Raw genomic sequence first — 115343 nt, forward strand, 5'->3', positions numbered from 1 at the left:
GAACTCCTCGGGATAGGCCTTGGGCATATCGATGATCCTTCCACTGCAAGGAAATCCTCACAGGTCAGGAGTCAACCGAACCGGGGGCAGTCCCCCTCGTGCGGCAGTCCCAGTTGGTTGTCGTGCTCTCTGCACCTGGCCGGCCAATGGTCCAATCGTGCAGCGACTTCGAACTCGGACAAGACGGTCGGTTCGGCACCGCCGTGGCGCACGAGATTCGGGGAAACTGGACTCGCAGTCATGTCCAACCCGTATAGATAGTCAAGGCCGAGCGCCGCCATGGCATCCGTTGGCTCGCCGACATCAGCGCCTTCTACCCATGGCTTCGCCCAGTCGTGGGCTGCATCGCGTGTCAGTTCACCCGCGAGCACTCGCCGCCAAACGCTTTCGACTACAGACCGCTTCGGCCATCCGTCTTCATCAATCGGCATCAGGCTGAGTATGGTTGCGCACGCGCTGAGTGACAAGTACCCGGAGTGCACGCCCACCGCCACGAGCGCGTGCCGAGTTGTCATGCACCAGAAGGTTGCGTATGCGGTGAGAACGTAACTCGGACGCCGAGTTTAGCCTGGTGCGGGGTGGTCGTAGCGCACGTGGCCGTGCGTGCCGGGCGGCGTGGCGAGCGCCGATCTGGACATCCACGGGAGATGACCCCACTACGTGCTCAACGGTTAGTTTGCGGCGAGGTGTTCGCCATGACGGCCGGGCCGACGGAGCGGCGGCGAGTTACCCTGGGTCACAGCTCAAGCGGCCGTTTCTTGCTCGCAATCCGTTTGAACAGCACGACAAGAAAAGCCGCGCCGCCGAGAATCGTCCCGGCGGCGCCGATACCCAACGTACCGAGGATCATTACCGTGACCGAACCGAGTATTCCGCGTCCGATAGCGATCCCCGCCCCGGAATCACCCTGCGTGGTCACCACGTAGGTGCCGGAGCGCGGCACCTGGAACGTGTACTCGCTCGCACCGTTGTGCCTGCGAACGTCGTAAGTTGTCCCGGCGGTGCGATGCAGCGGCACGGTACCGTCCTGGCCGGTGATTGTCACCGATACCTTCGGCGTATGTACGGAGGTCGCCGCACCCGGATACTCCAGGTAGACGGTGTACTCGTGGGATTCTGCTAGAGACATGGTGCCGGAGCCAGGAATGTCGAACCGTTGAAGGTTGTCGACGTCGCCACCCACCTGCAGGTAGTTCGTCAACAGGAAGGCGGCGGCACCGATGAGGCCGATGCCGAAGAGTGTGAAACCCACCGCATACCACCATTTGGATGGCGTAACACGCTGGGATGGCGGCGGGCCCGCGGAGAGCGGCGGGGTCGCGGCGGGTGGTTGCACCATTGAATCCTCAGTTCCTTATTGACATGAATGTCGATGACAACGCCGCGGTCCGGCAATAGCGTCAAGCGGGTGGACAAGGTCTCGATCTTCACACAGCGCTGGAATTTCGGCTTGTCAGCATCGGCTTTGCCCGCCCGTTCCTATGCGACCCCCAGGTGGGCCTTGGCACGGCGGAGTCCGATATCGGCACGGCTGGAATCGGTCAATTGTCAGATCCCGACCGGAGGCCATCGGACAACGGTTTGGGAGCGATATCTGGTGACACCCACTCACCCACTCCGACTTGCTCATAATCGCAGGCAGCCTCGAACTTAGGCGCGCCTCAAACATTCCGGACAGTGTGGTTCGCGGCGCAGTGCGCATGCATCTACGGTACTTTCGCTGCGACGTTGGCGGTTGTTCTCAGTCACGGAGATACGAAGGGGCGCGGTGCAAGGCGGACGTCACATCGATGATTACGGATGCATCTCACTCCTGACGGTCGGCGCTGTACTCCGCTGATGGGTCGCCTCATTGAAGCCGTTATCGGGGGGCACGGCGACCACGAACTCACCCCATTCAGCGTCTGCCTGCGAAAGTCGCGAGATGTCGTATTCCATCCCAAACGCTCCCTTCGGCCGTAGATGGACTCCCAGCGTAGAGCGTGTTCAAGGCCGTGAACGGCCTACACCAGAAGGCAGCCGCCTACTGACACCCCGTGTGCGGCGTACACGTGCGGAGTTGGAGAAAGACGCGCTGCGGGAAATCGCTCGGGGAAAATTCTGAGCCCAGCGGCCAAGCGACGGGCCGTCGACATGCTCCAGCAGGTGAAGTGCATGTCGGAACGGTTCGCCTGCAAGGTAGTTGGGCTCAATAGATCCACTTATCGGCGGCTGCCGGCTGCGCAGACCCCACACGATCCGGATGCTGGTTTGCGGGCCTGGCTGCGTTCCTATGCCACCAAGCACCCGTGTCACGGATTCCGGCGGGCGTGGTCGGCGTTGCGGTTCGACGAGGGCAGCGACGTGAACAAGAAAACGGGTCCATCGGCTCTGGCGCGAAGAAGGGTTACAGGTCCGCGCCCACTCGCCACGGAAGCGGGCCGGGCAATCGTCGGTGCCGCTGATCGGCGCGGACGCACCAAAAGTGGTGTGGGCATTGGATTTCCAGTTCGAGTCCACTGTCGAGGGACGCGCGGTGAAGATCGCATCGATGGTCGACGAACACACCCGCGAATCCTTGCTGCACCTGACCGAACGCTCGATCACCGCGCAGCGCCTGGTCGCCGAACTGGAGCGGGTGTTCGCCACCACCGGCGGGCCACCGAAGGTGCTGCGGACGGACAACGGACCGGAGATGATTTCCCGTGCGCTGCAACAGTTCTGCGCTGACCGGGTCGGGATCCTCGACATCCCTCCCGAAACACCGTGGAACAACGGCTATATCGAGTCGTTCAACCGGGGGCTGCGTCATGAGTGCTCGAACCGCAACCACTGGAACAGCCTGCTCGAAGCCCGCGTCGTGATCGGTGATTTCAAAACCGACCACAACCGGAGGCACCGGCATCGGCGTTGGGTTATCTGACCCCGGCCGAGTACGCTGCCCGCTGCGGCCACATCCGCCACCGGCTGGCCTGCGACATCAACTGAAACGGATCGAACACCCCGGACTCTATTCCCGGGTTGGACCTGCTCAAAGGGCTCCAGTCACAAACCCCACCGCGCTGCGCGGATCGGCACAACCCGAACACCGACTGCCACGGCCCATACCGCTCGGGCACATCCTGCCACGGCGCGCCAACCCTTGTCCACCAACGAATCAGGCGGTCACAACAACAAGCTGCGTCAGGACGCGCGCGGGGTCGCAGAGATACGCGTAGTCGTCACGGTTCGTGAACATCGCCATCAGTTCGGCCAAGCTGTCACGCTCAGCGGGGGTGACGGGGATCCGCCGCTTCACGAGGCTGGCACACAGACCGTCGACCAATTCACCCCACTCGCCAACATCGCTGAAGGTCCGGTACTGGGCAACCGCCTCCGGCGGCAGCCGGTCCGAAAGCTGTTCTAGCAGCCCACGGGAATCCGCGCTCAGTTTGTTCAGGCGGTCGATCTGTTCCTGTGTCCGACCGCGCCTTTGGCGTGTCCTGCGCGGTTGATCGGTGGATTCCATATTTCCTTGCCGTCCTAATTGATCGGGTTGCCGTTCTCGTCGTTCCTATACACGCCTGGCCCGCTGACCGGGTAGCCGGTGCGGACAGTGCCGTCGGAGTTCACAATTACCTCGATGAGTACACCGTCGCGAACCCCGGTCTCGCGCATCCGCCTCTGCCGATTACACGATGTTTGGGGTTCCGGTAGTAGTCGCCGAACAAACACCGGGTATGGCCTAGTGCCTGGTCAGGGGTAGCGTTGAGGCGGGAATCCCGGCACCTACGGCGCACGGCCGCAGCGTGGGCACTGAATCGGTGATCGAGTACCTGCCGCCTGGGCGCTGGTAATGATTAACGGTGGCGCATAAGGACGTGTCGGGCGCTGATCAATGACCGGAGCCCTCTCACCGCACCCGCCGCGCAACTGACAGTGACCGCGGAAAAGAGGTGCGTGGTCACGCTCGTGCACGGCTAGTGCCGCGTCCGAGAAGGTTGATGCGGTTACCGCTGTCCGGGGTGGCGGGTTGATCATCGGGGCGTGACCGGTAATGCTGCCGGTGGCGGTGGTGCCGGTGGCGCGGTAGATACCCACGATGACCAGCAGTTTCCCGGTTGCCCATGTTTATGCCCTGCCGGGGGCACCAGACTTCAACACGTTTGCGCAGTTCAGCGGGCATACCGGACACGCACCTTCTTCCGGTGATGTCAACGATCGGTGACGATCTATACAGATGCACATGGGCCCTAGCACTCGACACCACCATCGGTTGCACGTGTCTTACGAGTCTCGACAAGCCCTGGGCCGACCAGCGGCCGTAGTTGATACACGAGCTCTTCCCACGCTCGCGCCTGGCTGCCCTCGTGTGCACGAATTTCGCGCAGACGAACTGCCGTCATCGTGTCCGTGTGCTGTCCCGAGAACCGACGGCTACCACAGCGCCGGGGAGCGCAGAGCCTTCTGTTACGAGCCTATTGGCTCCGCTGGCAAATTCCGGCATCGGTCATCGGCAAGCTACGACGTAAAGCGGCGAGCCTGAGATCAGTTGGTAGAAGGGAAATCTGAAGCTGCTGCCGATCGCGTTCGTCTGCATGGGCGTGTCTGGCGAACGCACTGTAGTGCCGCATGTCGCGCTGCCGAACCAACCAGGATGGGGCTGTGGAAGATCAACGGGCAGGGCTCATCTCGTATGAGGACCTCGCCAGCCAGCAATTGTCCTGGACTGCATCGCTGGCGAATTATATGGTCGGCGAGGTGAACCTCGCCCCGATGCAGGTGCGTGGTTCGCTCGGGGACTACCAGGACTCGCAGACAGACCACGTGCGAGATTGAGGCACCAGGCAGATCAGGCACTGACCACACCACATCGCCGCACTCGAACTACCGGAGCGGCGTTCAGGCCGGCCCGCCAGCAAAACACCCCGATACCAAATTCTTGGCGTTTTCTTGGTGGGGAGTACCGTGGGCGATACACGACAAGGGTCCCTGACCAGAAATACCTGGTCAGGGACCCTTTTACGCTCCCCCATCTGGACTCGAACCAGAAACCTGCCGATTAACAGTCGGCTGCTCTGCCAATTGAGCTATAGGGGACTATCCTCGGCCCGCCGTGTCCGGCGCGCCGAGGAGAAACTTTAGCGCATTGCCGCGCGGCTTCCCAAATCGTGTCACTACCTGCGGACATGCGTCCAGTTCAGCATGCCCGGGAGGGTCGTGGGTTGGGGGCTATCCGGATCGACAGGCGGATGGGGCGTCGGGCAGGATAGGTGGGCGCGGACAGGCTATTGGGAGGAGCTCCAGGAGATGCTGCGGTTGATCATCGGCGTCGCGGCCGGCTATGTGCTCGGCACCAAGGCCGGGCGGGTTCGCTACGAGCAGATCAGTGCGGCGACCCGCGCTGTGACCGAAAGCCCGGTGACTCGCAAGCTCGTGCTCGTCGGCAGGCAGAAGCTGTCGGACAAGTTGAGCACTCGGCCGCAATTGGAGCCGATGGAGCCGCTCGATGAGCGGACCACCATTCTGGTTCCGCAAGATCAGCTGCGGCGCTGAGCAAGTCGGGCAACGTGTAAACGGGCGGGCCGACCGGGGCAAGGACGCGGTCGGCTACCGCTCAGCTCGGCACGAAGTCGTCGTGGTTGCCCATGGCCTGCTCCAGCAGGCTCTTGCGGTACTGCTCCAGCGCGACCAAGTCACCGAACAGCGCCATGTACGCCTCTGGTTCCTCGGTCGAGGACACCCGCTGCAGTTTCGATTTCAGCTCGGCGGTCTGGCGACCGACCCACGCCTCCTGGGTGCGCGCCAGCACACCCGCGATGAATCGGGGAATGCCGTTGGCGGTCTTCACCGGCAGCGGTTCACCCGACAGCTCGGACACCAGGGCTCGCATGGTCAGGTCGTCGGTGCCGTCACAGACCGCGTTCACCCATTCCGCCCCGCCCAGCCCGGCCGCCGTGCCGCCTGCCTTGGCGATCAGCGCGCGCACCGCCACGTAGGCGGGGTGGGTGAAGGCTTCCGGTTCCAGCGAGTCGAAGACGGCACCGGCCATCGCCGGATACTGCAGGGCCGCGCCGAGCGTCTGACGCTGCGGCAGCAAAGTCGGATCGTTCGGGTTCGGGCGCGCGGCAGGAGGCTCGGAGCCTGTCGCGCTCGATGGTTTGGCGGCAGCGCGACTCGGTATCCCGGTGGGGCCCCCGCCATTTCGGTTCCGCTTGGCTTCCTCGCCCACCCGGCGCACGACGGTCTGGATATCGTCCCAGCCGACCCAACCCGCCAGCTTCGTCGCATACGCCTTGCGCAGTGCGTTGTCCTTGATCTGCGCGACCACCGGCACCGCGCGCCGCAATGCTTCCACCTGCCCCTCGGCGGTGTCGAGATTGTGCTCGGCGAGCAGGCCGCGCACCACGAACTCGTACAGCGGGGTTCGCCGGGCCACCAGGTCGCGGACGGCGCCGTCGCCGGAGTGCTGCCGCAGCTCGCACGGATCCTGTCCGTCGGGTGCGATGGCGATGTAGGTCTGTCCGGCCAGTTTCTGGTCGCCCGCAAAGGCTTTCAGCGCCGCCGCCTGGCCCGCCGCGTCGCCGTCGAAGGTGTAGATGATCTCGCCGCGCCAGAAGTTGTCGTCCATCAGCAGGCGGCGCAGCAGCGCGAGGTGCTCGTCACCGAAGGCGGTGCCGCAGGAGGCGACGGCGGTCTTCACACCGGCCAGGTGCATGGCCATCACGTCGGTGTAGCCCTCGACCACGACGGCCTGGTGACCCTTGGCGATCTCACGCTTGGCCAGGTCGAGACCGAAGAGCACCTGAGACTTCTTGTACAGCAACGTTTCCGGCGTGTTGATGTATTTGCCGGGCATGGTGTCGTCGTCGAAGAGTTTGCGTGCGCCGAACCCGATGACGTCGCCGCCGAGATTGCGGATCGGCCACAGCAACCGCCGATGGAAGCGGTCGATCGGGCCGCGCTGACCCTGGCGCGACAGGCCGGCGGCTTCGAGCTCCTTGAAGTCGAAGCCCTTGCGGAGCAGATGCTTGGTGAGCACGTCCCAGCCTGCGGGCGCGTAGCCGCAGCCGAACTGCTGCGCGGCATTGGCGTCGAAGTTGCGGTCGGTGAGGTATTTGCGAGCCGTCTCGGCCTCGGGCTCGCGTAGCTTGGCCATGTAGAACTCGTGCGCGGCCGCGTTGGCGGCGACCAAACGGGAGCGGGTGCCGCGATCACGCTGCACCGAGGTGCCGCCACCCTCGTAGTTGATCTGGTAGCCGATCCGGTCAGCCATCTGCTCGACGGCTTCGACGAACCCGATGTGCTCGATCTTCTGCAGGAATGCGAAGACGTCGCCGCCCTCACCGCAGCCGAAGCAGTGGAAGAGCCCATGATTGGGCCGCACATGGAACGACGGTGACTTCTCGTCGTGGAACGGGCACAACCCCTTCGCGGAATCCGCGCCCGCTCGCTTCAGGGCGACGTACTCCCCCACGACATCCTCGATCCGAACGCGTTCACGTATCGCCGCGATATCGCGATCTGGAAGTCGTCCGGCCACGGAGAGAGTCTAGGCCAGACCGCCCGCGACGCGCCCAACGGCTGGTCATGCCACTTTCGGTCGGCGAAGCCGAGACCCCTCGGCGCGGCGCAGACCCACGCTGCCCTGCGGCACGTGGTGTCAAATCGGGGTCAGTGTGATCTGCCGGAGGCCGACAACATCACCGCGACCCGCTCCAGCCTGCTCTCGGTATAGGAGGCGATCTGGTCGACGATGACGCGGACTCGGGCGGTGTCATCGGAAGCGGCTTCCCACCAGGGCAGCAGGAGCGGGTCGAGGTGGGTGGGGGCGGCGGCCAAGAGACGGGTGGCGACGTCGAGGATGAGGTCGCGTTGGGCCGCTTGGCGTTGTTTGTGGTCGGGATCGGACATGACGTAGCGCAGGGCGATGGTTTTGAGCATCGCCACTTCGGCGGCGACGATGCGCGGGATTTCCAGGTCGGCGGCGTAGCGGGACAGCGGGCCCTGGCCTGCGACCTCGCGGGTCGCGATAATGGCCGCGGTGGCGAAGCGACCGACCAGCTCGCTGGTCAAACGCTTCAGGGCCACCGAACTGGTGAGGGTGCCGTCGTAGTCGGTGACGGCGGCGACGACCGGCAGCTCCGAAAGCCGTTGGGCGGCGGCGACGAGTTCCTCCACCGACGACGCGGGGTGCTGGGCGTGGCCGAGGCGGGCAAGCGCTGCCTGCTCGGTCGGGTCGGCGAGGGCGCGCAGTTCGATCCGGCCTGCGATGACGCCGTCTTCGACGTCGTGCACCGAGTAGGCGACGTCGTCGGACCAGTCCATGATCTGGCATTCGAGACTCTTGGTGCGATCGGGCGCACCTTTGCGGACCCATTCGAGGCGGTCGGCGTCGATGTCGTAGGCACCGAACTTGGTACCGGGGCCCGGTCTCTCCCATGGATATTTGAGGGCCGCGTCGAGGGCGGCACGGGTCAGGTTGAGGCCCGCGCTGACGCCGTCGGCATCGAGCACCTTGGGTTCCAGGCGGGTGAGGATGCGTAGGTTCTGGGCGTTGCCCTCGAATCCGCCGTAGGCGTCGGCGAAGGTGTCGAGCGCCTTCTCGCCGTTGTGACCGTAGGGCGGGTGACCGATGTCGTGCGCGAGGCCGGCCAGGTCGACGAGATCGGGGTCACAGCCGAGGCCGTCGGCGATACTGCGGCCGATCTGGGCGACCTCGATGGAGTGGGTCAGCCGGGTGCGTGGGGTGTCGCTGTCGCGTGGCCCCATGACCTGGGTTTTGTCGGCGAGTCTTCGCAGTGCTGCCGAATGCAGCACCCTGGCGCGATCACGCGCGAATTCGGTGCGGTGCCCGGTTTCGAATTCGCCGCGCGGCGGACCGAGTCCGGCCGTCTTGGTTCCCTCGACGACCAGGCGCTCCCTGTCGTGCTCGGTGTAGCCGTCGGTCATCGAATTTCACTGCCCTGCTGTGTATTTGAAGTCCGCCGAGAAATGGGTGAGCTGGTACCAGAGCAAGGCGCCGGTCTCGCGCAGGATGCCGTGGGCTTGCGATTCCCTGGTGTACACCGCAGGGCCGGTGCGGGTCGGGGCGGTCCATGCCTCCAGCCCGGCGTCGCGCGCCATGGTTCGGGTGCGCAGCGAATGCCACGGATCGCTGACCAGCACCGCGGCGGACAGGTCACGGGCTCGCATTTCGGTCGCGACCGCTTCGATACTGCGCAAGGTATCCGATCCGGTCTCCACCGCGAGGATCTTGTCGGCCGGTATCCCCCTGGCCTCCAGATAGTTCTTGCCCGAGGCGGCCTCGGTGTACAGGTCACCGTCCTGTTTGCCGCCGACGGTGACCACTCGGGGCGCGACACCAGCTTTGAACAGTTTGTAGGCCTGGTCCAGCCGCGCTTCGAACACCGACGACGGTGTTCCGGAGTACTGCGCGGCCCCGAGCACCACGATCGCGTCGGCCTTCGTGTAATCGTCGATGCGCGCGACCTGCCAGACCCGGAAGGCAGTCCCGCCCACCAGTACCGAACCCATGAGCAGTGCGCCGACAACGAGCCGTCGCGCCCACCGCAGTACCCCGGCGCCGCAGCCACGCTGCATGCCGGGTTCCGTCGCGGTGCGCTGGGGAGCCATGGTCACCCCACCAAGTTTGCCAGGTCACCTGGGGTGTCGATGCGCCTCGGGTGACCACTGGATATCTACGGCGCGATCACACCACTGCGGCCAATACTTACCCATGGGTAAGTACCAGACAAAATAGTAGGTACTTGCCGGTGCCACCGTATGTGCCGAGAATTGTTTCCGGCGCGCCACACCGAAGTTCTTCCGCTCAACCGAACCGACTCCACGGACGACAGAGCGATTCGACAACACTGAGGAGTGGACAGAATGGCGGAATCTCCGCGCACAACGGTGACGGTGCTCGGACTCGGCGCGATGGGCCAGGCGCTGGCCATGGCCCTCGTCCGCGGCGGGCACCAGACGACGGTATGGAATCGCAGCCTGGGCAAAGACACCGAACTCGTTGCCGCAGGGGCGAAGAGCGCGACGACCGTCGCCGAGGCGGTCGCGGCCGGCGAGCTCGTCGTCACCTGCCTGTTCGACCATCAATCCGTGCACGACGTGCTGGACCCGCTGGCCGATCAGCTGGTCGGGCGGTCGCTGGTGAACCTGACGAGCACCGAACCGCAGGGTGCGCGCGAGCTCGCCGAATGGGCGCAGCGGCACCACATCGACTACCTGGACGGTGGCATCATCGCCACGCCCCCGATGATCGGACAGCCGGGGTCCTCGATCCTCTACAGCGGATCGCAGCGAATCTTCGACGAACATCGCGAGGTGTGGGAGCTGTTCGGCTCCGCCGAATACTTCGGCGCCGACGCGGGCAGCGCGTCGGTGGTCGATTTCGCGCTGTTGGCCGGGATGTACGCCATGTTCGCGGGCTTCTATCACGGCGCGGCGATGGTGCGGACGGTAGGAATCTCCGCGGCGGACTTCGGGCAGCGGTCCGCGGGGTGGTTGAGTGCGATGACCGCGTCGCTGCCCCGAGCCGGGGCCCAGATCGACACCGGTGACTACACCACGGTGTTCCAATCCCTCGACTTCACCAAGGCCGCGATGGACGCGATCGTGGCGGCCAGCCGTGACGCGGGCGTCGACCTCGACATCGTCGGCCCGCTCAAGAATCTCGTCGACCGCCAGGTCGCCGACGGCTACGGCGCCGAAAGCACCGAGCGGATGTTCGAAAGCCTCAACCCACCGCGGGTAGGTCAGCCGCGCCCGTAGAAAGGGCGGCTACCAACCCGCGCTGTTGATGTCGAGGATGCGTTCGATCTGGCGTCGCGCGGCTGTTCGACATCAACCGCCGCACGCTCGCCCGCTACCGAACATAGAACGGCCAGATAGCGTCGAAGATTTCCGGCCATCCACCGCCGAAGGTCACAGCGGGGTTCCGCTCTTATCGAATCTGGATCCCGGCAATGTGAGTGTCTCCGAAGCGAACGCGCTGCCTCCCATCGACGAGATCATCATTCAGCCCGACCAACCGGGGCAACACCTAGGACATGCTCGGGCATTGTCCATGATCGGTGAGGGTCTGTCCGGCGAGCAGTCGATCGGCGATACCGCGAGCCTACCTATACTCGGCTGCCGGAAACCTCTCCGGCGGTAGCGTGAATCGAACTGGGAGTTGCTGTCGGACGGTCCCCACGACGGGTGTGATGGCAACGGCCCGAAAGGCGAGTAGACGGTGAGCATCAGCGAATCGCAGTGGCCCGACCATGGTCTGTGCCTCGGTGAGTTCGAAGCAAAGCTACGAACCCGGTTGTCGCTCCAGGAAGTGCAGGTCTCTGGCACTCCCGACCAGTTCGTTGTGCTCGCGGTCGGCGAGGTGTTCGCCGACATGAACCGGGTGCAACGCCAGCTCGCGGTGCAGACAGCGCTGGCGGAGTACATCTCCGATGGAGATGTTTGCGCTGTGGCGGTCCAGGCCTACTCGCCGACCGAGTGGGCGGAGGTCAGCTCGCCGCCATCGTGAGTTATCGATTCTCCCGCGCAGTTCCATCAGTGCCCACGAACCGCGCTGGGCATCCCCTCTGGTCGGGGACTTTCATCGCCATTCCATCAGCACCGCCACGCCGGGGAGCAGGACCGCGAACACGCCCAGCAGTCAATGGGCCGGTGGCCGTGGCATCCGATCAGCTGACCACTGCACTAATCGCCCTCGGTCGTCTAAGTCGATCACCATCCCCGGCTCCGCCACTCCCCGAGCTGCGGCCGTTCGGTACCGAGGGTGGTGTCGTCGCCGTGACCCGGATAGACGATCGCGTCGTCCGGGTACCGGTCGAAGATCTTCTGGGTGACATCCGCGTACAGCGACGCGAATTCTTTCGGGCCTGCCGTCTTTCCCACTCCACCCGGAAAGAGGGAATCGCCGGTGAACAGGTGTGTGCCCCCGTTGTCGTCGATGAGCGCGAGCGCAACCGAACCTGGGGTGTGGCCGCGCAGGTGGATCGCTTCGACGGTCAGGTCGCCGATATCGATGAGGTCGCCGTCGTCGAGCAAGCGATCGGGGTGGATCGGCAGGGCATCGGCGTCGAGACGGTGGGCGGCGGTGGGCGCGCCGGTGGCGGCCGCGATGTCCTTCAACGCCCACCAGTGGTCGCGGTGCAGGTGGGTGGTGACGATCAGACCTATCCGACCGGGCGCTTCCTGCGTGATCAGCGCCTCGAGGCGTTCGGGTTCGTTGGCGGCGTCGATCAGCAGTGCGGCCCCGGTGGCGGTGCACTGCACGAGGTAGCAGTTGTTGTCCATGCCGCCCACGGACATTTTGACGATTCGGCCACCGGGAATATCGCGTTGCTGCGGATTCGATCCCGGGGACACATGGCCGGTGTACGGGAGATCGATCGTCATCACCCCTCGATCGTATCGAGGGTGTCCGCCATAGGTGGGTGCTCGCGATACATTCGTGCCATGCTGCTGCCGCATCGTCCAGCCCGCTGGTCTGTCCTGGCGACGATCACCATGCTGCTCGCGGGTATCGCGCTGATCGGCGCTGCGACCACGGCGGCCGAGCCGCCGACCCGGTTGGGCACCTATGTGGTCGACTCGGCGCAGGTGCTCGACCGCGCACGGTTCGACGATGTGCGCTCGGCCGTCGACCAGTTGTATGCGAACAAGCAGGTTCGACTGTGGATCGTCTACGTGCAGGATTTCGATGGTCTCGGTCCCGAGACATGGGCCGCGCGCACGGCGACGCAGTCCGGTTTCGGCAAGCGTGACCTGTTGCTGGCTGTGGCCACCCAGACCCGGGACTACTGGTTTTTCGGCGACTTGCCGAGCGGTGTCAGCGATTCCGAGCTCGACAGCCTGCTCACCACAGGCGTCGAGCCCGCGCTGCGGGAGAGCAGGTGGGCAGAGGCCGGGATCGCGACCGCCAACGGCCTGGATTCGGCCATGCGCGGCGACGGCGGTGTCAGCGTCCGCGCGTTGCTGATCGTCGCGCTGGTGATCGCGCTTGTCGTCGGCGGACTGGTGCTGTATTCGCGCAAACGGCGTAGGGACCGGCGCGCCGCCGAACTACGGGCCGCGCGGCAGTTGGATCCGGACAACAGCGTGGCGCTCGGGGCGCTGTCGCTGGCGGTGCTGCAGGTGCGGTCGCGGGAGGTGCTTGTCGAGATCGACAATGCGATCCGGACCAGCGGTGAAGAGCTGGAGCTTGCGACCGGCGAGTTCGGGGCCACCGCGGTCACCCCGTTCAGCACGGCGCTTGCCCATGCGAAAACGGCTGCCTCCAAGGCATTTTCGATCCGCCAGCAGCTCGATGACGACATCCCCGAAACCCCCGACCAACAGCGAACCATGCTCGTCGATCTGATCGGCACGGTCGGCCACGCCGACCGGGAGCTCGACGCCCAGGTCACCGAGTTCGACGCGATGCGCGACCTGCTCATCAACGCCGCCGACCGGCTGGACGCGCTGACCAGGGATTTGGTCGACCTCACCGGACGCACACCGGCTTCGGAAACCGAGCTCACCCGGCTCACCACCGCCTACCCGGCCGGCGTGCTCGTATCGATCCGCGACAACGTGACCATGGCGCGTGCGCGAATCACTTTCGCGGAATACAACATCGACAACGGGCGCGCCGCACTGGCCGAGCCCGTCGGCAAGCAGGGCGGTGCGGTCGCCTCGATCCGCGCCGCGGAGGCTGCGGTCGGCCAGGCCCGCACCCTGCTCGATGCCGTCGACAATGCCGCCACGAACATCCAGCAGGCGACCGACGGGCTGGCTGCCGCGCTGGCGGAGTTGCGCTCCGACATCGCCACCGCGAAAACGCTTGCGTCCTACGGTGGTCCGGAAATCGCCGCCGCCATCACCACGGCGGAGGCGGCATTGGCGAAGGCAACGGCCAACGCGACGAACGATCCGCTCGACGCCTTCCACGACGCGGTAGCGGCCGACGCTGTACTGGACCGCGCCAACGCGGCAGCGACGGATCGCAAACTGGCCGCCGAGGACCTGCGACGCAGGCTGGAGCGAGCGCTGGCCGACGCGCGCTCCCGGGTCGATGCCGCGACCGACTACATCACCACCCGCCGCGGCGGCATCGACGCCGACGCGCGCACCCGGCTCTCGGAGGCCCAACGCAATCTCGATGCGGCCCGGCAGCTCGATGCCACCGATCCGGTGCAGGCGCTCGCGTTCGCGCAGGCCGCCGCCGACATGGCCGGGCGCGCGCTGCAAGAGGCCCAGGCCAGTGTGCGGGCATGGGAGAGCAGGCAGGGACCGTCCGGCACCGCGCAGGCGGGAGCGGTGCTGGGCGGCATCCTCATCGATGGCCTATTGCGTGGTGCGGCGAGCGGTGGCGGGTCCGGATCGGGCGGCTATCGGCCGGGCTCCTACGGCGGCTCCTCCGGGTCGCGCCGGACCAGCCGCGGAGGCCGTTTCTGACGAACACGGGGTGGTTCCGACAGCGCCCTTGACTCTGACACCGTGTCAGGCGATAGACCAGGAGTCGTCATGTTCAGTATCGGAGACTTCGCCAGACACGGACGGGTATCGGTCCGCATGCTGCGGCACTACGACGCGACCGGGCTGCTGCGCCCGGATCGGGTCGATGCGGTGAGCGGCTATCGCTACTACGAGGCCGGACAGTTGGCTCGGCTCAATCGGATTGTCGCACTGAAGGATCTCGGCTTCACGCTCGAACAGGTAGGCCGGATCCTCGACGACCGGGTCGACAGCGCCGCGCTGCGCGGCATGCTGACGCTGCGCCGGGCGGAACTGGAGCAGCGGATCAGCGACGATCGCGCCCGGCTCGTCCAGGTCGAAACGAGGCTCCGTATCATCGAGAAAGAGGGCGCCATGCCTGCCAATGATGTGGTGATCAAGTCTATTCCCGCAGTACGAGTTGCCGAATTAACCGGCGTAGCAGGCGATTTCGAACCACAGTCGATCGGACCCGTGGTAGGACCGCTGTTCGAGGAAGTGTGCGAACGCCTGGCGCGGGCCGGGGTGGCGATCGTGGGTCCCGCGATCGCGTACTACGAGGAGAACACGACGGGCGACGGCTCGGTGCTCGTGCACGCCGCGGTGCCGGTCGATATCGAGCCCGATGCCGCGCACGACTTCGCTGTCGTCGACCTGCCCGCCCTGACACAAGCGGCGACCGTTGTGCACCGGGGCAGCATGGACGATGTCCTGGAGCCATGGCAGGCGCTGGGCCGCTGGATCGACGCGAACGGCTACAAGTCGGCGGGCTATGACCGTGAGGTGACTCTCGAATACACCGAGGATCCGAGCGGTTGGGTCACCGAGCTCCAGGAGCCGATCACCACCACGTGACCGTAATCGGTTCGGCCAGAACAATGTTGATCAGGAGCACAGTCCGAACCCGCATCGTCGCTTGGTGGGGTCGAGGTGTCGTGCAGGGTGGCACCGCAGGTAAGGCGCACCGAGTATTCGACCACGCCCATGGGATCTCGTTGGTCCAGGTTCGTGCCGCCGTGTCAGACCCGAACGGTGACGGTGTGGAAGCCGCTCGGTCCGGCAGGGAACGCCGCGCGGTCCTCACCGTCCTGGACCTCGCCGGAGTGGCTGGTCGCACGCGCTTGGACAGTGTGTGCGCCCGCAGGCAGTTCGAGGGTGGTGCGCCAGCGACGCCAGGCGGCGGGTGCGAGCTCGGTGCCGAGATCGACCGCACGCCACTGCCCCTCGTCGACTCGGATCTCGACGCCCGCGACACCATGCGGCGGTGCCCAGGCAACACCCGCGACGGTAGTGGTATCCGCCGATGCGCGACCGGGCGCGGCAACGTCGATGCGCGCCTGCGGCGTGACCCATATCGGCTCCGAGGGCCAGCCGCGCCGCACCCAGTAGTCGACGTGGGTGTCGTCGGTGAGTTGCAGCTCGGCGAGCCATTTCGCGCCGGTGTACTGACCGTATAGACCGGGGACGAAGACACGAGCCGGGAAGCCGTGCTCCGGTGCGAGCGGTTCGCCGTTCACGCCGACCACCAGATAGCCGGGCCATGCCCCGGTACGCAACGGCTCGATCGGTAGCGAAATGGTGTAGCCGTCGACGGCTCTGGTCACCAGCCTGGTCGCGCCTGATTCCGGGACCGCATACTCGAGCAGCTTCGCCAGCGGGACACCGAACCAGCGACCGTTGCCTGCCCGCCCCTCACCGGGACGGTTGTGTACACAGACCATCACGGCATCGAATTCCACTGCGTCGGTGGCTAATTCGGCCAGCGAGAGCCGCAGCGGATGCGCGACCATGCCGGTGACCGACAGCCGCCAGCGAGTCGGGTCGATCCGGGGCGGACTCGGATTGACGTCGGCCACATAGAAACTGCGGTTGCGGGTGATCAGCGACGACAGCCCCGGCTCGTCCTCGAGCCCGTCCTGCGGCACGACGGCGAGACTGCCCATCGGGCCGACCTGCTGGATCGCCTCGTCTCGGCGACGGTCGAGGTCACGATGCAGCGTGCGCGCGGCCACGAAGAGCCCGGCACCCGCACCGGCCGTCGCGAGCGAACCGATCAGTCCGCGCGGCTTGCGCAAGCCGACACCGAGCACACCTGCTGCCGCGCCCGCACCGGCGACCGTGGCCGCGGATCGGGTCGCCTGCCGCAGCCCCAGGGCGGCCGCGCCGGCGCCTAATGCGGCAATCGCGGCGATGCGCGCCCGATCGGGCAATGCGCCGAGGGCAACGGTGGCTGCGAGAGCGCCCGCACCGACTCCGGCTCGAATAACGGCCTTGTCATGCCTGCCGGACAGCGCGACGGTGGCCTCGACGACCGGAACCGGCGCCGTATCGGTCAGCGCCCGGCCGATGGCATCGATCAGCGAATCGCCCTGCGTCGCGGCGATCACTTCGCCGACACCGAGCGCCCCGATGCCGACGGCGGCGGCACCGAGCCCACCGTGTCTCCGGTCTCCCTTGCTCCGCACCGTCGCAACACCCGCTTCCGTCGATCACCACCTGTGCCCTATCCAGCATTCTCCATCAACCCGTCGATCCGGCATGGGATCAGGACCGTCAAGGTATAGCCCGACCATAGAGCTCACACGTCGAGCGATTCCTCCGACAAGGCTGTCAGTTCTTTGCGGACGGCAGTGAGGAGCCGGTCGGCGGTGGGACCGCCCCCGAGTAGGCCAACGGTGAGGCGACCGGTGAAGGTGTAAACGAGGAAGGTGACGGCGGCGGAGGCGCCTGCGGACGGGCGCGGATGGGCCGAGAGATAGACGATTTCGTAGTCGGAGAGTTCGAGGTTCGCGGGGACTCGGAAGGTGGGGACGACGCCGGTGTTGGTCACGGCGATATGGCCGGCCAGGGAGTGGACTCTCGCGGGGCCGAAGAAGTCCGGGAAATGGAGCACCGACTGCTGGGTGATACCGGTGGCCAGCTCGTGGTCCAGTCGGGACGAAATCCGTTGGGCGAGTTCGATGATTCCTGTCGAGACGTCGATGTCGGCGGCGAAGGAAGCTAGGCCCGCCATATTGGTGCCCGCGGCGGCGGGGACAGGTGGGATCAGGCGCGAGCGCATGTCCACGGGGTACAGACAGCCGAGCGGGACCGGATCGCCCGCGGCTCCGTCCTTTTCGGACGCGTATGCACGCAGCAGTGCGGCGGTGACCAGCCCGTTGACCGTGACACCCTGGTGTCGGCCGAGTTCGACGATGCGCGTGGTGGCCGCGCGGTCCAGCACGGCCCGCCGGGGTCGGACGAGCGCGCTCGGCGCCGGGGTGGCGGGGTCGGCGGGGACCGACCGCTCCTGCGGCGTGAGCGGTCGGGCGAGGTCATCGAACCCCGACGGCGTGCTCCGGCTGACGCCACGCGCCGCCGCGTACCACTCCAGCGCCTGCGGATACTCGTGCGGGACAACGGTTGTTTTTGCGAACTCGACGTAATCGGTGTAGTGGTCCCATAGCCGCGTCAACAGCTCGACGCAATGGCCCGCGTCCGCGATGCTGTGATGAGCGAACAACGTGATGCGCGACCGCGCCTCGTTCGTCAGCACAACATCCAGGTAGACGAGCTGGACTTCAGGATCGATCGCCTCGGCGGGCAACCGCACGGTATCGGGATCACCGAGGTTCGCCCAGACACCGACCGGCGTCCCCGGCCCGGGACGCAGCAGATAGCCCTTGCCTGCCGCATCCTCCACGATGCGACAGGTCGCCACCGGATAGGCCTGCTGCAGCGCGGTGAACGCGGCGCGCAGTGCGTCGATATCCAACTCGCCGACCACCGACACGGAGCGACCGGTGTAGGTCCCGTGACGTACGAATCGCTCCTCCGAAGGTGCCAGCACGCGCACCACATCGTCCTCATCCCGCAACACACCGCAAGCGTGCGGCAACTGCGAGCAGGGTGCAAACCGGACGCTGCGCTGGCTGCGAGAGACTGCATACATGAGTCTCGCGGCACATCTGGAGGAACTCGGCCGTCCACTGGTCGATCACCAACTCGCGCACCCAACGGTCGCGGGGATCGCGGCCGGTGACCTGGCCGAGCCAGTCTTCCGATCCTGGCTCGAGCAGGACTACCTGTTCCTGCTCGACTATGTCCGGGTGTTCTCTCGGCTGGCCTGGCAGGCGCCCGCGGCACACCTCGGCGACCTGGTGGATCTGGCCCACGCCACCTATCACGAGGAGTTGTCACTGCACCGCTCGCTCGCCGCCGAGTTCGACGCGGACCTCGGCGGTGCGACGAAAGGCGCTCCGTGCGTTGCCTATACGGCCTTCCTGCTGGAGTCGGCCACCGACTACGGCGAGGGACTTGCCGCGTTGTACCCGTGCATGTGGGGCTACTCGACACTCGGCGGCATCCTCGCCCGCAACCCACCGGCCGAACCTCGCTACCGCCGGTGGGTCGACACCTACGCCGACCCCGGATTCGCCGCGCTGACCCGCCGCTGCGCCCAGATGCTCGATGAGGCCGACATCGAGCAGGCCCGCGCCGAAGAGCTCTTCCTGGCAGGCATGAACCATGAGCTCGCCTTCTGGGACGTGCCGCGCTGAGCTGCCCAACGCCCAGTTCCCAAGTCGCGCATCATGATGGCAGACTCACCCGGTGATCGGCTTCCTCGCCGACATCGAATGCCGTCCGCATCGATGACCGGGCACTACGGGTGGCGTCATGCGTCGGTTGAATCGCCCGTTCGGCTCCCCCGCACTTCCCGGCCGGATTTCGAACGGCTCGAATGGCGGGGAGACACCGTCCGGTCGCCGACGGCGTATTCGGCCAGTCCATGTTCCAGCACTTCGAAAGCGCGCCTGCCCTGCGCAAGTACGTCACGGATGAGGTTGGGGCCGCGGCGACCAGCGAGCACCTCATGGTGGATGTATTTCTGCATCGCGCGTAGTACACCGATCAGAGCATTGGCCACGACCCATACGTCGACGTCGGTGTCGGTGACACCGGCCTCTTCGGCCATCAGGGCGGCGAGACTGTCGACACTGGCGTCGAAGAGGTGCCGTTGGCGGGTTTGCAGGGTGGTGCTGGCGTCGATCATTCGGGCGATGGCGGCCAGGCGTTCGATGGCGTCGGGGTCCTCAGCGGCCAGCAGGCCACGAGGTTGGACCACGAATTCGCCGAATGCGGCGAATGCCGACGTACCGGGCGGCCGTTCCCGAATCACCCGCAGGAGGGTGGCGCTGAAATCGTCCATTCCACTGAAGATCAGGTCTTCCTTGGTGCCGAAGTAGTTGAACACGGTCTTCTCGGACACGCTTGCGGCGCGGGCAATTTCGACTACCGTGACGTTGTCGAAGCCGCGTTCCGCGAACAGCGAGGTGGCCGTGTCGACGATCTGCTGCCTGGTCTGAAGTTTCTTGCGCGCCCGCAATCCGAGTTCGGTCACCAGCTCACGGTAACACTTGACATATAGTCACAATATTTTTACGGTGACAGTAAATTGACTGAGGAGAGAGAGCCAAGACCATGACGGCGACGATGACATCCCGGGACCCGGGCACTCGCCCGAATGAATCCGCATCCGATCGTCCCGATCCCGCGCGAACCACCCGCGGGCTGTCCAGCGGGGCGATGCGCATCGATATCGGCATGACCGAAGGCGGCTTCGCCCGTCCGGTCGCATTACCCAGGTGCACCGTTGCATAGTCCAGTGGCGGCGACAGTCAAGCAATCCGCCGAGCGGCTCGAGCACGACATGTGGCAAGCAGCCGACGTGCTTGCCCACCGGTCGCGAGTGGGCTCGAGAATCGAGAGCGCGATCGGAGCGGTGACCGAGTGTGAGCACCGCAACTGGGAGGAGCTGGCCCGAATACGCAGCACACGGTTGGCAGATGAGACCGACCCGCGATGGATCGATGATTTCGCCAGGGTCGCCAACGTGCGCGACTTCGGTGGGCTCGAGACCACCGATGGCAGGAGAACCCGATCCGGTGCCCTCTACCGGTCCAGCACTCCGGAATGCGCCGACGCGGACGATGTCGGCAAATTGGTCGACACCCTCGGGGTCCGATCGGTGATCGACGTACGCACAGCCGATGAATTCGCACGACACGGCCATGGATTGTTGGACGATCGCGACGATATCGACATCGTCAATTGTCCGATCAGCTCCCCTGTTCCACCGGCCCGCGGCCAGGCAGACTTCGTCAAGCTCTACCAGGAGTGCCTGGAATTCAGCCCGCAGGCGTTCGTGGCGTCCGCGCGACACATCATCAACGCCGATGGCGCCACCCTCATCCACTGCGCCCATGGAAAAGACCGCACCGGCATGCTGATCGCCGTGCTACAGCACGCCGTGGGCGTCCCACGCAAGGCCATCCAGCGCGACTACGAGCTCACGAATCTACGCCTCGAAGAGATCCGGGCGATCGAGAGCATCAGACCACCGCGCGCCGCGGTGCCGCAGGCCATGAAAAGATTCCTCGACACCCTCGAAGGGATGGGCGGCGGAGCCGGATATCTGCGCACCCATGGCCTGACCGACGGAGAGCTCACCCGCCTGCGCGAAGTGCTCACATCCGCTCCATGAGCGCCAACGATTTTCACGCCCTTGGCGAATCAAATGTCTCAAAAATCGTCTCATAATCAATCCTCCGGCGCGTGCAACTCCCCGCGCACCGACAGGTGCCGATAGAGGGTCGCGCGCGAGACGCCCAGCTCGGCGGCGATGTCATCGACGGTGTACGCGCCGGACGCGCGCATCGTCCGTGCGGATTCGACCATCGCTTCGCTCATCGCGCCCGGTCTACCTCGGAGATTGCGCCGATCCGAACTCGACTGCGGTGTCGTAGCGACGACCGGTGAGTCCGTCGAGATTCCTTGCGGCACAGCCACACCGAGGAGACGGCGCGCCCCTTCCAGGATCGCGGCGCGCAGCTCGGCGGTCGACTGATCGGCAAAGATGACCACCGGGTCGCTGAGTGCGGCATAGACCTGTGCGGCGTTCACCCGCGCCCCCAGGTCGGCACCCTCGCCTGCGATCAGCTCTTGTGCGCGCAGGGCCGCATCACGCAACCTACCGAAGGTCGCGACGTGTGCCGACAGCGCCTGGTCTCTCATGTGCATCTGGAGCAGCTGGCCATGTGACAGCCACAGATCCAGCAGTCCGACCACGACTGCCCACCGCGCGCTCCCGGAATCGGGCTGACCACCTGCCGTCGCGAGCACGGCGTCCATCTCGGCGAGCAACGGCTCGGCGAGTGCGGGGATGATGTCGCTTTTGCTCGGAAAGTGGTAGAGCACAGCAGTTTTCGTCAAACCGAGATGTTCGGCGATCTCCCGCACGGTGACGGCGTGATAGCCGCGTGCGGCGAACATGTCCAGCGCTGCTCGCAGGATACGAGCGCGAGTGTCATCGGTCATCCGCGAAATTCTAGCCCTTGACTGACCCAGGGTCAGGAGCCTACGGTCCTACTGACCATGGGTCAGTATTTATGAGACACGGGAGCGGACATGAAGAACGAGCGGATTCTCATCTCTGGTGCGAGCATCGCCGGGCAGACGCTGGCGTACTGGCTTGCGCGACATGGATTCCAACCCACGGTGATCGAGCGAGCGCCGCGGCCGCGTTCCGGCGGACAGGGCGTCGATGTCCGCGATCAAGCTATCCAGGTTGCCGAACGGATGGGCGTCATGCCGCAGATCCGGGCAGCCGCCGCCGATGTAGCCGAGATGCGGTTCGTCGACGCGAGGGACCGTGGTATCGCCCGCATCGATATGGCCCGTATCGGTGACAAGCACGGCAGCGGCGAGGTGGAGATCATGCGCGGTGACCTGGTCGGGATCCTGCACGACGCCAACACCGGCACCGTCGAGCACTTCTTCGGCGAGTCGATCCGATCCCTGGAGCAGGACACCGACGGTGTCACGGTCACCTTCGAAAACCGCGAACCTCGGCGCTTCGACCTGGTCATCGGCGCGGACGGCATGCATTCGAACGTGCGCAGTCTCGCCTTCGGCCCGGAATCGCGGTTCGTCCGCCACATGGGACACTACTTCGCATTCGGCAATACCGGTTCGGAATATGGCCAGGACCGGACGATGACGGTGTTCAACACGGCGGGAACGATGGCGGGCGTCTACCGCTCGGGCAATCACGCACAGGCCAAGGCGTACTTCATGTTCCGCAGCCCACAACGCGACTACGACCATCGCGATCCCGCTGCCGAGCGCCGCCTGCTCACCGACGCGTTCGCGGACCGAACCGATTGGCGGATACCAGAACTCCTCGCGGGTGCGCTCGCGGACCCCGACCTCTACATCGATGCCCTCAGCCAGGTACGCATGGATTCCTGGGCGACCGGTCGCATCGCGCTGGTCGGGGACGCCGCCTACTGCGCGTCGCCGGCCTCGGGCGCGGGCGCCGAGCTGTCGCTGATCGGCGCCTACCGGCTGGCGGGTGAGTTGACGGCCGCGGGTGGCGATCATCGAATCGCCTTCCGACGCTATGAGCAAACCCACCGCGAGTTGGTAGAGCGCAAGCAGAAGATCGGCCCGAACCTGCGTCTCATGGCGCCCAAGACGCGGATCGGCATCGCGGTGCGCAACACCATCGCGCGATCGCCGCTGCTGGAGTCCCTTGCCGGCGTGGAACGCATCATGGCGCCGTCGACGACTGCCACGCTGCCGGAGTTTCGCCCAGCGCCCTCGACAACGGCGAGCTGACACCCGCGCGATGACTTCTGCGCGGCTGCCCGGTCTACATACGCAGACGTGTGTTCATCGAAACCCGAGGAGAATTGTCATGGATCGTCCGACCGTGGTTTCCCGCGACGAATGGCTGACGGCGCGCAAGCAACTGCTCGCCGAAGAACGGGCGCAGACCCATCGCCAGGATGCGCTGGCCGCCCGGCGTCGCGAACTGCCGATGGTGGTTGTCGACAAGAAATACGAGTTCGAAGGACCGAAGGGGAGGGTCGGCCTGGCCGAGCTCTTCGACGGGCAACGACAGCTGATCGTTTATCACATGATGTGGCGATGGGACCTGGACGCGGGCTGTCCCAGCTGCGCGCTGCTGCTCGACAACGTCGGGCATACCGAGCATCTCGAATACAACGACACCAGGTTCGTCGCCGTTTCGCGCGGGCCGTGGGAGACGCTGAACCGCTACCGGGATCGGATGGGCTGGACATTCCCGATGTACTCGTCCTACAACAGCGACTTCAACTACGACTTCCACGCGACACAGGACGAGTCCATCGCACCCGTCGAATACAACTATGCGAGCAAGTCGGAAATGCAGGCCAAGGGCCTGAACTGGCAGACCGAGGGCGAACAGCCCGGCACCAGCGTCTTCTGGCGTGACGACGACAACGCGGTCTTCCACACCTATTCGTCCTATGCCCGCGGCGGCGACATTCTCATAGGCACGAACAACTACCTGGACCTGACCCCGCTGGGCAGGCAGAAGCACGTGGCCGAATTCCCCCACCACGACCGCTACGGCAGCACCGCAACCCCCTGCCACTGACCGCGAGCCCACCAGTCGGCATCGCCTGGAGCACAACCGAATCCATCGCCGGGCCGCCGGCCGACATCCGGACGCCTTGGGGTTTCGCGCTGCTGATCCCGACCGCCATCGGGCTGACCGCCGGATCACCGACGGCATCGACGCGGCACTGAAAAGCGAGGCCGCCGGCACCTGCTGACGGCCTCGACCGGCGTTCTCAGGAACCGATCAGATGCTGGGCGAGGTAGCCCTCGACCTTGTCCAGCGCGATCCGCTCCTGCGCCATCGAGTCGCGCTCGCGGATAGTGACGGCCTGGTCGTCGAGCGTGTCGAAGTCGACGGTGATACAGAACGGAGTGCCGATCTCGTCCTGGCGACGGTAACGACGGCCGATCGCGCCTGCATCGTCGAACTCGACATTCCAGTTCTTCCGCAGCTGCGCGGCCAGGTCCTTCGCCTTCGGCGTCAGATCCGCGTTGCGCGACAACGGCAGCACGGCCGCCTTCACCGGCGCGAGCCTGCGGTCCAGCCGCAGCACCGTGCGAACATCCACGCCGCCCTTGGCATTCGGCGCCTCGTCCTCCGCGTAGGCATCCACGAGGAACGCCATCAGCGAACGGGTCAGACCGGCCGCTGGTTCGATGACGTACGGGGTGTAGCGCTCGTTGGTGTTCTGATCGAAGAAGCTCAAGTCGGTGCCGGAGTGCTCCGAATGCGTCTTCAGGTCGAAGTCGGTGCGGTTGGCCACGCCCTCCAACTCGCCCCACTCGCTGCCCTGGAAGCGGAAGCGGTACTCGATGTCGACCGTGCGGGTCGAGTAGTGCGAGAGCTTGTCCTTGGGGTGCTCGTAGAGCCGCAAGTTCTCCGGGTCGATGCCGAGGTCGGTGTACCAGGCCAACCGAGTGTCGATCCAGTACTGGTGCCACTGCTCGTCGTCGCCGGGCTTGACGAAGAATTCCATCTCCATCTGCTCGAACTCACGGGTGCGGAAAATGAAGTTGCCCGGCGTGATCTCGTTGCGGAAGCTCTTGCCGATCTGCGCGATGCCGAACGGAGGCTTCTTGCGCGCGGTGGTCTCCACGTTCTTGTAGTTGACGAAGATGCCCTGCGCGGTCTCCGGGCGGAGGTAGTGCAGGCCTTCCTCGGACTCGATCGGGCCCAGGTAGGTCTTCAGCATCATGTTGAAGTCGCGCGGCTCGGTCCACTTGCCGACCGTGCCGCAATTGGGGCACGCGATGACGTCCATCGAGACGCTGTCGGGGTCGTCGAAGTTGTTCTTCTCGGCGTAGGCCTCCTGCAGATGGTCCTGCCGGTGCCGGTGATGGCAATTGAGGCATTCGACGAGTGGATCGTTGAACACACCGACGTGGCCGGAGGCTACCCAGACCTGGCGCGGCAGGATCACCGAGGAGTCGAGGCCGACGACGTCCTCGCGGCTGGTGACCATCGAGCGCCACCACTGCCGCTTGATGTTCTCCTTGAGCTCGACGCCGAGCGGACCGTAATCCCACGCCGATTTGGTGCCTCCGTAGATCTCACCGCACGGGTACACCAGCCCCCGGCGCTTGGCGAGGTTGGCAACGGTGTCCACCTTCGACTTGGGTGCCACGCGAGAATTCTCCATCCACTGCGAGTCGGATTGGTAGTGACGACGCCATCGCGTAGTCACTACGCTGCAAGTGTCACCAGACTATCGGCATCGGCCAAGGGGATTTCCACCGCACACCGGCGGCGAGCCCGTTTGACATGCGCAACTGTGCATATCAAAATGGAATCGCTTTCCAATAAGGAGTTGGTTCGATGACCGCCGAGACCGCCACCGCGCATCCCCACAACCCGTACCGGTCGCCCGCGCCCGCCGCGGTGCCCGCACGAACCGTTCTGGAGGACGCGGGCGAACTGCTACGCGCCCTCGCAGCCCCGGTCCGCATCGCGATCGTGTTGCAACTACGCGAGTCGCCGCGCTGTGTGCACGAGCTGGTCGACGCGCTCGGGGTCACCCAACCGCTGGTCAGCCAGCATCTGCGCATTCTCAAGTCCGCGGGCGTCGTGCACGGGGAGCGGTCGGGCCGCGAGGTGCTGTACGAACTCGTCGACGATCACCTTGCGCACATCGTTGTCGACGCCGTGGCGCATGCCGAGGAAGGGTAATTCGTGACGGACAAAACGGTCTTCCCACAGAAGCCGGTGGGCATCCGCAGCACTCGCCAGCGCAGTGCGATCGCCGCGCTGCTCAGCGACATCGAAGAGTTCCGCTCTGCGCAGGAGCTGCACGACGAGCTGCGCCGCCGCGGCGAGGGCATCGGGCTGACCACGGTCTACCGCACCCTGCAGTCGTTGGCGGACGCCGGCCTCGTTGATGTGTTGCGCACCGACACCGGAGAGTCGGTCTATCGACAGTGCTCCACCGGACACCATCACCATCTGGTCTGCCGCCATTGCGGGCGCACCGTCGAGGTGGAAGGTCCCACGGTAGAGGCATGGGCCGAATCCATTGCGGGTGAACATGGTTTCACCGAGGTCAGCCACACCATGGAGGTCTTCGGCACCTGCAAGTCCTGCGCGAAAGCGGGTCACACAGCCTGACAAGGATCGGGTCCACATGTCGTTCGTGGTCCGTGGGTCGCCTTCACCCCTGTTCCCGAACCGCGGGGTCGGCGAGAGTACAACGGCGCCCACCGATCTCGACACCCGTGTACACCGCGGGTGCCACCTCTCGGTCACCTTTCGGACCGTCCTGAGCCGAATATTGTTGAAGGCCACCAGCACTCGGCGGACCGAGCGGTGGTGGCCTTCGGGCTCAGCCGAGCGAGTCAGACGGCCGCGACCGGCTCGGACGTAACGGCCTGCGCCTGTGGGGTGCCCGCGCGGGTGCCGCGCAGTGCGCCGACACCGAGCAGAGCCAGCGCCACAGCAGCCCAGATCAGCAGGACCACAAGGGGTTTCGCGGCACCAGCACCGTCGAAGTATGCCACCGAGCGCAGGAGCGACGCGGCGGCACCCGGCGGCAGCAACTGACCGACAGCGCCCCACGGCTGCGGCAACAGCTCCGGGGCCGAGGTGGCGGCAGAGAACGGGTTGCCGATAAGCAGCATGGTCAGCGCGGCGAGACCGATGCCTGCTCGGCCGATAGCGGTGGCGAGGCCGACGACCGTACCCGAGACCGCGAAGGACACCAGTCCCGCGACCGCGGCCAGCCCGAGATAGGGACCCGGCACCACCGACATCCACCCCTGGATGATCGCCATGCTGAGCAGGCCACCGGCGATACCGAAGGTCACCAGACCGGCCACTCGGCCGCCGACCGCCGGAATCAGCAGGCTGAGCAGCACGCCCGCCGCGATACCCGACATGACCAGGGGCAACACCATAGCCCCGAAGGCGGTGCCACGCGGGTCGTCGGAGTCGGCCGCGACCACATCCTCGACCTGCGTGGCCGGTGCGCCGGAGAGCTGTTGCGCGATCGCGGTGAGCTGCTGGGCGACGGCGGGGCTTGCGCCGGAGGCAATGAGCACCCGCGGCGCGCCGCCACCGGTGATGATCGCGCCATAGACCTCACGGTCTTCGATGGCGGCGCGCGCGGCGGCTTCGTCGGCCGGGTTCGAGATGTCGAAGGCGTCCGGGCTGTACTGGCCGAGCTTGCCGGCAACCATGGCGGCCTGCGGCCCGGTGACGGCGAGCGGCACGTCCCGCGGCGCGATATTGGCTGCGGGCCACGCGAACGCGATCAACATCAGCGCTTGGAGCAGGGCGGCGCCGAGGCCGACAGCAATCGCCCGCTGACTGGTGTTCATGTCCATCTCCCAAAAAATCGAATGTTCGTTCTCTTTCGATAGGAACACCGTTGCACGAGGCACGAAAGTTGTCAAGAACGGACATTCGTTTTACTTTGGTGACATGCCCCGAGTCAGCGATGAACACCTGGAACGCCGTCGCCAGCAGATCCTCGACGCCGCGCAACTGTGCTTTGCCCGAAAGGGCTTCCACGAGACATCCATGCAGGACGTCTTCGCCGAATCCGGGCTGTCTGCCGGGGCGGTCTATCGGTATTTCAAGAGCAAGAACGAGCTGATCATGGCGCTGACCACGCAGACCATGGTGGACGTGCGCGCGGCGATGTCGGAAGTGATCCACGGCGACCCACTGCCGACCCCTGCCGAATTGGTCCGCACCCTCGCCGAGCGCATCGTCGCCCAGAGCGGACCGGCGGGCCCGATCCGACTTGCTCCGCAGGTCTGGGCGCTGGCGCTGGTCCATCCCGAGGCGTCCGAGTACGTCAAGGACGCTATCCGCGCGATGCGCGAGCTGTGGCATGAGTACGCCCAGCTCATGCACGACGCAGGCTGGCTGCCCGCGGACGCCGACACACACGCGGTGGCGACCGCGATGATCTGCTACGTGCCCGGATTCATGTTGCAGCACTTGATCATCGGCGATCCAGACCCCGAAACGCTGGCCCGCGGCATCGCGACGCTGCTCCCCTACCGGGAACCTGTCGCCCAGCCCGCGACGACCTGACCGGCCAACCGCCGGGTCGACGCCCATACAGGCACCGGTATTCGACTATGAGCCGGCCGAGGCGTTCGGCCGTACGGACCGTGCCGTGCGGGCGCTCGTTCCAGTCATGCCGATGGCGGAGGACGGATGATTGCTGACAGTGCGGGCTTGGACGCGACAGGACGAGGCGACGGTTCCATGTGGCGACGCAGATGTCCGCAGCACCGTCACGACTCCAACATGACAGCTCTCATGGACGCCGACAGCAGGATCAGGGCAGCAAACCCTGTCTGGCCCGGCCCGCGCCCGACAGCACCAGCAACAACATGGTCGCCAACGCCTGATCGTCCAGGCCCGCGGCCGGGAAGGTGTAGCGCAGAATCACATCGGCCAGCTGCCCGTGTGCGATCAGGGTGATCGAGCCGAACTGCAGGGCGCTATTGCGTTCGGCGACGCGCTTGTGCAGCTGCGTTTTCAGCGGGCGGTCCCAGGCCAGCACGCAGGTCAGCGTCAGCACGTCCAGTCCGGGCGCCAAGTTGACCGCGCGCAGCGAGCACAGTGCGCCTTCGTACTCGAAGCCGAGCGAACCCTCCGGGTCCACGCGTACGTCGACGTCGTAGAGCGACATACAGGCGCCGGCCCGCGCCTGTAGCTCCTGCTCCGGGGTGACCGCTGCGTCCATATCCGTGCCGCCGTTCAGTTGGTGCCGCCGTTCATTTGGTCCCACCGAAGCGGCGGTCACGCGAAGCGTACTGGAGGCAGGCCTCCCACAGGTTGCGCCGGTCGAAATCGGGAAACAGGGTGTCCTGATAGACGAATTCGGCGTACGCCGACTGCCAGATGAGGAAGTTCGAGCTGCGGAACTCACCCGACGGCCGCAGGAAAAGGTCGACGTCAGGCATATCCGGCTCGTCGAGATACTTGGCGACCGTCGCCTCGGTGACCCGCTCGGGGTCGATCTCGCCCGCCGCAACTCGACGCGCGATTTCCCTTGCCGCATCGGCAATTTCGGCACGCCCACCGTAGTTGACACACATGGTGAGGGTCATCACCGTGTTGTCTTTGGTGAGTTCCTGCGCGGTCTCCAGTTCGTTGATCACACTGCGCCACAACCGCGGCCGCCGACCGGCCCACCGAACGCGCACGCCCATCTCGTTCATCTCGTCGCGCCTGCGGCGGATGACGTCGCGGTTGAAGCCCATGAGGAAGCGCACTTCCTCCGGGCTGCGTCGCCAGTTCTCGGTGGAGAAGGCGTAGGCCGACAACCACTTCACGCCGATCTCGATGCAGCCCTCGACGGTGTCCATCAGCACCGCCTCACCGCGCTCGTGCCCCGCCGTGCGCGGCAGCCCGCGCTCCTGCGCCCATCGCCCGTTGCCGTCCATCACCAGCGCGACGTGGTTGGGCACCAACTCCGGCGGCAGCTCCGGTGGCCGCGCCCCCGAGGGGTGCTGCGACGGTGGACGGACGGTGCGCTCGACATCTGGCCGCGCGCTTTTCGACCTGGTCCCGGAAGAGTCTCGACGGAGGATCACGGCCTCCATCCTGCCTGATGCCACCCGCGCTCCGGAACGCCCTCCACCATCGATGGCAGGGAGCCATTCGGCGGCGCCGACAGTGGCGATCCGCACGCCTTGAGGTGCCGCTCGGACGGAGTATCCGGAGGGCTGGGGGTCGATCAGCCGGGGTGACCGGCGGCCGCGCTGAGCGCCTGCTCGGTCCGAGAGCGTTCGACGAGCGGCAAGGTGCGCAGTTGACGCTCGAGGTGCCACTGCAGGTGGGCCGCGACAAGACCGCTGGCTTGCCTGCGAACTCCGTCGGAGGTGGTCTCGATGTAGTCCCACTCGCCGCGGCGCAGTGCGATCAGTAGATCGAGCACTCCCGGCGCGGGGGTGGCCGCGCCGGGCGGACGGCAGTGCACGCAGACCGCGCCACCGGCGGCGACATGGAACGCTCGATGCGGGCCGGGGGTCGCGCATCGGGCGCATTCGTCCAGTGCGGGCGCCCAACCCGCGAAACCCATGGCGCGCAACAGAAATGCGTCCAGAATCAATTCGTGCGGCCGCTGTTTGGCCGCGATCGCCCGCAAGGCGGCCGCGGTCAGCGCATGCAACCGCGGTGCGGGTGCGCGCTCCTCACCTGCCAGCCGCTCGGCGGTCTCCAGCACCGCGCACGCCGTGGTGTAGCGCCCGTAGTCGTCCACAATGTCGGAGGCGAAGGCCTCCATCGTGTGCACCTGGGTGACGGTGTCGAGATTGCGTCCCGGATGCAGTTGTACGTCCACATAGGCGAAGGGCTCCAGTCGAGCACCGAACCGCGACTTGGTCCGTCGCACACCCTTGGCCACGGCGCGCACCAATCCGTGTTGGCGCGTCAGCAACGTGACAATGCGATCCGCCTCGCCCAGCTTGTGCTGGCGAACCACCACCGCCTCATCCCGATACAACCGCACCCGATCATCCTCCCACGCCGACCCGACACCCACCTTCCGACGCACCCACCGCTTCATGCCCACCGAGCGGGGCGTGGTGACGATCTCTCGACAGGTGCTCGGCAGCCTCCCGTTCGACGCTATCCGTTCTGGATGAGGCCGGCGACCAGCAGCATCAGGGATTGCTGAGCCTGGGCGCGGGCGGCGTCTTTGTCGGCGGCGTGGGCAACGATCAGTCCGGCCTCGCTGACGGCGCTGAGGATCAGCTGGGCGAGTACCGGGATCGATACGTCGGGGATCAGCCCTTCGGCGCGGGCACGTTCCAGTTCGGAGATGATCAGTCCGAGTCCGTGGCGGGCCTCGAATTCGCGCCAGGCCTGCCAGCCGAGCACGGCGGGGGCGTCGAACAATGCGATCCGGATCATCTCGGGGCGCTGGCAGATTTCCAGGAAGACGCCGAGGCCGATGGCCATGGAGGTCATGATGTCGTCGGGGCCTGCCGCGCCGATGGCGGTTTCGATCTCCGCGGTGTTCTCGATCTCCAGCTGCTCCAGCACCGCGAGGAACAGACCGCGTTTGTCGCCGTAGTGGTGGTGGAGCGCGCCGCGGGTGACCCCCGCCTCGGTGACCAGTTCCTCCGCCGAGGTAGCAGCGAAGCCGCGCTCGGCGAACAGGCGGCGGCCTGCCTGCTCGAGCGCGGCTTTCGTGGTGCGGGAGCGATCCTCCTGGCTACGGCGTGGCATGCAGCCGAGTGAACTCCAGAATCGTTTCGGCGAGCAACTCGGGCTGATCTTCCGGGAGGAAGGTGTAGGAGTCGTCGATGAGTGTCATGGTGGCGTTCGGCAGGTCATGAGTAAGGCGTTCGGCGAAGGAGACCGGGAAGAATTTGTCCTCGCGGGCCCACGCGACCAGTACCGGAATATGGACCGACGCGAAATGGGTGGCGGCCTCCAGTGTGTAGCGGCGGTGCACCGATGTGATGAAGCGCCGCAGGTCACTGCGGATGGCGGCAGAATTGCGGCTCGGCAGCAGATAGGAATCGACGATCTCGGGCGCCACCGGATACTTGGCCGCCCACCCGAAGGCGATCGGCGTTCGGTGCAGTGCGCGGATGCGCATCAGCTCGGTCAGCGACCGCAGCGAGCCGGGGATGCGCGCGATCAGCGCCAGTGTGCTGAATGGCGGCGGGAAGAAGCTTTCGTAGGAGTCGACCGACGCCAGCACCGCGCGGCCGATGCGGTCCGGTTTACGGGTCAGCAGTATTTGGGTGATTGCGCCGCCGGTGTCGTTGGCGACGATGGTGACGTCGGTGAGGTCGAGCTGTTCGAGGAAGGCGGCGATGAGATCGGCGACGCCGGTCGGCGTGAGGTCTGCGCCGGGGACCGGGATCGAATGCGCACCGAGCGGAAGATCCGGACTCAGGCATCGATAACCCGCCGCGGCGACGGCCGGGACGACATCGCGCCATAGATCGGCATTGACCAACAGGCCGTGCACGAAGACGACAGGCGGCCCCGCTCCCGTGTCGTGATATCGGATGCTGCCGCCTGGCAATTCCACCTCATGCGCGCGGCCGAGTGACGTACTGATTCCCATGGTTCCTCCAGGGTGCTCGTGGTACCGATCCACTGTTACATACATACCGTATGTATGTCTATACACCTGAGCCGAACCTCCGAGCCCGTGCGCACGTAGATCCGACAGATCGCGCCGACGTGGACGGTTGACCAGATTGGCGCTACCGTGCGTATGCAGAGAATGAGGAGACGGAGCTCACATGTTCGTAGCGGACCCCACCCAATTGCCGACCGACGACCTCGGACTTGCCGACCTCGCGGCCGCGATCGCCAAGGGCACCGTCAGCTCCGTCGCTGCAGTGGGTTCGGTCCTCGATCGCATCGAAGCAAGCCAGACGACGCTCAACGCCTTTCGTCACGTGCGCCGCGCAGAGGCACTCGCCGAAGCGGCCGAGGCGGATCGGCGACTGGCCGCAGGCGAGCGCCTGCCGCTGCTCGGTGTGCCGATCGCGGTGAAGGACGACACCGATATCGCCGGTATGCCGACAGCATTCGGCTGCGGTGGCGACTTCGCGCCGAAAACCGAAGACGCCGAATCGGTTCGGCGACTGCGCGCGGCCGGTGCCGTGATCGTCGGGAAGACCAACACCTGCGAACTCGGACAGTTACCTTTCACCAGCGGCGCGGCCTTCGGCCACACCCGCAATCCGTGGCACGCCGAACACACACCCGGTGGCTCCTCCGGTGGTTCGTCGGCCGCGGTCGCCGCCGGATTGGTGCCCGCCGCACTGGGTTCCGACGGCGCGGGCTCGATTCGGATCCCCGCCTCATGGACGAATCTCGTCGGCATCAAGCCGCAACGCGGCCGGATCTCCACCTGGCCGGAGGCCGAGGCATTCCACGGCCTCACCGTGAACGGACCGATGGCCCGGACCGTCGGCGATGCCGCACTGCTGCTCGACCTCGCCGCAGGCCCGCATGCCGGCGATAAGCACACCCCCGCCCCATTGCGGGTCTCGGACGCGATCGGCCACGATCCCGGACGGCTGCGGATCGCGTTGTCGCTACGAATTCCTTTCACCGCCACCCGGACTGCGCTGCACCCCGAGGTCGAGGCCGCGGTCCAGGGTATTGCCACCGCGCTGCGCAGGCTGGGCCACACCGTCACCGTCGCCGACCTGAACTACGGCGTCATGATCGGCGCGACCTTCCTGCCACGGTCGATGGCGGGCATCAAGGCGCGGCACGAGCAAATGCCCGGCGCTGTCATCGACCCGCGCACCAGCGCCAACATCCGCGTCGGCCAATTGCTCAGCGGCCCTGCCCTGTTCGCGGCTCGCCAGGCAGAACCGTTGCTGCACAAACAAATCGGCAGCTTCTTCCGCGACTTCGACGTCGTCCTGGCCCCGACCACCGCGACCCCGCCACCCCGCGCCGAAGACATCGACGGCATCGGGGTGAACGCCACCAACAACCTCATCACCGCGGCCTGTCCCTACACCTGGCCGTGGAACGTCCTCGGCTGGCCGAGCGTGAATGTCCCCGCAGGCTTCACCGACACCGGTCTGCCCGTCGGCGCCCAGCTGATGGGCACCGCCAACTCGGAGCCATTGCTCGTTTCCGTTGCCGCCCAACTGGAATCGGAGCTCCGCTGGGACCGGTACCGACCCGACCCCTGGTGGTAGATCAACCGCGGCGGGGTCTACCGCCGCGGTCGTGCCACGACCGATCGTGACCCCGCTCGTGCGCCCCTGCCACCGGGCGACCGTTTCGTCTACACCGGGTCACCGACGTGTCGGACGCGAGACTATGAAACACCCTGTGCTGCAGCACGTTCAGCCTCTCGAATCACCTCGGCCCACGCCGTCAGAAGCCGAGCTTGCCGAGTTGCTTCGGATCGCGCTGCCAGTCCTTGGCCACCTTCACATGCAGGTGCAGGTAGATGCGGACGCCCAGGATGTGTTCGATCTGGTGGCGGGCATTGGTGCCCACCTCCTTCAGACGCGCGCCACCCTTGCCGATGACGATGGCCTTCTGGCTGGGACGTTCGACGTAGAGCAGCGCGTGGACATCGAGCATGTCCTCGTTCTCTTCGCGCGGGAGAACCTCTTCGATGACGACGGCGAGCGAGTGCGGCAGTTCATCTCGGACACCCTCGAGCGCCGCCTCACGAATGAGCTCGGCCATCAGGGTTTCTTCCGGCTCGTCGGTGAGTTCACCGTCAGGGTAGAAAGCCGGGCCCTCGGGCATTTTCGAGGCGATAACATCGACCAGGACTTCGACCTGCTCACCCTTGACAGCCGAGACCGGCACCACGTCGGCGTCCGGGCCGAGCAGTTGTGAGAGCGCCATCAACTGCTCGGCGACCTGGTCGCGGCTCACCTTGTCGATCTTGGTGACCACGCCGAGGACGGTGGTTTTCGGCGCCATCTGCTTGATCTGCGCGACGATCCACTTGTCGCCGGGGCCGATCTTCTCATCCGCCGGGATGCACAGCGCGATGACATCGACCTCGGAATAGGTGTCGCGCACCAGATCGTTCAGTCGCTGGCCGAGTAGCGTGCGCGGGCGGTGCAGCCCGGGGGTGTCGACCAGGATCAGTTGGGCGTGCTCGCGGTGCACGATGCCGCGGATGGTGTGCCTGGTGGTTTGCGGACGCGAAGAGGTGATCGCGATCTTCGAACCGACCAACGCATTGGTCAGCGTCGACTTGCCGGTATTCGGTCGACCGACGAAACAGACGAAACCGGAACGGAATTCAGCCACCATGCACCTCGGTGGCCGCAGCGTCGTCGACGATGTCGAAAACCGCGCCGTCACGATCGGTGAAGACGATCCGCGCCTCGGCGGACACTTCCCGAACCGCCGAGACTCCGGCGTCGGAGAACCGACCGCCGACAACCACCGCCGCCTCGAACCCCTCGGCACCGCTGGAGATCGCGGCGGCCACCGCGGCCTGCAGCGCGGTCAAACGCAGCGCCTCCAGTGCAACCTCGCCCGCCGCGTAAGTCCGGCCGTCGGTATCACGGATCGCCGCGCCCGCGCCACCACCGGTGCGGCCCAACGCGCCTCGCGCGAGAACCACGAGTTTGGCGTCCTCGGCATCCAATTCAGTCATCGCTGTCTCCATCCTGGTCTCGATCGGGCACGGTCTCCCGCTCCGATCCATTGGCTCTGCGTTTGCCGTTCGATTTCTCGGACTCGGCTTTGTCGCTGCGTGTTTTCTCGAGTGCCCTGCGCACCACGATGGTGTTCACCCGCACCCTGCCGCGGGCATCCGGGCCGCCTTCACCGCACAGCATCAGGCCGTGTACGACGACCTTCGAACCGGGCAGCGGCACCCTGCCGAGCGCGTGCGCGAGCAGGCCGCCGACGGTGTCGACGTCCTCCTCCTCGATCTCCATGCCGTAAATCTCGGCGAGGTCGTCCACCGACAGGCGGGCCGACACCCGGTACCGGCCGTCGCCGAGATCTTCGATGGGCGGAGTCTCATCGGTGTCGTACTCGTCGGCGATCTCGCCGACGATCTCCTCCAGCACGTCCTCGATGGTCACCAACCCGGCGATACCGCCGTATTCGTCGATCAGCAGCGCCATATGGTTGCGCCTGCGCTGCATCTCGTCGAGCAGGCTGTCGAGCGGCTTGGAGTCGGGCATGAAGACCGCCGTGCGCATCACCTCGCGCACGTACACCTTCCTGCTCCGATCCGCGTACGGCACAAGGTCTTTCAGATAGACGACGCCCAGAATATCGTCGACGTTCTCGCCGACCACCGGAATCCGGGAGTGCCCACTGCGCACCGCGAGCGACATCGCTTGGGCCGCGGTCTTATCGGCCTCGATCCAGACCATCTCGGTGCGCGGCACCATGACCGCGCGAGCCGGGGTGTCGCCGAGTTCGAAGACCGACTGGATCATCCTGCGCTCGTCGTCGGCCACCACACCGCGCTCGGAGGCCATCTCGACCACCTCGCGCAGTTCGATCTCGGAAGCGAAGGGCCCGTTGCGAAATCCCTTACCCGGCGTGATCGCGTTACCGATCAGAATCAGCAGCCTGCTCACCGGGCCGAGCAGCGCGCCGATGAACTGCAAGGGCACCGCGGCCGCCAAGGCAATGGAGTAGGCGTGCTGGCGACCGAGGGTGCGTGGGCCGACCCCGATCACGACATAGTCGACGAGCACCATCACAGCGGCGGTGAACAGCAGCGCCCAATCGTCGTCCCAGAGCGGGATCAGCGCCGCCGCGAGCAGCACTGTCGCACTGATCTCAGACAGGATGCGCAGCAGCACAAGGAGATTCACGTACCGAGGCCGGTCGGACACGATCCGGCTCAGCCGGACGGCGCCGGCCCGTTCGATGCGGACCATATCGTCGAGACGAGCGGGTGAGATGGTATTCAATGCCGCATCCACGGCAGCGAACACGCCGCCCACCGGGACCAGCAGGACTGCCGACAAGATGAGGGTCAGCGAATTCACGCGGGGCCCAGCGCGTCACCCGGTGTAGTGAAACCCGCCTTCCCCAGCAACCTGGCGTCGCGGGCGGCGAGTTCGGCGCGGCGCTGTTCCTCACGCAGGCTCTCGTACCACTCTTCGAGCAGCCTGGCCTGCAGCGCGAACATCTCTTTCTCCTCCTCAGGCTCGGCATGGTCGTAGCCGAGGAGGTGGAGCACGCCGTGCACCGTGAGCAGCGCCAGTTCGTGGTCGAGCGAATGGCCCGCCTTGCGCGCCTGGCCCGCCGCGAACTCCGGGCACAACACGATGTCGCCGAGCATCGAGGGGCCGGGTTCGGGGCTGTCGGGCCGTCCGCCCGGCTCCAGCTCGTCCATCGGGAACGACATCACGTCGGTCGGACCGGGGAGGTCCATCCAGCGCATGTGCAGGTCCGCCATGGTGTCGAGATCGACGAGCACCATCGACAGCTCGGCCGCCGGATGCACGTCCATCTGAGCGATGGCAAAGCGCGCGACACTGACGAGGTCTTCTTCGGGCACGTCCATACCCGATTCGTTGGCGATCTCGATACTCACCCGATAAGACTACGGCCCGGCGGTTGTGCCGTCGGACCGGAGGCCGCGTGGCGCATCGAAATCGCCGTGAGACACGAAAGGCCGACGCCGCCTCATCGAGGTAGCGTCGGCCTTCCTGCGTCGACTATCGCCGATCGTTGCGGCCCGCGGCGCGGCGCTGCGCCCGGTTGCCCGCATAGTGCGGCGCGACCTGTGGCCTGTTCTCTTCCTCGAACCGGCCGTAGGCGTCCACGATGTCCGCGACCAGCCGGTGTCGCACCACGTCGCTGCTGGTGAGCGTGGCGAAGTGGATGTCGTCGATCTCGGTGAGGATTTCGCTGGCCATCCGCAGGCCGGACCGGGCGCCGCCCGGCAGGTCGACCTGGGTGACGTCACCGGTCACCACAATCTTCGAGCCGAAGCCGAGGCGGGTGAGGAACATCTTCATCTGCTCGGCGGTGGTGTTCTGCGCCTCATCCAGAATGATGAATGCATCATTAAGGGTACGACCACGCATGTAGGCCAGCGGGGCAACCTCGATGACACCGGCCGCCATCAGCTTCGGAATGGCCTCCGGATCCATCATGTCGTGCAGCGCGTCGTAGAGCGGGCGCAGGTACGGGTCGATCTTCTCGTTGAGCGTGCCGGGCAGGAAGCCGAGGCGCTCGCCCGCCTCCACCGCGGGACGGGTGAGGATGATCCGGGTGACCTGCTTGGTCTGCAATGCCTGCACGGCCTTGGCCATCGCCAGATACGTCTTACCGGTGCCCGCGGGACCGATGCCGAACACGATGGTGTTGGCGTCGATCGCATCGACGTAGCGCTTCTGGTTGAGCGTCTTGGGCCGAATGGTCTTGCCGCGCCGGGACAGGATGTCCAGGCTCAACACCTCCGCGGGCGACTCCGAGGCACCCTCGGTGAGCATCGAGAAGGTGTGCCGGACCGCCTCCGGTGTCACCACTCGATTACGCCCGGTCAGCGCGACGAGCTGTTCGATGACCCGCTCGGCGAGCGCGACATCGGCCGCCTTGCCGGTGAGAGTCACGGAGTTGCCGCGTACATGGATGTCCGCATCCAGCAGCCGCTCGAGTTCACGTAGGTTCTGATCAGCCGAACCGAGGAACGGGAACACGGATTCTGGAGCGAGTTCGATGCTGGAACGCACGGTCCGTGCTGCGGGACCCGTACCGTTGTCACCGGCACCGATGCCTGCCGTGGGTGTGGATGGGTCGCCGATCTCGCCTTGTGTTCTCAAAAGTGGCTACAGCCTGCTTTCCGGTCTCGACTGCCTTGATGATGAAAGTTTAACGCGCCCCACTGACAACACACAGTGAATAAGTCGCTACCGCAGGGCACCCGATTACCGCCGCGGTAACTGGATTCCCCGTCTGCGCATCGCCCAATCCTCGGCGAAATCACGGAACCGTCGCACTGCGTCCGAGGACGGACCCGCTGCCGACCAGATCAACCCGACATCCCTTGCCGAACCCGCGTCGGCCAGTGGCAGCGTGACCAACCCCGGCAGCGGGGCCGGATCTTCGAGCGGAACCACCGCGACACCGAGGCCGGCCGCCACCAAACCCGCGACGGTGACGAGATCGCTCGATTCGAATGCGATGCGGGGACGGACATCCGCCGCGGCGCACAATTCGTCGAAGATCCGGCGCATTCCGAAGCCGGGATGCATCGTGATGAATTCCGCGTCGGCGACGTCGGCGAGCCGAATCTGCCGCCGCCCGGCCAACCGGTGGTCTGCGGGCACGGCCAGCACCAGCGGTTGATGCAGCAGGCTGCGCCAGCCGATTCCGGCCGCGGTCGGCCGCGGAGAGACGATGCCGAGATCGGCTGCGCCGTCGAGCACCTGTGCGGTCACCACTTCGGCGGGCGCCTGGTGCAGGGCGACGGTGATACGACCGGAACCGCGGCGGAAGCCACCGACGAGCCGGGGCACCAACCAGCCGCCGAAAGAGTGCAGAAAGGAAAGTCGCACAACACCTTTGGCCGGATTGGCCAGATCGGCAATGGCATATGCAGCGGCATCCAGTTCGGCGCGTGCGCGGCGCGCGTGCTCATAGTAGATCCGACCGAAATCGTTGAGCGCGATGCGTTTTCCGTTCCGGTCGAATAGTTCCACACCCAGCCTGCGTTCCAGTCGGCCGAGCATCCGCGACAGCGTGGGTTGGGCGATGTGCAGTCGCTCGGCGGCAGCGCCTACCCGTTCCAATTCGGCGAGTGTCGTGAACCACTCCAGATCGTCACCCAGCACGGCCGGTCCTCCTTATATGCACCTGGTGCATTAACACACCAATTATTATTCATTTCCCTTCATATAGGTGGATGGCAATCCTGGAAGGCCAGGAGGAGCCATGACCACAAGCGCACTACCCGGTGTCGCCACGCACGAGCGCCGGATCGCCACCGCACTCTTCGCCGCGGGGCTGACCACCTTCGCGTCGATGTACAGCGCTCAGGCGTTATTGCCGAGCCTGTCCAGCGCGTTCGGCGCCACGCCCGGCCGTGCGGCGCTTGCGGTTTCGCTGACTACCGGGTTCCTTGCACTGGCCATCGTGCCGGTGAGCGCACTCTCGTCCCGGATCGGCCGGACCAGGGTGATGATCGGCTCCGCGGTCGCCTCGGCCGTCATCGGACTGCTGCTCGCGTTCAGTCCGTCGCTCGATGTGCTGCTGGCCGGGCGTGCGCTACAGGGTGTCGCGCTGGCCGGAGTGCCCGCGGTCGCGATGGCCTATCTGGCCGAGGAGGTCGGCGCCGAGGGACTCGGCGCCGCCATGGGCATCTACGTCGCGGGGACCTCGATCGGCGGATTGGCGGGTCGGCTGATTCCCGCAGTCACCCTCGACCTGGCCTCCTGGCGCTGGGCCGAAGCTGCCGTCGCGGTGGTGGCCGCGGCATGCGCTGTCTGGTTCGTGCGCGGCCTGCCGGAATCCCGCGGCTTCCAGGCCCGACCCGCCGGAGTCCGCACCGTCCTGAACGATCTCGGCACTCCCCTGCGCAACCCCGGCCTGCTTGCCCTCTTCGGCATCGCCTTCGTCCTGATGGGCGCGTTCGTCTCGGTCTACAACTTCCTCGGCTACCGCCTGACCGAGCCGCCGTTCGACTTGCCCGCCACCGTGTCAGGATCGGTGTTCCTGCTGTATCTGGCCGGTACCGCAGCCTCGGCGGCCGCTGGAAGACTGGCCGATCGCCTCGGTAGACGCCGGGTGCTCGCCACCTCGGTGGCCACCATGGGCCTCGGGCTGGCACTGACGGTCCCCAACCACCTGACCGCCGTCATCTTCGGCGTATTACTCTGCACCGCAGGATTTTTCGGCGCGCACACCGTGGCGAGCGCCTGGGTCGGCAGCATGGCGACCGAGAACCGCGGCGCGGCATCATCGCTCTACCTGTTCTCCTACTACCTCGGCAGCGCGATCATCGGCGGCGCGGCAGGCATCGCCTACGCCGGCGCCGGGTGGATCGGCCTGGCCGCTTGCGTCGCCGCCCTCATCACCCTCGCCGCGGTCCTGTTGTGCACCTTGGCGACCTGCTCACAGCAGGTACCCCGCCACCTCGCCACCGCACCGGAGCTACCAGCGCGAAGTTAGGGCGCCGAGGGCGCCGAGGGCTACGGCGGCGGCGGTCGAGGTGCGCAGGACGGTGGGGCCGAGCAGGGTCACCGCGGCTCCGGCGTCGGCGAATGCTGTGAGTTCGGAGTCGTCGAGGCCGCCTTCGGGGCCGACGATCAGCATGACCTCGGCGGCCTCGGTGAAGGGTAACTCGACGAAGCGGGCCGTGCCGGATTCGTGCAGTGCCACCACTATTCCGCCCGAGTCCACGACTTTGCGGATCGCCTCGAAGAGATCACGAGTGCGGTACAGGTCGGCGACCACGGGGATGTAGGCGCGACGGGATTGGCGGGCGGCGGCGCGAGCGGCGGCGCGCCACTTGTCGACGGCCTTACCCGCCTTGCCTTCCCAATTGGCGATACAGCGAGATGCCTGCCACGGAATGATCGCGTCGGCGCCTGCCTCGGTCATCAGCTCGACGGCCAGCTCCGAGCGGTCCGACTTCGGCAGCGCCTGCACGACGGTAACCCGCGGTGTCGCCGATGCGGCGAGCACGCGGTTGTGGACCATCAGCTCCAATCGATCTTTCTGCGCCGCGACGACTTCCGTTTCGGCCAGCAGACCGCGACCATCCGAGAGAGTGATCGGCTCGCCGACCCGGGTCCGGCGCACCGTCGCGGCGTGCCGTCCTTCCGGGCCGTCGAGGACCGCGATGGAGCCGGGCTCCGGAATGTCGTCGAGATAGAAGACCGTGGCGGCCAACGACTATCGCCCGCTGAAGGACGCCCGCAACCGGGCGAACAGGCCGCTGTTGTGCTCGGACTGGGCCGACATCACCTCGGCGCGGTCCCGTTCCCGGGTGCCCTTGTACTTGCGCAGCAGGTCGGTCTGTTTGGCGTCGAGCTTGGTCGGCACCACGATGTCCAGGTGCGCGAGCAGGTCACCGCGCGCGCCGGAACGCAGGCGGGGCATCCCGTGGCCGCGCAGCACCGAGATCTCGCCGGGCTGGGTGCCTGCCGGGATGGTGAGCTCGGTGGGGCCGTCCAGGATGGTGTCGATGACCACAGTGGTTCCGAGCGCGGCGTCGACCATCGGGAGCCGAATGGTGCAGTGCAGGTCGTCGCCGTCGCGGACGAAGACATCGTGCGGCTGCTCGACGATCTCCACATACAGATCACCCGCATGCCCACCGCCGGGCCCGACCTCACCCTGCGCGGCCAACCGCACCCGCATGCCGTTGGCGACACCGGCCGGAATCGGCGCGGCGATTTCGCGCCGCGCCCGTACTCGGCCATCGCCGCCACACTTGTGGCACGGGTCGGGGATCGTCTCGCCCGCACCGCGACAGGTCGGGCACGGACGCGAGGTCAGCACCTGACCGAGGAACGAGCGCTGGACCGACTGCACTTCACCCGCTCCACCACAGGTTTCGCAGCGCACCGGCTTGGAATTGCCGTTGGTGCCCGAACCGGTGCACACATCACACAGGATCGCAGTGTCGACCGTCAGGTGCTTGGTGACACCGACCGCGCATTCGGCCAGGCTCAACCTGGTGCGCAGCAGGGAGTCGGCGCCGGGCTGCACGCGGCCGCGAGGCTTGCGGGTGGCGCCGGTGCCGCTCATGCCACCGAAGAACGCCTCGAACACGTCGCCGAGACCACCGAAACCGGCGCCGGAGTAGCCTGCGCCGCCACCGGATTCGAGCGGGTCACCGCCCATGTCGACGATGCGCCGCTTCTCGGCGTCCGACAGCACCTCGTAGGCCGCAGACACTTCCTTGAACTTGGCCTGCGCTACCTCGTCGGGGTTGACGTCGGGATGCAGTTCGCGCGCCAGCTTGCGGTAGGCGCGTTTGATTTCCTGGTCGGTCGCGTTCTTCGCAACACCGAGCAGTCCGTAGTAGTCCCGTGCCACTTGAGTTCTCTAGTCCTTGGTCGCAACAGCATTAGTCGGATGCACTCAACTTTATCCGGCCGAAAGTTCGAGGGTAGCAGCGACGTCAGCGGACGCCGCTCCTCTTCAGCGCTCGGCGAGCACCTCACCGATATACCGGGCAACGGCCGCGACCGAGGCGATCGTTCCTGGGTAGTCCATACGTGTCGGACCGAGTACACCCATACCGCCGAGCACCGCGCCCGCCGCACCGTAGCCGGTCGACACTACCGAGGTCCCACGCATCTGCTCGACCTGGGTCTCCTCACCGATGCGCACCGTCACGGTACCGGGGTGCTGCGCGGCGGCCAGCAGCTTGAGCACGATCACCTGCTCTTCGAGTGCCTCCAGCACCGCGCGCAACGAGCCGGGGAAGCCGAAGTCGGCGGCATTGCGGGTCAGGTTGGCGGTGCCGCCGAGAACCAGGCGTTCCTCCGGATGCTCCACCAGCGTCTCGACCAGCACGGTCGACACGCGCACCAACACATCGCGCAATCGCTGCGGAGCCCGCTCGGGCAGTTCGGCAACCGCCGCCGAGGCCACGGCCAGCCGCTTGCCGTCCATCGCGCCGCCGAGCATGCCACGCAATGCGGCCAGGTCGTCGTCACCGATGAGCGCGCCGAGTTCCACCAGGCGCTGGTCGACGCGACCGGTGTCGGTGATCACGACAAGCAGCAGCCGGGCCGGATTCAACGCGACGACCTCGATGTGGCGCACCGTGGACGCGGACACCGTCGGATACTGCACCACCGCGACCTGCCTGGTCAGCTGCGCCAGCAGGCGCACACCACGGCGCAGCACGTCGTCGAGGTCGACCCCCGATTCGAGGAAGTCCATGATTGCCCTGCGCTCGGCTCCCGACAGCGGCTTCACCTCGGAGATCCGGTCGACGAACTGCCGGTAGCCCTTGTCGGTGGGAATGCGGCCCGAACTGGTGTGCGGCTGCGTAATGTAGCCCTCGGCCTCCAGTACCGCCATATCGTTGCGGACCGTGGCGCTGGACACACCCAGGTTGTGCCGTTCCACCAGGGTCTTCGACCCGATCGGCTCCTTGGTCGCGACATAATCCGCGACGATCGCGCGCAGGACCTCGAAGCGCCGATCCTCGGTGCTCGACATCGACCCCACCTCCTCGCTTCGTCCACGGGTACGCCCCGCACTGATTGGCACGGCCGGAATTCCGGTTCGCTCTTTACCCAGTCTAATTGCCAGGCCGCCGACCGCTCGTTGACGCATCTGGGATACCGGTCGAGCTCGGTCGACGCACCGTCCTTCAGCGGTCGCCGGCGACGAATCGTCTTTCGACGGAAGCCGTACGGCTGATAGCGTGCCCGACATCGTTCGGAGACACGATGATCAGCAGGGGGGTTCCTGGCTTGCGCCATGCACGTGGTCGAACGTCGACCGCAAACCGACCGCCGGCTTACCAAAGCTGTCCATATCCCACGCAGGCGACGCCGGCGCTGCGATGGCAACCGGCGGCGCAATAACCGGGACACTGCGCGGCTCATCGAAGCCGTCTCCGGGCCTGCGAGGCTGATCCGCGCCTCGACGGCGGCATCGCCGTCTCCAGGTCTCTGGAGACTCGACGAAGAACCACGCGCGGCCCACAGCCGACACCGCAGGCACGGCAGGCCCGATCGCCACTGACACAACCGAATTCGAGACAAAGGTCTGGCTATGAGCAATCCCCTTGGTGGACAACAGAACTGGCAACCCAACAGGCCAGGTCCGCAGCCGCATCAGCCGTACACGCAGCCGCACCAGCAGCACCCGGCACAGCAGCAATACCCGCACCACCAGCTCACAGTCCAGCAACATCAGCCCCCTGCCGACGACCCTCGGTATCGAGCAGGCGCGGCGCCGACGTATCAGAACACCCTCTTGCCCGTCGACTTCGTCATTCCACATGGCGCAACCCCACAGTCGCCGATCCCGCAGTATCAGCCGGAGCCCGGCCAGACCGGGATCGTGGTGGAGACCTCGTACTTCCCGTGGACCTTCCCGTACGCGTACCTACTCGCACTCACGGGGCCGACGATTCTGGTCAACGGGCAGGTAGTTCCCGAAACACGCTGGGGCACTACGTATATCCCTGTCCCACCCGGCTTGTATCACGTGCGGGTGTACTTGCGTAAATCAATCAGAGCCATGCTGTTGGGCGTCCGCCCGATGGGGAGCGACTTCGGTTTCGCAGACGCGATGATCCCGGTAGCAGAAGGTCACCGCACAAGCACCCACTACCGCGGGCCAATGGTGCCGATCCTGAACGGAGCACTCGCTCCACAGCAGCCGAGATCGCCGGGTAGGACGTGGTTCCTCATCGTGTGGGCCATCGTCCTGATGTGCATCCTGCTCGCCATCACCGCCATCCTCACGAATTGACGCGCAGTGGCACACCGCCGCGAGCACCGCGGTGGCGTGCCACTGGTGCGCCGGATCAGTGCGCGGCGGTTTCGACCAAGGCCGCCACTTCGGCGGGGCGGGAGACCAAGGACGCGTGAGATGCGTCGACTTCGCTGGTCTGCGCGCCCATGCGGTTGGCCATGAACCGTTGGGAAGCAGGTGGAATGACGCGATCGCCGCCGGAGACCAGATACCAGCTCGGCGTCGACGCCCAGGACGGCGCACCCGACGGTTCGAGGTTCGCGATGATGGCGATCGAACGCTGGTGGGCGATCATGTCGGCAGCGGTCGCGTCGCTGACGTCTTGGGCGAAGACCTCGTGGAAGCTGTCGGGCGCGACGTATCCGTCGATGTTCTTGCCCGCGACGCCTTTGGGGTCGTCGACGACCGCGACCTGCAGCGCCGGCGGCAGCAGTCGGCTGCCGGGGAAGCGGATCGGGTCCAGCGCGGCTTGGGCGATCTCCGATTGCACCGGAGCGAAGGCCGCGATGTAGACCAGCGATTCGACCTTGGGGTCGTGCACGTTGCTGATGACGAACCCGCCGTACGAATGCCCGACGAGCACAACAGGTCCCGAGATGGTATCCAGCGTCCGCTGCACGGCGGCGGCATCGTTGGCCGGGCCGCGCAGCGGGTTTTCCGGTGTCACCACCCGGTAGCCATCGGCGCGCAGCACAGCCGCGACACCGTCCCAGCTCGTCGCGTCGGCGAACGCGCCGTGCACCAGCACGATCGTCGGCTGAGGTGCGGCGGTCGCGGGCGCGGCCGCCATGATGGGCGTCAGAGCGAGAGTCAGCGCGAGCAGGCAGGCGCGCACGCTACGAGTCATAGTCATCAGTCCCTACCTATCCGTTCTTGATGAAGTCGAGCAGGACGGCATTGAAGAAGGGGTCTTCTCGAAGTCTCCACACAATCCGTGCGGCGCATCAGGATAGGTCTGCGGCCGACCGTTGAGCGGTAGCCGCGCCGATTTCGCGCCCCCGCCGCGATCGGCGGGATCTCGTCATCACCACAGTGCAACCAGCATCCTGGATGCCCAGCGGTCTTCCGCGCGTCGACTGGAAGCGGACTCCTGCCGCGACCTGCGCGGGGCGGGCCGCCGCCGGCCGGAAAGTCCACTAGTGGATCATCAACCAGCGGTTCGATCAGGCACGCGCTGAACTAGAGCGCGCGCTGACAACGGGCACCGGATCGATCGCGAAGGACGCGCGCCGATGGCATTTGCGCGACCCATCGCAATCCGCACGGTGCTCCCGCGCCGGCTACAGACCACTAATGGCGCCGGACAGCGCTGGAAGACAGCGTGCATGACCATTCCGCGTAGAACGGGACATCAGCCTCGACCGTGTCCCGTTCGCGGCGAGGGTAGAACTACAGCTCAGGGCTGGTGGCGACCCTGGCGAGCTTGCCGGCGAGGGCATCGAGACCGAGCATCGCCAGGAGGGATACGCAATCCTCGGCGTTCTCGGAATGGCTGGCGACCGTCCTGGCCGCGATCGCGCTCTGTCGCGCGGTTTCTGCTTTCTCCGCGGCCCGCGCCTCAGCGAAGTCGCTTTGTTCGTGAATCAGAGTGATGTGTCGTGCCGGGGGCATAAGACTCCTTGGGTTACTTCGGAGCCTACGCGGGTTGACCGAACCGTGATAGTGCAACCATCGCAACACGCCCGCGACCGGCAACATATGGGGCAGCGCCAGGCGCTCGGTCAGGTTGATGGCGGCACGGCCTCCAACGCGCGAGCAACTGATGGCCCCGCACCACCCCGACCATGCAGTGCGCACGCCACAACAGTCATGGGGCAGTGATCGGCCGCCACCATGCCGGATGCCGATCGCGGAACGGGTCGATCACCGCACGACTATCCGACGGGCCGGAAGTCGCCGACTCGCGCACAACACCGAATCAGTCCGCCGCGCAGACATATCCGGGGAGATGCTGTCACTAAGCAGGCGCTGGCTGCTGCTGCGCATTCTCACTGGGCGTCAGGAGTTTCACGATGGCGTCACCGATCACCTTGGCGAAGCCTGCCAAGTCCTTGAAGGCCGTACCCATCTGAGTGAGCAAGGTCGCGATCTTGAATCCGTCCCTGGCGAAACGGCCCATCACCTGAGCGATGACGGCCGGTGTCGCGCCGCCGAGGGTACAGGCGAGTTCGATGGTGTAGGCGATCAGCGCACCGACCAAGCTGGCGATGATGTCACCGACCAGAGTGCGGACCGCTTTGACGATGGCGGCCGTCTGATTCATGGTCTCGCCCATGCTCGCGGCCACCCCGCCTGCCGCACTGGTGTGGTCGATGAGTTCCGTGGCCTTGGCGCGGTAGGCGTCACCACTGGCTCCGGTCCACGTGGCGATGTCCTTGTCCAGCCCGGTCTTCCAGTCGCCGCTGACCTTCACCAGTTCGCCCGCGATGTTGTTCCACGTTTTCGAGTACGCCTCGACCATACCGGGACTGCCCGCCAACGCGTCGAGGGTCTTGCGGTACACATCGAGATGTTCGAGCATCCACCCGGCGATCTGCGAGCCGACGAAGCCGAACGGGTCGGTGACGGCCTCCTCGATATCGAGGCCGACCCCGATGGCGCCGAACACCGCGTCTGCGATCTTCGCCGACCGCAGATCCGAGTACGCCGTCCAGGCATCACCGGCGATGGTGCCCCCGAGGACCTCGAGGACTCCCTTGTCGTCCTTCTTCAGGCCGATGTTATGGAACGGGAAGAGCGTTTCCTGGAAGTACTCGTCGCGGTAGTCGGTGCCGCTTTCTATGAGCTTGTTGTTCTCCGGCGCCGCCTGGTCGTCGAATCCCGGCGTGTTCTCGTTGAGCCATTCGCCGATGCCGGTCATTTCCCACCCTTTTCGCCAATTGTCTCTCGCAACTCGTCGAGATCCTGCTTGAATGCCTTGTCGTAGTCCTCGACCGTGCTGGCGACGGTGGCGAGCTTGTCCGGCAACTCGGCGACCTCCCCCGCCAGCTTGCGGATGGCCTCGACCGCGTTCTGCTGGTTGTCGTCGATCACCATCTTGACGAACGGGCGCGGTATCTCGCCGAAGCCGTCATCGGCGGCCCCGATATAGCTCGCGGCTTCGAGCGCCGCGGTCATGCTTTCCAGCAGCGTCTTGACCTTCTCGGCGTGGCTGCGTACTTCGTCCGGATCGATCGATATCGCGGTCGCAGGAGATGTCATCGCCGCACCACCCCGGACGTGCGCCAGCTGGTCGATATCTGGCCGGAATCGGTACCGAACACTGCCTACCTCCCTAACTCTCGCGGCGGCCACCCGGGCGCCGCGGGATTTCTCAACCTTCAGTCATGGGATTCGACGTAACTCGACGCCGTTCGGTTCCATCGATGTGCCCCGCCCTCGACTGCGGCCACCCTAGGACGCGCCGCGACCGCTGTCCAATGCGCGCGAAGGCACCGCCCGATGCCCACGGCGGCAAGGGATTCCGACGCCGGGTAACGGCGCGGCGCCGCTGGCGAACAGCGACGGCCCGGCTCAGTCCAGCAGTGTCCGCACCACACCGTCGGCGAGCAGGCGACCGCGATCGGTCAGCACCAGATGATCGTCCGAACGGAGGGCGAGGCGGTCGGCGACAACGCGGTCGGCCGCCGCGGTTTCCGCCGCGTTCAGTTCGGCCAGCGGCAGTCCGCTGCGCAGCCGGACGGCCAGCATGACGCGTTCGGTGTGGCGCTCCGCGTCGGTCAGTTCCTCCCAGCCCGCGGCGGGCAGACCGCCGAGCGCGACCCGATCGGCATATCGCGCCGGATGCTTCACGTTCCACCATCGGACACCGCCGACGTGGCTGTGCGCGCCGGGGCCGGCGCCGAGCCAGTCACCGCCGTCCCAATAGCCGAGATTGTGTCTACAGCGCGCGGAATCGCCTGCGGCCCAATTGGATACCTCGTACCAGGTGAGTCCGGCGGCGCTCAGTCGCGCGTCGATACGTTCGTAGCGGGCGGCGAGCACATCGTCGTCGGGAGCGGGCAGTTCGCCGCGGCGGACGCGGCGGGCGAGGGCGGTGCCGTCCTCGACAATGAGCGAATACGCCGAGACGTGGTCGACGCCTGCGCTGAGCACCGCGTCCAGGCTGGCGTCGAGGTCGCCGTCGCGCTCGCCGGGGGTGCCGTAGATCAGGTCGAGGTTGACGTGGTCGAACCCGGCCGCGCGCGCTTCCCTGGCCGCGGCCACGGCCCGGCCGGGAGTGTGGGTGCGGTCCAACACCTTCAGCACGTGCTGCGCCGCCGACTGCATGCCGAGCGACACTCTGGTGAACCCGGCTGCGCGGATCCGCTCGAAGAATTCGAGCGAGGTCGACTCCGGGTTCGACTCGGTGGTCACCTCGGCATCGGACTCCAGGGTGAAGTTCGCCCGCACGGCGTCGAGGACCGCGGCGAGCCCGTCGCCGCCGAGCAGCGAGGGTGTCCCGCCGCCGACGAAGAGGGTGGCCACCTCCGGAATCGCTGTCGGCAGCGCGGCAAACTGCTCGGCCGCCGTGGCGAGTTCACCGCGTAGCGCCTCCAGCCAGGATTGCGGCGACGCCGATGTACCGAGCTCCCCCGCCGTGTAGGTGTTGAAGTCGCAGTACCCGCACCGTGTCGCGCAGAACGGCACGTGCACATAGATCCCGAACGCCCCGCCCCCGAAATCACGCAGCACGAGGCCAGCGGTCTCGGCATCGGTCGCGGTAGCAGCAGAACTCACCCCACCAGTGTGAACGCCGCCCACTCGGCCCTCACTCCCGGGCAGCCCGAGCGGCCGTGCCTGTCACCCTGACCCGCGCCCTTCATCGAATCCGCCACCGCTTACGGGCACCGGTAAGAGGACGAGATAGACACGTGCGGCCACACACCGGGTGTCGACGGGCGGGCGTCAGGAATCAGCGACCACGGCGTTCTGGTATGCGGTGAGCAGCGCTTCAGATCAACGAACGTGTGACAGTTCACACCAGGCCCATCGGGCATATCACCGCCCACATTCGTGTCGCGAACTATGACAGCCATCACAGTTGCCGCCATTGGTCCAGGGAATTTCCCTCGAATCTGCGGGAAATATGGCCGCACGGTCGGAACGTCTACCCTGACATGGCACAATAGGCGCATGCGCGGATCTGGAGTACGACTTGTGGCACGTCGCCACGTCGACTTCAAGCGCGTCTGTAGCGCCTGCTGTCTGCCCGGTTGTCCCCGGTAGTTCAGCGGCGCGCATTCCCGGGTCTCCCCGGCGATCTTCCGATTTCATGACATCGGCCCGCTGACACCACAGGCGTGAGCTCAGCCCCTCGCGCCCTCAGCACGGATGTTCACCCACCCCGCAGGAGCGACCCCATGACGTCGAGCACCGACGCCGGTCCGACCGATCAGCCTTCGCCGGAGTCCCGGCCCGGGCATCACACTCGCCCGGACCGACCGGCCTCCGAGCGACGCGTGCGGCCGGACCGGCCACGCGCCGAGGCCGGTGCGGCCCAGCGCGCCCGCACCGATAAGCCCGTTCGCCGGAAGGCGGAGGGCCAGTGGGCGCTGGGCTACCGCGAGCCGCTGAACCCGAACGAGCAGTCCAAGAAAGACGACAATCCGCTCAACGTCCGCGCCAGGATCGAGAACATCTACTCGAAACAAGGCTTCGACAGCATCGATAAAGGCGATCTGCGCGGCCGGTTCCGCTGGTGGGGTCTCTACACCCAGCGCGAGCAGGGCTACGACGGCAGCTGGACCGGCGACGAGAACATCGACATTCTCGAGGCCAAGTACTTCATGATGCGCATCCGCTGCGATGCGGGCGCGCTCACTGTCGAGCAGCTGCGCACCCTCGGCCAGATCTCCACCGAGTTCGGCCGCGACACCGCCGACCTGTCCGACCGCGAGAACGTCCAATACCACTGGATCGAGGTGGAGAACGTCCCCGAGATCTGGAAGCGGATCGAGGCGGTCGGGCTGCAGACCACCGAGGCGTGCGGCGACTGCCCGCGTGTGGTGCTCGGCTCCCCGCTGGCCGGTGAATCGCTGAACGAGATCATCGACCCGACACCCGCGATCGACGAGATCGTGCGCCGCTACATCGGCAAGCCGGAGTACTCCAACCTGCCGCGCAAGTTCAAGTCCGCGATCTCGGGCCAGCAGGACGTGGTGCACGAGATCAACGACATCGCCTTCATCGGCGTGAACCACCCCGAACACGGACCGGGTCTCGACCTCTGGGTCGGCGGCGGCCTCTCGACCAACCCGATGCTGGCCCAGCGCGTCGGCGCATGGGTGCCGCTCGACGAGGTGCCGGATGTGTGGGAGGCCGTTGTCTCGCTGTACCGCGACTACGGCTACCGCAGGCTGCGCACCAAGGCCAGACTGAAGTTCCTCATCAAGGACTGGGGCATCGAGAAGTTCCGCCAGGTGCTCGAGGACGAGTACCTGAAGCGCAAGCTGATCGACGGTCCGGCGCCGCAGCAGCCGACCAAGCCGATCGACCACGTCGGCGTGCAGAAGCTGCGCAATGGGCTCAACGCCATCGGCTTCTCCCCTATCGCGGGCCGGGTGTCGGGCACGATCCTGACCAAGGTCGCCGACGCCGCGGCCAAGGTCGGCTCGGATCGGATCCGGTTCACGCCGTACCAGAAGCTGATCGTGCTCGACGTCGCCGACGACAAGGTCGACGAACTCATCGACGAGCTGGCGCCCCTCGGCCTGCAGGCTCGCCCGTCACTGTGGCGGCGCAACCTGATGGCCTGCTCGGGCATCGAGTTCTGCAAGCTCTCCTTCGCCGAGACCCGCAAGCGGTCCCAAGTGCTCGTTCCCGAGCTCGAGGACCGGCTCGCGGATCTCAATGCGCAGCTGGATGTTCCGGTGACCATCAACATCAACGGCTGCCCGAACTCGTGTGCGCGCTCGCAGATCGCCGACATCGGGTTCAAGGGCCAACTCGTCGATGACGGCAGCGGGAATCATGTCGAGGGCTTCCAGGTTCACCTGGGTGGCAGCCTCGGATTCGACAGCGCTTTCGGGCGCAAGCTGCGCCAGCACAAGGTGACCAGCGATGAACTCGGTGACTACATCGAGCGAGTGGTGCGCAATTTCATCAAGCACCGCGAGGACGGCGAACGGTTCGCGCAGTGGGCGGTTCGCGCCGACGAGGCCGACCTGAAGTGATGAGCGTGGCGAACAGCGGCGATCGAGCAGAGCTGTGCGACGGCTCGGTACGGGAGATCTGACATGACAACACAGTTGGCGGGCAAGCTGTCCGAGGACGAGCTGCGGGTGATCGCCGAGCGCGGCGCCGCGGAGCTCGACGGCGCTTCGGCCGTGGAACTGCTGCGCTGGACCGAGGACAACTTCGGCACCGGGTCCAACGGAGCCCACGGCGATCGCGCCGGTTACATCGTCGCCTCGAACATGCAGGACGGTGTGCTGGTTCACCTTGCCGCGCAGGTCCGTTCGGGTGTCGATGTGTTGTTCCTCGACACCGGCTACCACTTCGCCGAAACCATCGGCACCCGGGACGCGGTCGAGGCCGTGTACGGCGTGAACGTGATCAATGCGCGGCCCGAGCATTCGGTGACCGAACAGGATCAGCTGCTCGGCAAGGATCTGTTCGCGCGCGATCCCGGTGAGTGCTGCCGGCTGCGCAAGGTGGTGCCGCTGAAAAAATCGCTCGGCGGCTACAACGCCTGGGTCACCGGCATCCGCCGGGTGGAAGCACCGACTCGGGCCAACGCGCCGCTCATCTCGTTCGACGAGGCGTTCGGCCTGGTGAAGATCAATCCGATCGCCGCCTGGTCCGACGACGAGATGCAGGCCTACATCGAGCAGCACGGCATCCTCGTCAATCCCCTGGTGGAAGAGGGATATCCGTCTATCGGCTGCGCTCCGTGCACACGGAAGCCGGAGCCGGGTTCCGATCCGCGAAGCGGCCGCTGGGCCGGCCTCGCCAAGACCGAATGCGGGTTGCATCAGTCATGACCGAAACCATCGTGGGTGAATTTGTGAACGAATCATCGAACACCACCGAACGTGCCCTTGGCATTACCGAATTCGACACTCTCGCGGCGCTCGAATCCGAGTCGATCCATATCTTCCGTGAGGTGGCAGGCGAATTCGAGCGGCCGGTGATCCTGTTCTCCGGCGGCAAGGACTCGACGGTGCTGCTGCACCTGGCGCTGAAGGCCTTCTGGCCTGCGCCGCTGCCGTTCGCGCTGCTGCACGTGGACACCGGGCACAATCTGCCGGAGGTGCTGGAATTCCGCGACAAGATCGTCGAGAAGTACGGTCTGCGGTTGCACGTCGCGAAGGTCGAGGACTATCTCGCCGACGGACGGCTGACCGAGCGACCCGATGGCATCCGCAACCCATTGCAGACCGTCCCGCTGCTGGACGGCATCGCCGAGCACCGCTTCGACGCGGTATTCGGCGGCGGCCGCCGCGACGAGGAACGCTCCCGTGCCAAGGAGCGAATCTTCTCGCTGCGCAATGCCTTCGGACAGTGGGATCCCAAACGGCAGCGTCCCGAGCTGTGGAACCTGTACAACGGGCGGCACGCACCCGGCGAGCACGTGCGGGTGTTCCCGCTGAGCAACTGGACCGAGCTCGACATCTGGCGCTACATCGCCCGCGAGAACATCGACCTGGCGAGCATCTACTACACCCACGAGCGCCCGGTGTACCAGCGCGACGGCATGTGGATGACGCCCGGCGTGTGGGGCGGCCCACGCGAGGGCGAAGTGCTGGAGACCCGTTCGGTGCGCTACCGCACTGTCGGTGACGGATCCAGCACCGGCGCGATTCTTTCCGAGGCGGCCGACAACGCGGCGATCCTCGCCGAGGTGGCCGCCTCCCGATTGACCGAACGCGGTGCGACCCGCGGTGACGACCGAGTGTCGGAAGCCGCGATGGAAGACCGCAAGCGAGAGGGTTATTTCTGATATGTCCGACCTATTGAGGCTGGCCACCGCCGGTTCTGTCGACGACGGCAAGTCCACTCTGGTCGGACGCCTGCTCTACGACACGAAGTCCGTGCTCGCCGATCAGATCGACGCCGTCACCCGCGCGTCGGTGGACAAAGGTCTGGCCACTCCCGATCTTTCGCTGCTCGTCGACGGGCTGCGGGCCGAGCGCGAGCAAGGCATCACGATCGATGTCGCCTACCGCTACTTCGCTACACCACAGCGGTCTTTCGTGCTCGCGGACACCCCGGGGCATGTGCAGTACACCCGCAATACCGTGTCGGGCGCGTCCACCGCGCAGCTGGTGATCCTGCTCGTGGATGCCCGCAAGGGTGTCATCGAGCAGACCCGTCGCCACGCCGCGGTGCTCGCACTGCTCGGCGTGCCCAAGCTGGTGCTCGCGGTGAACAAGATCGACCTGGTCGACGACGCCGCGACCGTGTTCGCCGAGATCTCTGCCGAGTTCAATCGACTCACCAGCACGCTCGGGTGGGCGAGCGAGGACGTGCAGGAGATCCCGGTGTCCGCGCTGAACGGCGACAATATCGCCACCCGCTCGGCGAACACCCCGTACTACGACGGACCTTCGCTGATCGAGCATCTGGAGTCGGTGCCGGTGGATGCCGACAGCTCGGGTGCGCACGCGCTCGGGCTGCGCTTCCCCGTGCAGTACGTGATCCGGCCGCGCACCGCCGAGTACCCCGACTACCGCGGTTACGCCGGCCAGATCGCGGCGGGTTCGGTCGCTCCCGGCGACGAAATCGTGGTGCTGCCTTCGGGTATCCGTTCCACGGTCGAGCGGGTCGACACCCCCGATGGCGAGCTCGCGGTGGCACAGACCGGGCGCAGCGTCACGCTGATCCTCGCCGACAACGTGGACATTTCCCGCGGCGACATCATCGCCTCGGTTGCCGACGCCCCCGAGCCGATCGACGTCTTCGATGCGACCGTGTGCTGGTTGGGCGACCGGCCGCTGCGCCCCGGCGCCCGGCTGCTGCTCAAGCACGGCACCCGCACCACCCAGGCCATCGTCGTCGCCCTGCTGGAGCGGTTCGACGAGCAGCGCCTGATCGCGGACCCGAACCCGGAGGCGCTGGAACTCAACGACATCGGCCGCATCTCCGTGCGCGTTGCCGAGCCCGTCGCGGCCGACGACTACCGCGTGAACCGGCACACCGGCAGCTTCCTGCTCATCGACCCCGCAGGCGGCAACACCCTGGCCGCAGGCCTGGTCGGCGACGTGCTGTCGGCGGTCGAGGTCGGCACCGGGGTCTGATATGCGGTCCGCGCCAGCTCTTTTCGACTCCGCGCAGGCGCGGACCGCTGCCACGCCTCACCCTGCGGTCGGCGTTCCCGCATCGACGCATACCGCCACAGCCCTCGGCACTTGCGAACCGATCGGGCGCACGCCACCCCGGGCCGCCGCAGCATCCTCGGCCGACACCGCACTCGCTGGGCCGACACCGACATGGTCCGCTGAGGCCCACCCGTCGGCGCCCCACGCCGATCTCTGCACGTCGGCTCGGCCCGGTGCGAAAGCAGTAGCCTTCCCGTTATCCGCGTGGACGGCGGCACCGCGACCGGCACTGATCGCCGTTGCCCACGGCAGCCGCGACCCGCGCTCGGCCGCAACCATGTCCGATGTCGTCGCGCTGATCGCCGCCACACGTCCGGACGTCGACGTGCGGCTGGCGTTTCTCGACCTGAGCACACCTTCGGTCGAGCAGGTCGTCGATGCCGTCGTGGCCGACGGCCACACCCATGCCGTGGTCGCACCCCTGTTGCTCGGCAACGCCTTCCACGCCCGAATCGACCTACCCGGCCTGCTGGACACCGCCCGCACTCGCCATCCACGCCTACAGCTCACCCAGGCCGACGTCCTGGGCCCCGACCCTCGCCTGGTCACCGCCCTCCACGACCGAGCGCTGGAAGCCCTCGCGTGCCGCCCCGCCAGCGCCCCGCACCTCGCGGAGGGTCACTCGGTGCGTGGCACATGGCTGCGGCATATCGCGAGAGACACCCGCCATGGTGTGCCACTCCGCACCCGCACACAGCCACTCGAGCGGATCGGAATTGCGGTGGCCGCAGTGGGGTCGTCGTCGGGGGCTGCCAATGGCCGGACGGCGCTGGTCGCGCAACGGCTGGCCGCTGTGACGGGGTGGCGCACCGAGATCTGCTTCGCCACAACCGAACCCGGTGTCACCGAAGCGGTTTCGCGTCTGTGGTCCCGCGGGGCGGACCATGTCCTGGTAGTCCCCTGGTTCCTGGCCCCAGGCCTGCTTACCGACCGACTGGCGGACAGCGCACCGGAACTCGTCCATGCCGAGGTCATCGGCGCGCACCCCGCCCTCGCCGACATCGTATGGGACCGCTACGACGCCACCTCCGCGTCCACGCTGACCCTCTCGGCCTGAAACCAGAGCTCGCCGACACCGACATCGACCGCCGGCACCATGTTCTCGCCCGCAAGTACGAACTCGGCGTACGAGTGATGTACACGGCCAGTGCGAGCGCCCCGGCAGCGCCGCGGGGCCGAAGTCACCGGACGCCGGACATGGGCCGTGACACCTCGACGGTCGCGTCACGCCGACGGCCGGCCGGGGCGCGACGGTTCGTGATTGTCGACCCTGATGCCCACAGGGCAACCGCGACAACGCGACCTGCTCGGGGATCCGGAACCACAGGGGAGTGGCCGGATCTCCGTTCAACGGAATATCCGAGATCGCTGCGTGGATGTTCGCCGGGAACATCAGAACGAACAGTGCAGCGAGACCGAGGCCGCAGTGCCGTCGGGCACCGGTCACGACCAGACCGACCGCGCCGAGCATTCCAGTACACCGGTCAGGTAGACCATGACGTCCGGAAAGGGAACGACGCCGGAACCATGGCAACCAGATCGTCATCGCTCGGCATCGCGTCGACGGTGTCGGGGATGAAATGGGCGATGCCGGTGACGATGAGCATCACGGCCAGTCCGTGCGCGAAAGACACTCGCCAGGTAGCGAACCGGCGGACGCCGACGACGCCGAGCATGCGGAAACTCAGGGTGGCGGCGATCAACAGCAGCGGTGTGGTGAACACTGTGCGCTTCCAATCCGGGAAAAGCGGGTTATATGAGGTGGATGTAGGCCGCAGTCGCGCGACCTACGTGGTCCGGCTCGATCGGGATGTGCGCCGCGAGCGGCTTCGCCGACGGGCGCGGATGAAGTCGACCGGACAGCTGACCGAGACACAGGCCCGTGTGGCCACCAATGCCCTGGTCTTCGGCTACTTCGCCGCCCTCGAACAGTGGTACCTCGAAGGCGGCAAACGCCCTATCGCCGACTACCGTCGAGGAGGGCATGCGCCCGCTCCGCGCCATCTGGCTGGTAGCCGGTGAGCAGTCGGAGTGACGACCACACTCGCTGGACATCTCACATGGTGATTCTCGTCAGGTGATGCCTAGGTGCCGGCGAGTCGAATGTGGCGGTGCACGAACGCCGATAGCCGCGCGCCGCGCCCTCCTTCCGTCGGCGAGCAGCGAGCGAGGATCGTGCGCAGGCGGAAAACCGCGCCGGCTCTACCCGCGACAACGCCGGGAACCGGTCCCGGATATGAAACCACCAGCGCTACATGATGAGCGGTCCCGCCTCAGCAGCCGCTAAGCGTGACCGCCCTCGCCACTTGCCCTCATGGACCTACCGTTGCGCCAACCACTGAGCGATGGCGCGACCCGCGTGGCCGACGATGCAGTACCCACGTGAGCCACCTCACAGCGGCCAGCCTTGCCAGATACCCCCATGGGGTATAATTTCGATTCTGCCGGAACGAAGAGCAGATCAGAGAGGCCGAGTAATGAGCACTCAGGCGAACACCGCACAGCCCACCACGCCCGTCGACCACGAGGACACTGGCGACCATTCGACACGCGCGACTTCCGGCGCTCACACGGGTCACGACACCCACGCAGGTCACGGCAACCACGCCGCTCATACGGCGCATGTCGCGGCGGCGACCGGCGACCAGACCACCCAGCACGGAACTCACGCGGACCACGCAGGTCACGCGGACCATGGGGATCACAGCGCCCACGCGGCGGCAGGCCCCGGCGGGCTGCAGATCACCCAGGATGGGTACACATTGGCATTGGCGCACACGATCGTGCAGGCGGGTGAGATCGACTTCCGGTTCCGGATTGTCGGGCCCGACGGGCTCGCAGTCACCGAGTACACATCAATCCACGACAGGGAACTGCATCTGATCGTCGCACAGCGGGAGCTGACCGGATTCTGGCATGTGCACCCCGAACGCGCCGCTGACGGCACCTGGTCGGTGCGGCTGAATCTGCCTGCGGCGGGGGCATATCGGGTGTTCACCGATATCGCACCGCGAGCACTCGGGCGGACGATCACGCTGGGCGCGGATCTCGCGGTCGCGGGTGACTACGCGCCGCAGCCCACACCGGAGGCAGCTCGCACCTACGCGGTGGACGGATACGAGGTTGCACTGGACGGAGAGCTGGTTCCCGGTGCGGGCCGGCTCCTCACCCTCACCGTACGCAAGAACGGCGAGCCGGTCACCGACCTGCAGCCCTATCTCGCGGCATTCGGGCACCTCGTGGTGCTGCGCGCGGGCGACCTCGCCTACGTCCACGTCCACCCGAACGGCGAACCCGGTGACGGAGTCACCGCGCCCGGCCCCGAAATCACCTTCCACACAGTGGTTCCCGGCCCCGGCACCTACCGCCTCTTCCTCGATTTCAAGCACGCCGACACCGTCCGCACCGCCGCCTTCACCCTGGCCACCACCGCCACCCACGAACACTGAACCACTGCGGGTGCGGGCCTCGACGCGAGATCCGAACAGCACACCACCACTGAAGTACCTGCGAGCGGGCGCCCATCATCGGGCGCCCGCTTCTGCTTTCACCGATCGAGGTCGACCGATCAGGGGACGGGCTCACCCATGAGGTCGCCGACGATCGCACGAGCGGTGGCAACACCCCAGTCCTCGCCCATCTGCTGGGCGGTGTTAGCGGCGCTGAGCACGGCCTCGATTTCGAAGGCGATGACATCCGCGTCGCGCTCGCCGAGATGACCTTGCGCCTGGGCCCGGCGAATCTCTTTGGCCAGGAACGCGAGCCAGTCCCTGCGATCCTCGGCGATAGCGTCACGGACCGGACCGGGCTTGCTGTCGAATTCGGCGATGGTAGCGACGCGGAAACATCCACCAGGGAAGGTCGGGTCGGTGATGTGCCCGAACCACAGCTCGATCAGGACCCGGAGGCGGTCGTAGCCTCCCGGCTGAGACATGCTCGGCGCGATGACCCGCTCGATGAAGGCCTCGCGGGCCGACTTCACCGCGGCTACCTGCAGCGCCTCTTTGGTGCCGAACAAGGTTGCGATGCCGCTCTTGCTCAGACCCAGATCGGCGGCGAGCCTGCCGATGCTGACTCCGGTCAACCCTTCGACGGAGGCCACTTCCGCGGCATGCCTGGCGATAGATGCCCTGGCCCGTGCGCCCTTGGCCAGGCGTTGATCGGAGCCGGGCTGCAGCTCCGGAGGGGTTGTCGACTCGGCCATGAGCGCCATTGTTCCACCTAGGGGTTGCAAATACGAACGTACGGTCGTACGTTAATTGCACGAACGATCGTACGCTTTGTTCGTCCTCCTCGCTAAAGGATCTCTCCATGACCGAAGTGACCGCGCGGATCGACAATCCGCCGACCACGAACACCGCTGCGCGCACCCTCTTGATCGCATCCGGCGCCGCGTTCATCGCCTTCCTCGACCTTTCCGTCGTCAACATCGCCTTCCCGTCGATCGCTCGTGACTTCCCCAGTACCCCGGCCACTACGTTGACCTGGATCGTGAGCGGCTATGCCGTCGCGTTCGCCGCGCTGCTCACCCCGGCGGGCCGGTTCGCGGACACCCTCGGCAGGCGCAAGCTTTTTTTGATCGCCATGGCCGGCTTCGCGCTGACCTCGCTACTGTGCGGACTCGCGCCGAGCGCGCCATGGTTGATCGCCGGTCGGCTACTGCAGGGCGCGACGGCGGCCCTCATGGTGCCGTCCGCGCTCGGGCTCGTACTCAGCGTCACGCCCCGCGAGAAAATCGGCGCAGCGATCGGAGCCTGGTCTGCCGCAGGCGGATTCGCCGCCGTAGTCGGTCCCGCGATCGGCGGTGCGTTGGTCGAGACGTTCGGCTGGCGCTCGGTTTTCATGATCAACATCCCGATCGCGGTCGCACTCATCGTGTCCGGTCTGCGTATTCCGGTGCCCGACACCCGACAGCCGGGCAGCGCCATGCCCGACCCGCTCGGCACGATCGCCATCGCGCTCGGACTCGGCGGCCTTGTCGTCGGCGTCACCGAGGGACAAGAGTGGGGTTGGCACGCACCGGTCACGCTGATCGCGCTGGTGGGCGGAGCCCTGCTGATCCTCGCCGCACTGCTGCGCTCGACCCGCCACCACAATCCCGCCATCACCGTCCAGCTGTGGCGCAGTAGGCCGTACGCGCTGGCTACGGCTTCGACCTTCGTGTTCGGCGGGAGCATGTTCGCCTGGCTCTTGGCGGGACCGCTTTTCCTCGATGCGATGTGGCAGTACTCGGTGCTGGAATCGGCCGGCGCGTTGACCGTCGGCGCGGTGTCCTCGATGGTGACCGCCACCATCGCCGGTCGGATCACCTCCCCCACCACGCGGCGCTGGGTCGGCGTGCTCGGCGCGCTGATGTACACCGCCACCACAACGTGGATGAGTACCGATGCATTCGATGTGACACCGGCGCTGTGGTCGGCGTGGATCCCTGCGGGACTGCTCGGCGGCGGCGGCGTCGGGATCGTCGTCACGGTGCTCGGCACGGCTGCGGCAAGTTCTCTTCCGCCACAGGAGTTTGCCGCGGGTATCGGAATGAACCTGACCGCACGTCAGGTCGGCGGTGCGCTGGGCATCGCGGTGCTGGCCGCAGTGTTCGCGGCGCATCCCGGCGATCCGCTCGGCGGATTCCACACCGTGTTCGCCATCTGCGCGGCCATCGGTGTTGCGGCCGCGCTACTCATCGCGATCCCGAGCCGCACGCCCGCCACCGCAGCCGCCACGCAGTAGGAGCAAGCATGCCGCACCACAGCTTTCGGCCCGACGACGTCGCCGAACACTCAGCCCGAGACTTGGGAGTCACCTTGACCGACGGTACTGTTCGCACCGAGGCCGATGACCCGATGCTACTGCCCGCCGACGAAGCGCGGCGCCTACTGGTCGGCGCACCGTGGCAGCGTTACGCGGTACTCGGTGACTCCATCGCCCAGGGCGTCGGCGATCCGAGCCCCGGCTATGAGAGCACCGCGTGGGCCGACCGTGTCGCAGGAACGCTTTCGTCGGTGAATCCCGGTCTGGCGTATCTGAATACCGGCCGGATCGGCGCCACCACCGCGCAGGTGCTCGCCGAGCAGCTGCAGCCGGTTCTGGAATTCGAGCCCGACCTGGTACACCTCAGTTGCGGCGGCAACGATTTGTTCCTGCCTGGAGGCAGTGTCGATGAGTTGCGCACGAATCTCGATGCGCTCTTCGGCACGCTGGCCCGCAGCGGCGCTCAGGTATGCACATTCACGCTGGCCGATGTGTGGGAGGTGGAGCGAATGCTGCCGATGCGTCCGATGCGGGACCGGATGGCAGCGCTCAATGATGTTGTGCGTGAATTGGCCGGGCGCTACGACGCGATCCTGGTGGAATTCTGGGATCACCCACTGCGGTTGCGCCCCGAGGTAATGAGCGCCGACCTCATCCACTTCACGATGAGCGGACATGCCGTGGTGGCGGCCGAGATGGTGCGCGCACTCCACAGCCGCTTGTCCACGCGCGCCGAAGAGCACGCACGCTAATTACCCGCGCGGCCATCCTTATTCGACGAAGGCACCCGCAACGACACTGGGCCGTGCCAGAACATTTCTGTCCTGACACGGCCCAGTGTTCGCTGATTCACCCCTGGAATCAGGGCAGCACCTGCGGCACCATCTCCGGAGCGAGCGCACCGACCAGCAGACCGATCACCGTGCCCCACAGCGCACCGGTCAGCGCACCGCTGATCGCACACGGGATCGCGCCGACGAGGAAGGCGGGCAGGCACATGACACCCGCGAGGACGCCCGAGCCCGCCGCACCCGCGAGAGCGCCGCCTGCCGCACCGTTGGCCAGCGGATCGTGGTTCTTCGCTTCCGGATTGGTCGCAATCTCTTCCAGCGGGATCCCGGCGGCCACCGGCGTAACGACCGGCTCGGCGACCAGCTGCACAACCGGTGCGGGCGCCGGAGCGAGCTGCCCCGGATCGGCCGATGCCACACCGGCGAAGGTGACGGCAACCGCCAGCGGCATCGCCGCGGCGACCAGCTTGTTCACGAAGGTCCGACGGACCATGTCTTTTCTCATTTCTCCCCGACCCCCGATATCAAATCGAACGTCTCGAATTACTGTTCGGCTCAGGATGATCCGAACAGCTCAACGTAACGGAGGACTGTTCAGATTTCAAACCGTTCTGCCCGCAACTCTTTTCATCATTGGGAACCCCAGCCCGAGACCACCGTGACACCCGCCGAATCCGAGCGGGAGCGACCGCGCCGATCGAAAAACCCCGGGCACATCGAATTCTTTGCCGATGATTCGAAGGCGAAACATGATGATTCGATGTGCGTGACTCATTCTGCGAATCGGCGATTCAGGTCCGATATCTATCGACGAGTTCGGTGCCGAGCACCGCAAGCTGGTCGCACACCGACTGCGGACCGAGCACTTCTATTTCGGTCCCCCAGCCCGCCAACTGCTGGGCGATCATGCGCGGCGTCGGTGCGGTGATGCTGACTCGGATGCGGCCGTCCTCGACCGGGCCGTCCACCACGCAGTGCCTGCCCTGCTGATTGCGTAGGACGGGCAGTAAGTGCTCCGCGATCAAGGCGGTGGCGGAAGTGGCCGCCCGGCGCTGCTCCATCGCACCGACCACTTCGCCCCATGCCTCGGACAGATCGAAATCGGAGGGGCGGTGGGCTGTTTCGTCGGTGACGAGCGCGTCGAGGATGCGGTCGACGCGGAAGGTGCGCTTACCGCGATCGGTGCCTGCGATGAGGTACCAGGTGCCATCTTTGTCGACCAGACCCCATGGATCGACCAGCCGCTGCGTCTTCTCACCCTTGCGGTCGTAGTCCAGACGCACCTTGTGGCGTTCGACGACGGCCCGCTGCAACCGGCTGACCATTTCTGGGCGCGTCGGATCATGGGCGCCCCAGCGCGCGGGATCGATGACCACGGCGTCGGCCGCGGCCTGCGCATCGTCGCGGAAGGTCTGCGGCAAGGCGCGCACCAGCTTCCGTAGCGCGGACTTCAGTTCGGGTACCGCCTTCGCCGACGGGCCCGCCAGGAGGAACAGTGCGCGCGCTTCCGATTCGTTCAGGCCGCTCAGATCGGTGCGTGCACCGCCGATCAAGGACCAGCCGCCGCCGCGCCCCATCTGCGAGTACACCGGAACCCCCGCCGCCGACAGCGCCTCGAGGTCGCGACGCGCGGTGGCGACCGAGACCTCGAGTTCCTCGGCGATCTCCGCCGCCGTCACCCGTCCGCGCGCCTGCATCAACAGCAGGGTCGCCACCAACCTGTCCGCTCGCATGTTTTTCATTCTGCCCGTAAAAGTGCTCATTCCGTGAGCACTTTGGGTTGGATGATGGTTTTTACAAGAAGACGACCACCGACGAAGGAGACCGAAATGCTGCGTGGAATGGCGACCGTGACGTACTGGGCCGAGGACTTCGAGGGCGCGAAGGACTGGTACACCGAGTTGCTCGGCGTCGAGCCCTACTTCCACGTGCCCGGCGCGTACTACGAGTTCCGCATCGGCGACTACCAGCACGAACTCGGCATCCTCAACCGGCAGTTCGCCCCGGAGGGCGCGCCCACCGAGCCGGGCGGCCAGGTCTTGTACTGGGCTGTCGACGACCTGCAGGCCGCACTGGACCGACTGATGGAGCTGGGCGCGAAGGAGTACCAGCCGGTGCGGACCCTCACCCAGGGATTCGCGGTCGCCTCCGTGGTCGACCCGTTCGGCAATGTGCTCGGCGTGATGAGCAACCCGCACTACATGGAGGTCTTGGCCGAGGCCGCACCCGCGTAGCCGACCCGGCGGGTGGACCCTGCCTGCCGATACCGCGGGTCACCGTGCGTCGGCATGGGGTGCCCACTCGGCCCAGGTCGGGCGGCACGGCATCAGCACCGTGATGAATTCTTCGCACGCGAGCGGGTCGCGTGATGCGGAGTTGCAAACCATCCGACAGACAGAGTCGGGTGTGAGTGACCGTAGCGAATCCGCAGACGGTTTCGGCTGGGACCGACAAGTCCCGTGCTTCGATGACCAGGCCGTGCGGTGGGTCAGGCGCGGAACCAGCGTTCGAGAACCTTGGCGACACCGTCGTCGACGACATCTTCCGCGATCTCGTCGGCGAGCGCGCGAATCTCGTCGGGCGCGTTGGCCATCGCCACGGAATGTGCTGCCCAGCGCAGCATTTCGCGGTCGTTATAGCCGTCGCCGATGGCGAGGGTGGCCTCGTGAGGGATGCCGAGAGCATTGCGCAGGCGTTCCAGGGCCCAGCCTTTCGAGACACCCCGGCGGGAAACCGTGAGCCACGGACCGAATTCGCCGTGCACCCAGCTCGCGCCGGCCACCCGGAGCGAACTCAGCAATCGCAGCATCTCGGCCAGCGTGCCCTCCGGCCACCAGCCGTTCAGTCGCGGCGTCGGTTCGCTGCTCAATTCACCATCGTCGACGAGCAGGTATTCACCGATCGAGAACTCACCAGGGCTCATGCCGGTCGCCCAGGTGCCGACACCGACCTTCTCCACCGCGAAGATCATGTCCGGGAACAGCGCGCGCAATGCGGTGACGGCGGGCGCGGGATCGAATGCCTGCACGGCGACCGGCTCGCCCCTCGCCACATCTATGTGGACGGCGCCGTTGGAACACAGCGCATGCCCTTCTCTCAGGCCGACCTGCTCCAACACCGGACGCGTTGTCAGCAACGTCCGCCCGGTCGTCACGACCACATGCGCGCCCGCCGTGACCGCTGCCCGCACGGCATCGGCCACCCGCTCGGTGACCGGCGATCCCGTCTGCAGCAGTGTCCCGTCCACATCGAGCGCAATGAGCTGGGGTCCCCCGCTTACAACCACCAACCCATTGTGCATCGGCGCGCCGCCGGGCGTCATCCGATCAATTGTCAGGAGTTCCAGGCGCACTCGGTCATCGAGACCTGCGATCCCACACGGTTGCGGTCATCCACTCACTCGCGGGCGGATAGGCCACCGACGTGATTCGACATGCCGGGGGAATCCCCACGCGAGACCGTTCCCATATCGTCCGTGCCGATGCCGCGGGAGCGATCCGCGCGAGGGCGGTGGTGACGAACATCGTTTCGAGCGCCTCCCCCGCACCCGTCCGATACACACCGACGAGCAGCGCCCACGACCGGATACGGCAAGCAGAGTTCGGATGGCGGGGTCGGCAGCATCCTCGTTATGGTCGCCGCCGCCCCGGTCTCAGCCGACATTCATGGTGACAACGGGCCGATGGCCTGGTGGGGGCTGAAGCAGCGCGCGGAGTCGCCGACGAACGCAAGACAACGGCACGCGACCAGCTCACGGACGATCACTAGGCAGTCACTACCTGCAGGTCGGCGACTCTCGAAGTCCCTCGACTCGACGTCAGCGGCCGTGCACACCGCCTCCGAAACCACCGGCGCCACCCGCGCCACCGAAACCACCTGCGCCACCGCCACCGAAACCACCGGCGCCACCGAAACCACCTGAGCCACCGAGACCACCTGCGCCACCGCCACCGAATCCACCTGCGCCACCGGAGTGGCCCGAGAATGCACCACCCGATGAAGCTCCACCCGAACTCGCGCCACCTGGCAAGGCTCCTCCGAAGGAGTTGCCACCTGAAGACGCGCCACCCGAAGACGCGCCTGACGGAAATGCCCCACCCGAGGACGCACCACCTGAAGTGCCTGCGCCCGAGGATGTTCCGCCGGCCGAGGCGCCACCGGACGAAGCTCCCCCAGACCTCGGACCACCCGAAGATGTCCCACCGGATGCACCCGACGACAAACCGTCCGGATCCCCCGGGAACGGACCTCCGGAAGAAGCACCACCCGAGGTGTCGCCGCCTGACGATGCGGCACCCGAGGCTGCGCCGGAGCCCACGCCGCCGGAATTCACACCATCGTGCGCCGTTTCGCCTGACGTGGAACCGGATGCGCCCCCGGAGGCTGGAGTGCCCGTCGCACCACCCGACGTCGGGTTACCAGTCCCACCACCGGACGTCGGGTTACCAGTCCCACCACCGGACGTCGGGTTACCAGCCCCACCACCGGACGTCGGGTTACCAGCCCCACCACCAGTGGTCGGAATACCAGCCCCACCACCAGTGGTCGGAATACCGGCCCCACCACCAGTGGTCGGACTACCGGTCCCACCACCCGACGAAGTCCCCGTCCCAGGAGTCGCTGGAGTGGTGGGGGACGGATTGGACGGGGCAGGAGCAGGAGTCGTGCCGGGAAAACCGGGCGGGAAACTGATCCTGGGAATAGCTGGGACGCGCGGCGTCAGGTTCACGTTGGGTGCGGGAAAGAAAGGCAGTGGGTTGTTGAATTGAGCCGGGTTGGCGTAGGTGTCAAGTCCGGATTGCGGTGTGTCGCAACAGGATCGTGGGTTCTGGTGGGAACGGGGCCCGGATTCGGCCAGCGTCGGTCCGAATCGGGCCGACTGGGCGACGGGTGCGATCGCGAGAGCGGAGGGGGCGTAGGCGATCGGCCGCGATCCCGTGCCCCCGGCTCGCCACAATTGGTCGAGCGCTGCGTCGCCACTCGGTTCATACAGCAGGACATCCGCGGGAACGCCGATGTCGGGTAAGCGGTCGAGCGCCGGGGATAGTCCGGTGTCGATGGGTCCGCCGAACACGGTCACGGCCGAGACGGCGATCGCGGATGCGACTGCGGCACCGGAGAACACCGTGGGGTGCGGCACGAAATGATTGCCCGTGACGGCGGGGACGAAGGTGCGCGCGGCGTAGTAAGCGGCGCCGGCGGCGACGGTCTGACCGGGATCGGCCGACATCACCACGGGGCGACCGAGTTCGGCGAGTGTCCGCGCGACCTCCGCCGGCCGGCCCGCGCCGCCGATGAGCAAGATGCGTCCGATATCGGAGAGGGTGAGGCCGGTCGACTCCACACACGCCCGCACGACATCGAAGGAATCGCGGATGTGCTCGGTGCGCAACCCGTCGACGTCGACGATCGAGGTCATCGACAACGGTGCGGTGCGACCGGGAGCGACGCCGTGAGCATATCGCGCGATCATCGAGCCGAGCGGTCGGCCGCCGAAGTCGTAGGAGCGCATCGGCTTTCCCACCATAGGATGGTCTTCCCAGTCGGGACCGACCCGCACGACGGTGACGTCCAGACTGGTGCCGCCGAGGTCGTACACCAGCATGAAGCCGGGTTCCAGCGGACCCCGCTCCTGCTCGAGCCACTCCGCTGCCGCCACGGGTTCGGGCACCAGCAGCACGTCTCGCGCTCCGGCGAGATCCATGGCCTGGCGCAGCAGCGCGACCTGTTTGTCGGAATACGCTGCCGGGTAGGTGGATACGGCACCTGCGATCGGCTCGACGGCCTCGATCAGGCTGTTCACCACGGCCGCAACCAGATTGGCGGGGGACCAGATCCGCCCGCCGACGATCACCGGCTCTGGATCGCGGGCCAGATCGGCGAAATCACTGACTGCCATGCTGAATTGGGGTATCCCACCGATTCGGATGCCGCCCGCGCTGTCGAACGTCACCGCCGAACGTCGAGTGCGCACCGATGGCCGGGAGCGCTCTACGCTCACCGAAGCCGATACGGAGTTCACTGAACCGATGCTGAAGCCCACGCCTGTAGTCATTCGCCATCCCGTCAACGCACCGTGACCACGTCCATCACACAGGAGATCCATGTGGCCGCGGTCGTCTTCCAAATAGCCCCCACAGGTTAACTGCCTACCGGCCAGTACGGATGCTGAATTGATATGGAAAATTCTACCGCCGTTGGCTATACATCATTTATCCAGGTAGATGGGTTATGCGAGGCCGATTCAGGCGTTTCGCCGACGGCAATTCGACTGCAGTAGCGCAGATTCCGCTACTACGCAGCGATCTGGATATCCATCTTGGACCTCCACTGTCGCCACTCGACAGCCTCCGATCAAACCCGGACAACGCACACCGACCGGTCGGTAACCGAATCGTTGCCAGCGCTATGCATTTCGTGGCACACGTGCCCCATTCGCATGAATATGACACGTCAAATGCAAAGGCTGTTTTCCGCCAGCACCGCACTACCGCCCCGGCTTGACTGGGTACAGCGATGCGGCGCACGACCGAGACAAGATCCGGTCTGCGGCTTCATCCGACACAAAAAGGCAAGGACGAGAAGGGAACTCAAGACGATGTCTACACGCTTCGCGGAGAAGGTCGTGCTGATCACCGGAGCGAGCTCAGGGGTCGGCAAGGCCGTGGCCCTGCGCGTCGCCGCCGAGGGCGCGGCCGTGGTACTCGGCGCTCGTGGCAAAGACGCAGGCGAGCGGGTCGCCTCCGACATCCGTGCGGCGGGCGGCCGCGCGCTGTTCGTGCCGACGGATGTGACCGTCGAAGCCGATGTGGCCCGGCTGACGCAGGCCGCGTTGACCGAATACGGTCGTCTGGACGGAGCTTTCAACAACGCGGGCGCGGTCAACGCCTTCGGTTCGGTCTCCGACATCGAGGAGTCCGGCTGGCGCGCCGATATCGAGCTCAATCTGACCAGCGTGTTCTACGGTCTGCGCCACCAGGTTCCGGCCTTGGTCGCCTCCGGCGGCGGCGCGATCCTGAACAACGCCTCGAATCTCGGCGTGGTCGGCATGGGCCAGGTCGCCCCGTATGTCGCAGCCAAACACGGCGTGATCGGACTGACGCGCGCGGTGGCCTTGGAGACGGCCGAACAGGGTGTGCGGGTGAACGCGATCGTCTCCGGCGCGATCGACACGCCCGCCTTCCGCAACTCGATGGGCGCGACACCGGAGGGCGAAGCGGCGATTGCCGCACTGCATCCCCTCGGCCGAATCAGCAAGCCCGAGGAGATCGCCTCGTTCTGCGCGTACCTGCTCAGCGCCGAAGCAAGCTTCGTCACCGGCGCGGCACTCGCGATCGACGGCGGGTTCACAGCTCGGTGAGTATCGCGTCCTTGTAGACAGGCGCGGCACCTCGGCTCGAACACGCCCTCATCACGTGGCCGCCGGCCGAGGTGCCGACAACCGCTCTTGTGACCCTACCGTCTGATCGCCGCCACCGGACCCAGTCCGTACAACAGTCCCGCATTCGGCCCGTGAGCGCGCAGGCCGAGCAGCAGGCGATCCGGCGGTGCCGTGATGGTCTGCGACTGTGCGTATCAGGTCGCTCCCGCAGCCGTCGCCGCCCGAGCTGCGGGTTGCGAGGGGCGGCTCGGCCGCAATCAAGCGCGGGCAAGCAGTCGCCGGATCGGGCCGGGACGCTGCGCCGCCCCTGCCGCGTGCACCGCGGGCTGACGGTTGCGCACCAGGCGAGCGAATTCTTTGGCACTGCCACGGGGTTCAGGCAGCAGACCGGCATTGAAATCATCGGCCAACTGCTGCACCGTCTCCTGCGCGCACGACTTGTTGGTGCCGATGAAGCCGGTGGGGCCGCGCTTGATCCAGCCGGTGACGTAGGTGCCTGGGAACACCGATCCGCCTGCCTGATGTAGGACACGTCCGTCCCGGTTCGGAATCACCGCCGCCTGGTCGTCGAATGGCAACCCGGGCAACGCAACACCGCGATAGCCCACCGACGTCAGCACAAGTCCGGCGTCGATCCGCTCGGTCTCCCCCGTCGCAACGGCACGAACCCGGCCGTCCGGGTCGGTGACCAGTTCGTTGCGACCGACCTCGACCCCGATGACCTCGTCGGTGCCGAGAATTTCGGTCGGCGCGGCCAGGTAGCGGAAGATGATCCGTTTGCGAGCGCCGAACGGGCGGTCGGCCACGCTGCGCAGCAGTCGCATCTTCTGCTCTACCTGGTAGGGCAGGCCCTCGGCCGGGTCGGGCAGCTCGCCCTCGATGGCGATATCGACATCGGCGCCGAGCAGGCCGACGAATTCCGGAACGGTAAAAGCAGATTCGGCAGGACCACGGCGGCCGAGGACGACGACCTCTTCGATCTCGCTGTGCCGCAACGCCCGCAACGCGTACGGCGCGATATCGGTGCCTGCCAATGACGCCGGATCGCTGGCGAGGATGCGCGCGACATCGAGCGCCACATTGCCGTTGCCGACGATGACGACCCGGCGCTGCGACAGATCGAAGGTGTCGCCCGCATGATCGGGATGCCCGTTGTACCAGGCGACGAAGTCGGTCGCGGAGACATTGCCCGCCAACCCCTCACCGGGGATACCGAGCTTACGATCCGAGGACGCTCCGACCGCGTAGATCACCGCATGGAAGTGTCCGAGCAGCTCCTCATGCGAAACATGCTTGCCCACGTCGACATTCAGGTAGGACCCGAACCCGGGCTGCGCCGAGATGACATCGAACAGCTCGCTGACCTGTCTGGTCTTGCCATGGTCCGGCGCGACACCGTGCCGGGCGAGTCCATAAGGCACCGGCAGGCGATCGAAGACCGTCACCGACACCTCGGGCTGGGTCAACAGCTCGTCGGCCGCATACATCGCCGACGGCCCCGATCCGACGATCGCCACCCGCAGCGGCTGCCGTTCGGCATGGATCTCGGCCGCGGGCACCGGACGCGCGAGCAGCGGACGCGGGCGCGCCTGACGGTAGAAGTCAGCGTTGATTTCGATGAACGGCTTCTGCTCATCGGTCAGCTTCTTCGACGAGGTGATGGCGTCGACCGGGCAGGCGCTGGCGCAGGCACCACAGTCCACGCACGCCTGCGGGTCCACGTACAGCATCTCCGCCGTCAGGAAGTCCGGTTCGTCGGGCGTGGGATGGATGCAGTTGACCGGGCAGGCGTAGACGCAGGACGCGTCGCTGCAACAGGATTGGGTGACAACGTAGGGCACGTCAGGCAGCCTTGACCGCGCGCAGCGGCTCCGAACGGTAGCGGGTAGTGTGGCCGTCGATCCGGAGCAGCTTCCAGACCGCCTTGGAGATCGGGTTCATCAGGCCGATGTCGTTGGCCAGGGTGCGCACGTCGGCGAAGTAGTCGCGGAAGACCTGCTTGGCTTCTTTGGAGCCGTAGAACAGTTCCTTGCGGACCGACGGCGGGATATCGAACTCCTCGAAGAACGCCTTCGGTGGCGTCGCGATCGAGCGCCCGAGGATCCACATGACGATCGGCATCGCGACCGACAGCACCAGCTTGCCGGCCGGGTTCGCCTCTGGCACATGCTTCTTGAGGAACTCGTGCGCGAAGGAGATGTGGCGTGCTTCCTCGGCGACGTGAATGGCCATCACCCCGAGCATGATCGGGTGGACCTCTTCGCCGGAGCGCAGGATGGCCTTCTGGATGTGGTCGATCGGCTCTTCGCCGGCCAGCACCGCCATGAAGAACAGGTTCGGGAACAGCCCGGCCACCGGAGCGCCGAGGTACTTGAACTTGCTCACCAGCGGGCCCATCCCGGGAACGTCGACACCGATCCGGTTCACCATCTCCTGGAACATCAGGGTGTGGTTGTGCTCCTCGATCATTTCGTGGGAGCAGTAGCGGAATTCGGGTGAGCCGTTGGGCAGGCCGAAGTTGTGCGTCGCCATACCGCTGATGAGGATCGATTCGAACTGCAGACCGACCTTGGCCACGTTGGCCTGACGGTACTTGCCGATCTTGATCTTCTCCTCGTCGGAGAGCGCGAGGTACCAGGGGTGGCGGCCGAGGGTGTCGCCGGACATCGGCAGGATCCACCGCTCTTCGCCTGCGTCGGCCGCGTAGTCGGGGTTGTCCCAGTCGATGTCCTCGAACGGGTCGAAGTGCTTGTTGATCGACCCTTCGGAGAGCAGCAGCAATTTCGCTGCGTACTCCTGCGCCTTCTCCAGATCGGGATCGACTGCGGGCGTCACGGCTGCAGACATCGTCGTCACTGCCTCTCCTCATGGGACAATTTATCTGTTTCCCATAGTTACACCAACGGCCACGGCAGTCAACCCGGCACCCGCTCGACCTTCGCGGTGGCGAGCCGGATACAGGCCACCGCAGGCGGTCTCTCCCGCGTTATCGCACCCCGAACTGCGACAATCCCGCGACCACCGAATCCGCGGGCACAGCGAGCGCAAGCACGACACCGGCCGCCGACATCCCCGCCGCGATGGCAACTTTCGTCAATCTGCGCCGCGTCCGCTGTGACAACAACAAGGCCGTCCTCGTCGCCCTGCCGTGCGGCCCACGATGTTTGCGTCCGTGCGAAACACCCGCTGCCTCCTCGACAGCGGCCACGGACCTGCGCGCGATGATCGCGGCGCCCTCGGCGATCGTGCGCTCCGGATCCGGGGCCGTGATCACCGGGCGCGCCAACTCACCCGCCAGTACCTGGGAGACCTCGATCGGCCGAGCCGCGCCACCGACCACCAGTACGCAGTCCACATCGGCCATCGTCACGTCGGCCATGCCGAGACAGCGATACACCAACTCCAAAGAACGGCGCACCTGCTCGGTACGCAGCGCGTCGGCGGTCGTGCCGGTGACCGCCCCCGACAGCGCGGCAGCGGCACCACCGGTCCCAGCCCGCTCGGCGACCAGCGCACCGAAGGCACGGCCACCGAATTTCGGCGAGCGCAGCGGGACACCGACGATCGGATTGTGCGGACGACCCGCGCCCACTCGGACCAGGGTGACGTCGAGGGTGGACCCACCTAGGTCATAGACCAACGCCAGCCCTGGCATGAGCGGGCCACGCGTGGCTTCCAGCCAGATCGCGGCGGCGACCGGCTCGGCGACCAGCACCACATGCCCGAGGGCGACGGCATCCAGTGCCGCGCGCAGTTCGTCCACGTGGGCGTCGGTGTAGCCCGCCGGATGGGTCAGCACGATCCCGGCCTCGACCGCCCGGCGATCGCGCCGCGCCTCGGTGATCAGGCATTCGGCGACCACCGCGACCAGATCGGCGGAGGACAGGGCACGATGCCCGACTCGGGCCCGCAAAGTGGTGCGCTGAGTAAGGTCGGCGAATTCGGTGATGGCGCGACCGTGCCGCGGAATCATGCCCACTCGCGCCATGCCGGTGCTGTCGAAGGTGAGTGTGGTGCGGCGGGTGATGGCGGGCGAACGCTCGGCGGCGGAGCGTCGCCCCGGCGGAGCCTTGGCCGAACGCTCCTCCGCCAGAGCGGAAACCGTGTTCACGGTGCCGATACTCAAACCGAGACCAACCGCCATCGCAATCCACCTGATCGCCGAGCCGATTTGCTTCGAACCCCATCACGCAACCACTCGGCGACCCGCCTGCCAACCACCGGACATACGATTGTCCGCATCCGCCTGCACCGATACAGGTCGTATAGCGAAAGCGCCGAGCACCGCTCACCTGCCACGCTGTGCGTAACTTTGCGCAGGCAGCTGGATTTCCTTACGGCGCGGCGAAATTCGAGGATGCCCTCTCCGAGTTAGCCAGCCGAGTAGCAGACCGCCCAGTCGCCATGGAGCACGCTTCCCTCCCCGCAACACGGGCACCGCGCTATCCCATCCGGCAACAAAACAGCACCAGGCCAGCTACCGACTGGCTGAATCCATCTACCGCACAGGCGCTTCCGGATCGCCATCGGTGTGCATTTCGTCCGGTGTGTCCCGAATTCCAGGATGGGTCGGTCGCCTGCTCCTGCTACTCGAGCAACAGTATCGGGGTTGCCGAACGCTGTAGGTGAGTCGCCAGAACGTGCGCGTAGTCCGGTACATGCACCTGAAGTGCCTTATCCGGCGGGCAACTCCGGGATGCGGGTAGCACGGGCGAAGACCGTCTCCCCCTCGTTGAGGTGCAGCGCCTCGGCATCGCCGCGGGTTACCTGAGCTGCGAACAGATCTCCGGTAGCGGCGTTGCGCAACTCGACACGCACCTCGAAGCCGAGATGCACGACACGTTCCACGGTCGCGCGGGTGACACCGGCCGATTCCGCGGTGCCCTCATGCGCGGCCAGCGCCATGCTCGCGTCGCGGCCGACCCGAATATCGTGCGGACGCACCAGGTGTCCGTTGAGGCGGGCCACCGCACCGAGGAACGACATCACGAATTCGTTGGCGGGACGGTCGTACACGTCCTCTGGGGTGCCGACCTGCTCGATGCGGCCCTTGTTCATCACCGCGATCCGGTCGGCGACGTCGAGCGCCTCCTCTTGATCGTGGGTGACGAGCACGGTGGTCACGTGGACCTCTTCGTGCAACCGACGCAACCAGGTGCGCAGGTCCGCGCGAACCTTGGCGTCCAGTGCGCCGAACGGCTCGTCGAGCAGCAGCACCTGCGGGTCGACGGCGAGCGCGCGTGCCAGCGCCATGCGCTGACGCTGACCACCCGACAGCTGTGCGGGGTAGCGATGCTGGAAACCGTCGAGGCCGACGATGCCGAGCAGTTCATCGACCCGCTTGGCGATTTCGCCCTTGGGGCGCTTGCGGATCTTCAGCCCGAACGCCACGTTGTCGCGCACTGTCATGTGTTTGAACGCGGCGTAATGCTGGAACACGAAACCGATGTCACGCTTTTGCGGCGCCACCCTCGTGACATCGCGCCCGGCGATGACAACGACGCCGGAGTCGAGCGACTCCAGCCCGGCGATGGACCGCAGCAGCGTCGACTTGCCCGAACCCGACGGTCCGAGCAGCGCGGTCAGCTCTCCGGAGGGAATGTCGATGGAGACATCGTCGAGAGCGGCGAACGAACCGTAGTTCTTCTTCGCGTTGTTCACGATAATCATGGGTGGCCTCCGGCAAGGGTGATCACTTGGTGCCCCGCTTACGTTCGAGGAGGGTCATCAGCAGTAGTACGACGAGCGCGATGCCCATCAGCAGGGTGGCGGCGGCATATGCGCCGAAGGTGTTGTGGTCGTTGATGTATCGGCCGTGCACGAGCAGGGTCAGCGTCTGTGACTTGCCGGGCAACGCGGAGGACACCATGATCACCGCACCGAATTCGCCGAGCGCGCGAGCGACGGTGAGCACGACGCCATAGGTCAGGCCCCAGCGGATGGCGGGCAGTGTGATGCGCCAGAAGGTCTGCCACCGGGATGCGCCGAGCGTGGCCGCGGCCTGCTCTTGCTCGTCGCCGATCTCGTGCAGCACCGGCTCCACCTCACGCACGACGAACGGCAGTGTGACAAAGATGGTGGCGATCACCATGCCCGGCAGATTGAAGATCACCTTGAAGCCGAGGTCCTCCAGACCACCGAGCCAACCGTTGGCGCCCCACAGCAGGATCAGAGCGACGCCGACCACGACCGGTGAGACGGCGAACGGCAGGTCGACGATGCCCTGAACCAGAGTGCGGCCGGGGAACTTGCCGCGCACCAGCGCAAGCGCGGTGACGATGCCGAAGATGACATTCACCGGCACCACGATCGCCACGATGATGATCGAGAGCTGGAAAGCGGAGATCGCCGCGGGCGTGGTGATCGCGTCGACGAATGCGCCGACGCCCTTCTCGAAGGTGCGCCACAGGATGATGACCAGCGGCAACACCAGCAGGATGAACAGGTAGCCCAGTGCGATGGTCCGCAATGAAATGCGAGTCAGCGGAGAAAGTTTCATCGAGCGGCCTGTTCCTTACGCGCACTGCGCTCGGCAAGCAGCCGCAGCACGAACAGTGCCACGAACGAGATGGCGAGCAACGTGACCGAGACCGCCGCCGCGTTCACCGGCCGGTCGATCTCGATCTGCTTCTGGATGTACTGCGAGGCCATCTCCGTCTTGCGCGGAATGGCCCCACCGATCAGCACCACCGAGCCGTATTCGCCGATAGCCCGGGCGAAGGCGAGGCCGCCGCCACTGATGACGGCGGGTGCCAGGGTCGGCAACACGATCCGTCGGAAAGTAGTCCAGTTGTCCGCGCCGAGCGACAGTGCGGCCTGCTCGACCTCGCGGTCGGCCTCGATCAGCACCGGTTGCACCGAGCGCACCACGAACGGCAGCGTGACGAACGCCAATGCCACGACCAGTCCGGGCTGGGTGGCATTGAGGTGGATGTCGATCGGACTCTGCGGCCCGTACAGCGACAACAGCACGATGCTGGCCACGATGGTCGGCAGCGCGAAGGGCAGGTCGATGAGCGCGTTGACGACGCCTTTGCCGGGAAATTCGTCGCGGACGAGCACCCAGGCGATCAACGTGCCCATCACGACATTGATCACCGCGACCACCACCGACACCAGGACGGTGATCCGCAGCGAGTCGAGTGCGGCGGGTGCGGTGACGGCGTCCCAGAACCCGGACCAGCCGTTGTCGAAGGATGCGACGGTGAGTGCGGCCAGTGGCAACAGCACGATGATGCTGAGCCACAACACGGCGGTGGCGATGCCGAGCGGGCCGACCGAGCCGGTGACCCGCAGCCACGACCAGTCGAAGCGCCCGAGCGCGGCGGCGGGCACTGTCGCGCCCGCCTCTACGGAAACGCCGGAACCGGGCGCGGGCCCGGTTCCGGTGTTGCTGCTGTCTGTCACAGTCTCGAGTATCCCGTGTGGCTCAGGTCACCGAGCTACTTGGTGGCCTTGTCGTAGATGACCGCGACGGAGCCGGTGTTCGCGGTGAACAGCTCCTTGTCCACGGTCTTCCAGCCACCGAGATCGGCGATGGTCCACAGCTTCTGCGGGGTCGGGAAGTCCTTGGTGAAGTCGGCGGCCACCTTCGGGTCGACCGGACGGAAACCGGCCGAAGCCCACGCCTTCTGGCCCTCGGGGGTGTACAGGAAGTCGCGGAAAGCGGTGGCCTTCTCCAGGTTCTTGGTGTTCTTCAGTACCGCGACCGGATTCTCGATCTTGAAGGTGGTCGGCGGGACGACGTGCTCGATCGGGTCGCCGTTGCGCTCGGAGAACAACGCCTCGTTCTCGTAGCTGAGCAGCACGTCACCGGTGCCTTGCAGGAAGGTCTCGGTGGCCTCACGACCGGACTTCGGCTGGACCTTCACATGCTCCTTGGAGATGAGCTGGCTCAGGTAATCGAGTCCGGCCTGCGGGTTCTTGCCACCGTCGCTCTTGGCGGCGTACGGAGCGAGCAGGTTCCACTTGGCCGAGCCCGAGCTGAACGGGTTCGGGGTGACCACCTCGACACCCGGCTTCAGCAGGTCGTCCCAGTCCTTGATGCCCTTCGGGTTGCCCTTGCGAACCACGATCGCGACGACCGAACCGAACGGAATTCCCTTGGTGGCGTCGGCATTCCAGCTCGCGTCGACCAGACCCGCGTCGACCAATCGGGTGATGTCGGGCTCCACCGAGAAGTTCACGATGTCGGCCTCGGCGCCGTCCTTGACCTTGCGGGACTGGTCACCAGAGGCACCATAGGACCCGTTGACCTGGACGTTCTTGCCCTTTTCGGTCTTGTTGAATTCAGGGACCACCTTGTCGAAGCCCGGCTTCGGCACGGCGTAGGCAAAGAGGTTCAGTGTGCCGCCGCTGCCGTCGGAACCACTACCTCCGACGGTGTCACTGGCTCCACCGCCGCACGCGGTGAGTGCAACCGCCGCGATCGCGGTGAGAGCGGCAGCGCCGTAGCGTCGACGCGGCGAGAGCCAAGATTTGCGAGACATGGGGGTGGACCTTTCCAACGGAACCGTCACTGCCGGCACGGCGATCGATGACGGAGGAGCTGATGCTGATCGGTAGACCTGCTGCTACGGCAGTGGCGCGACTCTCGGCCGGACGGCCGCCGGGGTTCGGACACATCTGCGAAAAAGGTGCGTGCCAGTCTACGAGGAAACGACGCGCAGAAGTGCCGGGTTACCGATCAACGACAGTGAATATCGGCGACATCGAGGTTGCCGACAGCGATCAACGCCAATTCATGGCGGACCAGCGGGACGGCACTCGAAGACACGGGCAGACTGTAGCAGAGCGGACGCCACTGTCTCGAATTATGACGGCGACTGCGTGCAGGCCGCTGACCACAGGCAGAGTTCCAAAAAGAGGGGTCTTCATCCCATGACTACCAGCCCGGATCGTGTCCGCACCCGACTGCCGGGCATCAGCACGCGCGCCTGGGAACATCCGGCCGACCGCACCGCCCTGGTGACGCTGCGTTCGCTGTCCGGTTTCGACGTGGTGCTGCGCGCACTGTCGGGGTTGTTGCAGGAACGCCAGCACCGGCTGCTGTATCTGGCGACCGCCGTCCGGGTCGACGAGCGCCAGTTCCGTTCGCTGCATCAGTTGCGCGAGGACTGCGTCGAGATCCTCGACGCGCGCACGACGCCCGAGATGTTCGTCTTGCAGAGCCCGCACGTCAACGCCTTGACCATCGGCATGGACACCCCGTTCATCGTGCTGACCACCGGACTCATCGACCTGATGGACACCGAAGAGCTGCGCTTCATCGTCGGCCACGAACTCGGCCACGCCCTGTCCGGCCACGCCGTCTACCGCACCATGCTCATGCACCTGCTGCGGCTGTCGGCAAGCATCGGCTGGATGCCGGTGGGCGGTTGGGCATTACGCGCCATCGTGGCCGCGCTGATGGAGTGGAGTCGCAAATCCGAGCTGTCCGGCGACCGGGCCGGACTCCTCTGTGGGCAAGACGTGGATGCCTCGGTGCGGGTGCACATGAAGACCGCGGGCGGCACCTGGATCAAGGAAATGAACCACGGCGCATTCCTGGCCCAGGCCGACGACTACGAACGCTCCGGCGACCTGCGCGACGGCGTCCTGAAACTGCTCAACCTGGAACTGCAAAGCCACCCGTTCTCGGTGCTGCGGGCCGCCGAACTGCGCCGCTGGATCCAATCCGGCGAATACAACCGCATGCTGGCAGGCGAATACCCGCGCCGCGAACACGACAAGAACACCAGCATCAGCGACGAGATGAAGGAAGCCGCCCGCACCTACCGGCAGAACTTCGACCAATCCGAAGACCCACTCATCCGCACCGTCCGCACCCTCGGCAAGGACGTGGGGTCGGCCGTGAGCACCGTTGGCCACGAAGTCGGCGAAACGGTCTCGAAGATCGGCAAGCGATTCAACGATTGGCGCGCCGGCGAGCGAGACAACCGACCACCGACCGGCTAGCCCGACAACGCTCGAGTCGACGTGAGCGAGATGGCGGCTCCCCGACCCTCTGCGGCCACCATTTCAATCACGCCATCACCCATGATCAGCGGGTGAACAGCCAGGCCACGAGTACGAGGACGAGTAGGGCGACGAGGGCTAGCTGGACGCGGGAGCGTGGCATCAACGGGCTCCGCTCTGGGCGGGCTCGCGCACTTCGGCGACGGGGAGGGCCTGCTCTTGGAGCGCGGCGGCCGCTACCACACGGTCGCGGCCGAGGGCGTGCATGGCGGCGCGCAAGACCCGGTCGAGGCCGTAAGCGATGGCGAAGCTGATCGGGACCATGCCGACCAGGACAACGAGGAACTGCGGGATGAACGGCAATCCGGCCACCCACAGTTCGAACCCGTCCCACCAACCAGCAATCGCATGCACAGCGACAGCCTACTCACGCCGGATAAACGAGCCGCAAACGAGCACGGCTCGGGGGCCGGTGGACGTGTGGGCGAGCTGGAACGAAGATGAGGTATGGCGTCCTACGATGATCTGACCGTCCAAGAACCCGATGGCTTGCCCTCGTTGAGTCCGATGACGGTGTCACAGCACCACGCCACCTATCCCCCGATCGACGACTATGCGTTCCTGTCGGACTGCGAGACCACGTGCTTGATCGCCAGCAATGGCGCGGTCGAGTGGATGTGTGTGCCGCGCCCGGATTCACCGAGCATCTTCGGCTCCGTGCTCGATCGCAGCGCCGGACATTTCCGGATCGGCCCATACGGCGTCAATGTGCCTGCCGCGCGCAGGTATCTGCCCGGCGGGATGATCCTGGAAACCACCTGGCAGACCGACACCGGCTGGATCATCGTGCGCGACGCCCTGGTGCTCGGCCCGTGGCACAACAACGATCAGCGCAGCAAGACCCATCGCCGCACCCCGATGGACTGGGATGCCGAGCACACCCTGCTGCGCACGGTGAAGTGCGTGAACGGCACGGTGGAACTCGAGATGAGCTGCGAACCCGCCTTCGACTACCACCGTTCGACGGCTAGCTGGCAATACACGGGCAAGGTCTACGAGGAGGCCACCGCGGTGCGCACCGTCGACCCTGGCGCGGGCCCGACGCTGGTTCTGACCACCGATCTGCGGCTGGGGCTGGAAGGCCGTGAGGCGCGCGCCAGGACCCGGATGAAGGAGGGCGACGAGGTATTCGTCGCATTGACCTGGTCGGAGTTGCCCGCCCCACGCACCTTCGAGGACGCGGCCCAGAAGATGTGGGCAACGACCGAATGCTGGCGGCAGTGGATCACCCTCGGCAAATTCCCGGACCATCCGTGGCGCAACTACCTGCAGCGCAGTGCACTGACCTTGAAAGGCCTCACCTACGCGCCGACCGGCGCACTGATGGCCGCCGCAACGACCTCGCTGCCCGAAACGCCTGGCGGCCAACGTAACTGGGACTACCGCTACAGCTGGGTGCGCGACTCCAGCTTCGCGCTGTGGGGCCTCTACACCCTCGGCCTCGATCGTGAGGCCGACGACTTCTTCGCCTTCCTCAACGACGCCACCACCGGCGAAAACGGCGAACCCGTTCCGCTGCAGGTGCTTTACGGCATCGGAGGCGAACGGGAGATCACCGAATCCACCCTCGACCACCTGTCCGGCTACGACGGGGCGCGACCGGTTCGCATCGGCAATGGTGCGTACAACCAAGACCAGCACGACATCTGGGGCACCATGCTCGACGCTGTGTACTTGCACGTGAAGTCGCGCCAGCAGGTACCGGAGACACTGTGGCCGCTGTTGGAACGCCAGGTGCGCGCGGCGATCGCGCACTGGCAGGAGCCCGACCGGGGTATCTGGGAAGTACGTGGCGAGCCACAGCATTTCACCTCGTCGAAGGTGATGTGTTGGGTGGCGCTGGATCGCGGTGCGAAACTGGCCGAACTGCACGGCCAGTTCGAGGCCGCTACCGAGTGGTACACGATTGCCGAGCAGATCAAGGCAGACGTGCTGGCCAACGGAGTGACCACCAACGGAGTATTCACCCAGACCTACGGCGGCGACACCTTGGACGCCTCACTGCTGCTGGTGGTGCTGACGCGGTTCCTGCCACCCACCGACCATCGAGTGCGCGCCACCGTGCTCTCGATCGCCGACCGGCTCACCGAGAACGGCCTGGTGCTGCGGTACCGGACCGAAACCACCGACGACGGACTCAGCGGCGAGGAGGGCACCTTCACCATCTGCTCGTTCTGGCTGGTGTCGGCACTGGTGGAGATCGGTGAGCTACAGCGAGCAAGGCACCTGTGCGAACGCCTGCTCGGCTACGCGAGCCCGCTGCGGCTCTACGCCGAGGAGATCGATTCGCGTAGCGGCCGCCACCTTGGCAACTACCCCCAAGCATTCACCCACCTGGCGCTGATCAACGCGGTCATGCATGTGATCCGCGCCGAGGAATCACGGCACACCGGTGCGTTCCAGCCTGCCCACACTCCCGCCAGCCACCCCGGCTGACCACAAGCCGCACAGCAACACCCATCTCAGCCGACCGTGGTCAAGTGGTCGACGCGGGTGCGCAGCGACCGCAACCGCCCGAGCTGTGTGTCGAGATCCGCAACCCGGTCTTGGCCACGTTCGCCATACTTCGCGTACGCGTCCTCAGCCGCTCGCACTGCATCGTCGGCCGTACGCGAGACGTCGGCGCCTACTTCGGTGAAGTGATCGCGCAGTACCCGCTGTACGGCGCGCAAGCGATTTCGCAATTCCTTGCTCACCTGGAAGATCACGTCGTCCATCAACCGTGACACCGCAGCCTTGGCCTCGGCACGACGACGTTGCCTGCGTGCCTTGCGCACATCCCATAGCGCATTGATTCCCAGCAGCGCACCCGCAGCGCCCGAATACCAGTTCACCAGCGACATGTCCAGCGCACTCGTCACAAGACCGATCATGAGAATGCCACCGTAGGAACCACGCATCGCGGATAGGAACTGTTCGGTGACACCGGATTTCGCGCTCTCCAAGGAATCGAGTGGCTGCACCGGCTCGAGCACCTCACCCGGGTTCTCCAGGCGCAGATCCGGCAACTGCGGGGCGCGGTGGTCCGGCGGAAACCTTCCCGCGACCTGTTCGGACAGCTCCATCGAACGGTAATGCGCCATCGCGAAGTTCTCCTCGACGGCCTCGCAGATCCGCGCGTCCAGATCGGAGCCGAATTCCTTCCACCGACGTGCCGGATCGGTGTCGGCGATCTCGGCCTCGGCCTCGCGGACCAGGCTACGCAGCCGGTGCCGCAGGTCGTGCTCGATGTCGGCCATCAGTTCGGCGCTGCCGTCGACGAGGGTGATCTGCCAGTTCGCAGAGCGTTGCCGCAGTTGGTCGGCCCGATCACGGGCGGCGACGAGCTGTCCGGCGATCTCGGAACGCCTGCGCGGATCACGCAGTACTTGCACCTCGGTCCCCAGCGTCATAGCCAGATGATCAGTGACAAGCCGGATGTCCTGTGCCGCAGCTTCGATCGCGATGGTGTCGGCCCTTGCCACCACGTAGTCGCGCAGGTGATCGATGAGCTGCGGCACGCCGGACTCGATGTCGCGTTGGTAGTCCGCGGCCTCTCGATGCAGCTGCGCGGAAACCGGTGCGACCGCGAACCCCAACCCGGCCGCGTCGAGCAGATCACGGTTGCGCTGCTGAATGTGCGACCAGTGCGGATATAGGTCGATCTTGTTGAGTACGCAGATGACCGTCGGGCACACCTGCTGGATACGCTGCAAATGGTCGATCTGGTGCTGAGTGAGTTCAGCGCCTGCTTCAGCGACGTAGAGGACCGCGTCAGCCGCGGTGATCATCGACCAGGTGGTGCTGTCGTCACCGCTCGCACCGGGGGCGTCCATTACCACGACACCGTCGGCGAGCAACGCGCTCGGCTCGGTGAATTCGGCGCGGATCACGCCCTTGGCGTTGAGCGCGAGGCCGGGGTCGAGCGGATCGACCGACTGGCGTTCGGTGCGACCGTTGCCGATCGTCTTCACCAGGGTCGCAGTGGGTTCCGGTGCGTACTCCACGATCACCGGAACGCTCACCGCACTGTCGGTCGCACTCACCTGCGCCCCGACCAAGCTGTTGACCAGGGTGCTCATCCCATTCTTGGGATCCCCGACGACGACAAGCCGTACCCGAGGATCACTGACCCTGGCCCGCACCAGATCGAGGCGCCCGCCGAGATCGTCGCGGCCGACGGAACCGGTCATCTCCCGCAGTTCGTCGAGAATTCGGATGAGCGGCGCCATCGCCTCCGGATGTTTCACCGTCACGGTCTCCAACCCGGCAGCGGCAGACAACACTCCTCCTGACTCCGATTCACGTCGCTCAACGATGACATGCCGGTATGCGGGCGCGTACACGCACCCTGTGATGGGCGCAGTGCTCTCGACTAGATCAGCGCATTGTCCAGCCCATCGGGAAGCAAGTGCTGAGCCTCGTGGAAACTCGCCTCCGGCATGAGCGGGGCGGACAGGCCACCTGCCGCCATGAGCGTGAACGCCGAATGGTCGTCGGCGACGGGTGCTGCGTACATCGACGAAACGCTGTGCGACAGCAGCGTGGCCATCGGGTCGTCGAGTTCCCCCGCGATCCCGTGCGGTTTCGGATCGAGTCCACCGATCGGCGGCTGGATCGTGGCCGGACCCTGTCCGGTGGGCATCGGATTCCCGGTGGGCAGTGGGACAGTCGGCATGTCGATGTCCATCGTCGGAGTGATCGGGACCATCGTCGGCGCGGGCGCGGCATGCGAGAGCGTCGGCTGCGGCAGCGAAGGCTGCTGGGACGGCATATCCACCGTCGGAATATCGACGCTCGGTTGGGTATGCGTGGTGGGCACGGTATGGCCGGTAGTGCCCGCACCAGCGCCGCCGGTACTCGGCAGCGTCACATCGTCACCCGGCATCGAGGGGCGGGTGGGAACGACGCTCGTTCCCGGCGTCTGGGTGCCGGGCACGCCTGGCGTCTTGGTCAGGTCGATTCCGGTGCCCGCGCCCGGCGTCGGAGTGACACCCGCGGTCGGCAGTTTCGTGCCGAGGTCAGGGAGCTTCGTGGTGTCGGGATCGGTGAGGACGTTGCCGGGAGTCGGCAGCGAGTGGGTAATGGTGGTCGGCACGGTTACGGTCGGCACCAGGGTCGCGGTCGGCACCAGGGTCGCGGTCGGCGGATCCACCATCACCGGCTTCACCGGGACTGGCTGCACATACTGGTCGAACAGCGTGGGCAGCGCCGCGGCGGGCGCGGTCAGCGGCGACGGACCGGGTGGCGGCGCAAGCACATTGGCGATCGGTGTGCTTGCCGCGTCCGGCTGGATCGTGGTTTGTAGCGGGGTGACCGCCACCGGTTGCACGACACTCACAGGTGCGGGCGGCGCGATAGGCGTCGGTATCGGTGCGAGCGGCTGGGCGGCGATAGTGGAGAACGCCGGCGGTGCAACTGCGGCGGGAGCAACTGCGGACGCCACCGACTGATGGCCGACTCCGCCGCTGCCGAGACCCGAAGCGCCCGAGGTATTTCCATGCTGATCCGAGGTCGAACGTCCGGACGGACTCGCGGAGGGCGTGCCGTGACCGCTGTTGTCGAGCCAGTCGTTGAACCGGTCGACCTGATCACCGACATTGGTACCCGCGGCCGCGACGACCTTCAGACCCGCGGAGGCTTCCACCTCGAGGTTGGTGCTCACATACGCGCCCTTGGGGCCGATGCTGAAGTCCACCTCGAACTCCGCGTGCACCTGCACCTCGGCCTGGGCGCCGAGGTAGATGCCGAAGTCGCCGTTGCCGACTCCATCGAAGGGATGGTGGCCCGAGGCCCCGTCGGCCATCCCGACCGGGTAGTCACCGGACATCCCGTCCAGGTAATGACCGGGCATACCGTCGAACATGTGGCCCGGCACAGCATTCGGCGCCTCGTCGAACATGTGGCCCGGCACAGCATTCGACGCCTCGTCGGACACATGGCCCGGCACGGCATTCGGCGCCTCGTCGGACACGTGGCCCGGTACGCTGTCGGTCGCTTTATCGCTGATCGGTTGCACTTTCGCGCTGTCCGCGACCGGAACCCTGGTCAGGCCGAATACGTTGCCCGGCGGGACCAGACCACCGCTATCGGGAAGGCCGAAGCCATGACCGGAGGGGCCCAACCCGTGCCCCGGTAGTCCGAGACCAGGTCCGCTCTCGGCCGAATCGCTGTCCTCGGACTTGTCGGCCTTGCCGCCGGTGATCGCGTCCCACCAACTGGGCGCGTGCCACTCGGGCAGCTGCAATCCGGGCAGACCCGACGGTGCGTGCGGTTGCGGTGTCGGGTCGCCCCATTCGTTGGTGGATGGCGGGCGCAATGTGGGTGTGTTGGTGGACTCCGACCAATTCGGCTTGGTGGTCTCCGACCAATTCGGCGTCGAGGGGGTGTGCCCTTCGGGCGCACCTACCTGGATGTAAGCCCCATTGGACGGCGCGTGTCCATGGGGAGCCACCGGCGCGGCCGGGAAAGACGGCATCTGGAAGCCGTGGTGGCTGTCGCGTGCGAGCGGCGGCGCGGGGATCGAATGCGGATCCGGTTCCGGGAAAGTCACCACCGGGCTGGGCGCATCGGGTTCCGGGTCGGTGCCGCCCGCAGCCCAACCGGTGTGCCAGCTGTCGAGCCGTTGCGAACCCGGATGAGTGGGTGCGCCACCGCCGTTGGACGCCACCAGGGCGCCGCCGGTCACGTAGGCGCCCGCCCTCGCCACCCGCGCTACGCCGGTGGCAATGCGGTACGCGGTATCGCCCGCGCGGTCGTCAGCTTCGGTGTCGTTGCTGTCGAAGGGCAGGTCACTCGTCATGCAAGCTCCACTCTCGGGTTTCCAGCATCCTCACCAACGCCGGGCAGACCCGAGTGAAGATCACCTAACGATATTTCCGGAAATCACAGCTGTCACATTCTCCGGCCACCCTGCCATGGCAATTACCAGAACGGAAGCCCTTTTTCCCGGGGCATTACAAACCGGACGCAGCCTCAAATATGTGCCACTACCGGTGCCGATCCACACCGCTGGCGCCCCCTCGCACCCACGCGCCGAAGTCGGGTCGAAGAAGATCAAGAGATCTCTGACAAATGCTCGAGGCGCGCTGACGATCCGCTACCTACCGTCGATCTCGCGCCGCCGATCGGTCGGCGGCAACGCCGCGAGGAGACCTCAGCATGACGGCACTCACCAGACGCCGATCAGCTCGACGCGTACATCCTCAGTCTCACGCTGGACCGCACAGGCGATCGATCGAACTCGGTTATGAGGATTGAATCCGGGCTCCGCCGCAGTCGTCGCCCTGCTCCTGGCACCTGCTCGGCACGCGATTGGTCGACAACGCACGCACTACCAGCGACGAGTCCGCGCCCCAACCGGGTCGACTACTTGCCCTTCGGCTTGTCGGACGCCGCATCCGAAGACAACGCCGCGACGAAGGCTTCCTGCGGAACCTCCACGCGACCGATGGTCTTCATCCGCTTCTTGCCTTCCTTCTGCTTCTCCAGCAGCTTGCGCTTACGGCTGATGTCACCGCCGTAGCACTTGGCGAGCACATCCTTGCGGATGGCGCGAATGTTCTCGCGGGCAATGATCTTCGAGCCGATCGCGGCCTGGATGGGCACCTCGAACTGCTGACGCGGGATGAGCTCACGCAGCTTGGTCGTCATCTTGTTGCCGTAGGCCTGGGCGGCGTCCTTGTGCACGATCGCGGAGAACGCGTCCACCGCCTCGCCCTGCAGCAGGATGTCCACCTTGACCAGCTGCGAGATCTGCTCGCCCGACTCCTCGTAATCGAGGCTGGCGTAGCCGCGAGTGCGCGACTTCAACGAATCGAAGAAGTCGAAGATGATCTCGGCCATCGGCATGGTGTAGCGCAGCTCGACGCGGGTCTCCGACAGGTAGTCCATGCCGCCCAGCTCGCCGCGGCGCTGCTGGCACAGCTCCATGATCGAGCCGATGAACTCGCTCGGCGAGATGACAGTGCACTTCACCTCCGGCTCGAAGACGGTGCGCACCTTGCCTTCCGGCCAGTACGAGGGGTTGGTAACGACGTGCTCGGTGCCGTCCTCCATCACCACGCGGTACACCACGTTCGGCGCGGTGGAGATCAGGTCGAGATCGAACTCCCGCTGCAACCGCTCCCGGGTGATCTCCATGTGCAGCAGGCCGAGGAAGCCGCAGCGGAAGCCGAAGCCCAGCGCCACGGAGGTTTCCGGCTCATAGGTCAAGGCGGCATCGTTGAGCTGCAGCTTGTCCAGGGCGTCACGCAGATCGGGATAGTCCGAGCCGTCCACCGGGTAGAGACCCGAGTACACCATCGGGCGCGGCTCGCGGTAGCCGGTCAGCGGTTCGGTGGCGCCGTTGCGGGCGGCGGTCACGGTGTCGCCGACCTTGGACTGGCGCACGTCCTTCACACCGGTGATCAGGTAGCCGACCTCGCCGACGCCGAGCCCCTGAGTGGGCTTGGGTTCCGGGGAGACGATGCCGACCTCGAGCAGTTCGTGGGTCGCGCCGGTCGACATCATCTTGATCTTCTCGCGCGGCACGATCTTGCCGTCCACCACACGAACGTAGGTGACCACGCCACGGTAGGTGTCGTAGACGGAGTCGAAGATCATCGCGCGGGCGGGCGCGTCGGGATCGCCGACCGGCGCCGGGATGGTCTTGATCACCTCGTCGAGCAACTCCGCGACACCGACGCCGGTCTTGCCCGACACGCGCAGCACATCGTCGGGTTCGCAGCCGATGATGTGCGCGATCTCGCTTGCGTAGCGATCGGGGTCGGCGGCGGGCAGGTCGATCTTGTTCAGCACCGGGATGATCGTCAGATCCTTGTCCAGCGCGAGATACAGATTCGCCAGCGTCTGCGCCTCGATGCCCTGCGCCGCGTCCACCAGCAGCACCGCGCCCTCGCACGCCTCGAGCGCCCGCGACACCTCGTAGGTGAAGTCGACGTGGCCGGGCGTGTCGATCAGGTGCAACACGTAGTCGGTGCCGTCCACCTGCCACGGCAGCCGGACATTCTGGGCCTTGATCGTGATTCCGCGCTCGCGCTCGATATCCATCCGGTCCAGATACTGGGCGCGCATCTGCCGCTCTTCGACCACACCGGTCAGCTGCAGCATGCGATCGGCCAGCGTCGACTTTCCATGGTCGATGTGCGCGATGATGCAGAAGTTCCGGATCCGCGCGGGATCGGTGAACGTCGTGTCGGCGAAGCTGGCGGGCACTCCACTCCTCATTTGGTATCGGCGAACTGCCGTCTATCGTCCCATGGGCAGACACCCGAGTCCGCCGCCGGTCCGGCGACCCCGCACAAACCTCGGCACCAGCCCGAATATCAGGTGCAACCGTTCACCGCCGGCCCGCCTCGAAGCAACCGCCGAAGCCGCCTCACAAGCCGACTCGCCAACCCACCACAAAGCAAGTCCTACAAGCCACCGTCCACCGCCGAAGCCGCCTCACAAGCCACCGTCCACCGCCGAAGCCGCCTCACAAGCCGACTCGCCAACCCACCCACCACGGAGCGAGTCTTACGAGCGACCGTTCGCGGCCGGCTCGCGTCCGAGCGGCCGAAGCGCATGCGACGAAGTCGCGAGTCTCGGCCGCTCGGACGCGAGCCTTCGGGGCCGCGAACCCGCAGCGCCGCAGGCGCTGCCAAAAAACACAGTTATTCTCCAGAGATGGCCCGAAGTTGGAATTCTCTCGGCAAGCAGCTAGGCCTCATCGCGAAGGAACAGGGTCCCAAGATCGTCAAGCAGCAGGGACCTCAGCTCGTCGACAAACTGCGCCGCTCGTCGTTGCTGGAACGTGCGGTCGGCTCGATCGCGCAACGCAGAACACCCGCCCTCGCCGTGCGCCCCACTGCCTCCGAGCCCGTGCCGACCGCCGAACGCGCGAGGCAGATCGTCTACTCGCCGCACCTGGACGGCCGGGCCGACCCCGGCGAAATCGTGTGGACCTGGGTGCCCTACGAAGAGGACCCCCATAACGGCAAGGACCGTCCCGTCCTGGTCGTGGGGCGCGATCGCAGGACCCTGCTCGGGCTGATGCTCTCGTCGAATCCGGCGCGGGCGCACGACCGCAATTGGGTCGGGATCGGTAGCGGCAGTTGGGATCATGAGGGCAGGCCGAGCTGGGTCCGTCTCGATCGGGTGCTCGATGTGCCCGAGGACGGCATCCGCAGGGAAGGTGCCATCGTGGAGCGCAAGACATTCGACCTGGTCGCACACCGGCTGGTCATCGAATACCGCTGGAGTTGACCAGCACCGCCGGCCTCCAGGCCATCGCATTCTGGGCCCTGCGCGGCGACTTCAGCCTCACCTCGTGGATCCCGAACCTCTTCCTGCTGCTGTTCCCGATCCCGGCCCTGGTCACCCTGACCTGTGGCGCGGCGCCTCGATCCGGTGCCGCGACCGAATCGGGAGTGGTCCGCCAGCGGACTGCGCGCCGATCGAACTGCTTCGATCACGTCGGCGGGAGCGGCCGACAACGCGCGAGCCCGGGCCGACACATCCATGGGAACGTGCGACCCGGGCTCGGGTTGTCCGTTAGGCCGGTTGCTCAGCTGATCATGTCGCGAGAGCGGCCGAAGAGTAGGCCATAGACCAGCGCGCCGAGGACTCCGCCGATCAGTGGGAAGACGACGAAGGCCCAGACCTGGCCCATCGCGCCGTCCTGATAAGGCGCGACGGCAAGGGAACGGGCGGGGTTGATCGCGGCGTTGTCCACCGGGATCGCGACCAGATGGATGACGGTCAGGGTAACGCCGATCGAGAGGCCGGCCAGCGGAACGTCGGAAAGCTGGTCGGTCGAGGCGAGCACCACGAACACCAGTAGCGCGGTCAGCATCACCTCGATGATGATCACCGCGGCCAGGCCGTAGCCGTTTTGGATGACGACCGCGCCGAGCGGCCCGGTCTTCGCTGATGGGCTGTGCTGACCCCAACCGTTGGCGCCGAGCCCGTCGGCCGCGCGATCGTAGGACGGCAGGTTCTTCGCGAGGGCGAACAGCACGAGACCGGCCAGGAACGCGCCGATGAGCTGGGCGATCACATAACCTGCCGCCGAAATCACCGACAATCGGCCCAACAACAGCTGCCCGACAGTCACCGCCGGATTCACGTGGCAGCCCGAGATCGGCCCGATCGCGTACACCAAGAACAACAGGGTCAGCCCGAAGGCGAACGCCACACCGAGCGCACCGACCCGCTCACCGGCCAGCACCGCGGTGCCGACACCCCCGATCACAAGAACGAACGTGCCGAGCGCTTCGGCGGCCCATTTCTTGGAGTCCGGAGTCGGTGCTAGCTCTGTGGCTTCCTCGATGACTTCCTGAGCAGTGGGCATACATGTCACCTTCCGCGAGAACACCCCGCGTGCACGGGGAGCACACTGGTTCTGCCTGAGGTCCTGCTGCGTTCGATAGTGCCGAAGTAGTCGATCCGATCGGGACGTTACGCGAGGTAGTTGTGCTCCACAACAACCCTCGACCTGCGACGACCGATTTCCCGGACACCCGGCTGGCGCGCCGGGGTACCCAGACCCGGTCGATCGCAGGTTCCCGGGGCATCGGCGACCGGATATAGCGTGGAACCGGCCGGACTCTAGGCGAGGCGGGTGATCTCCACGACGACCGCGAGGTCCGTGGAGCCGCCACCGGAAAAGATTCCCTTCAGCGGCGGCACATCCGCGTAATCGCGACCGACGCCGACCGATACGTGCTGTTCGTTGATGGCGATGTTGTTGGTCGGGTCATAGCCCCACCACTGGCCGGTCCATGCCTCGATCCAGGCGTGCGATTGCCCGGCCACGGTGGTGTTGATCTCGGCGTCCGGATGGGGATGCAGGTATCCGGAGACGTAGCGACTCGGTATGCCCATGCTGCGTAACAGCACCAGGGTGAGGTGTGCGTAGTCCTGGCAGACGCCTTGCCGTTCGGCGAACGCTTGCACGGCCGAGGTGTGCACGCAGGTGGTTCCGGCCAGATAGGTCATCTCCTGATGCACCCATTCAGCGGCTCGCACCACAGCTTTCGCCGGTGGCACCCCGCGCGCCAGCTGCCGAGCGACGGTCGCCAGTTTTCGATCCGCAGGCACAGAGGCGGTGGCGGCGAGCATTTCGTCGAACCGGTCGGCGATCCGTTCGCGACGCAGCTCTTCCCAGCCCAGTTCCTCGGCCGGGCCTGCGAACGGCTCGGTCTCCACCACCGAGGAGCCGGTGACCTCTAATTCGGTGTGCGGCGCATGCAGGTCGAAGGAGGTGACCGCGGTGCCCCAATAATCGGTGTAGCGGTAAGAGCGGGTCGATGGCACCGTCTCCACCCGATTGAGGATGACGTTCTGCCTGGTGTCGGCGCGTGGGGTGAGCCGGGCCTCGTTGAACGACCGGGTGACCGGCGCGTCATACACATAACCGGTGGTGTGCACCACTCGAATCCGCCAGCTCACAGTTCTCCCTCCACCTGCGCGTGGTTGTCGTGCCCGCTGCGCAGATCGGTCCACGCCACCCACGGCGCGGCATGGAAATATTGCAGCGCGATCGCCTCGCCGACCTCGCGGAAGTTCCTCTGCAGCAACAGCAACCGATTCTGCAGGTCCTCCAGCAGCACTCCGGGCGGCAGGAATTCGAGTTCACTGCGGGCTCGGCCGAGTAGTCGCTGCGCCTCGTGCCGTGCGCCGACCCGGCTGGTCGGCCGTTGGTCGAGTTCGGCGAGACAGTCCTCGGCAACCCGCACCGAATGGAACAGCGAGCGCGGGAAAAGCCGGTCGAGCAGAATGAATTCGGCCACCAGATTGGCGTCGAGCGCGCCGCGATGGGTGCGCAGATAGGTGTCGTGCGCGCCTGCCGAGCGCAGCACCGTCACCCAGGCCGGTGACGAGGTGCGGTCACCTGCCCGCGAAAGCAGTAGCCGCACAGTCATATCCGCGCGTTCGATGGAGCGGCCGAGCAGTAGGAATCGGTAACCGTCGTCGCGACTGAGCGTCGAATCCGACAGTCCGGCGAACATGGCCGCCCGGTCCGTGATGTAGTGGAAGAACTCGTGCGGCCCGAGGCTGCGGGCGGCGTGTTCGGCGGCCGCGAGCCCGATGTAGGTGGCGTTCAGGCACTCCCACATTTCGCTGGAAGCGACTTCTCTCGCGCCCCTGGCGTTCTCGCGAGCGTTCGCGATCGAATTGGTGATCGATGCTGCGTGCTCGGGACTGAACGCCACCAGATCGGTGACCGACCAGACATCGAGTTCACCCTCGGGCGGCTCGATACCGAGCACCCGCAACAACACTCGCGAAGTACGGTCCGGATCGACCGTCGCGTCCTCCAGCAGCTGATGCACCGCCACGTCGAGGATGCGCGCGGTGTCGTCGGCACGCTCGACGTAGCGTCCGATCCAGTACAGCGATTCGGCATTGCGGGCCAACATCAGCGCACCACCCCCGGACCGGACTGTTGCTGCTGTTGTTGTTGCTGATTCGACTGCTCGGTAGTCAGTTCCCGGCCGAGTTCACGCGAATCCGATTGCGGCGGTTCGCTGACCAGCTCCGCACCCGCCAGTTCCCGGTCGGCGAGCGAGTCGCGTCCGGACAACACCCAGGTGTCCTTGCTGCCGCCCCCCTGGCTCGAGTTGACCACCAGGGAGCCCTCCGGCAGCGCGACCCTGGTCAGCCCGCCGGGCAGCACCCAGATGTCGTCGCCGTCGTTGACCGCGAAAGGCCGCAGGTCGACGTGGCGTGGCACCAGTTCGTTGCCGATCTTGGTCGGCACGGTGGACAACTGAACCACCGGCTGCGCGACCCAACCACGCGGGTCCGCCTTGATCCTGCGGCGGGCGGCGTCCAACTCGCGCAGCGTGGCGTCCGGTCCGATGACGATGCCGTAGCCGCCGGACCCCTCCACCGGCTTGACCACCAGCTCACCGATCCGGTCGAGCACCTCTGCCCGCTCGTCGTCCAGCCAGCAGCGGTAAGTATCGACGTTCGGCAGCACCGGCTTCTCACCGAGGTAGTACTCGATGATCATCGGCACATAGGCATAGATCAGCTTGTCGTCGCCGACGCCGTTGCCGATCGCGCTGGAGATGACGACATTGCCCGCGCGTGCGGCATTCAGCAAACCCGCGACGCCGAGCACCGAATCGGGACGGAAGTGCATCGGGTCGAGGAAGGCGTCGTCGATACGCCGGTAGATCACATCGACCTGCCGCTCCCCCGCCGTGGTGCGCATGTACACGACGTTGTCCCGGCAGAACAGATCCCTACCCTCGACCAACTCCACACCCATCTGTCTGGCCAGCAGCGAGTGCTCGAAGTAGGCCGAGTTGTAGACACCGGGAGTCAGCACGACGACCGTCGGATCGGCCTCGTTCGGCGCGGCGGAGGCGCGCAACGCCCGCATCAGATGGCTCGGGTAGTCACCCACCGCGCGCACCAGATGCGAGGAGAACAGGTCCGGAAAGACCCGTGCCATGGTGCGGCGATTCTCCATCACATAGGAGACACCCGACGGCGAACGCAGGTTGTCCTCGAGGACCCGGAATTCGCCGTGCTGGTCACGGACCAGGTCTATGCCCGCGACATGGATGCGCACACCGTTGCGCGGCAGCAGCCCGGCGGCCTCCCGGTGAAAATGCTGACAAGAGGTGACCAGGCGTTTCGGGATCACCTCCTCGCGCAGGATGTTCTGCCCGCCGTAGATGTCGGCGAGAAACAGCTCCAGCGCGGTCACCCGCTGCTTGATGCCGCGCTCCAGCTTGTTCCATTCGGCGGCCGCGATGACCCGGGGCACCAGATCCAGCGGGAACGGCCGCTCCTGACCCGACAGCGAGAACGTGATGCCCTGATTGATGAAGGCGCGATCCAGGGCGTCCGAACGGGCCGCGAGGTCCGCCACATCGATGGGCGCGAGCGCGGAGAAGATTCCTTCGTATGGCCGCCGGACCCGACCCGAGCTGTCGAACATCTCGTCGAAGGCCTGGGCATAACGGCCGGGTCGATAACCCTCGAACAGTCCGGTGGCAGGTGGCCGTCTCTGGCCACCCGCACGTCCGTCCGCTCGGACCGGCGGCGGCGCAGCAGATCGGGCCGAGCGCGGCGGCGAGGCGGAGGTCATCCAAGAATCGTGCGCCATGCAGCGGCTTTGCCGTGTGAGACACAGGTAAATTTCTTGCATCACTCCTGCGTTGCGTGTGAAAATTCTGTTCGACGAACCGGCGGGTCCGTCGCAGTGGCCCGGCTGGCGGATGCACCGATTTCGTGTGCCAAGCCGTGGCTGGTACCCTCGATCTTCGGCGTTGCGTTACCGATTTACTTCGGGTGTGTCGCACGCTCGCAAACTTTTCAGCACAGTCCATTCAGCGACAGGAACACGAGGAAACAGGCGTGGCCAACATCAAGTCCCAGATGAAGCGGATCCGCACCAACGAGGAAGCGCGCAAGCGCAACCAGTCGGTCAAGTCCGCTCTGCGCACCGCGATCCGCAGCTTCCGCGAGGCCGCTGCCGCAGGCGACAAGGACAAGGCTGCCGAGCAGCTGCAGTTCGCCAGCCGCAAGCTGGACAAGGCTGCCTCGAAGGGCGTCATCCACGCCAACCAGGCCGCCAACAAGAAGTCGGCCCTCGCGCTGGCTCTCAACAAGATCTAGTTCGCCGGTATCGCGAGATACCGTATGTGTTTTTGACGCAGCTGCCGTGGCCTCGATGACCACGGCGGCTTTTGTCGTGCTCCACCGATACGAGACGGCCCCGACGCCATCTCGGCGCACTACAGCGGCTGTGATCTGCGGGGACGAACGCGGCAGGAGAATGGTGTGTGAACGGTTTCGGGCAAACGCCCGGCGTCCTCCGAATCGACGGTAGTGTCTGCCAGACGAGGGCACTCGTCAGCGATGTTTTCACCAATGATTGGAGTTACCGTTGGACGGCGACCGCAACACCATCACGTTGTATGCCAACCAGACCGTGGTTCGGTCCGAGGACCTGCCCGATGTCATCCGGGCTGCCGATGTTCTCCAGATCGGTCTGAAGATCGAGAACATCATGGTTCCCGCCGGTGAGGGCGCGTACTCGTTGGAGTGGATCGTCACCCGTGACGACGACGTGCCGTTCTTCGAGGAATGGGACGGCCGCTACGAGGAGTCCGACGAGGAAGACGAGCTGACGCTCGCCTCCGTCGACTAGTTCTCAGGACTCGGCCAACCGGTCCAGCGCCGTCTGGGAATCGGCGTCTGCGGCTCGGTAGATGATGATCCGCTGGTCGGGGTCCTGGATCGGCATCAGCACTTCGTAGTTGACGACCAGAGGCCCCACCACCGGATGCCGCAATGGCTTGCGGCCGCGACCGTTCACCCGCACGTCATGTCGGTCCCAGGCTCGTGCGAATTCCTCGCTACGGGTGAACTCGGCAATCAGGTCCGCGAGGACCTGATCGTCGGGATGCGCCGCCCAAGCGGCCCGCAAGTCGGCGATGCCCTCTCGGATGATCCGTTCCCGGTCGGCATAGAAGTCGCGCATATCAGGGTGCATCAGGCACAGCCACATCGAGTTGCGCTGGCCCGGCGGCACGGTGTCGAAATCGACGATCAATCTGGCCATTTCCCGGTTCCACGCCAGAATGTCGTAGCGATGATTGACCAGCATGGCAGGCCGCGGGGAAAGGTCTTCGACCAGCATGACCAGCTCGGGCGCGGCCACCGTGCTCGGTTTGCCCGTGTCGGGCTGACGCTGCTGGGCCAGGTCGAACAGATAGGCGCGCTCGTCGGTGTCGAGCCGCAGAGCACGCGACAGCGCCTCCAGTACGTCGGCGGATGGACGTAAGCCGCGCCCCTGCTCCAGCCGGACGATGTAATCGACACTGACCCCTGCCAATTCCGCGACTTCCTCGCGCCGCAGGCCGGGGGTGCGGCGGGCTTGCTTACGCTCGGGCAGCCCGAGGTCACCGGGGGCGAGGCGCTCCCGCCGGGCCCGCAAGAAAGCCGCAAGTTCCTGTGTCGCGTTCACCGTGCCAGTCATCACCGTCGATCCTACGGCTGAGTGGTACTGGCTTTCCCAGGAAGAACCTTCCCTTATCGTCGGCCTCGCGCCGTTCCAGACTTGCTGTCGAACGAACGACGACAGGAGCCCGACATGTCCACAGGCCTCACCCTCGACACTTACCGGCTGCTCGGCCGCTCGGGGTTGCGGGTTTCCCCGCTGTCCCTGGGCACCATGACCTTCGGCGCCGACTGGGGTTGGGGCGCCGACAAGGACGAAGCCCGCAAGATATTCGACACCTACGTCGAGCGCGGCGGCAATTTCATCGACACTGCCAGCCAGTACACCAACGGCACCTCCGAGCAGCTGCTCGGCGAGTTCACCGCGGACAATCGCGAAAGTCTTGTGCTGGCAACCAAATACACGATGCTGCGCCGACCGAACGACCCCAACTCCGGGGGCAACCACCGCAAGAGCATGTTCGCTTCGGTGGAAGCGAGCCTGCGCAGGCTCAACACCGATTACCTCGACGTGCTGTACCTGCACGCCTGGGATTTCCGCACCCCGGTCGAGGAGATCCTGCGCGCGATGGACGACCTGGTTCGCGCGGGCAAAGTGCTCTATGTCGGTATTTCCGACGCGCCGGCGTGGCAGGTCTCGCGCATGCAGGCCATCGCGGATCTGCGGGGCTGGTCGCCACTGATCGCGCTGCAGATCGAATACAGCCTGATCGAACGGACCGTCGAGCGCGACCTCATTCCGATGGCGCAGGAAATGGGTCTGGGTGTGATCCCGTGGTCGCCGCTGGCCAGCGGCGTGCTCACCGGCAAGTACAGCAGCGCCGACCTGGCGCACGACGCGGAGGCATCGCCTGCGGGCTCGCGCAAGAATGTGGCCGCCGCCAACGGCTCGCTCACCGCGCGCGGTCTTGCCATCGCCGATGTGGTGAAGGAGGTTGCGGCGCAACTGGGTAAGGCGCCGTCGCAAGTGGCACTCGCCTGGACGCTGCGCAACCCTGCAGTTACCGCACCGATCATCGGCGCCCGCACGGCAGCACAGCTCGAGGACAACCTCGGTGCCCTCGAGGTCGAGTTCGATGCCGCGCAGGTGGCCCGGCTGGAACAAGCCAGCGCTATCGACCTCGGTTTCCCGCACGAGTTCCTGGCCAGGCCGATGTCACAGAGCGTCACCTTCGGCGACCTGAAAGTGCAAGAGCGCAACTGAATTCGACTCGGTTCGCGGCGGTGCACAGCCGACTTGCACCGCCGCGAACCCCTGTCCTATGCTCGGTGCCGCGACATCGTCGCCGTAAGCGTTCACGTCAACCAACGCACCGATTCCGCCGCCCGGCGGTATCGCTGCTGTGACGACCTTACGGAGTGCACCGATGACTTCCGCGAACCCCAACTCCCGCACCGGTTTCAAGCTGCCCGCCCACTACGCGCCGGTGCTCATGCCGATGCTGCTGTCGATCCTGATGACCTGCATCGTCTCCCTGATCAGCACCCTGATGAGCGATGGCCTCGCCGTCGGGATATGGCTGCGCTCGTGGGCGGTGTCCTGGCCCATCGCCTTCCCCACCCTGCTGCTGGTGTTGCCGCTGGTGCGCCGGGCTACCGCGGCGCTGGTGCAGGCACCGAAAGCGGTGTGAGGCAACGCCTACCTCGGATAACGCTGATCCGGCGGCGCCGGGGCAGGTGGCTGCCACGCACCGTGCCCCGCGCCCGCCGTCTGCGCCTGGTGCAGCAGTTCGGGGACGCGCTGCTGAGGCACTTCCGATTCCGCTCCGCACCACGTGCACTGCATGATGTGCCTGGTCTTCAGCGGAAAGATCGGGATGAAGAAGAGCGTGAACTTGGTGACGAGTTTGCGCAGGACATGAGCCGCCGGATTGTGGCAATTGCCGCATACCAGCGTGAGCATGGCGAGTTGCTGGACGGTACGCCGCCAGCCCCAAATCAACATAAAACCCCCGGGATCGGATCGAACGACCTCGACAGTACTCGCATGATCGAGGACCAGCGCAAGGCCGGAGGAGTCGGTGGCTCGCTGTCCATGCCGCAGGTGGTCCGAACCCGACCGGCCGGCCCAGCAGCTGGCCGACCGATCAATGGACGCAGGGGATGGCGACGGTGCTCTCGACCGCTCGCCGACATCCGACGTGGCGGTGACCGGTCCGGCGTTGGTGGCCTGAGCGGTGGGCGTTGTAGATGGGTTGCTCGACGTGAAGGTCGAATCGGTGCGCCGAGGGTAGCGCGCTGCACCGGGAGAGTACGGAATTCGGTGGTCGGGTTGTCGACGCGCCAACGGTGCGCAGGAAGTCCGTCACGTTCCAGCCGTCGGGGAGTGTCCAGGGCTATCAGGGAAAAGCATGCCGCCGCGAGCCACGACGGCCGGTGCACTGGGCCGCACAAGCCCAAGCTCCGCTGACTCGACCGGCCGAAAAGTGCGTCGCGGTCAGCCTGCGGAGTGCAGGTCGAGGATCTGGGTGAGGGCGTGTTCCAGGGCGTAGTCAGGGTCGGCCGCGCCGCCCTTGACATCGGCGTTCAGGGCGGCGACAACCTGGAGAGCGGAGCCGATGGTTGCCGAGCTCCAGCCGCGGGCCTGGGCTTGGGCCTTCTTCACTTTCCATGGGGGCATGCCCAGCTGTTGGGCCAGCTTGAAGGGGTCGCCGCGACCCGCGGAGCCGACGCGGGCGATGGTGTGTACGGAGTCTGCGAGTGCGTCGGCGAGCAGGACATGCGGGACGCCGCGATCACTGGCCCAGCGCAGTGCTTCCATCGCACCGGAGCGGTCGCCCGCAACGGCCAGTTCGGCGACGTCGAAGCCGGAGACCTCCGCTTTGCCGGAGTAATAACGGCGAACAGCCGCGACATCGATCTTGCCGCCGGTGTCCGCGGCAAGCTGTGAACATGCGGCGGCGAGCTCACGCAGCTCCGAACCGACCGCCTCCAACATCACCTGCACGACCTCGCCCGACACCCGCACCCCGGCGGCCCGGAACTCGTTGCGCACGAATTCGACCCGCTCGGCCGCCTTGGTCAGCTTGGCGCAGTTGTGCACCTCGGCGCCCAACTTCTGCAGCGCAGGTGCCAGCGCCTTGGCCCGGCCGCCCCCTGAATGCAACACCACCAGCACCGCGCCCTCGGGCGGATCCTCGGCAGCCTCGGTGATCACCGCGACCGCGTCCTTCCCCGCCTCGGCCGCCGAGTCCAACACGATCAACCGCTCCTCGGCGAACAACGAAGGGCTCAGCAACTCGGCCAACTCGGCCGTGCTGGCATCGCCCGCCCGCAACCGATCGACCGGCACCGCCTCACCATCCGGCGCGCCCGCCCGAACGTACGCCGCGATCTCCGCCACCGCCCGCTCGATCAGCAGCTCTTCCTCGCCGAGCACCAGGTGCACCGCCGCAGCGCGCTCGCTCACGACCGCACCCCACTGATGCTCGGCTCTCTCATGCGGGCTACCGACCGCAACATGATCCGCTCGCTGCACTCGCTCATGACTGCACCTCGCCGACACTCGGCTCCAGCGCACCGGAAGGCGCCGTGTTCCTGGTTCGCTCGCCGCGCTCGCTCACGGCCCGATCCTACGGTTCGCCACCGACACCTTCTGCCACCGACACCTTCTGCCACGGACCACGCTACGCACTGTCGAAGCCGGGCTGCCGACATCGACGCACAGAGCACTGCTCGGGCCCCAACACGCACTACCCGACAAATCCTCGGACATTTGTCACAATGCCTCAGCTCCAGGCAGTCGGTCACATTGTCAGCACTTTCGGCTCTCGACTCCAACGTTATAGCCGGTGCCTACTATCGCAACACTGGAGGAGATGGCAACCAAGAATGCGGAGGCTGTTTCATTTCTGTTTTTGCTGAGAAACATTTCGAGCAAGCTTCGGTCTCCGGTACGCAACGATCGAGACCGAACCTCGGATAATTCCTTCGTCCAGATTCATGGATAAAAGAGGTCAGCGGCATCCTTTCCCCCCGTTCGGCATTTCGCCATCGTCCGGATGGACACTCGAGAGAGACGCTGAGCGATCGAAGGAATCAGAGAATGCCCATACCAAGGCATGCAAAATGTCTACCAAATCTGTCGAAATATTGCCGCGATCGCCATGGCCTTTGCCCTGGTGGTCATCGCAGTTACCTCGGATCGGCCGGCACCACTCAATCTGCCGGTCTCGCATCGACCTCAGCCGCTCCCATTGGCTGGATCAATCTGCGTTTCTACCTCAGCGGTGCCCGGCTACGCCTCGAGACCACCAGCCGAGAAGCCGACGGGGTGGGTCCAATTCGATCTTCGCTGTACCTGCACTTCGGCACGTAACTTCGGCGTTGCAGCTCGTCCGGCCATTATTTCGGCTCGGTCCACGATTGCGATGCCGAATGCTCGACCTCGCATACCGAGCTACCCCCTCGCCGACCGGAGCGATTCGGCCGATGGCGGGTCACGCTCGCAACGTGATCCTGGATCGATGATCACCATGTCGCGCAGCTGGTCGGCGCAGATCACGCCGCTGCCGACGCGCGCCGGGTCGACGAGCAGCCCGGGCCGCGGCCGACCGAAGGCGCTGTCCGCACGTACGCCGACTGTCGCGAGACAGGCCAAGAATGCAGGAAATATTTCTTTCGATTTGGCTCGGCAACATTTCGAACAAGCTTCGATTTCCAGTGCGCAACGGTGATACGCACTTCAGGTGACCATCTTCAGCCGGACGGTGGGGGATAAAACAGGCCAGCGGTATTTCTTGATCTCTGTCTGGCATTCGTCGACGGTTCGGTGAACACTGGGGACGGTGATGAAATATTGCAGTAAGTAGTCTGTCCAGACCGAAGGAAACAAAATGTCTACCAGAACCGTCAAGATCTTCGCCGCGACCGCCATGGCCTTGTCCCTGGGTGTGATCGCAGCTCCCGCAGCGTCGGCCAGCACAGTTCCATCCCCCGAGCCGACATCAACTTCAGCCACTCCCATTACCGGTGGATCAGTCGCACTGTGCTTCCCACTCGGCAGTGTCGTCTGGTGCATCTGAGGCCACCGCCTGAGAAGCCCGCGGAGAGGGTCCAGTGAGGTAATCCGTGGTCGTGGTTTTACGCCCCATCCAGTGCGGTTGCGTACTGGATGGGGGTCCCGGAAGATCTCCGGACAACGTCTCCTGGTGCTCTGAGATTCGCTGAACCCGCGCTGTTGCACGGAAGAGTTCGCGGCACCGATCGGGTTTCGGAATGTGGCTGCCGACCAATCCAGCCACAATTCAGCGCGATGTCACCGCTTTCATTTTCGACCCTGCACCGGTGATCACCACATCGCCCGACTGGTCGGTGCGAATCACGCTGCTCTCGACCCGTACCAAGTCGGCGAGTAATCCGGGGTGCGGGTGACCGAAGGTGTTATCCGTGCCGACGCTGACTATCGCGAGGCGCGGGTGGACCGCGGCCAAGAATTCCGGTGCGGTGGTTCGTGATCCGTGGTGTGGCACCTTGAGGATGTCGGCCTGGACGGAGGCTCCTGAGTTCACCAGGCGGTGCTGGGCGGGAGCCTCGATGTCGCCGGTCAGCAGGATCCGGCCCGCGGATGTGGTGGCGGCGATGACGACCGACCGGTCATTCGCATCGTCGGCTGCCGCGCTTCCCGCATGTGGTCGCGTCGATGCTGTCGGCGCCAGCACGATCAATTCGATTGCGCCGAAACTCATTGCGTATCCCGCCGACAGTTCCACAATAGGAATACCTGCCCGTGCGGCAGCGGTAGCGACCTGGGCAGGCCAATTTGCCGCGGCGCGCACGTTGCCGGTCGACGCCCGCGGCTCACGGGTCGTACCGCGTGGATTGCCGAACGAGGCACGCGGTCCACTCGTCGTCGCACTCGGATCGCCGGTCGTGGCGCACGAACTATCGGTCCTCGGAGGCCGGTCGCTGGTCACGGCGCACGGGTCGCCGACTGCGGCGCGGGAGCAGCCATCGGGCATGCGGCACCGGTCGCCGATCGAGGCACACCGGTCACCGGGCAAGACGTGCGGTCCGTTGGTCGTGGCACGCGGGCCGCCGATCGAACCGCACAGATCACCGGGGGTAACGTCCCGGTCAGCCGGAGGTACTGAAGCAGCGGTGTCGTTACCTTTGCCGCCGTCGACGTTCGCAGTGATGTGACGCAGCCCGGGTACTGCGGGCAGCTCGCCGGGGCCGACTGCCAGTGCTGCTACCGAGCGTCCTTCGAGTGCACCGGTCAGTCCGCCGACGTGGTCGGCGTGCGGGTGGGTCAGGACCAGCAAGGGGATTCGGGTGATACGGAGGCGATCGAGGCAGGTCCGCATGGCACGGGGTTCCGGGCCGACGTCGATCACAATCGCCGCACCGTCGCCGATCGACAGGGCTAGACCGTCGCCCTGTCCGACGTCGCAGGCGGCAAGCACCCAGCCGGATGGTGGCCACCACGGGTGCCAGATCCGAATGGGAAACAACACAGCCGCTATCCCGAGAAGTGTTGCGGCCGTGAGTCGGCGCACAGTGGCCGACCGTAGAGACCACACGAATACCGCCACGACTGCGGCGGTGATCGAACCGCCGCACAGTCCACCGGGCATATCGATCGTCGCGCCGGGTATTCCTGCTGCGCGTTCGGCAATCATGAGCAGCCACCACATCGGTGGCCCCGCACAGCGCAGAACCACTTCGGCGGGCAATTGCCAGATACATGACAACACCGCACCGGCGGCGCCCAGCACCGTGATCGGCGCAACGACAGGTGCGACAAGGACATTCGCGAGAACTGCCACGAGACTGAGCCGTCCGGTCAGCGCGACCATGAGCGGAGTGGTGACCACGAACGCGCCCGCCGACACCGCGACGATTTCGGCGGGCACCCGCCACCAACCGCGGGCACGCAGCCAATCGGCCCAGCTGGGCGCAAGCAGTATCAAGCCGGCCGTGGCGACGACAGACAGGGCGAAGCCGGCCCGAACGGCCAGCTCGGGCCATATCGCCAGCAGTCCGATAACCGCCGCACATAGTGCGGGCAACGCCTGTTTCCTGCGACCGGTGACCAGTGCCAACAATGTGATTGCGCCCATCGCACCGGCCCGCAACACACTGGGATCCGGCCTCGCCAGCACAACGAACATGAGCAGTGCGCCTGCCGCGACCGCCGCGGCAAGCCGTGGACCGAGGGTGAGAGCTCGCACTACGAGCAGCACTACCGAGAGCAGAATAGTGAAGTTCGCACCGCTGACGACGCACAGATGTTGTAGTCCAGCTATTTTGAACTCTTCCCGGACATCATCGGGCAACGAGGCAGTGTCCCCTACGACCAGGGCGGGCAGCAGTCCGGCTGGATCCGGGGGTAAGGCCCGAGACGCGGCGGCAGCGAAATCCGCACGCACCGAAGCGGCCACGCGTTGCCACCACGGCAGCTGTCCGACCACGACCGGCGGACCGAGCGCCCGCAACGTGACAACCGAAAGATCCTGATGCCATGGCGGATCTATTCGCGCGCGGAATTCGACCGGCCCGCCGGGCAGCAGCTGCTCCCACTCCACACCCGAGGCCAGAATCACCACCACACCACCGGCCCGCACTACCACCTCACCCCGCTGGTACTCCCGCAGCTCCGCGCGCACCGTCCACCGCTGCTCACCCGCGAACGAATTGATGCGCACAGGTTTCGGATCATCGATCGGTGTCGCCACAACTCGCACCGACCCACCGATCGCTGTCCGCAACGGATGTGTGGCCACCCCATGTTCCCGCCACGCCCCCGCGATCGCGAACCCCACCCCGAGCAACACCGCCGCAAACGCCACCACCGTGACCACCCGCCAACGTTCACTGCGGTGTGCAACCGTCCACAGCAACAACACCCACAGCCCGATCGCCAGCACCGACAACCCTGCCGCAACCACCAGTGCAACCACCCACCCACCGGTGACCGCCACAATCGTTGCGCCCCAACAACACAGCATTGCAGGCAGCAGCCGCGCATCGAGCACCTGCGGCTCGTCCTCCCGATCGGCATCGACACCATTGCCGATCTTCCCTGCCTGCTCGACGTTCGCGCCGCCGACCGGCCCGCTCCCCCCGAGCCTCATACCGTCACCGAGCCGCGCAGGCGGGCGAGTCGAGTGGGGCCGATGCCGTCTATTTCGCCGAGCTGTTCGATATCGGTGAAGCGGCCATTCTTGGTGCGCCAGGCGATAATTGCACGGGCAGTGACCGGCCCGACGCCGGGCAACGCGTCGAGGTCCGACTCGGTCGCGGTGTTGAGATCTATGCGGGCTGAGGGGGACGGTGACGATGCGGAACCCGCGTGCGGTGCAGGGCCGGTGCCGGTGCGGCCGGAGCCGATGGTGGCGCTGCCCGATCGAGCAGGCCCCGGACTTGGGCCGGTAGCGCCGACCAGCACCTGATCGCCGTCCTGCAACCGCTGGGCCAGGTTGAGCCCGCTGAGATCGGCGCCCTCTTTCACACCGCCGGCCGCGGTGATGGCATCGGCCACTCGAGATCCGTTCGGTATCCGCAACAGGCCGCCGTTGTGTACCAAACCGACAACGCTGACGACCAGTTCGACGCCCGTGACGCGCTCGGGGCCATCGGGCGACACCGACGCTGCACCGGATGGCACAGCCATACTCGAAGCAGCGCTCAGCGGTGCCGAGGTGCGAACAACACTCGTCGTGCGCACAGCAGGTACCGGTGGAACCGGCTGCGCGACCGGCCGTTCCCGCAACACCACCACCATCGCCGTGAGCACCGCCGCCAGCCCGACCAAGGCCAAGGTCACCACACCCCGCCACCCTGGATCGAACCGCGCACCCCGAAACCGCTCCGGCACGATCCGGTCCCGCCACATCGGCCGGCCCCCTGTCCCGTCCAGCCACCCTGGCACCGGGACCTCACGGTCCCCGCCTGCCAGGTCGTATTCGCCACCGGGCTCACCGACCGACCCATCCGACTCCGTTTCTCTCGACGGCAACCGGTCGTCATTCCATCGCCCGCCACGGATACCCTCGCCCCGCCCGATCTGCGCCACCCGCCGCGCCCTTCTCGATCGCTGTACTCCAGCAGGCGACTGTGTCGCCCGTGCCCGCTCGCCGTCTTCCGATCGCCAGTGGGCTACCGGCAACGCGATACCTTGTGGCCGCCTACCGCCGACTGCCTGGTCGTTTTCGCCGACCCGGGCGCCATCGCGCACCGCTGTGGCGACCTCGGATCGTCCCGTCGACAATCGACTATCGCTGCGGGCCCGTGATGGCGGTGTGGGCTCGACCGCGCCGCGAATCCCGGACCCCGCTGTCCTGCTCGCGCCGACCCGGCTCGTCAGTTCGCTGAGGCGCCGGCGGATTCGCCGGCGTTCGTCGTGTCGTGACATGTCGCTGAAGGTAGGGCGATTCGAATCTCAGGGACCTGCGCTGAACAGCGGATTCGATGGATCTGTTGATAACCACGGTGCTGTGGACAACCGCGCCGCGAAGGCCCATACAAACCAGCAAGGGAAGACCGGTCGGTACTATTCGGAGAGTTGCCAGCACAGCGTTCGAGTTCACGAAGGGACCGGCGATGTCGGCGAGGCGGGCGTGACACAACTGCCGCACTACGCGGCGATGCTGGCGCTGGCCGGAGCCCTCCCCAGCGACGAACAGAGCTGGGCCTACGAAGCCAAATTCGACGGAATTCGGGCTATCGGCTACATCGAGAACGACCTGCGCCTGATGTCGCGCAACGACAAGAACATCACCGCAGCCTGGCCCGAGATCGCAGACATCGCTCCCGCGGCCCCTCGATTCGTGGTCGATGGCGAAATCGTCGCCTTCACCGCCGACGGCAAATCTTCGTTCGAGGCCCTGCAACCGCGGATGCATCAGCGCAATCCCGCCAAGATCCGCGCGCTCGCCAAGTCCGTCCCTGTCACCTACCTGATCTTCGACTTGCTGCACATCGGTGATCGATCGCTGATCGGCCTGCCCTACCAGCAGCGCAGGCAGCTGCTGGAACACCTCGGCCTCGACGGACCGCACTGGCGGGTCCCGCCCCGGCTACCTGGCACCGGCGCCGACGAGCTCGCCGAATCGAAGCGTCGCGGACTCGAGGGCATCGTCTGCAAACGCCTCGACAGCCCCTACCTCCCCGGACGACGCAGCGAATTATGGACGAAGGTCAAGAATGTTCACGATCAAGAAGTGGTAATCGTCGGGTGGAGACCGGGCACCGGTCGCCGCGCGGGAGGTATCGGCTCGCTACTGATGGGCGTATTCGACACCACAGGAAAGCTGGTCTACGCCGGAGGTGTCGGTACCGGCTTCACCGAGACGATGCTCGACGCGCTCCAGACGAGACTCCTACCCCTGCAACGCAAAACGGCCACCGTGGCTGCCGATGTCACAGACGCGGTCTGGGTGGAGCCCGAACTCGTCGGCGAGGTCGCCTTCGCCGAATGGACCAGTGACGGCCGACTCCGACACCCCTCCTGGCGGGGGTTTCGCCCTGACAAGGCGCCGCATGACGTGCGGCGCGAATAGCCACACGCACACCGATGACCTGCCTGCCCGCACCCGGAAATGCCGTTGAGCGTGAGTGTTCGATGCTCGGCAGATTCGGGGAAAGGCCTCTCGATCGGTGGGCGCAAGACTGATTTGTCGGCCATCCGCACCTGCCGCATATCACGCGTTCGCCGATACCCGCCGTCAACCCGTTGCCCGACCCGGCCGTACTTTCGCTGGCGCAGCCACATCCGATGGCTGACGGAATGGGCCTTGGCTTGCAGCTCCAATTGATACTTTTACCTATATATCGCAGGTCAGTGCCACAAAAATTTCAATCGGTAGTTCAACGATATCGTTGAGGAGAGCGACGTCCGAAAAGGAGTGTTCATGTCAACTGCCGCATCACTACGTGTCCTCGGCCGCCAACTCGACGACTCGGTAAGCCTGGGCCGTGCCATCGACGAGCTGCTTGCCACCCGGACCGAGCCGCCGACACTGCTCGCCCTCGGCGAGCCGACACACGGGATCGAGGCGTTCCCGTTGCTGCGCAACGAACTCCTCGGTCACCTCGTCGAACGCGGGTACCGGTCGATCGCGCTGGAGACCGACATCTTCGCCGCGTCCGTTGTCGAAGACTATGTGAGCGGGGCAACGGCGGAAATCGACCCGGTGCTCACGACCGGGTTCAGCCACGGGTTCGGCGCCGTGCCGGGCAATCGCGAACTCGTCGAATGGCTCCGCGCGCACAACGCAGGCCGCGCGCCGCAGGATCGGGTTCGCTTCCACGGCTTCGACGCGCCGTTGGAATTCTCCGGGGCGCCGAGCCCACGGCACGCGCTGTCCTCGACCACCGAGTACCTGCCCGCGGCGCTGCGGCCCGAATCAGTCCGCGACCTCGATGTGCTGCTCGGCGCGGACGCGGACTGGACGAACGAGGCGGCGATGTTCGACCCGGCAGCGTCCATCGGCGACTCCGATCGCGCTCGCGCCCTGCGCATCGTCGCCGACGATCTCGCCAGCGCGCTGCACCGCGCGGCACCCGGCCTGCGACCCGCCGACCCGGCCCAATACGACCACGCCGTCGCGCATGCGCGCACCGCCAAGGGCCTGCTGCGCTATCACGCGGCCATGGCCAGCCCCGCACCCGATCGCATCGCGACCCTGCTCAGCCTGCGCACCGAGATGATGGCCGAGAACCTGCTCGCGATCGTTGCCCAGGAGCAGCGACGTGGGCCCAGCCTGGTGTTCGCGCACAACGCGCACCTCCAGCGTGCGCAGTCGCACGCGTCCGGCGGCGAGAACGACATGAACTGGTGCAGCGCCGGCGCGCTTGTCGGACTCGCCCTCGGTCGGCGCTACATGTTCCTGGCAACCGACGCCGGCCCCCATAGCGATCCGGGCACCCTCCAGCAGTTGTTGGCCGAGGCGACCACCCGACGCGCTCTGTTCCCGGCACCGGCGCTGCGCGCAGCGCTTCCCCCGTCGATCGGCGCGGGCGAACCGATCGTGCCCGGCCACATCCCGCTCGACCCGGCAGACTTGGACGGCGCCGACGCGGTCATCTTCGTCGCCGACACCGACGGAAAGCGGCATCAGTACTGGTAGCCGCTCTCGGTAGCGAGGCAACGGCCGGCGTGAGAGCCTGCGACAAGCCATCGTGCGGGGAACACGCTCATCTGCCTCCTACCGCGCCCACCGAGTCATGGCGAGCGGTAGGCCCGAAGTCCAGGTCGGTCGGGGGCGGTGACAGCAACCGCGAGGTCGGTGGTTCGAGGAATCCTCTCCGGATGAGGTGGTCCGGTCCTCGTCCGGGCCATCTCAACCGAAGAGGAATCCTGTGCACCCCGAGTTCGGTTGCGGTACGGCTGAACTCGGGGTGCGCCGGTGGCCTAGCCCCTGAGTGTCGGCGCATGGCATCTACCTCCGTTTCTAGTCGGCAGTACGTACTGCCTGATGGATCTGTGTCGGATTGCGTTTAGGTGTAGAGCCTCGCGATGAAGGCGTTCATGTTGTCCCGGACCCGTTCGACCTTGGTTTCGACGGAGATGAGGTCTTCGCGGTATCGGTTACCGAGTGCGGGCGTTCTCTTTCCGCGCGCATACAGCGAACATGCGAGGTCGGTGCACATATAGGTGCCGACCGAGTTGCCGCGGCGGCCGGACTCGCCCGCCTTGTGCGCGGTCATCAACGAGACACCCTTACTGGTGTGGGTGGTCATGCAGATCGCACACATCTGGGCTCGACCGAATCCACCGATTTCGTAGCGCAGCGCGACACCGACGAGGCGATCATCGTCCTGCGGAACGACGAGGTAGCCGCGTCCGGGCAGCGATGGATCGCCCCAGCCGAGGAAGTCCAGGTCCTCCCATAGCCGATCGTCCAGGTCCCGGGGCACGGGCAGCTTCTTGGCGGTGGTTTTGGAACAGTTGACGAACGACGACCTGATGTCGCGTTCGGTGACGGCTTTCATGACAGCATCGACTCCTTCGGTTGACCGGTTGACAAACCGAAGCGACGTTACAGCTGGTCGCGGCATTGAACAAAGGAATTTCACGGTCATGGCGACGAAGCGTGGCGGCACCATGACCGGTCCCAATGCCCCGGCGGGTCAGACTCGGCGCATCACCGAGACCACCTTGCCGAGCACCACGGCCTCGTCACCGTCGATCACCGAGTAGGCGGGGTTGCGCGGCTCCAGATACACGTGGCCGTTGCGGCGGCGATACACCTTGACCGTCGCCTCACCGTCGATCATGGCGGCGACGATCTCACCCGAGTGGGCTTCATCCTGTTTCCGGATCACCACGATGTCACCGTCACAGATTGCGGCGTCGATCATCGAGTCACCGCGTACTCGCAGACCGAAAACCGTGCCGCGGCCGACGAGTTCGCGCGGCAGAGTCATCGTGTCGTCACTGTGCTCCTCGGCGAGGATGGGACTGCCCGCGGCGATGTCACCAATGACCGGCACGGCCACCGAGTCGTCCGACGACTCCCGCGGCGCGGCGGCGGCAAGGAACATCCGGACATCGATCGGCCGCGACATCGTCTCGCTGCGGCGCAGGAACCCCTTGTCCTCCAAGCTTTTCAGATGCTTGGACACCGATGAGGAGGAACGCAGTCCCACCGCATCGCCTATCTCCCGAGTGTTGGGCGGATACCCGTGCCGGACAACGCAGTCCCGAATCGTGGTGAGAATCTGCTGCTGCCGCAGGGGCAGCGTCGAAGTATCGAGGTGCTCGAACGCGTCGAGGTGGTCGTATCCGGTCACCCGGGAATGGTAGATGGCACACCGACCCCACCCGTCACACACCATGGACCGACCATCGACGTGTCGCCGACCCGCCTGCGAGTTCCCCTCCGCATCCGCTTCTTCCGGTGTCGACCTCTGGCCGCGCGGCATCGAGCGGAGCATCACCGCGGGCAACTCTCGCACTTCGTTCAGTTTGTGGCGTGGTGGTCTGTCAGGACAGAGTTTTGGCGAAGCAGTGGGAGCGAGGCAGTGGTTCGTAGGGGGAAAACAGCGGGATTCGGTGGTAGCCGCTGTGTTCGTACAAGCGGACCGCTTCGGGCTGGAGGTGGCCGGTTTGCAGGATCAGGCGGGGTTGCCCGAGTTCGCGTGCGGCATCTTCGGCGGCTGCGAGCAAGCGAGCGGCGACGCCGGAGCCGCGGTGGGCGGGGCGCACGAACATGCGCTTCAACTCCAGGTCGCCCGCATTCCAACGCACCGCGGCATGCCCGACCGGCTCGCCCGAATAGGCGACGAATGTCCGATGCACCGTCGCGGGATCGACCGCCTGCGGATTGCCGCGCAACTGCTCGGCTAGATAGGCGTAACGAGGGCCGACCTCGGCCGCCATTTCCGCACGAAGGATCACCGCGTCCCGGTGCTCCCAGTCCGTCGACTCCAGAGTCAGCGGCGGATGGGTCGGCGGCTTCGCAGAGCTCGTCATATCGCGACCCTAACCCGATCCACCTGCACCGAACCCCTTTGCGATCAAACAGATCGGTTTACCCGCCGCGGACCGGGGGCAGGTGATTCAGGCGCAGCCACCGGGCACGACCAGGACGCCGACAGCTCCGGGGCCGAGGTGGACGCCGAGGGCGGGGCCGAATTCGGCGATGATGAGTTCACGAATGCCGGGGACCAAGTCGCGGAGTTGGGTGGCAACGGTGTGCGCCACTTCTTCCGCGCCGAGATGTTGGACGGCTACCGCGGCGCCGTCGTCGCCTGCCGCATCGACCGCTGCCGCGACGAGTTTGGCGTAGGCCTTGGAGCGAGTGCGGACCTTTTCGCGCAGCTCGAGGCGGCCCTCGACGATCTGCAACAAGGGCTTGGTGACCAGTTCGCTGCCGAAAAATGCGGCAGCGCTGCTCAATCGGCCGCCACGGCGCAGCTGTTCGGTGCGATTCACCAGAACAAAGGTGCGTGAGCGGCTCGACGCGGCGACGGCGGTGTCGTAGACGATGTCCAGCGCGGCGCCGCTGCGGGCTCGACGGGCCGCGGCCAGCACGGGCAGCCCGGTAGCCAGGCCGGCGCCGAGCGAGTCGACCAGCCGCACGTGGTCGGCGGCATCCATATCGCGGACCGCTTGCCTGCCCGCCTCCCAGGTCCCCGACAGCTGGCGCGAAATATGCACCGCGACAACACCATCACCACCGCTGTGCTCCAGCGCTTGCTCGTAGACCGCGCGTAGTTCGCCCGGCGAGGCGGCCGAGGTGGTCACGGTGTCGGAGGAATAGTCGATATCGATGGGGTCGACGCCCTCACGGATCGCGCGATCACCCACCAGGACATGCAGCGGTACGACGGCAATGTCCAGCTCGTCGACGAGCTCGGCGGGGAGGCTGGCGGAGGAATCGGTGACGACCACAACGGCCAACTACCGAACCTCCTGCAAAGTCTTCACCATCGCGGTGGCCACCGCGGTGTGTCCGGCCCAGCCCCAGTGGATGCCGTCGGGGTTGGCCTCACCGGAGAAGATATTGTCGCGCACCGCTTCACCGAGATCGACCAGCGGCACCGAGGTCCTGGCCGACCATTGGCGCAGCGCCCGCACCGCGCGCTCCCGGCCCGAGTGCACGCGACCATAGGCGTCGCAGTTGTGCACCGACGGCAACACCGCGACAACCGGCAGGTCTGGACGCAAGTGCGACAGCGCTTCTCGCGACTGCTCCAGGTAGTCGACGCTTACCTTCGGGGGGAGCGCCACCGGACGGCCGAGCTTCGACAGCTTCGGCTGCAGCCAGTTGTAGGTGCCGCGCACCGCGCGGCGGATGGCGGGCGGACGCACATAGCGGATCAACTCACGCAACGCGGTCGGCAGTGGCGACGGCAGCGTATCCATCCCGCCGACCGCGAACACCACCGCGCCCGCACGCGGAACCGCCGCCCACACACGAGGATCACCGATCAGCGCCCAGTACGCATCCCGGCAGGTCCAACCTATGCGTCCGACCAGCTCGACATCCCAATCGAGTTCGGCGCCGACGAGGTTCGGCCAGATCCGCGGATGATCCGCAGGTAACCCGCCCTTCGGTCCGAAGTAGGACAGCGAGTCCGCGATCACCAGCAACACCGGCCGCGCCGCAGACTGCCCGGCCGCGGTGATCGAGTCCGCGTCGGCAGTCACCGTGGCATCCGCACCAGCCGCGTCCGCACCAGCAGTCACCGGCGCGTCGAGCCCGACAGCCACAACCGAGGCCGCTCCAACAGTCACAGATGGATTCGTCTCGACCGCCGCAGCGGAGGCCGCGCCGACGGCCACCATCTGCACGGCTGCGGCGGAGCTGCCGGATTCGCTTGCTGTGGTGTCGGATTCGGTATCCGACACCACAGCTGTGGACGGGGCGGTTTCCGCTACCGCGGACGCCGCGTCGACAGTCGGGGCCACCGAGCCCGAATCGCCCAGTGGCGCCGCGGCGGCTCCGGTAGGCACGCCCGCACCCGCATTCGATCTGACCGCGTCGGCCACCGATACCGGGCCGGGCGTGGAATTCACTGTGGCAGAGGAGGGCTCGTCACTGGAAGTCGCCGAGTCGACGGCAGCAGCCACCGGATCCGCCGTGGAGGTTGCGGTGTCGGCGGCTCCAGGAGGTTCTCCGGCAGCAGGCGCGACCACATCTTCCCCGGATTCGGCTGCGCCGGATGCGGACTCGCCAGCGCCGGTAACCGACCCATCAGCGCCGGACGCGGATTCCCCAGTAGGGGCTACTACCTCGACAGCAGGGGCCACCGCAGCAGCGGCAGGGGCCACAGACTCACCAGCATCGGCCACCGAACCGGTAGCGCTGGACCCGGATTCAACTGCGGCGGACGCGGTTTCGGTCGCGTCGCGCGCGGATTCCGCGACAATCGCCTCGGCCTCCACGTCGGCCACAGGTTGGGGTTCGACCGGCTCGACGGGCTTCTTGACCGGAGGGGGTCCGAACAGCGCGTCGGGGACAGCCCGTTCGGGCTTGGCCGATATGCGCCGGAACAGTTCGTCCGGAACCTGCCGAATCGGTTCTTCAGAGGACATCGGGGGCCACCTTCGCCGCTGCGTTCCACACATCCAGGCGCCAACCGGGTTGATCGATGCTCGGGCCGTGGCTGCTCAGCTGCACCCAACTGGTGTTGGCCAAGCCCCCAAGGGCAGGCCAGTTCTGCGGCGGCAGGTCGAGCAGCGCGGCCGTGAGGGCGGCGATCAGCCCGCCGTGCGCCACCAGGATGATAGTCCGGCCCGGCCAATCCTGCCGGTCGGCGAACAATTCTTGGACCACCGGAAGTGACCGTGCACCGACCTCGAGCTTGCTCTCGCCGCCGGGCGGGGTGTACGTCGCGTCCAATCGCCAGGCGATGCGGGCACCGGGGTAGTCAGCGTCCACGTCGAGGTGGGTCAGGCCCTCCCAGTCACCGAGGTCGGTTTCACGCAGCCGCGCATCCTTGACGACCGGCACCGTGGTGTGTTCGGCCAGCGCGGAGGCGGTGTCGAAGGCGCGCCGCAGATCGGAGGACACGATGGCGATGGCGTTGCGCGAGACCAGCTGACGGGCAGCCTCTTTCGCCTGGCGGCGGCCCAGTTCGGTCAAGTCGGTGTCGATCTGGCCTTGCATCCGATCGGAGGCGTTCCATTCGGTCTGCCCGTGCCGCAACAGGATCAGGGTGCGGACGCCGGCATGTCTGCTCACTCGGAGTCGTCCCCCGCTTCACCGCGCACAGGCTCGCCGTTCACGGATTCACCATTGCTCGCGACCGGCAGCTGCTGCGGCGCGCCGATGCCTTCCACGGGAACCACCGGGCAGTCCTTCCAGAGCCGTTCCAGCGCATAGAAATTGCGCTCGTCGTTGTGCTGGATATGCACCACCACGTCGACGTAGTCGAGCAGCGCCCAGCGACCCTCGCGGGTACCTTCGCGCCGGACCGGCTTGTGTCCGGCCTCGCGGAGCTTCTCCTCGATATTGTCGACAATGGCGTTCACCTGCCGCTCGTTCGGCGCGGAGGCGATCACGAAGCAGTCGGTGATCACCAACTGCTCGGAGACGTCGAGCACGACGACGTCGGAAGCCAGCTTCTCGTCGGCCGCACGTGCGGCAACCTGCGCCATCTCCACTGATTCGACAGATGCGCTCATGCCACAACCTCGCTGCGCTTGCTCACGTTCAGCTACCTTCCGCTCCTGCGGGCACGTAAAGGTGCCGCTTCGATATGTATTGCACAACCCCGTCGGGGACGAGGTACCACACGGGCCGATTCTCGGCCGCGCGGCGACGGCATTCGCTCGACGAAATCGCCAAGGCCGGAATTTCGATCATGGTCACCGCGTCGACCGGCAGGTCTCGCAGATGCTCCGCGAGATGATCGGCATTCAGCTCATACCCCGGTCGACTCACCCCGACGAACTTCGCCAGTTCGAACAGTTCGGACCAATCCTGCCATGTCAGGATGTTGGACAGAGCATCCGCTCCAGTGATGAAGTACAGCTCGGCGTCCGGATGCTTGCTGCGCATCTCGCGCAGGGTGTCGACGGTGTAGGTGACCTTTCCCCGGTCGATGTCGGCCCTACTGACCGAGAATCGCGGGTTTGAGGCGGTCGCGATCACTGTCATCAGATAGCGATCCTCGGCCGGGCTGACCTGTTTGTCCGCTTTCTGCCATGGCTGTCCGGTCGGGACGAAGATCACTTCATCGAGGTCGAACCGATTCGCGACCTCGCTGGCGGCGACCAGGTGACCGTGATGGATGGGGTCGAATGTGCCGCCCATCACGCCTAGCTTGCGTCGGCGCCGACCTGTCTCGTGCATGAGTGCCGAGCTTAACGGGTTGCCCGCGTACGACGTCGTCGAGCGTGCACGGAACGGGCCGCAGGAGCGGGTGTGGCCGCGCATTGATACGCCGTCAACTGCTGACGACTGCCCGCATACCTGGCTTCAGTACACCGTCGAGCGCGGACCACGGCACGGTGATGTCGATGTAGCCCA

108 protein-coding genes and 1 tRNA gene (1 of these 109 running past the window's edge) are annotated in these 115343 nt (G+C 66.1%); 39 read left to right on the plus strand and 70 right to left on the minus strand.

Going from position 1 to position 115343, the window contains the following annotated elements:
* Positions 1-736: 736 nt before the first annotated feature.
* Positions 737-1252, minus strand: coding sequence for a hypothetical protein (locus tag AB0M74_RS22325; protein WP_366528202.1), 516 nt, complete (start codon positions 1250-1252; stop codon positions 737-739).
* Positions 1253-2434: 1182 nt separating this feature from the next.
* Here AB0M74_RS22325 and AB0M74_RS22330 point away from each other — a divergent pair.
* Complete coding sequence (locus AB0M74_RS22330) at positions 2435-2902, plus strand: DDE-type integrase/transposase/recombinase (RefSeq protein ID WP_366528203.1); 468 nt, start codon at positions 2435-2437, stop codon at positions 2900-2902.
* 234 nt (positions 2903-3136) lie between these two features.
* On the opposite strand, the gene AB0M74_RS22335 is transcribed toward AB0M74_RS22330, so the two are convergent.
* Positions 3137-3487, minus strand: a complete 351-nt coding sequence (locus AB0M74_RS22335; RefSeq protein ID WP_366528204.1) for a hypothetical protein — start codon at positions 3485-3487, stop codon at positions 3137-3139.
* A 14-nt stretch (positions 3488-3501) separates the two neighbouring features.
* Positions 3502-3636: a hypothetical protein gene (locus AB0M74_RS22340; protein ID WP_366528205.1), complete on the minus strand. Its 135-nt coding sequence runs from the start codon at positions 3634-3636 to the stop codon at positions 3502-3504.
* Positions 3637-4623: 987 nt separating this feature from the next.
* Here AB0M74_RS22340 and AB0M74_RS22345 point away from each other — a divergent pair.
* Positions 4624-4797, plus strand: a complete 174-nt coding sequence (locus AB0M74_RS22345) for a hypothetical protein (protein ID WP_366528206.1) — start codon at positions 4624-4626, stop codon at positions 4795-4797.
* Positions 4798-4985: 188 nt separating this feature from the next.
* On the opposite strand, the gene AB0M74_RS22350 is transcribed toward AB0M74_RS22345, so the two are convergent.
* Positions 4986-5058: transfer RNA gene (locus AB0M74_RS22350), tRNA-Asn, on the minus strand.
* A gap of 210 nt (positions 5059-5268) precedes the next feature.
* Between AB0M74_RS22350 and AB0M74_RS22355 the strand changes: the two genes are divergently transcribed.
* Positions 5269-5514, plus strand: coding sequence for a hypothetical protein (locus AB0M74_RS22355; protein WP_366528207.1), 246 nt, complete (start codon positions 5269-5271; stop codon positions 5512-5514).
* Positions 5515-5575: 61 nt separating this feature from the next.
* Here AB0M74_RS22355 and dnaG read toward each other — a convergent pair whose 3' ends face one another.
* The 3 genes from dnaG to AB0M74_RS22370 form a co-directional block, all read right to left on the minus strand.
* A complete protein-coding gene (gene dnaG, locus AB0M74_RS22360) occupies positions 5576-7501 on the minus strand; it encodes a DNA primase (RefSeq protein WP_366528208.1) in 1926 nt (641 codons plus the stop codon).
* Positions 7502-7632: 131 nt separating this feature from the next.
* Complete coding sequence (locus AB0M74_RS22365; protein ID WP_366528209.1) at positions 7633-8910, minus strand: deoxyguanosinetriphosphate triphosphohydrolase; 1278 nt, start codon at positions 8908-8910, stop codon at positions 7633-7635.
* 6 nt (positions 8911-8916) lie between these two features.
* Positions 8917-9594: a YdcF family protein gene (locus tag AB0M74_RS22370; RefSeq protein ID WP_366528318.1), complete on the minus strand. Its 678-nt coding sequence runs from the start codon at positions 9592-9594 to the stop codon at positions 8917-8919.
* Positions 9595-9849: 255 nt separating this feature from the next.
* Between AB0M74_RS22370 and AB0M74_RS22375 the strand changes: the two genes are divergently transcribed.
* Positions 9850-10746, plus strand: coding sequence for an NAD(P)-binding domain-containing protein (locus AB0M74_RS22375; protein WP_366528210.1), 897 nt, complete (start codon positions 9850-9852; stop codon positions 10744-10746).
* 463 nt (positions 10747-11209) lie between these two features.
* Complete coding sequence (locus AB0M74_RS22380) at positions 11210-11497, plus strand: hypothetical protein (RefSeq protein ID WP_366528211.1); 288 nt, start codon at positions 11210-11212, stop codon at positions 11495-11497.
* Positions 11498-11700: 203 nt separating this feature from the next.
* On the opposite strand, the gene AB0M74_RS22385 is transcribed toward AB0M74_RS22380, so the two are convergent.
* Complete coding sequence (locus AB0M74_RS22385) at positions 11701-12375, minus strand: MBL fold metallo-hydrolase (protein ID WP_366528212.1); 675 nt, start codon at positions 12373-12375, stop codon at positions 11701-11703.
* 60 nt (positions 12376-12435) lie between these two features.
* On the opposite strand from AB0M74_RS22385, the gene AB0M74_RS22390 reads away from it, so the two are divergent.
* Positions 12436-14415, plus strand: a complete 1980-nt coding sequence (locus AB0M74_RS22390) for a TPM domain-containing protein (protein ID WP_366528213.1) — start codon at positions 12436-12438, stop codon at positions 14413-14415.
* 69 nt (positions 14416-14484) lie between these two features.
* Positions 14485-15309: a MerR family transcriptional regulator gene (locus AB0M74_RS22395; RefSeq protein WP_366528214.1), complete on the plus strand. Its 825-nt coding sequence runs from the start codon at positions 14485-14487 to the stop codon at positions 15307-15309.
* A gap of 164 nt (positions 15310-15473) precedes the next feature.
* Here AB0M74_RS22395 and AB0M74_RS22400 read toward each other — a convergent pair whose 3' ends face one another.
* A complete protein-coding gene (locus AB0M74_RS22400; protein ID WP_366528215.1) occupies positions 15474-16919 on the minus strand; it encodes a molybdopterin-dependent oxidoreductase in 1446 nt (481 codons plus the stop codon).
* A gap of 113 nt (positions 16920-17032) precedes the next feature.
* Positions 17033-18313, minus strand: coding sequence for an acyltransferase (locus tag AB0M74_RS22405; protein WP_366528216.1), 1281 nt, complete (start codon positions 18311-18313; stop codon positions 17033-17035).
* 70 nt (positions 18314-18383) lie between these two features.
* Between AB0M74_RS22405 and AB0M74_RS22410 the strand changes: the two genes are divergently transcribed.
* Positions 18384-18992 carry a transcriptional regulator gene (locus tag AB0M74_RS22410; protein WP_366528217.1) on the plus strand — a complete coding sequence of 203 codons (609 nt, stop codon included), beginning with the start codon at positions 18384-18386 and terminating at the stop codon, positions 18990-18992.
* Positions 18993-19108: 116 nt separating this feature from the next.
* Here the strand turns inward: AB0M74_RS22410 and AB0M74_RS22415 are convergent, their stop codons facing one another.
* Positions 19109-19834, minus strand: coding sequence for a TetR/AcrR family transcriptional regulator (locus AB0M74_RS22415; RefSeq protein ID WP_366528218.1), 726 nt, complete (start codon positions 19832-19834; stop codon positions 19109-19111).
* A 264-nt stretch (positions 19835-20098) separates the two neighbouring features.
* Between AB0M74_RS22415 and AB0M74_RS22420 the strand changes: the two genes are divergently transcribed.
* The gene (locus AB0M74_RS22420; RefSeq protein WP_366528219.1) at positions 20099-20977 is read left to right on the plus strand and encodes a tyrosine-protein phosphatase; all 879 of its coding nucleotides are present in this window, start codon (positions 20099-20101) and stop codon (positions 20975-20977) included.
* Between the two features lie 56 nt (positions 20978-21033).
* Here AB0M74_RS22420 and AB0M74_RS22425 read toward each other — a convergent pair whose 3' ends face one another.
* Complete coding sequence (locus AB0M74_RS22425) at positions 21034-21810, minus strand: TetR family transcriptional regulator (protein ID WP_366528220.1); 777 nt, start codon at positions 21808-21810, stop codon at positions 21034-21036.
* 90 nt (positions 21811-21900) lie between these two features.
* On the opposite strand from AB0M74_RS22425, the gene AB0M74_RS22430 reads away from it, so the two are divergent.
* The gene (locus AB0M74_RS22430) at positions 21901-23112 is read left to right on the plus strand and encodes an FAD-dependent monooxygenase (protein WP_366528221.1); all 1212 of its coding nucleotides are present in this window, start codon (positions 21901-21903) and stop codon (positions 23110-23112) included.
* Positions 23113-23191: 79 nt separating this feature from the next.
* Positions 23192-23917: a DUF899 domain-containing protein gene (locus AB0M74_RS22435; protein WP_366528222.1), complete on the plus strand. Its 726-nt coding sequence runs from the start codon at positions 23192-23194 to the stop codon at positions 23915-23917.
* 196 nt (positions 23918-24113) lie between these two features.
* Here the strand turns inward: AB0M74_RS22435 and AB0M74_RS22440 are convergent, their stop codons facing one another.
* A complete protein-coding gene (locus AB0M74_RS22440; protein WP_366528223.1) occupies positions 24114-25505 on the minus strand; it encodes a glycine--tRNA ligase in 1392 nt (463 codons plus the stop codon).
* Between the two features lie 191 nt (positions 25506-25696).
* Here AB0M74_RS22440 and AB0M74_RS22445 point away from each other — a divergent pair, with 191 nt between their 5' ends.
* Both AB0M74_RS22445 and AB0M74_RS22450 read left to right on the plus strand, forming a co-directional pair.
* Positions 25697-26047 carry a metalloregulator ArsR/SmtB family transcription factor gene (locus AB0M74_RS22445; RefSeq protein ID WP_328410690.1) on the plus strand — a complete coding sequence of 117 codons (351 nt, stop codon included), beginning with the start codon at positions 25697-25699 and terminating at the stop codon, positions 26045-26047.
* A gap of 3 nt (positions 26048-26050) precedes the next feature.
* Positions 26051-26482, plus strand: a complete 432-nt coding sequence (locus tag AB0M74_RS22450; RefSeq protein WP_366528224.1) for a Fur family transcriptional regulator — start codon at positions 26051-26053, stop codon at positions 26480-26482.
* Positions 26483-26709: 227 nt separating this feature from the next.
* Here AB0M74_RS22450 and AB0M74_RS22455 read toward each other — a convergent pair whose 3' ends face one another.
* Complete coding sequence (locus AB0M74_RS22455; RefSeq protein WP_366528225.1) at positions 26710-27690, minus strand: hypothetical protein; 981 nt, start codon at positions 27688-27690, stop codon at positions 26710-26712.
* Positions 27691-27793: 103 nt separating this feature from the next.
* Between AB0M74_RS22455 and AB0M74_RS22460 the strand changes: the two genes are divergently transcribed.
* The gene (locus AB0M74_RS22460) at positions 27794-28414 is read left to right on the plus strand and encodes a TetR/AcrR family transcriptional regulator (protein ID WP_366528226.1); all 621 of its coding nucleotides are present in this window, start codon (positions 27794-27796) and stop codon (positions 28412-28414) included.
* Positions 28415-28664: 250 nt separating this feature from the next.
* On the opposite strand, the gene AB0M74_RS22465 is transcribed toward AB0M74_RS22460, so the two are convergent.
* From AB0M74_RS22465 to AB0M74_RS22485, 5 genes are all read right to left on the minus strand, one after another.
* Positions 28665-29021 carry a hypothetical protein gene (locus tag AB0M74_RS22465; RefSeq protein WP_328412832.1) on the minus strand — a complete coding sequence of 119 codons (357 nt, stop codon included), beginning with the start codon at positions 29019-29021 and terminating at the stop codon, positions 28665-28667.
* Between the two features lie 85 nt (positions 29022-29106).
* Positions 29107-29937: an isoprenyl transferase gene (locus AB0M74_RS22470; protein ID WP_366528319.1), complete on the minus strand. Its 831-nt coding sequence runs from the start codon at positions 29935-29937 to the stop codon at positions 29107-29109.
* Between the two features lie 134 nt (positions 29938-30071).
* Positions 30072-30845 (minus strand): DNA repair protein RecO, encoded by a 774-nt coding sequence (gene recO, locus AB0M74_RS22475; RefSeq protein WP_366528227.1) that lies wholly within the window; start codon positions 30843-30845, stop codon positions 30072-30074.
* Positions 30846-30964: 119 nt separating this feature from the next.
* Positions 30965-31567, minus strand: coding sequence for a TetR/AcrR family transcriptional regulator (locus tag AB0M74_RS22480; RefSeq protein ID WP_366528228.1), 603 nt, complete (start codon positions 31565-31567; stop codon positions 30965-30967).
* The gene (locus tag AB0M74_RS22485; protein WP_366528229.1) at positions 31554-32420 is read right to left on the minus strand and encodes an alpha/beta hydrolase; all 867 of its coding nucleotides are present in this window, start codon (positions 32418-32420) and stop codon (positions 31554-31556) included. The genes AB0M74_RS22480 and AB0M74_RS22485 overlap by 14 nt, the downstream gene beginning before the upstream one ends.
* 181 nt (positions 32421-32601) lie before the next feature.
* Here AB0M74_RS22485 and AB0M74_RS22490 point away from each other — a divergent pair, with 181 nt between their 5' ends.
* Entirely contained in the window at positions 32602-34026 is a 1425-nt protein-coding gene (locus AB0M74_RS22490) for an amidase (RefSeq protein WP_366528230.1), read from the plus strand.
* Between the two features lie 181 nt (positions 34027-34207).
* Here AB0M74_RS22490 and era read toward each other — a convergent pair whose 3' ends face one another.
* The 6 genes from era to AB0M74_RS22520 all read right to left on the minus strand — a co-directional run bounded on the left by era (position 34208) and on the right by AB0M74_RS22520 (position 39615).
* On the minus strand, positions 34208-35110 hold the full coding sequence (gene era, locus AB0M74_RS22495; protein ID WP_366528231.1) for a GTPase Era: 903 nt from the start codon (positions 35108-35110) through the stop codon (positions 34208-34210).
* A complete protein-coding gene (locus AB0M74_RS22500) occupies positions 35100-35459 on the minus strand; it encodes a cytidine deaminase (protein ID WP_366528232.1) in 360 nt (119 codons plus the stop codon). The genes era and AB0M74_RS22500 overlap by 11 nt, the downstream gene beginning before the upstream one ends.
* Positions 35452-36819, minus strand: a complete 1368-nt coding sequence (locus AB0M74_RS22505) for a hemolysin family protein (protein ID WP_366528233.1) — start codon at positions 36817-36819, stop codon at positions 35452-35454. The genes AB0M74_RS22500 and AB0M74_RS22505 overlap by 8 nt, the downstream gene beginning before the upstream one ends.
* Complete coding sequence (gene ybeY, locus AB0M74_RS22510; RefSeq protein ID WP_366528234.1) at positions 36816-37370, minus strand: rRNA maturation RNase YbeY; 555 nt, start codon at positions 37368-37370, stop codon at positions 36816-36818. The genes AB0M74_RS22505 and ybeY overlap by 4 nt, the downstream gene beginning before the upstream one ends.
* A gap of 124 nt (positions 37371-37494) precedes the next feature.
* Positions 37495-38556: a PhoH family protein gene (locus AB0M74_RS22515; protein ID WP_366528320.1), complete on the minus strand. Its 1062-nt coding sequence runs from the start codon at positions 38554-38556 to the stop codon at positions 37495-37497.
* 153 nt (positions 38557-38709) lie between these two features.
* On the minus strand, positions 38710-39615 hold the full coding sequence (locus AB0M74_RS22520) for a LysR family transcriptional regulator (protein ID WP_366528235.1): 906 nt from the start codon (positions 39613-39615) through the stop codon (positions 38710-38712).
* 100 nt (positions 39616-39715) lie between these two features.
* On the opposite strand from AB0M74_RS22520, the gene AB0M74_RS22525 reads away from it, so the two are divergent.
* Positions 39716-40951 carry an MFS transporter gene (locus tag AB0M74_RS22525; RefSeq protein WP_366528236.1) on the plus strand — a complete coding sequence of 412 codons (1236 nt, stop codon included), beginning with the start codon at positions 39716-39718 and terminating at the stop codon, positions 40949-40951.
* Here AB0M74_RS22525 and AB0M74_RS22530 read toward each other — a convergent pair.
* From AB0M74_RS22530 to hrcA, 3 genes are all read right to left on the minus strand, one after another.
* Positions 40934-41674, minus strand: coding sequence for a 16S rRNA (uracil(1498)-N(3))-methyltransferase (locus tag AB0M74_RS22530; RefSeq protein ID WP_366528237.1), 741 nt, complete (start codon positions 41672-41674; stop codon positions 40934-40936). The two genes, AB0M74_RS22525 and AB0M74_RS22530, sit on opposite strands and share 18 nt — an antisense overlap.
* 3 nt (positions 41675-41677) lie before the next feature.
* Positions 41678-42826 (minus strand): molecular chaperone DnaJ, encoded by a 1149-nt coding sequence (dnaJ, locus tag AB0M74_RS22535; protein WP_366528238.1) that lies wholly within the window; start codon positions 42824-42826, stop codon positions 41678-41680.
* 105 nt (positions 42827-42931) lie between these two features.
* Entirely contained in the window at positions 42932-43963 is a 1032-nt protein-coding gene (hrcA, locus tag AB0M74_RS22540; RefSeq protein ID WP_328410654.1) for a heat-inducible transcriptional repressor HrcA, read from the minus strand.
* A 561-nt stretch (positions 43964-44524) separates the two neighbouring features.
* On the opposite strand from hrcA, the gene AB0M74_RS22545 reads away from it, so the two are divergent.
* On the plus strand, positions 44525-45229 hold the full coding sequence (locus AB0M74_RS22545) for a hypothetical protein (protein WP_366528239.1): 705 nt from the start codon (positions 44525-44527) through the stop codon (positions 45227-45229).
* Positions 45230-45284: 55 nt separating this feature from the next.
* Here the strand turns inward: AB0M74_RS22545 and AB0M74_RS22550 are convergent, their stop codons facing one another.
* The 5 genes from AB0M74_RS22550 to hemW form a co-directional block, all read right to left on the minus strand.
* Entirely contained in the window at positions 45285-46085 is an 801-nt protein-coding gene (locus tag AB0M74_RS22550; protein WP_366528240.1) for an alpha/beta hydrolase, read from the minus strand.
* 536 nt (positions 46086-46621) lie between these two features.
* Complete coding sequence (locus AB0M74_RS22555) at positions 46622-46843, minus strand: hypothetical protein (RefSeq protein WP_366528241.1); 222 nt, start codon at positions 46841-46843, stop codon at positions 46622-46624.
* 346 nt (positions 46844-47189) lie between these two features.
* The gene (locus tag AB0M74_RS22560; RefSeq protein ID WP_366528242.1) at positions 47190-48092 is read right to left on the minus strand and encodes a hypothetical protein; all 903 of its coding nucleotides are present in this window, start codon (positions 48090-48092) and stop codon (positions 47190-47192) included.
* On the minus strand, positions 48089-48433 hold the full coding sequence (locus tag AB0M74_RS22565) for a type VII secretion target (protein WP_366528243.1): 345 nt from the start codon (positions 48431-48433) through the stop codon (positions 48089-48091). Before AB0M74_RS22565 ends, AB0M74_RS22560 begins: the two co-directional genes overlap by 4 nt.
* Positions 48434-48745: 312 nt before the next feature.
* Positions 48746-49906 (minus strand): radical SAM family heme chaperone HemW, encoded by a 1161-nt coding sequence (gene hemW, locus AB0M74_RS22570; RefSeq protein WP_366528321.1) that lies wholly within the window; start codon positions 49904-49906, stop codon positions 48746-48748.
* Between the two features lie 441 nt (positions 49907-50347).
* On the opposite strand from hemW, the gene AB0M74_RS22575 reads away from it, so the two are divergent.
* The 6 genes from AB0M74_RS22575 (at position 50348) to AB0M74_RS22600 (ending at position 56590) form a co-directional block, all read left to right on the plus strand.
* On the plus strand, positions 50348-50440 hold the full coding sequence (locus AB0M74_RS22575) for an Ms4527A family Cys-rich leader peptide (RefSeq protein ID WP_366528244.1): 93 nt from the start codon (positions 50348-50350) through the stop codon (positions 50438-50440).
* A 134-nt stretch (positions 50441-50574) separates the two neighbouring features.
* Positions 50575-52386, plus strand: a complete 1812-nt coding sequence (locus tag AB0M74_RS22580; protein WP_366528245.1) for a nitrite/sulfite reductase — start codon at positions 50575-50577, stop codon at positions 52384-52386.
* A 63-nt stretch (positions 52387-52449) separates the two neighbouring features.
* Positions 52450-53196: a phosphoadenylyl-sulfate reductase gene (locus AB0M74_RS22585; protein WP_366528246.1), complete on the plus strand. Its 747-nt coding sequence runs from the start codon at positions 52450-52452 to the stop codon at positions 53194-53196.
* Positions 53193-54155 carry a sulfate adenylyltransferase subunit CysD gene (gene cysD / locus AB0M74_RS22590; protein WP_366528247.1) on the plus strand — a complete coding sequence of 321 codons (963 nt, stop codon included), beginning with the start codon at positions 53193-53195 and terminating at the stop codon, positions 54153-54155. The genes AB0M74_RS22585 and cysD overlap by 4 nt, the downstream gene beginning before the upstream one ends.
* Position 54156: 1 nt before the next feature.
* Positions 54157-55452 carry a GTP-binding protein gene (locus tag AB0M74_RS22595; RefSeq protein WP_366528248.1) on the plus strand — a complete coding sequence of 432 codons (1296 nt, stop codon included), beginning with the start codon at positions 54157-54159 and terminating at the stop codon, positions 55450-55452.
* 310 nt (positions 55453-55762) lie between these two features.
* Positions 55763-56590, plus strand: a complete 828-nt coding sequence (locus AB0M74_RS22600) for a sirohydrochlorin chelatase (protein WP_366528322.1) — start codon at positions 55763-55765, stop codon at positions 56588-56590.
* A 427-nt stretch (positions 56591-57017) separates the two neighbouring features.
* On the opposite strand, the gene AB0M74_RS22605 is transcribed toward AB0M74_RS22600, so the two are convergent.
* Positions 57018-57257 carry a hypothetical protein gene (locus AB0M74_RS22605; RefSeq protein WP_366528249.1) on the minus strand — a complete coding sequence of 80 codons (240 nt, stop codon included), beginning with the start codon at positions 57255-57257 and terminating at the stop codon, positions 57018-57020.
* On the opposite strand from AB0M74_RS22605, the gene AB0M74_RS22610 reads away from it, so the two are divergent.
* Both AB0M74_RS22610 and AB0M74_RS22615 read left to right on the plus strand, forming a co-directional pair.
* Positions 57250-57555: a hypothetical protein gene (locus AB0M74_RS22610; RefSeq protein ID WP_366528250.1), complete on the plus strand. Its 306-nt coding sequence runs from the start codon at positions 57250-57252 to the stop codon at positions 57553-57555. The genes AB0M74_RS22605 and AB0M74_RS22610 overlap by 8 nt on opposite strands.
* Before the next feature lie 455 nt (positions 57556-58010).
* On the plus strand, positions 58011-58982 hold the full coding sequence (locus tag AB0M74_RS22615; protein ID WP_366528251.1) for a hypothetical protein: 972 nt from the start codon (positions 58011-58013) through the stop codon (positions 58980-58982).
* Positions 58983-59101: 119 nt separating this feature from the next.
* Here the strand turns inward: AB0M74_RS22615 and AB0M74_RS22620 are convergent, their stop codons facing one another.
* Positions 59102-59737, minus strand: a complete 636-nt coding sequence (locus AB0M74_RS22620; protein ID WP_366528252.1) for a TetR/AcrR family transcriptional regulator — start codon at positions 59735-59737, stop codon at positions 59102-59104.
* A gap of 107 nt (positions 59738-59844) precedes the next feature.
* On the opposite strand from AB0M74_RS22620, the gene AB0M74_RS22625 reads away from it, so the two are divergent.
* Positions 59845-61260, plus strand: coding sequence for an MFS transporter (locus AB0M74_RS22625; protein ID WP_366528253.1), 1416 nt, complete (start codon positions 59845-59847; stop codon positions 61258-61260).
* A gap of 74 nt (positions 61261-61334) precedes the next feature.
* Entirely contained in the window at positions 61335-62033 is a 699-nt protein-coding gene (locus tag AB0M74_RS22630; RefSeq protein ID WP_366528254.1) for an SGNH/GDSL hydrolase family protein, read from the plus strand.
* Positions 62034-62142: 109 nt separating this feature from the next.
* On the opposite strand, the gene AB0M74_RS22635 is transcribed toward AB0M74_RS22630, so the two are convergent.
* The gene (locus tag AB0M74_RS22635) at positions 62143-62565 is read right to left on the minus strand and encodes a hypothetical protein (protein ID WP_366528255.1); all 423 of its coding nucleotides are present in this window, start codon (positions 62563-62565) and stop codon (positions 62143-62145) included.
* Between the two features lie 298 nt (positions 62566-62863).
* Positions 62864-63805: a YafY family protein gene (locus tag AB0M74_RS22640; protein ID WP_366528256.1), complete on the minus strand. Its 942-nt coding sequence runs from the start codon at positions 63803-63805 to the stop codon at positions 62864-62866.
* A gap of 96 nt (positions 63806-63901) precedes the next feature.
* On the opposite strand from AB0M74_RS22640, the gene AB0M74_RS22645 reads away from it, so the two are divergent.
* Positions 63902-64306 (plus strand): VOC family protein, encoded by a 405-nt coding sequence (locus AB0M74_RS22645; protein ID WP_366528257.1) that lies wholly within the window; start codon positions 63902-63904, stop codon positions 64304-64306.
* A gap of 254 nt (positions 64307-64560) precedes the next feature.
* Here the strand turns inward: AB0M74_RS22645 and AB0M74_RS22650 are convergent, their stop codons facing one another.
* Both AB0M74_RS22650 and AB0M74_RS22655 read right to left on the minus strand, forming a co-directional pair.
* Positions 64561-65394, minus strand: a complete 834-nt coding sequence (locus tag AB0M74_RS22650; RefSeq protein ID WP_366528258.1) for an HAD hydrolase family protein — start codon at positions 65392-65394, stop codon at positions 64561-64563.
* 495 nt (positions 65395-65889) lie between these two features.
* The gene (locus tag AB0M74_RS22655) at positions 65890-68127 is read right to left on the minus strand and encodes an Hsp70 family protein (RefSeq protein WP_366528259.1); all 2238 of its coding nucleotides are present in this window, start codon (positions 68125-68127) and stop codon (positions 65890-65892) included.
* 543 nt (positions 68128-68670) lie between these two features.
* On the opposite strand from AB0M74_RS22655, the gene AB0M74_RS22660 reads away from it, so the two are divergent.
* Positions 68671-69432 carry a glucose 1-dehydrogenase gene (locus tag AB0M74_RS22660; RefSeq protein WP_366528260.1) on the plus strand — a complete coding sequence of 254 codons (762 nt, stop codon included), beginning with the start codon at positions 68671-68673 and terminating at the stop codon, positions 69430-69432.
* Positions 69433-69710: 278 nt separating this feature from the next.
* On the opposite strand, the gene AB0M74_RS22665 is transcribed toward AB0M74_RS22660, so the two are convergent.
* From AB0M74_RS22665 to AB0M74_RS22700, 8 genes are all read right to left on the minus strand, one after another.
* Positions 69711-71294, minus strand: a complete 1584-nt coding sequence (locus AB0M74_RS22665; RefSeq protein ID WP_366528261.1) for an FAD-dependent oxidoreductase — start codon at positions 71292-71294, stop codon at positions 69711-69713.
* A gap of 1 nt (position 71295) precedes the next feature.
* Complete coding sequence (locus AB0M74_RS22670; protein WP_366528323.1) at positions 71296-72300, minus strand: diiron oxygenase; 1005 nt, start codon at positions 72298-72300, stop codon at positions 71296-71298.
* A gap of 139 nt (positions 72301-72439) precedes the next feature.
* Positions 72440-73597, minus strand: coding sequence for an Hsp70 family protein (locus tag AB0M74_RS22675; RefSeq protein ID WP_366528262.1), 1158 nt, complete (start codon positions 73595-73597; stop codon positions 72440-72442).
* Positions 73598-74127: 530 nt separating this feature from the next.
* Complete coding sequence (locus AB0M74_RS22680) at positions 74128-75123, minus strand: sulfate ABC transporter ATP-binding protein (protein ID WP_366528263.1); 996 nt, start codon at positions 75121-75123, stop codon at positions 74128-74130.
* A 22-nt stretch (positions 75124-75145) separates the two neighbouring features.
* A complete protein-coding gene (cysW, locus tag AB0M74_RS22685; RefSeq protein WP_366528264.1) occupies positions 75146-75952 on the minus strand; it encodes a sulfate ABC transporter permease subunit CysW in 807 nt (268 codons plus the stop codon).
* The gene (gene cysT / locus AB0M74_RS22690) at positions 75949-76749 is read right to left on the minus strand and encodes a sulfate ABC transporter permease subunit CysT (protein WP_366528324.1); all 801 of its coding nucleotides are present in this window, start codon (positions 76747-76749) and stop codon (positions 75949-75951) included. Before cysT ends, cysW begins: the two co-directional genes overlap by 4 nt.
* A gap of 146 nt (positions 76750-76895) precedes the next feature.
* Entirely contained in the window at positions 76896-77942 is a 1047-nt protein-coding gene (locus AB0M74_RS22695; protein ID WP_366528265.1) for a sulfate ABC transporter substrate-binding protein, read from the minus strand.
* A gap of 197 nt (positions 77943-78139) precedes the next feature.
* Positions 78140-78229 (minus strand): Ms4533A family Cys-rich leader peptide, encoded by a 90-nt coding sequence (locus AB0M74_RS22700; protein ID WP_328410605.1) that lies wholly within the window; start codon positions 78227-78229, stop codon positions 78140-78142.
* A 104-nt stretch (positions 78230-78333) separates the two neighbouring features.
* Between AB0M74_RS22700 and AB0M74_RS22705 the strand changes: the two genes are divergently transcribed.
* The gene (locus AB0M74_RS22705; protein WP_366528266.1) at positions 78334-79410 is read left to right on the plus strand and encodes a M48 family metalloprotease; all 1077 of its coding nucleotides are present in this window, start codon (positions 78334-78336) and stop codon (positions 79408-79410) included.
* Between the two features lie 162 nt (positions 79411-79572).
* On the opposite strand, the gene AB0M74_RS22710 is transcribed toward AB0M74_RS22705, so the two are convergent.
* The gene (locus AB0M74_RS22710) at positions 79573-79824 is read right to left on the minus strand and encodes a hypothetical protein (protein WP_366528267.1); all 252 of its coding nucleotides are present in this window, start codon (positions 79822-79824) and stop codon (positions 79573-79575) included.
* 153 nt (positions 79825-79977) lie between these two features.
* Between AB0M74_RS22710 and AB0M74_RS22715 the strand changes: the two genes are divergently transcribed.
* Positions 79978-81906, plus strand: a complete 1929-nt coding sequence (locus AB0M74_RS22715; protein WP_366528325.1) for a glycoside hydrolase family 15 protein — start codon at positions 79978-79980, stop codon at positions 81904-81906.
* A 26-nt stretch (positions 81907-81932) separates the two neighbouring features.
* Here the strand turns inward: AB0M74_RS22715 and AB0M74_RS22720 are convergent, their stop codons facing one another.
* From AB0M74_RS22720 to lepA, 3 genes are all read right to left on the minus strand, one after another.
* The gene (locus tag AB0M74_RS22720; protein ID WP_366528268.1) at positions 81933-83732 is read right to left on the minus strand and encodes a dynamin family protein; all 1800 of its coding nucleotides are present in this window, start codon (positions 83730-83732) and stop codon (positions 81933-81935) included.
* Between the two features lie 92 nt (positions 83733-83824).
* On the minus strand, positions 83825-86251 hold the full coding sequence (locus AB0M74_RS22725) for a hypothetical protein (protein ID WP_366528269.1): 2427 nt from the start codon (positions 86249-86251) through the stop codon (positions 83825-83827).
* Positions 86252-86817: 566 nt separating this feature from the next.
* Entirely contained in the window at positions 86818-88677 is a 1860-nt protein-coding gene (gene lepA, locus AB0M74_RS22730; RefSeq protein ID WP_366528270.1) for a translation elongation factor 4, read from the minus strand.
* Between the two features lie 441 nt (positions 88678-89118).
* Here lepA and AB0M74_RS22735 point away from each other — a divergent pair, with 441 nt between their 5' ends.
* Together AB0M74_RS22735 and AB0M74_RS22740 are read left to right on the plus strand one after the other, a co-directional pair.
* Positions 89119-89697 (plus strand): type II toxin-antitoxin system PemK/MazF family toxin, encoded by a 579-nt coding sequence (locus AB0M74_RS22735; RefSeq protein ID WP_366528271.1) that lies wholly within the window; start codon positions 89119-89121, stop codon positions 89695-89697.
* Complete coding sequence (locus AB0M74_RS22740) at positions 89694-90041, plus strand: DUF5360 family protein (RefSeq protein WP_366528272.1); 348 nt, start codon at positions 89694-89696, stop codon at positions 90039-90041. Before AB0M74_RS22735 ends, AB0M74_RS22740 begins: the two co-directional genes overlap by 4 nt.
* Here AB0M74_RS22740 and AB0M74_RS22745 read toward each other — a convergent pair.
* The 4 genes from AB0M74_RS22745 to AB0M74_RS22760 all read right to left on the minus strand — a co-directional run bounded on the left by AB0M74_RS22745 (position 89999) and on the right by AB0M74_RS22760 (position 94390).
* Positions 89999-90784 (minus strand): aquaporin, encoded by a 786-nt coding sequence (locus AB0M74_RS22745; RefSeq protein WP_366528273.1) that lies wholly within the window; start codon positions 90782-90784, stop codon positions 89999-90001. The two genes, AB0M74_RS22740 and AB0M74_RS22745, sit on opposite strands and share 43 nt — an antisense overlap.
* Positions 90785-91041: 257 nt before the next feature.
* A complete protein-coding gene (locus tag AB0M74_RS22750; protein WP_366528274.1) occupies positions 91042-91884 on the minus strand; it encodes a transglutaminase family protein in 843 nt (280 codons plus the stop codon).
* Positions 91881-92855 (minus strand): alpha-E domain-containing protein, encoded by a 975-nt coding sequence (locus AB0M74_RS22755; RefSeq protein ID WP_366528275.1) that lies wholly within the window; start codon positions 92853-92855, stop codon positions 91881-91883. The genes AB0M74_RS22750 and AB0M74_RS22755 overlap by 4 nt, the downstream gene beginning before the upstream one ends.
* Positions 92855-94390, minus strand: coding sequence for a circularly permuted type 2 ATP-grasp protein (locus AB0M74_RS22760; RefSeq protein ID WP_366528326.1), 1536 nt, complete (start codon positions 94388-94390; stop codon positions 92855-92857). Before AB0M74_RS22760 ends, AB0M74_RS22755 begins: the two co-directional genes overlap by 1 nt.
* A 419-nt stretch (positions 94391-94809) precedes the next feature.
* Here AB0M74_RS22760 and rpsT point away from each other — a divergent pair, with 419 nt between their 5' ends.
* Both rpsT and AB0M74_RS22770 read left to right on the plus strand, forming a co-directional pair.
* Positions 94810-95070 carry a 30S ribosomal protein S20 gene (gene rpsT, locus AB0M74_RS22765; protein WP_366528276.1) on the plus strand — a complete coding sequence of 87 codons (261 nt, stop codon included), beginning with the start codon at positions 94810-94812 and terminating at the stop codon, positions 95068-95070.
* A 271-nt stretch (positions 95071-95341) separates the two neighbouring features.
* Entirely contained in the window at positions 95342-95605 is a 264-nt protein-coding gene (locus AB0M74_RS22770; protein WP_366528277.1) for a hypothetical protein, read from the plus strand.
* Positions 95606-95608: 3 nt separating this feature from the next.
* Here AB0M74_RS22770 and AB0M74_RS22775 read toward each other — a convergent pair whose 3' ends face one another.
* Positions 95609-96436, minus strand: coding sequence for a helix-turn-helix transcriptional regulator (locus AB0M74_RS22775; RefSeq protein WP_366528278.1), 828 nt, complete (start codon positions 96434-96436; stop codon positions 95609-95611).
* Positions 96437-96550: 114 nt separating this feature from the next.
* Here AB0M74_RS22775 and AB0M74_RS22780 point away from each other — a divergent pair, with 114 nt between their 5' ends.
* Entirely contained in the window at positions 96551-97621 is a 1071-nt protein-coding gene (locus tag AB0M74_RS22780) for an aldo/keto reductase (RefSeq protein ID WP_366528279.1), read from the plus strand.
* Between the two features lie 163 nt (positions 97622-97784).
* Positions 97785-98048, plus strand: a complete 264-nt coding sequence (locus AB0M74_RS22785; RefSeq protein ID WP_366528280.1) for a DUF2798 domain-containing protein — start codon at positions 97785-97787, stop codon at positions 98046-98048.
* Between the two features lie 8 nt (positions 98049-98056).
* Here the strand turns inward: AB0M74_RS22785 and AB0M74_RS22790 are convergent, their stop codons facing one another.
* The 5 genes from AB0M74_RS22790 to AB0M74_RS22810 form a co-directional block, all read right to left on the minus strand.
* Entirely contained in the window at positions 98057-98362 is a 306-nt protein-coding gene (locus AB0M74_RS22790; protein ID WP_366528281.1) for a zinc-ribbon domain-containing protein, read from the minus strand.
* 492 nt (positions 98363-98854) lie between these two features.
* Positions 98855-99826, minus strand: coding sequence for a DNA polymerase III subunit delta (holA, locus tag AB0M74_RS22795; RefSeq protein WP_366528282.1), 972 nt, complete (start codon positions 99824-99826; stop codon positions 98855-98857).
* A 1275-nt stretch (positions 99827-101101) separates the two neighbouring features.
* On the minus strand, positions 101102-101377 hold the full coding sequence (locus AB0M74_RS22800) for a hypothetical protein (RefSeq protein ID WP_366528283.1): 276 nt from the start codon (positions 101375-101377) through the stop codon (positions 101102-101104).
* A 286-nt stretch (positions 101378-101663) separates the two neighbouring features.
* Positions 101664-104492 (minus strand): ComEC/Rec2 family competence protein, encoded by a 2829-nt coding sequence (locus AB0M74_RS22805; RefSeq protein WP_366528284.1) that lies wholly within the window; start codon positions 104490-104492, stop codon positions 101664-101666.
* Positions 104489-105376: a helix-hairpin-helix domain-containing protein gene (locus AB0M74_RS22810; RefSeq protein ID WP_366528285.1), complete on the minus strand. Its 888-nt coding sequence runs from the start codon at positions 105374-105376 to the stop codon at positions 104489-104491. The genes AB0M74_RS22805 and AB0M74_RS22810 overlap by 4 nt, the downstream gene beginning before the upstream one ends.
* 601 nt (positions 105377-105977) lie before the next feature.
* On the opposite strand from AB0M74_RS22810, the gene ligD reads away from it, so the two are divergent.
* Both ligD and AB0M74_RS22820 read left to right on the plus strand, forming a co-directional pair.
* Entirely contained in the window at positions 105978-106919 is a 942-nt protein-coding gene (ligD, locus tag AB0M74_RS22815; protein ID WP_366528286.1) for a non-homologous end-joining DNA ligase, read from the plus strand.
* A gap of 351 nt (positions 106920-107270) precedes the next feature.
* Positions 107271-108488 (plus strand): erythromycin esterase family protein, encoded by a 1218-nt coding sequence (locus AB0M74_RS22820; RefSeq protein WP_366528287.1) that lies wholly within the window; start codon positions 107271-107273, stop codon positions 108486-108488.
* A 370-nt stretch (positions 108489-108858) separates the two neighbouring features.
* Here the strand turns inward: AB0M74_RS22820 and AB0M74_RS22825 are convergent, their stop codons facing one another.
* From AB0M74_RS22825 to AB0M74_RS22865, 9 genes are all read right to left on the minus strand, one after another.
* The gene (locus AB0M74_RS22825) at positions 108859-109353 is read right to left on the minus strand and encodes an FBP domain-containing protein (RefSeq protein WP_366528288.1); all 495 of its coding nucleotides are present in this window, start codon (positions 109351-109353) and stop codon (positions 108859-108861) included.
* 138 nt (positions 109354-109491) lie between these two features.
* A complete protein-coding gene (lexA, locus tag AB0M74_RS22830; RefSeq protein ID WP_366528289.1) occupies positions 109492-110154 on the minus strand; it encodes a transcriptional repressor LexA in 663 nt (220 codons plus the stop codon).
* Between the two features lie 193 nt (positions 110155-110347).
* On the minus strand, positions 110348-110836 hold the full coding sequence (locus AB0M74_RS22835) for a GNAT family N-acetyltransferase (RefSeq protein ID WP_366528290.1): 489 nt from the start codon (positions 110834-110836) through the stop codon (positions 110348-110350).
* 87 nt (positions 110837-110923) lie between these two features.
* Positions 110924-111766 (minus strand): DegV family protein, encoded by an 843-nt coding sequence (locus AB0M74_RS22840; RefSeq protein WP_366528291.1) that lies wholly within the window; start codon positions 111764-111766, stop codon positions 110924-110926.
* Positions 111767-112516, minus strand: a complete 750-nt coding sequence (octT, locus tag AB0M74_RS22845; protein WP_366528327.1) for a diglucosylglycerate octanoyltransferase — start codon at positions 112514-112516, stop codon at positions 111767-111769.
* A gap of 877 nt (positions 112517-113393) precedes the next feature.
* Entirely contained in the window at positions 113394-114053 is a 660-nt protein-coding gene (locus AB0M74_RS22850; RefSeq protein WP_366528292.1) for a histidine phosphatase family protein, read from the minus strand.
* Positions 114050-114496, minus strand: coding sequence for a ribosome silencing factor (rsfS, locus tag AB0M74_RS22855; RefSeq protein ID WP_366528293.1), 447 nt, complete (start codon positions 114494-114496; stop codon positions 114050-114052). Before rsfS ends, AB0M74_RS22850 begins: the two co-directional genes overlap by 4 nt.
* A gap of 28 nt (positions 114497-114524) precedes the next feature.
* Positions 114525-115166 (minus strand): nicotinate-nucleotide adenylyltransferase, encoded by a 642-nt coding sequence (nadD, locus tag AB0M74_RS22860; protein ID WP_366528294.1) that lies wholly within the window; start codon positions 115164-115166, stop codon positions 114525-114527.
* Positions 115167-115260: 94 nt separating this feature from the next.
* Positions 115261-115343: the 3' portion of an RsiV family protein gene (locus tag AB0M74_RS22865; protein WP_366528295.1), read on the minus strand. It continues 646 nt past the right edge of the window; the window shows 83 of its 729 coding nt (coding positions 647-729); the start codon falls outside the window, past its right edge — the gene reads right to left on this strand; the stop codon is at positions 115261-115263.

It is taken from the genome of Nocardia sp. NPDC051463 (assembly GCF_040681975.1).
In the GTDB taxonomy this organism is placed as follows: domain Bacteria; phylum Actinomycetota; class Actinomycetes; order Mycobacteriales; family Mycobacteriaceae; genus Nocardia.

Excerpts from the sequence above, each read along its gene's own strand:
- AB0M74_RS22680 (WP_366528263.1), bottom strand. The coding sequence starts at position 75,123 with ATGATTATCGTGAACAACGCGAAGAAGAACTACGGTTCGTTCGCCGCT.
- AB0M74_RS22355 (WP_366528207.1), top strand. The coding sequence starts at position 5,269 with ATGCTGCGGTTGATCATCGGCGTCGCGGCCGGCTATGTGCTCGGCACC.
- AB0M74_RS22835 (WP_366528290.1), bottom strand. The coding sequence starts at position 110,836 with ATGACGAGCTCTGCGAAGCCGCCGACCCATCCGCCGCTGACTCTGGAG.
- rsfS (WP_366528293.1), bottom strand. The coding sequence starts at position 114,496 with ATGAGCGCATCTGTCGAATCAGTGGAGATGGCGCAGGTTGCCGCACGT.
- AB0M74_RS22555 (WP_366528241.1), bottom strand. The coding sequence starts at position 46,843 with ATGCCCCCGGCACGACACATCACTCTGATTCACGAACAAAGCGACTTC.
- AB0M74_RS22435 (WP_366528222.1), top strand. The coding sequence starts at position 23,192 with ATGGATCGTCCGACCGTGGTTTCCCGCGACGAATGGCTGACGGCGCGC.
- AB0M74_RS22635 (WP_366528255.1), bottom strand. The coding sequence starts at position 62,565 with ATGGTCCGTCGGACCTTCGTGAACAAGCTGGTCGCCGCGGCGATGCCG.
- AB0M74_RS22525 (WP_366528236.1), top strand. The coding sequence starts at position 39,716 with ATGACCACAAGCGCACTACCCGGTGTCGCCACGCACGAGCGCCGGATC.
- AB0M74_RS22335 (WP_366528204.1), bottom strand. The coding sequence starts at position 3,487 with ATGGAATCCACCGATCAACCGCGCAGGACACGCCAAAGGCGCGGTCGG.
- AB0M74_RS22755 (WP_366528275.1), bottom strand. The coding sequence starts at position 92,855 with ATGTTGGCCCGCAATGCCGAATCGCTGTACTGGATCGGACGCTACGTC.
- cysD (WP_366528247.1), top strand. The coding sequence starts at position 53,193 with ATGACCGAAACCATCGTGGGTGAATTTGTGAACGAATCATCGAACACC.
- AB0M74_RS22500 (WP_366528232.1), bottom strand. The coding sequence starts at position 35,459 with ATGACTGAATTGGATGCCGAGGACGCCAAACTCGTGGTTCTCGCGCGA.
- AB0M74_RS22820 (WP_366528287.1), top strand. The coding sequence starts at position 107,271 with ATGTCAACTGCCGCATCACTACGTGTCCTCGGCCGCCAACTCGACGAC.
- AB0M74_RS22595 (WP_366528248.1), top strand. The coding sequence starts at position 54,157 with ATGTCCGACCTATTGAGGCTGGCCACCGCCGGTTCTGTCGACGACGGC.
- AB0M74_RS22620 (WP_366528252.1), bottom strand. The coding sequence starts at position 59,737 with ATGGCCGAGTCGACAACCCCTCCGGAGCTGCAGCCCGGCTCCGATCAA.
- AB0M74_RS22640 (WP_366528256.1), bottom strand. The coding sequence starts at position 63,805 with ATGCGAGCGGACAGGTTGGTGGCGACCCTGCTGTTGATGCAGGCGCGC.
- AB0M74_RS22395 (WP_366528214.1), top strand. The coding sequence starts at position 14,485 with ATGTTCAGTATCGGAGACTTCGCCAGACACGGACGGGTATCGGTCCGC.
- AB0M74_RS22455 (WP_366528225.1), bottom strand. The coding sequence starts at position 27,690 with ATGAACACCAGTCAGCGGGCGATTGCTGTCGGCCTCGGCGCCGCCCTG.
- AB0M74_RS22775 (WP_366528278.1), bottom strand. The coding sequence starts at position 96,436 with ATGACTGGCACGGTGAACGCGACACAGGAACTTGCGGCTTTCTTGCGG.
- AB0M74_RS22715 (WP_366528325.1), top strand. The coding sequence starts at position 79,978 with ATGACGGTGTCACAGCACCACGCCACCTATCCCCCGATCGACGACTAT.
- AB0M74_RS22340 (WP_366528205.1), bottom strand. The coding sequence starts at position 3,636 with ATGCGCGAGACCGGGGTTCGCGACGGTGTACTCATCGAGGTAATTGTG.
- AB0M74_RS22365 (WP_366528209.1), bottom strand. The coding sequence starts at position 8,910 with ATGACCGACGGCTACACCGAGCACGACAGGGAGCGCCTGGTCGTCGAG.
- AB0M74_RS22790 (WP_366528281.1), bottom strand. The coding sequence starts at position 98,362 with ATGTTGATTTGGGGCTGGCGGCGTACCGTCCAGCAACTCGCCATGCTC.
- AB0M74_RS22560 (WP_366528242.1), bottom strand. The coding sequence starts at position 48,092 with ATGACCGGCATCGGCGAATGGCTCAACGAGAACACGCCGGGATTCGAC.
- AB0M74_RS22485 (WP_366528229.1), bottom strand. The coding sequence starts at position 32,420 with ATGGGAATCAGTACGTCACTCGGCCGCGCGCATGAGGTGGAATTGCCA.
- cysW (WP_366528264.1), bottom strand. The coding sequence starts at position 75,952 with ATGAAACTTTCTCCGCTGACTCGCATTTCATTGCGGACCATCGCACTG.
- AB0M74_RS22445 (WP_328410690.1), top strand. The coding sequence starts at position 25,697 with ATGACCGCCGAGACCGCCACCGCGCATCCCCACAACCCGTACCGGTCG.
- AB0M74_RS22460 (WP_366528226.1), top strand. The coding sequence starts at position 27,794 with ATGCCCCGAGTCAGCGATGAACACCTGGAACGCCGTCGCCAGCAGATC.
- AB0M74_RS22410 (WP_366528217.1), top strand. The coding sequence starts at position 18,384 with ATGAGTCTCGCGGCACATCTGGAGGAACTCGGCCGTCCACTGGTCGAT.
- AB0M74_RS22675 (WP_366528262.1), bottom strand. The coding sequence starts at position 73,597 with ATGGCGGTTGGTCTCGGTTTGAGTATCGGCACCGTGAACACGGTTTCC.
- AB0M74_RS22470 (WP_366528319.1), bottom strand. The coding sequence starts at position 29,937 with ATGGAGGCCGTGATCCTCCGTCGAGACTCTTCCGGGACCAGGTCGAAA.
- AB0M74_RS22735 (WP_366528271.1), top strand. The coding sequence starts at position 89,119 with ATGGCCCGAAGTTGGAATTCTCTCGGCAAGCAGCTAGGCCTCATCGCG.
- AB0M74_RS22705 (WP_366528266.1), top strand. The coding sequence starts at position 78,334 with ATGACTACCAGCCCGGATCGTGTCCGCACCCGACTGCCGGGCATCAGC.
- AB0M74_RS22695 (WP_366528265.1), bottom strand. The coding sequence starts at position 77,942 with ATGTCTCGCAAATCTTGGCTCTCGCCGCGTCGACGCTACGGCGCTGCC.
- AB0M74_RS22725 (WP_366528269.1), bottom strand. The coding sequence starts at position 86,251 with ATGACGAGTGACCTGCCCTTCGACAGCAACGACACCGAAGCTGACGAC.
- AB0M74_RS22575 (WP_366528244.1), top strand. The coding sequence starts at position 50,348 with ATGCGCGGATCTGGAGTACGACTTGTGGCACGTCGCCACGTCGACTTC.
- AB0M74_RS22760 (WP_366528326.1), bottom strand. The coding sequence starts at position 94,390 with ATGTTCGACAGCTCGGGTCGGGTCCGGCGGCCATACGAAGGAATCTTC.
- era (WP_366528231.1), bottom strand. The coding sequence starts at position 35,110 with ATGGTGGCTGAATTCCGTTCCGGTTTCGTCTGTTTCGTCGGTCGACCG.
- AB0M74_RS22785 (WP_366528280.1), top strand. The coding sequence starts at position 97,785 with ATGACTTCCGCGAACCCCAACTCCCGCACCGGTTTCAAGCTGCCCGCC.
- AB0M74_RS22585 (WP_366528246.1), top strand. The coding sequence starts at position 52,450 with ATGACAACACAGTTGGCGGGCAAGCTGTCCGAGGACGAGCTGCGGGTG.
- AB0M74_RS22375 (WP_366528210.1), top strand. The coding sequence starts at position 9,850 with ATGGCGGAATCTCCGCGCACAACGGTGACGGTGCTCGGACTCGGCGCG.
- nadD (WP_366528294.1), bottom strand. The coding sequence starts at position 115,166 with ATGCACGAGACAGGTCGGCGCCGACGCAAGCTAGGCGTGATGGGCGGC.
- AB0M74_RS22670 (WP_366528323.1), bottom strand. The coding sequence starts at position 72,300 with ATGTCTGCAGCCGTGACGCCCGCAGTCGATCCCGATCTGGAGAAGGCG.
- AB0M74_RS22385 (WP_366528212.1), bottom strand. The coding sequence starts at position 12,375 with ATGACGATCGATCTCCCGTACACCGGCCATGTGTCCCCGGGATCGAAT.
- AB0M74_RS22645 (WP_366528257.1), top strand. The coding sequence starts at position 63,902 with ATGCTGCGTGGAATGGCGACCGTGACGTACTGGGCCGAGGACTTCGAG.
- AB0M74_RS22425 (WP_366528220.1), bottom strand. The coding sequence starts at position 21,810 with ATGACCGATGACACTCGCGCTCGTATCCTGCGAGCAGCGCTGGACATG.
- AB0M74_RS22465 (WP_328412832.1), bottom strand. The coding sequence starts at position 29,021 with ATGTCGCTCTACGACGTCGACGTACGCGTGGACCCGGAGGGTTCGCTC.
- AB0M74_RS22490 (WP_366528230.1), top strand. The coding sequence starts at position 32,602 with ATGTTCGTAGCGGACCCCACCCAATTGCCGACCGACGACCTCGGACTT.
- AB0M74_RS22545 (WP_366528239.1), top strand. The coding sequence starts at position 44,525 with ATGAGCAATCCCCTTGGTGGACAACAGAACTGGCAACCCAACAGGCCA.
- AB0M74_RS22480 (WP_366528228.1), bottom strand. The coding sequence starts at position 31,567 with ATGCCACGCCGTAGCCAGGAGGATCGCTCCCGCACCACGAAAGCCGCG.
- AB0M74_RS22655 (WP_366528259.1), bottom strand. The coding sequence starts at position 68,127 with ATGACTACAGGCGTGGGCTTCAGCATCGGTTCAGTGAACTCCGTATCG.
- AB0M74_RS22550 (WP_366528240.1), bottom strand. The coding sequence starts at position 46,085 with ATGACTATGACTCGTAGCGTGCGCGCCTGCCTGCTCGCGCTGACTCTC.
- AB0M74_RS22825 (WP_366528288.1), bottom strand. The coding sequence starts at position 109,353 with ATGAAAGCCGTCACCGAACGCGACATCAGGTCGTCGTTCGTCAACTGT.
- AB0M74_RS22625 (WP_366528253.1), top strand. The coding sequence starts at position 59,845 with ATGACCGAAGTGACCGCGCGGATCGACAATCCGCCGACCACGAACACC.
- AB0M74_RS22390 (WP_366528213.1), top strand. The coding sequence starts at position 12,436 with ATGCTGCTGCCGCATCGTCCAGCCCGCTGGTCTGTCCTGGCGACGATC.
- AB0M74_RS22780 (WP_366528279.1), top strand. The coding sequence starts at position 96,551 with ATGTCCACAGGCCTCACCCTCGACACTTACCGGCTGCTCGGCCGCTCG.
- AB0M74_RS22370 (WP_366528318.1), bottom strand. The coding sequence starts at position 9,594 with ATGGCTCCCCAGCGCACCGCGACGGAACCCGGCATGCAGCGTGGCTGC.
- AB0M74_RS22565 (WP_366528243.1), bottom strand. The coding sequence starts at position 48,433 with ATGACATCTCCTGCGACCGCGATATCGATCGATCCGGACGAAGTACGC.
- AB0M74_RS22580 (WP_366528245.1), top strand. The coding sequence starts at position 50,575 with ATGACGTCGAGCACCGACGCCGGTCCGACCGATCAGCCTTCGCCGGAG.
- AB0M74_RS22805 (WP_366528284.1), bottom strand. The coding sequence starts at position 104,492 with ATGAGGCTCGGGGGGAGCGGGCCGGTCGGCGGCGCGAACGTCGAGCAG.
- AB0M74_RS22660 (WP_366528260.1), top strand. The coding sequence starts at position 68,671 with ATGTCTACACGCTTCGCGGAGAAGGTCGTGCTGATCACCGGAGCGAGC.
- AB0M74_RS22615 (WP_366528251.1), top strand. The coding sequence starts at position 58,011 with ATGAGCACTCAGGCGAACACCGCACAGCCCACCACGCCCGTCGACCAC.
- AB0M74_RS22745 (WP_366528273.1), bottom strand. The coding sequence starts at position 90,784 with ATGCCCACTGCTCAGGAAGTCATCGAGGAAGCCACAGAGCTAGCACCG.
- lepA (WP_366528270.1), bottom strand. The coding sequence starts at position 88,677 with ATGAGGAGTGGAGTGCCCGCCAGCTTCGCCGACACGACGTTCACCGAT.
- AB0M74_RS22430 (WP_366528221.1), top strand. The coding sequence starts at position 21,901 with ATGAAGAACGAGCGGATTCTCATCTCTGGTGCGAGCATCGCCGGGCAG.
- hrcA (WP_328410654.1), bottom strand. The coding sequence starts at position 43,963 with ATGTCGAGCACCGAGGATCGGCGCTTCGAGGTCCTGCGCGCGATCGTC.
- AB0M74_RS22650 (WP_366528258.1), bottom strand. The coding sequence starts at position 65,394 with ATGACGCCCGGCGGCGCGCCGATGCACAATGGGTTGGTGGTTGTAAGC.